This is a genomic window from Micromonospora sp. NPDC048868, from assembly GCF_043198195.1.
Taxonomy (GTDB): Bacteria; Actinomycetota; Actinomycetes; order Mycobacteriales; family Micromonosporaceae; genus Micromonospora; species Micromonospora reichwaldensis.
Window position 1 is genome coordinate 57,672 of sequence record NZ_JBICUN010000014.1, and the last position, 115,343, is coordinate 173,014.

At 72.7% G+C, this 115,343-nt stretch carries 69 protein-coding genes (2 of these 69 cut by a window edge); 44 read left to right on the forward strand and 25 right to left on the reverse strand.

The features are described 5' to 3' along the window. The 4 genes from ACGFNF_RS21275 to ACGFNF_RS21290 all read left to right on the forward strand — a co-directional run. A protein-coding gene (locus ACGFNF_RS21275) for an AMP-binding protein (protein WP_357577328.1) crosses the window boundary here: on the forward strand, window positions 1–1,328 show its 3' portion. It extends 424 nt beyond the left edge of the window; the window shows 1,328 of its 1,752 coding nt (coding positions 425–1,752); its start codon lies beyond the left edge, outside the window; the stop codon is at window positions 1,326–1,328. Beyond that, a complete protein-coding gene (locus tag ACGFNF_RS21280) occupies window positions 1,325–2,221 on the forward strand; it encodes a GNAT family N-acetyltransferase (RefSeq protein ID WP_393170086.1) in 897 nt (298 codons plus the stop codon). Before ACGFNF_RS21275 ends, ACGFNF_RS21280 begins: the two co-directional genes overlap by 4 nt. After that, on the forward strand, window positions 2,211–2,819 hold the full coding sequence (locus ACGFNF_RS21285) for a hypothetical protein (protein ID WP_357577326.1): 609 nt from the start codon (window positions 2,211–2,213) through the stop codon (window positions 2,817–2,819). Before ACGFNF_RS21280 ends, ACGFNF_RS21285 begins: the two co-directional genes overlap by 11 nt. Window positions 2,820–2,889: 70 nt before the next feature. Beyond that, entirely contained in the window at window positions 2,890–3,411 is a 522-nt protein-coding gene (locus ACGFNF_RS21290) for a hypothetical protein (RefSeq protein ID WP_393170088.1), read from the forward strand. 82 nt (window positions 3,412–3,493) lie between these two features. Here the strand turns inward: ACGFNF_RS21290 and ACGFNF_RS21295 are convergent, their stop codons facing one another. After that, complete coding sequence (locus ACGFNF_RS21295) at window positions 3,494–4,225, reverse strand: alpha/beta hydrolase (protein ID WP_357577324.1); 732 nt, start codon at window positions 4,223–4,225, stop codon at window positions 3,494–3,496. Between the two features lie 533 nt (window positions 4,226–4,758). Continuing rightward, the gene (locus ACGFNF_RS21300) at window positions 4,759–7,995 is read right to left on the reverse strand and encodes a patatin-like protein (protein ID WP_393170090.1); all 3,237 of its coding nucleotides are present in this window, start codon (window positions 7,993–7,995) and stop codon (window positions 4,759–4,761) included. Window positions 7,996–8,106: 111 nt separating this feature from the next. On the opposite strand from ACGFNF_RS21300, the gene ACGFNF_RS21305 reads away from it, so the two are divergent. After that, entirely contained in the window at window positions 8,107–10,401 is a 2,295-nt protein-coding gene (locus ACGFNF_RS21305; protein ID WP_393170092.1) for an HAD-IC family P-type ATPase, read from the forward strand. A gap of 75 nt (window positions 10,402–10,476) precedes the next feature. On the opposite strand, the gene ACGFNF_RS21310 is transcribed toward ACGFNF_RS21305, so the two are convergent. Next, the gene (locus tag ACGFNF_RS21310; protein WP_357577321.1) at window positions 10,477–11,640 is read right to left on the reverse strand and encodes an MFS transporter; all 1,164 of its coding nucleotides are present in this window, start codon (window positions 11,638–11,640) and stop codon (window positions 10,477–10,479) included. Window positions 11,641–11,860: 220 nt separating this feature from the next. On the opposite strand from ACGFNF_RS21310, the gene ACGFNF_RS21315 reads away from it, so the two are divergent. The 3 genes from ACGFNF_RS21315 (at window position 11,861) to ACGFNF_RS21325 (ending at window position 16,829) form a co-directional block, all read left to right on the forward strand. Next, window positions 11,861–15,130 carry a BTAD domain-containing putative transcriptional regulator gene (locus ACGFNF_RS21315; protein ID WP_393170206.1) on the forward strand — a complete coding sequence of 1,090 codons (3,270 nt, stop codon included), beginning with the start codon at window positions 11,861–11,863 and terminating at the stop codon, window positions 15,128–15,130. A gap of 49 nt (window positions 15,131–15,179) precedes the next feature. Next, window positions 15,180–15,821, forward strand: coding sequence for an NAD(P)H:quinone oxidoreductase (gene wrbA / locus ACGFNF_RS21320; RefSeq protein WP_393170095.1), 642 nt, complete (start codon window positions 15,180–15,182; stop codon window positions 15,819–15,821). Between the two features lie 111 nt (window positions 15,822–15,932). Continuing rightward, window positions 15,933–16,829, forward strand: a complete 897-nt coding sequence (locus tag ACGFNF_RS21325) for an NAD(P)-binding domain-containing protein (RefSeq protein WP_357577319.1) — start codon at window positions 15,933–15,935, stop codon at window positions 16,827–16,829. Window positions 16,830–16,994: 165 nt separating this feature from the next. On the opposite strand, the gene ACGFNF_RS21330 is transcribed toward ACGFNF_RS21325, so the two are convergent. Next, complete coding sequence (locus ACGFNF_RS21330; protein ID WP_357577318.1) at window positions 16,995–17,828, reverse strand: SGNH/GDSL hydrolase family protein; 834 nt, start codon at window positions 17,826–17,828, stop codon at window positions 16,995–16,997. Window positions 17,829–18,365: 537 nt separating this feature from the next. On the opposite strand from ACGFNF_RS21330, the gene ACGFNF_RS21335 reads away from it, so the two are divergent. Further along, the gene (locus tag ACGFNF_RS21335; RefSeq protein ID WP_393170098.1) at window positions 18,366–19,418 is read left to right on the forward strand and encodes a S1 family peptidase; all 1,053 of its coding nucleotides are present in this window, start codon (window positions 18,366–18,368) and stop codon (window positions 19,416–19,418) included. A gap of 81 nt (window positions 19,419–19,499) precedes the next feature. On the opposite strand, the gene ACGFNF_RS21340 is transcribed toward ACGFNF_RS21335, so the two are convergent. Next, window positions 19,500–20,450, reverse strand: a complete 951-nt coding sequence (locus ACGFNF_RS21340; RefSeq protein WP_393170100.1) for an acyltransferase domain-containing protein — start codon at window positions 20,448–20,450, stop codon at window positions 19,500–19,502. 245 nt (window positions 20,451–20,695) lie between these two features. On the opposite strand from ACGFNF_RS21340, the gene ACGFNF_RS21345 reads away from it, so the two are divergent. From ACGFNF_RS21345 to ACGFNF_RS21370, 6 genes are all read left to right on the forward strand, one after another. Further along, window positions 20,696–21,349, forward strand: a complete 654-nt coding sequence (locus ACGFNF_RS21345) for a hypothetical protein (protein ID WP_393170102.1) — start codon at window positions 20,696–20,698, stop codon at window positions 21,347–21,349. A gap of 6 nt (window positions 21,350–21,355) precedes the next feature. Beyond that, window positions 21,356–21,946 (forward strand): MauE/DoxX family redox-associated membrane protein, encoded by a 591-nt coding sequence (locus tag ACGFNF_RS21350; protein WP_393170104.1) that lies wholly within the window; start codon window positions 21,356–21,358, stop codon window positions 21,944–21,946. Continuing rightward, window positions 21,943–22,488, forward strand: coding sequence for a hypothetical protein (locus tag ACGFNF_RS21355; RefSeq protein WP_393170106.1), 546 nt, complete (start codon window positions 21,943–21,945; stop codon window positions 22,486–22,488). Before ACGFNF_RS21350 ends, ACGFNF_RS21355 begins: the two co-directional genes overlap by 4 nt. Beyond that, entirely contained in the window at window positions 22,485–23,420 is a 936-nt protein-coding gene (locus ACGFNF_RS21360) for a peptidoglycan-binding protein (RefSeq protein ID WP_393170108.1), read from the forward strand. Before ACGFNF_RS21355 ends, ACGFNF_RS21360 begins: the two co-directional genes overlap by 4 nt. Further along, on the forward strand, window positions 23,417–23,590 hold the full coding sequence (locus ACGFNF_RS21365) for a hypothetical protein (protein WP_393170110.1): 174 nt from the start codon (window positions 23,417–23,419) through the stop codon (window positions 23,588–23,590). Before ACGFNF_RS21360 ends, ACGFNF_RS21365 begins: the two co-directional genes overlap by 4 nt. A gap of 81 nt (window positions 23,591–23,671) precedes the next feature. After that, window positions 23,672–24,175, forward strand: coding sequence for a hypothetical protein (locus ACGFNF_RS21370; RefSeq protein ID WP_393170112.1), 504 nt, complete (start codon window positions 23,672–23,674; stop codon window positions 24,173–24,175). Window positions 24,176–24,289: 114 nt separating this feature from the next. On the opposite strand, the gene ACGFNF_RS21375 is transcribed toward ACGFNF_RS21370, so the two are convergent. After that, a complete protein-coding gene (locus ACGFNF_RS21375; protein WP_357577310.1) occupies window positions 24,290–25,117 on the reverse strand; it encodes an SDR family oxidoreductase in 828 nt (275 codons plus the stop codon). 274 nt (window positions 25,118–25,391) lie between these two features. Between ACGFNF_RS21375 and ACGFNF_RS21380 the strand changes: the two genes are divergently transcribed. Next, a complete protein-coding gene (locus ACGFNF_RS21380; protein WP_393170114.1) occupies window positions 25,392–27,371 on the forward strand; it encodes an acyl-CoA dehydrogenase in 1,980 nt (659 codons plus the stop codon). Window positions 27,372–27,476: 105 nt separating this feature from the next. On the opposite strand, the gene ACGFNF_RS21385 is transcribed toward ACGFNF_RS21380, so the two are convergent. Continuing rightward, window positions 27,477–28,331, reverse strand: a complete 855-nt coding sequence (locus ACGFNF_RS21385) for a DUF4328 domain-containing protein (protein ID WP_393170116.1) — start codon at window positions 28,329–28,331, stop codon at window positions 27,477–27,479. Window positions 28,332–28,678: 347 nt separating this feature from the next. On the opposite strand from ACGFNF_RS21385, the gene ACGFNF_RS21390 reads away from it, so the two are divergent. Continuing rightward, window positions 28,679–30,202 (forward strand): non-reducing end alpha-L-arabinofuranosidase family hydrolase, encoded by a 1,524-nt coding sequence (locus ACGFNF_RS21390; protein ID WP_393170118.1) that lies wholly within the window; start codon window positions 28,679–28,681, stop codon window positions 30,200–30,202. Between the two features lie 179 nt (window positions 30,203–30,381). Here ACGFNF_RS21390 and ACGFNF_RS21395 read toward each other — a convergent pair whose 3' ends face one another. The 3 genes from ACGFNF_RS21395 to ACGFNF_RS21405 all read right to left on the reverse strand — a co-directional run bounded on the left by ACGFNF_RS21395 (window position 30,382) and on the right by ACGFNF_RS21405 (window position 35,712). Then, window positions 30,382–32,067, reverse strand: coding sequence for a cellulose binding domain-containing protein (locus ACGFNF_RS21395; protein WP_327028897.1), 1,686 nt, complete (start codon window positions 32,065–32,067; stop codon window positions 30,382–30,384). Window positions 32,068–32,380: 313 nt separating this feature from the next. After that, complete coding sequence (locus tag ACGFNF_RS21400; RefSeq protein WP_393170121.1) at window positions 32,381–34,210, reverse strand: family 43 glycosylhydrolase; 1,830 nt, start codon at window positions 34,208–34,210, stop codon at window positions 32,381–32,383. After that, window positions 34,195–35,712 (reverse strand): glycoside hydrolase family 27 protein, encoded by a 1,518-nt coding sequence (locus ACGFNF_RS21405; RefSeq protein WP_393170208.1) that lies wholly within the window; start codon window positions 35,710–35,712, stop codon window positions 34,195–34,197. The genes ACGFNF_RS21400 and ACGFNF_RS21405 overlap by 16 nt, the downstream gene beginning before the upstream one ends. 838 nt (window positions 35,713–36,550) lie before the next feature. Here ACGFNF_RS21405 and araB point away from each other — a divergent pair. The 10 genes from araB to ACGFNF_RS21455 all read left to right on the forward strand — a co-directional run bounded on the left by araB (window position 36,551) and on the right by ACGFNF_RS21455 (window position 50,570). Next, a complete protein-coding gene (gene araB, locus ACGFNF_RS21410; protein WP_393170123.1) occupies window positions 36,551–38,236 on the forward strand; it encodes a ribulokinase in 1,686 nt (561 codons plus the stop codon). Continuing rightward, complete coding sequence (locus tag ACGFNF_RS21415) at window positions 38,233–38,916, forward strand: L-ribulose-5-phosphate 4-epimerase (RefSeq protein WP_393170125.1); 684 nt, start codon at window positions 38,233–38,235, stop codon at window positions 38,914–38,916. The genes araB and ACGFNF_RS21415 overlap by 4 nt, the downstream gene beginning before the upstream one ends. An 89-nt stretch (window positions 38,917–39,005) precedes the next feature. Beyond that, a complete protein-coding gene (locus ACGFNF_RS21420; protein WP_393170127.1) occupies window positions 39,006–39,998 on the forward strand; it encodes an ABC transporter substrate-binding protein in 993 nt (330 codons plus the stop codon). Between the two features lie 89 nt (window positions 39,999–40,087). After that, the gene (locus tag ACGFNF_RS21425) at window positions 40,088–41,629 is read left to right on the forward strand and encodes a sugar ABC transporter ATP-binding protein (RefSeq protein ID WP_393170129.1); all 1,542 of its coding nucleotides are present in this window, start codon (window positions 40,088–40,090) and stop codon (window positions 41,627–41,629) included. Next, window positions 41,626–42,696, forward strand: coding sequence for an ABC transporter permease (locus tag ACGFNF_RS21430; RefSeq protein ID WP_393170131.1), 1,071 nt, complete (start codon window positions 41,626–41,628; stop codon window positions 42,694–42,696). The genes ACGFNF_RS21425 and ACGFNF_RS21430 overlap by 4 nt, the downstream gene beginning before the upstream one ends. Further along, window positions 42,693–43,685, forward strand: coding sequence for a galactofuranose ABC transporter, permease protein YjfF (yjfF, locus tag ACGFNF_RS21435; protein ID WP_393170134.1), 993 nt, complete (start codon window positions 42,693–42,695; stop codon window positions 43,683–43,685). The genes ACGFNF_RS21430 and yjfF overlap by 4 nt, the downstream gene beginning before the upstream one ends. 26 nt (window positions 43,686–43,711) lie before the next feature. Continuing rightward, window positions 43,712–45,214 (forward strand): L-arabinose isomerase, encoded by a 1,503-nt coding sequence (gene araA / locus ACGFNF_RS21440; protein ID WP_393170137.1) that lies wholly within the window; start codon window positions 43,712–43,714, stop codon window positions 45,212–45,214. A 366-nt stretch (window positions 45,215–45,580) separates the two neighbouring features. Continuing rightward, window positions 45,581–47,665 (forward strand): RICIN domain-containing protein, encoded by a 2,085-nt coding sequence (locus ACGFNF_RS21445; protein WP_393170139.1) that lies wholly within the window; start codon window positions 45,581–45,583, stop codon window positions 47,663–47,665. Window positions 47,666–47,976: 311 nt separating this feature from the next. Next, complete coding sequence (locus tag ACGFNF_RS21450) at window positions 47,977–48,969, forward strand: LacI family DNA-binding transcriptional regulator (protein ID WP_393170141.1); 993 nt, start codon at window positions 47,977–47,979, stop codon at window positions 48,967–48,969. A gap of 422 nt (window positions 48,970–49,391) precedes the next feature. Next, entirely contained in the window at window positions 49,392–50,570 is a 1,179-nt protein-coding gene (locus tag ACGFNF_RS21455) for an acetyl-CoA carboxylase biotin carboxylase subunit family protein (protein ID WP_393170143.1), read from the forward strand. A 13-nt stretch (window positions 50,571–50,583) separates the two neighbouring features. Here the strand turns inward: ACGFNF_RS21455 and ACGFNF_RS21460 are convergent, their stop codons facing one another. Next, window positions 50,584–54,015 carry an amino acid adenylation domain-containing protein gene (locus tag ACGFNF_RS21460; RefSeq protein WP_393170145.1) on the reverse strand — a complete coding sequence of 1,144 codons (3,432 nt, stop codon included), beginning with the start codon at window positions 54,013–54,015 and terminating at the stop codon, window positions 50,584–50,586. 432 nt (window positions 54,016–54,447) lie between these two features. On the opposite strand from ACGFNF_RS21460, the gene ACGFNF_RS21465 reads away from it, so the two are divergent. The 6 genes from ACGFNF_RS21465 to ACGFNF_RS21490 are packed head-to-tail and all read left to right on the forward strand — an operon-like array spanning window position 54,448 to window position 63,308. After that, window positions 54,448–57,525 (forward strand): amino acid adenylation domain-containing protein, encoded by a 3,078-nt coding sequence (locus tag ACGFNF_RS21465; RefSeq protein WP_393170147.1) that lies wholly within the window; start codon window positions 54,448–54,450, stop codon window positions 57,523–57,525. Window positions 57,526–57,553: 28 nt separating this feature from the next. Continuing rightward, entirely contained in the window at window positions 57,554–57,811 is a 258-nt protein-coding gene (locus tag ACGFNF_RS21470) for an acyl carrier protein (RefSeq protein WP_393170149.1), read from the forward strand. Beyond that, complete coding sequence (locus ACGFNF_RS21475) at window positions 57,808–58,050, forward strand: acyl carrier protein (protein ID WP_393170151.1); 243 nt, start codon at window positions 57,808–57,810, stop codon at window positions 58,048–58,050. Before ACGFNF_RS21470 ends, ACGFNF_RS21475 begins: the two co-directional genes overlap by 4 nt. After that, window positions 58,037–59,593, forward strand: coding sequence for an amino acid adenylation domain-containing protein (locus tag ACGFNF_RS21480; protein WP_393170153.1), 1,557 nt, complete (start codon window positions 58,037–58,039; stop codon window positions 59,591–59,593). The genes ACGFNF_RS21475 and ACGFNF_RS21480 overlap by 14 nt, the downstream gene beginning before the upstream one ends. Beyond that, window positions 59,590–62,448, forward strand: coding sequence for an amino acid adenylation domain-containing protein (locus tag ACGFNF_RS21485; protein ID WP_393170155.1), 2,859 nt, complete (start codon window positions 59,590–59,592; stop codon window positions 62,446–62,448). The genes ACGFNF_RS21480 and ACGFNF_RS21485 overlap by 4 nt, the downstream gene beginning before the upstream one ends. A 35-nt stretch (window positions 62,449–62,483) precedes the next feature. Next, the gene (locus tag ACGFNF_RS21490; RefSeq protein ID WP_393170157.1) at window positions 62,484–63,308 is read left to right on the forward strand and encodes a phytanoyl-CoA dioxygenase family protein; all 825 of its coding nucleotides are present in this window, start codon (window positions 62,484–62,486) and stop codon (window positions 63,306–63,308) included. A 213-nt stretch (window positions 63,309–63,521) separates the two neighbouring features. Here the strand turns inward: ACGFNF_RS21490 and ACGFNF_RS21495 are convergent, their stop codons facing one another. Continuing rightward, a complete protein-coding gene (locus tag ACGFNF_RS21495; protein ID WP_393170159.1) occupies window positions 63,522–64,925 on the reverse strand; it encodes an MATE family efflux transporter in 1,404 nt (467 codons plus the stop codon). A gap of 9 nt (window positions 64,926–64,934) precedes the next feature. Between ACGFNF_RS21495 and fabD the strand changes: the two genes are divergently transcribed. Then, on the forward strand, window positions 64,935–65,888 hold the full coding sequence (gene fabD, locus ACGFNF_RS21500; protein ID WP_393170161.1) for an ACP S-malonyltransferase: 954 nt from the start codon (window positions 64,935–64,937) through the stop codon (window positions 65,886–65,888). 8 nt (window positions 65,889–65,896) lie between these two features. On the opposite strand, the gene ACGFNF_RS21505 is transcribed toward fabD, so the two are convergent. From ACGFNF_RS21505 to ACGFNF_RS21515, 3 genes are read right to left on the reverse strand one after another with little or no spacing between them, the layout of a single operon-like run. Beyond that, complete coding sequence (locus ACGFNF_RS21505; protein WP_393170163.1) at window positions 65,897–66,931, reverse strand: MupA/Atu3671 family FMN-dependent luciferase-like monooxygenase; 1,035 nt, start codon at window positions 66,929–66,931, stop codon at window positions 65,897–65,899. Then, window positions 66,897–73,811: a condensation domain-containing protein gene (locus tag ACGFNF_RS21510; RefSeq protein ID WP_393170165.1), complete on the reverse strand. Its 6,915-nt coding sequence runs from the start codon at window positions 73,809–73,811 to the stop codon at window positions 66,897–66,899. The genes ACGFNF_RS21505 and ACGFNF_RS21510 overlap by 35 nt, the downstream gene beginning before the upstream one ends. Next, the gene (locus ACGFNF_RS21515; RefSeq protein ID WP_393170167.1) at window positions 73,808–76,330 is read right to left on the reverse strand and encodes a beta-ketoacyl synthase N-terminal-like domain-containing protein; all 2,523 of its coding nucleotides are present in this window, start codon (window positions 76,328–76,330) and stop codon (window positions 73,808–73,810) included. Before ACGFNF_RS21515 ends, ACGFNF_RS21510 begins: the two co-directional genes overlap by 4 nt. 676 nt (window positions 76,331–77,006) lie before the next feature. On the opposite strand from ACGFNF_RS21515, the gene ACGFNF_RS21520 reads away from it, so the two are divergent. The 4 genes from ACGFNF_RS21520 (at window position 77,007) to ACGFNF_RS21535 (ending at window position 81,295) form a co-directional block, all read left to right on the forward strand. Continuing rightward, on the forward strand, window positions 77,007–77,414 hold the full coding sequence (locus tag ACGFNF_RS21520; protein WP_132236607.1) for a YciI family protein: 408 nt from the start codon (window positions 77,007–77,009) through the stop codon (window positions 77,412–77,414). 4 nt (window positions 77,415–77,418) lie between these two features. Beyond that, window positions 77,419–78,564 (forward strand): RNA polymerase sigma factor, encoded by a 1,146-nt coding sequence (locus ACGFNF_RS21525; protein WP_393170169.1) that lies wholly within the window; start codon window positions 77,419–77,421, stop codon window positions 78,562–78,564. A 138-nt stretch (window positions 78,565–78,702) separates the two neighbouring features. Further along, entirely contained in the window at window positions 78,703–79,437 is a 735-nt protein-coding gene (locus ACGFNF_RS21530) for a VOC family protein (RefSeq protein ID WP_393170171.1), read from the forward strand. A 349-nt stretch (window positions 79,438–79,786) separates the two neighbouring features. Beyond that, window positions 79,787–81,295, forward strand: coding sequence for a hypothetical protein (locus ACGFNF_RS21535; RefSeq protein WP_393170173.1), 1,509 nt, complete (start codon window positions 79,787–79,789; stop codon window positions 81,293–81,295). Window positions 81,296–81,390: 95 nt separating this feature from the next. On the opposite strand, the gene ACGFNF_RS21540 is transcribed toward ACGFNF_RS21535, so the two are convergent. Continuing rightward, window positions 81,391–81,930, reverse strand: coding sequence for a 3-hydroxyacyl-CoA dehydrogenase family protein (locus ACGFNF_RS21540; RefSeq protein ID WP_393170175.1), 540 nt, complete (start codon window positions 81,928–81,930; stop codon window positions 81,391–81,393). 8 nt (window positions 81,931–81,938) lie between these two features. Between ACGFNF_RS21540 and ACGFNF_RS21545 the strand changes: the two genes are divergently transcribed. From ACGFNF_RS21545 to ACGFNF_RS21555, 3 genes are all read left to right on the forward strand, one after another. Continuing rightward, window positions 81,939–83,228, forward strand: a complete 1,290-nt coding sequence (locus tag ACGFNF_RS21545; RefSeq protein ID WP_393170177.1) for a thioesterase domain-containing protein — start codon at window positions 81,939–81,941, stop codon at window positions 83,226–83,228. After that, window positions 83,225–84,889 (forward strand): amino acid adenylation domain-containing protein, encoded by a 1,665-nt coding sequence (locus ACGFNF_RS21550; RefSeq protein ID WP_393170180.1) that lies wholly within the window; start codon window positions 83,225–83,227, stop codon window positions 84,887–84,889. The genes ACGFNF_RS21545 and ACGFNF_RS21550 overlap by 4 nt, the downstream gene beginning before the upstream one ends. A 345-nt stretch (window positions 84,890–85,234) precedes the next feature. Continuing rightward, window positions 85,235–85,831 carry a response regulator transcription factor gene (locus ACGFNF_RS21555; protein ID WP_393170182.1) on the forward strand — a complete coding sequence of 199 codons (597 nt, stop codon included), beginning with the start codon at window positions 85,235–85,237 and terminating at the stop codon, window positions 85,829–85,831. Window positions 85,832–85,846: 15 nt separating this feature from the next. Here ACGFNF_RS21555 and ACGFNF_RS21560 read toward each other — a convergent pair whose 3' ends face one another. The 9 genes from ACGFNF_RS21560 to ACGFNF_RS21600 all read right to left on the reverse strand — a co-directional run bounded on the left by ACGFNF_RS21560 (window position 85,847) and on the right by ACGFNF_RS21600 (window position 101,643). Beyond that, entirely contained in the window at window positions 85,847–86,056 is a 210-nt protein-coding gene (locus ACGFNF_RS21560) for a response regulator transcription factor (RefSeq protein WP_121401277.1), read from the reverse strand. Window positions 86,057–86,119: 63 nt separating this feature from the next. After that, complete coding sequence (locus ACGFNF_RS21565) at window positions 86,120–89,287, reverse strand: amino acid adenylation domain-containing protein (RefSeq protein ID WP_393170184.1); 3,168 nt, start codon at window positions 89,285–89,287, stop codon at window positions 86,120–86,122. After that, window positions 89,277–90,278, reverse strand: coding sequence for a 2,3-diaminopropionate biosynthesis protein SbnB (gene sbnB, locus ACGFNF_RS21570; RefSeq protein ID WP_393170186.1), 1,002 nt, complete (start codon window positions 90,276–90,278; stop codon window positions 89,277–89,279). The genes ACGFNF_RS21565 and sbnB overlap by 11 nt, the downstream gene beginning before the upstream one ends. Then, a complete protein-coding gene (sbnA, locus tag ACGFNF_RS21575) occupies window positions 90,272–91,288 on the reverse strand; it encodes a 2,3-diaminopropionate biosynthesis protein SbnA (RefSeq protein ID WP_393170188.1) in 1,017 nt (338 codons plus the stop codon). Before sbnA ends, sbnB begins: the two co-directional genes overlap by 7 nt. After that, the gene (gene panD, locus ACGFNF_RS21580) at window positions 91,275–91,730 is read right to left on the reverse strand and encodes an aspartate 1-decarboxylase (RefSeq protein WP_132240573.1); all 456 of its coding nucleotides are present in this window, start codon (window positions 91,728–91,730) and stop codon (window positions 91,275–91,277) included. Before panD ends, sbnA begins: the two co-directional genes overlap by 14 nt. A 2-nt stretch (window positions 91,731–91,732) precedes the next feature. Further along, window positions 91,733–93,010 carry an MFS transporter gene (locus ACGFNF_RS21585; RefSeq protein ID WP_393170190.1) on the reverse strand — a complete coding sequence of 426 codons (1,278 nt, stop codon included), beginning with the start codon at window positions 93,008–93,010 and terminating at the stop codon, window positions 91,733–91,735. A gap of 46 nt (window positions 93,011–93,056) precedes the next feature. Beyond that, window positions 93,057–99,524 (reverse strand): amino acid adenylation domain-containing protein, encoded by a 6,468-nt coding sequence (locus ACGFNF_RS21590; RefSeq protein WP_393170192.1) that lies wholly within the window; start codon window positions 99,522–99,524, stop codon window positions 93,057–93,059. Continuing rightward, window positions 99,521–101,413 carry an amino acid adenylation domain-containing protein gene (locus ACGFNF_RS21595; RefSeq protein WP_393170194.1) on the reverse strand — a complete coding sequence of 631 codons (1,893 nt, stop codon included), beginning with the start codon at window positions 101,411–101,413 and terminating at the stop codon, window positions 99,521–99,523. Before ACGFNF_RS21595 ends, ACGFNF_RS21590 begins: the two co-directional genes overlap by 4 nt. An 11-nt stretch (window positions 101,414–101,424) precedes the next feature. Next, complete coding sequence (locus tag ACGFNF_RS21600; RefSeq protein ID WP_091630286.1) at window positions 101,425–101,643, reverse strand: MbtH family NRPS accessory protein; 219 nt, start codon at window positions 101,641–101,643, stop codon at window positions 101,425–101,427. A 218-nt stretch (window positions 101,644–101,861) separates the two neighbouring features. Between ACGFNF_RS21600 and ACGFNF_RS21605 the strand changes: the two genes are divergently transcribed. The 3 genes from ACGFNF_RS21605 to ACGFNF_RS21615 form a co-directional block, all read left to right on the forward strand. After that, window positions 101,862–102,866, forward strand: a complete 1,005-nt coding sequence (locus ACGFNF_RS21605; RefSeq protein WP_393170197.1) for a TauD/TfdA family dioxygenase — start codon at window positions 101,862–101,864, stop codon at window positions 102,864–102,866. Window positions 102,867–103,005: 139 nt separating this feature from the next. Further along, window positions 103,006–109,461, forward strand: coding sequence for an amino acid adenylation domain-containing protein (locus tag ACGFNF_RS21610; protein WP_393170210.1), 6,456 nt, complete (start codon window positions 103,006–103,008; stop codon window positions 109,459–109,461). Beyond that, on the forward strand, window positions 109,458–115,343 hold the 5' portion of the coding sequence (locus ACGFNF_RS21615) for an amino acid adenylation domain-containing protein (RefSeq protein WP_393170199.1). 1,236 nt of this gene lie beyond the right edge of the window; 5,886 of the gene's 7,122 nt are visible here — the first part of the coding sequence; its start codon is at window positions 109,458–109,460; its stop codon lies beyond the right edge, outside the window. Before ACGFNF_RS21610 ends, ACGFNF_RS21615 begins: the two co-directional genes overlap by 4 nt.

The window sequence follows — 115,343 nt, forward strand, 5'->3', positions numbered from 1 at the left end:
CCGAGCTGGTCACCGCGGCCGACGCGACGCCACCGGCGGAGGTGGTGCATCCCGGACCGGACGACCTGGCCGTACTCCAATACACCAGCGGCTCGACCAGCCACCCGCGGGGCGTACCCATCACCCACCGCAATCTGGCCGCCAACCTGGCCGCCATCGAGGCTGCCATGGGCGGGCGGGCCCTCGACCCGACGTGCGCCAGATGGCTGAGCTGGCTTCCGCTCTTCCACGACATGGGTCTCATCGGCTTCCTCGCCCTGCCGATGTCACGCGGGTGCCCGCTGGTCCTGCAGGCGTCGACGGCCTTCGCAGTCCGACCGGCCAGCTGGCTCGACCTGATCAGCCGGCACCGGGCGACCTGCACCGGCGCGCCCAACTTCGCATTCGGGCTGATGACGCAACTGCTTGAGGCGGGCACCGGGGCGGACCTCGGTTCGCTGCGTCACGTCTTCTCGGGCGCCGAACCGATCGACCCGGTGACGACCCGACGCTTCCTCGCCGCCGCCGCGCGCCGAGGTCTCGACCCGGACGCGATGATCGCCGCGTACGGTCTCGCCGAGTCGACGCTGGCGGTCAGCTTCTCCACCGTCGGCACGGGTATCGAGGTCGACGAGGTCGACCGCGAGCTGCTCGAACGGGACGGCCGAGCGGTACCCGCCCCGGGGGTCTACACCCTGACCCGCCTCGGGCGGGCGGTGCCGGGAACCTCCGTACGGGTGGTGGACCGGAACTCCGGCACGCCCGTCGACGAGCGGACCGTCGGGCACATCGAGGTGTGCGGACCGTCCGTGATCAGCGGTTACTGGGGTGAGGCGCCCCGGCCGTCGCCCTGGCTGCGGACCGGGGACCTGGGCTACCTGGCGGACGGGGAAGTGGTCGTCTGCGGGCGGGCCAAGGATGTGCTGTTCGCCGCGGGACGCAACATCCATCCGCAGGACGTCGAGGCGGCTGCCGCGCACGCTGCCGGTGTACGGGCCGGCGGCGCCGCCGCGTTCGGCGTACCGGCGCGCCACGGCGACCGTCTTGTCGTGGCGGTCGAGACCCGGCTCGCCAGCAGTGCCGACGTCCGCCGGGCGGTGGCCGTCGCCGTCAATGCGCACGTGGGCATGACCCCGGCCGAGGTGGTGACGCTGAGCCCCGGCGGCCTGCCGAGGACCTCGTCGGGAAAGTTGCGCCGGGCCGAGACCCGACGCCGCTACCTCGCCGGTGATCTCACCGGAACCCGTGATCTCACCGGGGCCGGTGAAAACCCCGACACCCGTGACCTCACCTTGGCCGGCGACCTCACCGCGGCCACCGCATCCCTCGCAGACAGGAGCGCCCGATGACGATAGGCGACAACGTCGTACCCGCCCGCGCGGAACTCGCGACACTGCTGGACGTGCCGGCGGAGTCACTCACCGACCGGGTCTCGCTCCGCGACGAGTTGGCCCTCGACAGCCTGGCCCAGATGCGCGTGCTCACCTGGCTGCAGACCCGGGGCGTCCGGATCGCCGTCGCGTCGGGACTGCCCAAGACGGTGGGCGAGTTGCTGGCGCTCGTGGACAAGGCGCCCCGGTTTTCCGTCCAGATCGGTGGCGGTGGCGGCGGGATGTCGGGGCTTCCCACGCGGTTTGCCCGGACGTCCCCGCCCGACCCGTTGGTGCCGGTCCTGGAGACACCGGTGTTCCGCCTGATGCCGGTCACCCCGGATGACGTCGGTTTCCTGTACGCACTCGCCGTGCGACCGGAGACGGGTTTCCGCTGGCGCTACCGGGGATCGGTGCCACCGATAGAGCGCTTCAACGCCGAGTTGTGGAACCAGGTGCTGCTGCAGTTCGTGGTACGCCGGATCGAGAACGACGAACCGGTCGGGCAGGTCGTGGCCTACGGCGACGAGCTGAGTCTGCGGCACACGTACATCGGTGCCGTGTTCCAGCCGGCCGTCACCGGCACCGGCCTGGCGGCTCAGGCGGTGGCGTTGTTCGCCCGGCACCTCTTCCACACGTTTCCCCTCAACAAGATCTACATGGAGATACCAGGAATCAACTGGCCACAGGTGCAGAGCGGGCAGAACCACCTGTTCCACGTGGAGGGGGTGCTGCGTGAGCACGACTACTACGCGGGCCGCCTCTGGGACAAGTACATCTGCGCGCTGTATCCCGAGGACGTCACAGGTGACGGACTCCTCTTTGAAACCGGCAGACAACAGAGAAAGAGGGAGGTAGGAAATGCGGATTGACAGTGTGCGACAGCGGACCCTGGGGGCCATGGTCACCATGGGGATCCTCACCGCACTGGCCCCCGCCGGCGCGGCGCAGGCCGCCCCGGGGGTCAACGGCGAGTCGAGTGGCGCCGACCAGAACGTTCTGAGCATCGGCGTCAACACCGCCACGGGTGACCGGGTCGTACAGGCCGCCTACGACGAACTCAACAGCGACCACAAGTTCGAGACCCCGATGGGCTCCAACTGCAACTTCTACTCGAACCACTGGGGCAAGGGTTGCCAGGCATGGTGCGCGGACTTCGTCAAGTACGTCTGGAAGAACGCCGGTGTCTACGCCTGGGAGCACCTGGACTCCGAGGCCGGCACCACCGCGCGGTACGGGAAGTTCTTCGGCACCTGGCACCCGGGGACCACGTCGGGTATCTACCCCGGTGCCGCGGTGACCTACAACTCCTCCGGTGATCCGGCCGTCGACTCGGACCACGTCGGTGTCTACGTCGGAGTGGTCAACGGCACGCAGAAGGTCGTGTCCGGCAACTTCAGCAACCAGGTTTACAAGCACAACCTGCACTACGGTGGGGCCCCGTTCGCGGGCTGGACCGGTGTGGGCTGACCTGTCACAGGCGGGCGGGCGCACCCAGCGCGGTGCGCCCGCCCAGCCCCGACCACGAGGGACGATCCGCATGAGAAGGACCTGCCTGCGCCTGCTGCTCGCCGTGGCACTCATCCCACTCGGCGGGTGCGCCGACCCGGCCACCCTGCAGGGCGCCCCGGAGGCCACCGTGCTCGCGAAGGAGACGGCCACCCCGCCCGTACCCGTCCTGCGACTCGGCCAGGACGCCGCCATCGACCTCTTCGGGAACGGCCTGGCCGGCGTGACCGTGACCGGGGCGGAGCTGTCCCCGCAGGCCGCCGGCCGGGAGCACCTGGTCGTCACCGTGGACATCAAGCTGCTGAAGGCCGGGAAACCGGTCACCGGGGGGCCGGAGAACTTCGTCTTCCGGGACAACGCCCAGGCGACGCATCCGGCACAGGTGAGCGATCAGGCCGCCTCGCCCCGACTGAGGGCCGTGAACTTCACCACGGTCGGTCAGGCGTCGCACGGCCGCTTCTTCTTCGACGTGCCGAAGGGGACGGCCAGCGGCGGCTACGTCCAGCTCGTGACCGGCAAGCTCGTGCACGCCGTGTGGCAGTTCAAGACGTGAGGTGCTGATCAAGGCGGCGTCAGGATGAGCGGCAACCTGCCCGACAGCTCCTATCGTCTGCTGCCGGCCTGACGGCCCGACCTCACGTCAGGTGCCGGGCGAAGAACCGGTTCCCGGCGTCCCCTTCGAATTGCGGCACGCCGGTGTGCCCGCCCATGTTGGCGTGCAGCGTCTTCTCCTTGGCGCCGAAGGCGTCGAACAGGTCCAGGGCCACCTGCCGGTCGTTTCCTTCGTCGTCCCACTGCAGCAGGACCTGCAGCGGAATGGTGACCTGTCGGGCCTCCTCGAACATGGTGCGGGGCACGAAACTCCCGGCGAACAGAAGGGCGGCCGAGATGCGCGGCTCGACCACCGCCAGCCGGATGCCGATGGAGATCACCCCTCCCGCGTACCCGACCGGGCCGCCGATGCCGGGCAGCGGAAGGAGGGCGTCCAGGGCGGCCCGCCATTCCGGGACCGCCTTCTCGACCAGCGGGAGGACGAGCCGATCAACGAGATCGTCGTCGACCGGCTCGCCGGCCTTCAGCGCCCGGTGCAGGTCGGCGCGGGTCTCCTCGGCGGCGGCGGAACGGGGCCGGTCACCGCTCCAGGGGAGTTCGAGGGTGGCTGCGGCGAAGCCCTCCGCCGCGCAGTGCCGGGCCCGGGCCACCAGTCGGGGATACATCCTGTGCAGGCCGCCGGGGTGGCCCATCAGAATCAGCGGGGCCGATGCGGAGGCGGATTCCGGCGTCCACAGGATGCCGGGGATCTCACCGAGGGTGAACTGGCGTTCGAGGACGCCGTCGTCGAGGCGCTGCTCGGAAGTGAATCGCATGGTCGTGCCCTTCGGGAGTGCTCGTGAGCGGCGCTCCCGGACGACCTATCGCCCGACCGTGACCCCGGAGGGGAGCACCCATGTCGATACTGCATTCACGGGTACCACCTCCTCGTTCTCTCGCACGGCCGTTGGCAGAGTAGCGGTGCTCGCCGTGGCCCGCCAACGGGTTTCTGCTTGGCCGAACGCCACCGAGCTCGTCTGCGCTGCGTGCGGCGCTGGTGGCCGCCGAGCCGGTCCGCGGGCGGGAGGGTCGGACGACGCTGTCGAGCTGAGTCGTCTGTGACATCAGGCGTCGTCCGGGCCACTGTGCACCAGACCGCGGTGAGTCGTCTGCGACATCAGCTCGACAGCGTCCCACGTGCGGATCCGCCGCCGACGGACACCAGGGCGGAGAATTGGATCTCTGACATGACAAGTCGGGCATCCCGAGCAGTAGGTCCGGGTCCAGCCGATGCGTTGGTGGGCGACTTCCCGGCTGCCGGAGACGGTGCTGATGCGTACCGCATGGGAGCCGGTCGTCGGCCGCTGGCCTACCTGCGGGTGCTGCGGTTGGCGCGCCGGGGCTGGGCGCGGGCGACCCACCAGCCGAGCAGGACGATGAGGAGCGTGACCCCGAGCTTGATCGACAGGCTCCAGATCAACGCCGTGCCGTTGCGGTACCAGTCCCACCAGAGCATCCCGCCCAGTGCGAGCAGCGCGACGAGCGTCGCTGCGACCAGGCGCACGCCGACCGGCCTGGTCCGGGGCGAGAGCAGGGCGGCGGCCGAGAACCCGGCCAGTAGCAGGAGGACCGCGAGCAGGGTCAGCGCGATCGGCACCGCGGGCACCAGCAGGGACACGGCCAGCAGCACGGCGCCGGCCGCGACGGCGATCTCCACCGCCCGCGTGCCCATCGCGCTGCGGCGGGTGAGCAGGGCGACCATCGCCCAGACGGCGAGTGCGTAGCCGCGGAAGGCGGAGAGCACCACGGCCAGCGGCCTGGTGCGCGCCGTGTCGCCGGCGACGTTGGCGAGGACGGTGGCGGTGTGCGACGTGGTTCGGGCGAAGGTGTCGCTGCCGATGTCACCATCGATGCGTTCGCCACCGATCTGGGCCGCCTCGTTCCACAGCCGCCACAGATCCTGGGCCGGCATCTCCCGGCCGGCCTTCCGGTCGGCGGCGTCGAAGGACGCCAGCCAGGCGGTGCTCGTCCTGGCCCGATCGGCGCCCTCGGCGCGTACGGCGGCGGCGAGGCCGGGCAGGTCCTCTCGGAGCACCGAGGTCTGGATCGGTCGGGCGATGGCCCTGGTGCAGGCGCTCAACGATCGGGCGTCGGGGTTGCCGAGGATCTGCTGCGCCTCGCGTTCGCACGCCGCGCGGTCCCGCGCCCACTGGTCGGCCAGCCACCCGCGGTCCGGCGATCCGTCGGGAACCGCGCACCGCTCGAACGCCTCCATCAGCCGGTCCACCGCCTCGGCCTGGGCCGGCCGGGGCCCGGCGCAGGTCGCTGATCCGGGCGCCAGCAGGCACTGCCGTAGCCGCTCCGGTGCCAGCAGGATCCGGATGAGCTGCTCGACGGCGTCCATGCGGCCGTGCAGCCAGTCGTTGAGGCGCCACGAGCCGCGGTAGAAGGCGCCGAAGTGGTGCAGCTGGATGCCGGTCAGCAGGTCCGGGTGCAGCGAGGAGACCTTGGCGAGCTCCACCTCCTGCTCCGGGTCCTGACTGGCGCTGGTGAAGGCGAGCTGTACGACGTCGAGCCGCAACATGTTCCGCAGGACGGTCTCGTCGGCGGGCCGCACCGGGACGAGGAACCGGTGGAGTGCGGTGAGCCGCTCCGTCCACTCGCCATCCGGATCGAGCACGTCGTTGCCTACCGCGCTGACCGCCCGCAGGGCGGGGGCGACCTCGCGAAGGCTCCGGGCCAGGTCGAGGGCTTGTCGGTGAAGGCGGGCTCGGCGCACGCCGTCACCGGGTACGGGCAGGGCGTCCCACGCCGCCAACGCTGTGGTGAGCCAGCGTTCGAGCTCGGGCAGGTTGTCGGCCGTCCGGTTCAGCGAGCCCTGGCGCCTGGGCATCGGATCGATGCCGTACTGCGCCGGTCCCGTCGGTGCGGTGGACCAGTAGCGGTTGAGGTCGTTGCGGTCTGCGTGGATCTCCTCCAGGGTGGCGGCCGCCTGTTCGCGGCAGCGCACGATCCTCGTTCGCTCCGGCGTACCGAGGTGGGCCAGCCACACCGATCGTTTGAGCAGGTCGACGGTCATGTCCGCCAGGCGCTGGACGGTGGTCTGCCCCCAGTCCCAGCCGGCGCCGGTTCTCCCGAGCGCCTCCGCGAGAGGGCCATCGGGGACGAACGACAGCCGTTGCCGCCGAAGCGCGGCGAGCAGTTCGTGCCCGCTCCACTGCTCGGCGGGTCGGCCGCGCTGCCCCATCGCCAGCAGGGGAGCGATCGTGGTGGCCGCGTTCTCGACGCGCACCTCCAGGTACGCCGGCCACGCCCCGTCGGAAAGCTGCTCGGCGACGCCGATCATCGCCGTCGCGAACCGGTCCCGGGCCCGGCGGCGCATTCGCACGGTGGTGTTGCGGCTGCGGATCTCGGTGAGTTCCCGGGATACGGAGTCGGTGGCCCGCAGTCGGGTGAGGACTCCGAGCAGCACCTCGCGGGCCGACGGGAGCGGCATCCCCGGGCCGGCGGCGTCCGCGTGCGGGGCGGGCGGCGGGTCGGCCGCGGGGGAGGGGCAGAGTTGCTCGCCCGGATCCGGGGCGACGTACGCGAGAACCCGGCGCACCTGGAAGCCGGCGGTCTGCCGGTACACCGCCTCCAGGGCCGGGCGGATCGGCTTGTTGAGCAGCACTCCGCCGTCCACCACGTGCTGCGCGTCGCGGAAGTTCGATCGACCCGCCGCGGACTCCCACCGCAGGTCGCTGCCGGGATCTCCGGGGCGCACCCGCACGAAGTGCGGCTCGAACGCACCCGGGAACGACGACGTGCACCGCGCCGCGGCGGCCAACTCGTCGAGTACGGCATCGGCGGCGAGGTCCCCACCGACCGGTCGGCCGTCACGGTAGCCGGCCCGGAGGTCGGCGAACCGGAAGGTGGCGTCGTGATCGGTCTCGGTGATCCCGACACCCAGGTCGTCGGTGAACGTCGTGGACCTGCCCTGCCAGAGCGTCCCGGTCAGCACCAGCTCGATCGGCACCCGTTCATCGTCGGTCCGGCCCGCTGGCGATCCGGTGGTCGAGACGACCTTCTCCAGCGCGTCCCGCACCTTCGGAAGGAAGTAGTCGTCCCCCTTCAGCAGCGATCGTGGACGGCGCGTCAACGGGTCGCGCAACAACCGGTCCAGGCTGCCGTGCTCGTGCCACAGGTCCCGCATGACGGACAGGTCCCCGCCCCTGGCCAGGCCCAGCGCGAGGAAGGCGCCGTTGAGACCGCCCGCCGAGGTGCCCGAGATGACGTCGACGCGAACGTCCGCCCGGAGCAGATCCAGCAGCGACGCGTACGGCGACTCCGGGTCCGTGCGTGCCGCGGCCAGGCGGGAGACCTCGAGGGTGACGCCGCTGATCCACACCGCCAGGCTGACTCCACCAGTCATCACCACGGCAAGGCGGATGTCCTGCCGGTCGGCTCTGTCGCTGGAGGACGCCGGCCGCGGCGGCTCCCGGTCCTCGCCTGTCTGCGCCACTGCTACCCGGCGGTGAAGGCAGGCGGGGGCATGATCACTCGGGCGGATCGTCCGTACATGTCCGACATGGTATGTCGGGTCGGCCGTTCCGTGAAGCACGGCCACGTATCCGGATTCGGGTCGGGCTCGTTGGTCGTGCCATCGGACGTCGTCGAGGGCGCACGCCTCGGCTCATGCGCCGGAACAGGAATGGTGGCCTGACGTGGGGCGTGGCACGTGCACCAGGGGCTGACAGGTGCGCAGGTCGCCGAGCGGGTCGCGAGGGGCTCGGTCAACACGACGGCCCGCCGGAGCAGCCGCACGTTCGGCCAGATCCTGCGCGCCAATCTGCTGACGCGGTTCAACGCGATCATCGCGGTGCTCTGCGGTCTGATCCTGGTCTTCGGCCAGCCGGTCGACGCGCTCTTCGGCTCGGTGGTCGTGGTCAACAGCGCAGTCGGTGTGGTCCAGGAACTGCGGGCGAAGCGGACCCTGGACCGGCTCACCCTGCTCACCGAGGCGCCGGTGCGTGTCCTGCGCGACGGCCGTGAGGTTTCGATCCGGCCGGGTGAGGTGGTCGTCGACGACCTCGTGCTGCTGGGGCCCGGGGAGAAGGTGCCGGTGGACGGGGTGGTCCGGGAGGCCGACGGGGTCGAGATCGACGAGTCGCTGTTGACCGGCGAGTCGGATCCGGTCGAGAAGCGGTGCGGCGACCAGGTGCGGTCGGGCACCTTCGTGACCGCGGGCAGTTGCCTGCTCGCGGCGACCGGGGTCGGCGAGAAGGCGTACGCGGCTCGGCTCGCCGCCGAGGCCAGCCGCTTCGAGTTGACGGACTCCGAACTCATGACGGCCATCAACCGGTTGCTCCAGCTGGTCACCTGGATCATCGTGCCGATCGGCGGACTGCTGGTCGTGCGGCTGTTCACCAGCGGGGCCAGCGTCTCCGACGCCGTGGTGGGCAGCGTCGCGGGAGTCGTGCCGATGATCCCCGAAGGGCTCGTGCTGATGACGAGCGTCGCCTTCGCGGTGGGTGTGATCCGGCTCGGCCGGCGCCGGTGCCTCGTGCAGGAACTGCCTGCGGTGGAGGTTCTGGCCCGCGTCGACACGCTCTGCATCGACAAGACCGGCACGCTCACCGAGCCCGGCATGGCGTTGCGCGAGGTGCTGCCGTACGACGGCGTTTCCCCAGGTGTCGCACGGGCGGCGCTCGCCCGCGCGGAGGCGAAGCCGAACCAGACCATGCGGGCCATCGGAGACCGCCTCTCCGCCGACGGCTGGCACGCGGGCGAGACCGTGCCGTTCTCCTCGGCACGCAAGTTCTCGGGCGCGTCCTTCCCGGAGCACGGCACCTGGCTCGTCGGTGCGCCCGACGTCCTGCTGCCCGACGACGACCCGGCCCGACGCGAGGCCCAGGGTCTCGCCGCGACGGGTCGACGGGTGCTGGCCCTCGTGCGGTCGGCCACTCTGACCAGCCGCGACCGCAGGACCGCCGCCCTCGTCGTCCTCGAACAGCGGGTACGGGCCGACGCCCCGGACATGGTCCGGTACTTCGCCGCGCAGGGCGTCGACGTGAAGGTGATCTCCGGCGACGATCCGGCCGCCGTGGGCGCGATCGCGCGGCAGGTCGGCATCCCGTCGGCTGATGCGCCAGTCGACGCGCGCTCGCTGCCGCAGGAGCCGGACGCGCTCGCCGACGCCGTCGCCGGCCACACCGTCTTCGGCCGGGCGACACCGCAACGGAAGCGGGAGTTCGTGGTCGCCCTGCACGCGCGGGGTCGCACCGTGGCGATGACGGGCGACGGGGTCAACGACGCGCTCGCGCTCAAGGACTCCGACCTGGGCGTCGCCATGGGCTCCGGTAGCCCGGCCACCCGGGCGGTCGCGCAGGTGGTCCTCCTCGGCGACAACTTCACCGCGCTGCCGCACGTGCTCGCCGAGGGACGCCGGGTGCTGGCCAACATCGAACATGTCGCGAACCTGTTCCTCACCAAGACCGTGTACGCGGCGCTGCTCGCGCTGCTCGTAGGCATCGCCCAGGTGCCGTTTCCGTTCCTGCCCCGGCACATCACCATCGTCGGGACCCTGACGATCGGCGTGCCCGGCTTCTTCCTCGCGCTCGCTCCGAACAGCGGACGGGCGCGGCCGGGTTTCGTTCCCCGCGTCCTGCGGTTCGCCGTTCCCGCCGGTGTCGTGGCCGCTTCCACGACGTTCGCCGCGTACGCCGTCGCCCGGTTCAACACGGCGTCGAGCCTGCGGGCGGACCGTTCCACCGCCACGCTCACCCTGTTCCTCGTCGCGTTCGCGGCACTCGTCGTCATCGCCCGGCCGTACACCCGGTGGCGGCTTGGCCTGTTGGCGGTGATGGCCGGCTGCTTCGCGGCCGTGGCCGTGCTGCCCGGACTGCGGCAGATCGCCGACCTCACCTTCCCCGAACCGCGCGACACCCTCGCCGGGCTGGGGCTCGCCGTGCTCGGCGCCGCCGTCCTCGTCGTGCTGCTGCGACTCGACCGCTGGCTGACGAGGGTCGGCTGAGCGAACTGCCTCCTGACGTCGGAGGACGAGGCCAGCCAGGGCGGTCCGGGCAGGCCCGCAGCGGAACGCGGGTGCTCAGGCGGCGGGGTGCGCGAGCGTCACGGCGATCGCCGGTCCGAACGCGACGCTGAGCAGGTAGGCGAGATTGAACAGACCCAGGGCCTCGGCCCGACGCGAGGCGGCTACGACGTCGGTCGCTCGCAGGGCGAGTACTCCCTGGCCGGTCGCGGCGGCCAGCGAGCCGAGCGCCATCGCCGCGAGCAGCAGCGGTACGGCGGTGGTGACCGCCGCCAGCAGCGGCGCGGCGGCGCCGGTGACGAGCAACGCGGCGGCCGCGACGCGGCGGGGCACCCGCACGGACGCCGCGACGAGGAACCCGGAGCAGAAGCCGCCGAGCAGGTACGGCGCCAGCAGCACGATTCCGCTGCGGGTGCCGTCCCATCCCGCGTGCTCCCGCAGCAGGTCCGGCGCGGCGTAGAGCAGGGCGAAGTTCACCACCCCCAGCGCGAAGGCCGACGCGCACGCCGCGAGGAACCGGCCGTTGCGTGCCACCGCGGCGGGCAGGAAGCCGTCCGGACGGATCCTGATCCAGGCCACCAGCGCGAGCAGCAGCGCGACGGTGGCCGGGCCGGCCACCAGCGGTCGGTGCGGAATGAGGACGGCCGCGGTGACCAGCATGGACAACAGAACCATGCCGAGGGGGTCGAACGACACCGGCGCCGCGTCCGGCGAGGTGGTGCCGCGGCGAGCCGCGGGCACGGCGAGCACCGCCAGCAGCGGCAACGCCAGCGCCGCCTGCCACGAGGAGATGTCGGCGACCAGCGCGCCGGTCAGCGGGCCGGTGGCCCCGACGACCGCCAGCGACGCGGTGACAACCCCCATCTGCCGGGCCGAGTCGGCCAGCTTCATCGCCGTCACGGTGAGACCGGCGGACCCCAGTGCCTGCACCGCCGCGCCGGCGACCAACGCCGGCACGCTCGGCACCAGCACGAGCAGGAGCGTCCCCGCGCCCAGCAGCACGGCCGAGACGGTCAGGACCGCCCGTACGCCGCGCCGGGCCAGCAGCGCCGCCAACAGCGGCGTCCCCAACGCGATCCCCCAGCCGAAGGCCGTCACGCCGGCGGCCGCGGCCTGTTCGTCGGTACGCGTCGCGCGCGCCACGTCGTCGAGGAGCAGGGCCGGTGCGGCGATCCCGTACGACAGCGGGCCGGCCAGCAGGGCGAGCCAGGGTGTGGCCACCCGCCCTGGTGCGAACGGCCGGTGACCGTGAGCGGCCCGGGGCTCTTGCAGACGATCCATCTCATTCCTCCGGTGTCGGCTCGGATCAGCCTCCCCGGGGTCGCTCACCACCGGCTGACGGCCGGCTGACGTACGCGTCGGCGCCGCGACCCGGTGGGCGGGCCGACGGCCGGCGGACGTTCGCGGGGCGGGACCGTCGACTGGCTAGTGTGAAGTCGTGATGTTCGGGGTGCTGGGCGGGATCGCGGTCTGGACGTCGGACGGCAGAGACGTCACCGTGCCCGGCCTGAAGGTTCGTGCTCTCCTGGCTGACCTGCTGGTGCACGAGGGACGCCCGGTCTCCGCCGACCGGCTGATCGAGGATCTCTGGGGTGACGAGGCGCCGGGCAAGGCGCTCGGGGCACTCCAGACCAAGGTGTCGCAGTTGCGCCGCGCGCTGGAGACGGGTGAGGCGGGTGGCCGTGCGCTGGTCGAGTCCGGCGATGCCGGCTACCGGCTGCGGGCGTCGCCGGAGTCGGTCGACGCCTGTCGCTTCGCCGCGCTGGTGGGGCGTTCGCGCGCGCAGCGGGAGCCGGCGGGGCGGGCGGCGACGCTGACGGAAGCCCTGTCGCTGTGGCGTGGTTCCCCGTACGCCGACTTCAGGGACGAGCGGTTCGTGCGCCAGGCGGCCGAGCGGCTCGACGAACAGCGCCTGGCCGCGCTGGAGGACCTGGCCGAGGCCCGGCTCGATCTCGGCGAGCACCACCTGCTCGCCGGTGAGCTGGCCGACCTGGTCGCACGCCATCCGTGGCGTGAGCGGCTACGGGCCGCGCACCTGCGCGCCCTGTACGGCTCGGGACGGCAGCGTGAAGCCCTGTCCACGTACGAGCAGTTCCGTCGGCAGGTGCGCGACGAACTCGGCATCGATCCCGGCCGGGAGTTGGCCGAGCTACATCGGGCGATCCTGCGCCAGGACCCCGCCCTGCGGCCGCCGGCACCGCCGTCGACTCCGGCCCGGACCAACCTGCCGGCCCCTGTGTCACCCGGCCCGTACGGCGGACTGATCGGGCGTGAGACGGCCGTCGAGGCGGTACGGGAGCGGCTCACGAGCGAGCGGCTGGTGACCCTGACCGGGATGGGCGGGGTGGGGAAGAGCCGGTTGGCGCTCGAGGCCGCCCGGGTGCTGGCCGACACGTTCCCCGCCGGGGCCTGGCTCGTCGAGCTGGCGGGCCAGCCGCACTGCGGCGGCCAGGCGACCTGCACCGAGCTCGTCGAGCTGTTGGCGGCGACTCTGGAGATCCGGGACGACAGCCCGCCCGGCCTGCCCGGTGAGCGACCACGCGAGCCGATGGACCGGCTGGTCGCCGCGCTGCGGGACCGGCGGATGCTGCTGCTGCTCGACAACTGCGAACACGTGGTGGCGCCGATCGCCGAACTGACCGAGAGCCTGCTCGGCGCCGCGGCCGACCTGCGCATCCTGGCGACGAGCCGCGAACCGCTCGGGATCCCCGGCGAGGTGGTCCTTCCGGTGCCGCCGCTGGCCCTGCCGGAGCCCGGAGCCACGGCGGAGCAGATCGCCGACGCCCCGGCGGTCCGGCTCTTCGCCGCCCGCGCCCGCGCCACCGAGCCGGGGTTCACGGTCGACGCGCGGAACACGGACACGATCGCCACCATCTGCCGGCGCCTCGACGGCGTACCGCTGGCGCTGGAACTGGCCGCGTCCCGGCTGCCCGTTCTCGACCCGGGCGAGCTGGCGGCGCGGCTCGACGACCGTTTCCGGCTGCTGTCGTCCGGCCGGCGCACCGCGCCCGCCCGTCAGCAGGGGCTGCGCGCCATGATCGACTGGAGTTGGGAGTTGCTGTCGGCTCCCGAACGCGCGGTGCTGCGCCGGCTGGCGGTCTTCGCCGACGGCGCCACCCTGGCTGCCGCCGAGCAGGTGTGCCCGGGCGGGCAGGTGGCGTCGGAGGAGGTCCTCGACGTGCTGGCACGCCTGATCGACCGCTCGCTGGTCATGGTGCGGCACGGCGAGAGCCCGCGACGCTACCGGCTGCCGGAGACGGTGGCCGCGTACGGTCTCGAACAGCTCGACCGCGCCGGCGAACTGCCCGCGACCCGCCGTCGTCACGCCGCGTGTTTCGCGCGTCTCGCCGAGCAGGCCGCCCGGCGGCTACGTGGTCGCGAGCAGAGTCGCGCGCTGCGCGAGCTCGACGCCGAGAACGCGAACCTCCGGGCGGCACTCGACGTCGCCGCCACCGACGGTCAGGCCCGCGTGGGCTTGGCGCTCGCCACCTCGTTGTGCTGGTACCGGCTGCTGCGGGGCCGGTTCGGGGAGATGAGCCGGTCCCTGCGGACGGCGTTGGACATCGTTCCGGGCAGCGCGGACGACGCCGCACCGGACACCCTGCGGCGCCATGCGGACATGTGGCTGACCGCCCTCGCCACCCGTGACGGTGACCCGACCGCCCCCCGGCAGCGGATCCTGGAGCGCTACCGGGACGCCGACGGGCCGGAGAAGGCGTTCGCGCAGTGGTTGTTCGCCTCCATGATGCTCGGCTCCGGAGATCCGGGGGAGGCCGCCGACCTCGTCGACGCGGCGCTGGCGGCGTTCCGCGCCGACGGGGACCAGTGGGGCATCGCTGCCGCCTGCGCCACCCGCGCGGACCTCGCGCTCGTACACCGCAGCGACCTGCCCGCCGCGCAGCGTGACTGCGAGACCAGCCGGTCGCTGTTCGGGCAGCTCGGCGACAGCTGGGGACAGGTGCATCCGACGAGCCTGTTGGGGACCCTGGCCGAGATCCACGGCGACTACGACCTGGCCGCCGCGCACTACCGGGAGGCGCTGCGCACCGCCGAGCACCTGCGGCTGTGGACGTCGGTGTCGCGGCAGCTGGCCTGCATCGGCCGGCTCGCCCTGTTGCGCGGCGACCTCGACGAGGCCGCCGCCAGTCACGACCGCGCGCTACAGGTCGCGCGGGAACAGTCGAGCCGCTCCGCCGCCGCCTTCGCCGGCACGGGCCTGGCGATGATCGCGCGACGGCGGGGCGACCTCGACGCCGCCGAGGCCCAGCAGCACGACCTGCTCGACTGGAACCGGCACGCCGGCTATCTGCCGGGCTGCGCGCTCGCGCTGGCCGAGTTGGGGTTCATCGCGGAGCACCGGGGCGACGCCGTCCGCGCCGAGCGCCGCCACCGTGAGTCGCTCGACGCGGCGCGCGCCGCCGGAGACCACCGGGCGGTCGCCCTGGCCCTCGAAGGGCTGGCCGGGGCCGCCGGCCTCGGCGGTGACCCGCGCCGTGCCGCGCGGCTGCTCGGCGCGGCCCGCACGCTGCGCGAGGCCGCCGGAGCGCCGCTGCCCCCCGGCGAACGGCACGACGTCCAGCGCGTGACCGGCCGCCTCCGGGAGGCGCTCGGCGGCGGGGAACTCGCTGCCGAGATGAGCCATGGCGCGCAGCTCGACCTCGACGACGCGGCGCTCAGCGGCCTCGGTCAGGCGACGGTCAGCGGACGGTAAGCCTGCCCGGCACGGTTGACCGAGAACCGAGCCGAGCCAGGAGGCAACCGTGCAGACCGATGCCAGGATCGCCGTCATCTACTACTCCGCCACCGGCACCGTGCACCGGCTCGCGCAGGCGTTCGTCGACGGCGCGGCCGACGCCGGCGCGGAGGTCCGCCTGCGCCGGGTGGCCGAGTTGGCGCCGGAGCAGGTCGTCGATGCCAGACCGCAGTGGCGGGCCCACCTCGACGCCACCGCCGATGTCCCGCTCGCGACCCTGGACGACCTCCGGTGGGCCGACGGGTACGCCTTCGGCACGCCGACCCGGTTCGGGAACGTCTGCTCCCAGCTGCGCCAGTTCCTCGACACCACGACCGCCCCCTGGCAGGCGGAGGAACTGGCCGACAAGCCGGCGACCGGCTTCACCGCCACCTACGAGGAGCACGGTGGGCAGGAGGCGACCCTGCTCAGCCTCTACCAGACCTTCCACCACTGGGGAGCGGTCGTCCTGCCCACCGGCTACCTGAACTACGACACCGCGCACGCCGCTGGCGGGAACCCCTACGGCGTCAGCCTCGTGGAGAGCCGCGCCGGCCGGGATCCCGGGTACGCCCGGGCCGTCCTCGACACGGCCCGCTTCCAGGGTGCGCGCCTCACCCGCATGGCAGCCGCCGTCGCCGCCGTCCGCGCGGAGCGGCAGCCCGGCTAGCAGCCCGGCGACGGCAGCAGTACGGCGTGCGGGACGACACCGTGCGTGGCGACGAAGGGCTCGCGCCTCCTGACGCACCACTACCACCTGGGTGAGAGACGAGGGGAAATCATGCTGACAACGACCACAGCCGATCCGACCAACCGGGCCAGCCAGGTCACCGTGCTCGGCCTCGGCGACATGGGATCGGCGATCGCCAGGACGTTCCTCGACCGCGGACACCGTACGACGGTCTGGAACCGGACCGCGAGCAAGGCCCTGCCGCTGGTCGACGCCGGCGCCACGGCCGCCGCGACCGCCGCGGAGGCGGCGGCCGCGAGCCCGCTCGTCGTGGTGTGTCTGCTCGACGGCGCAGCGGTCGACGAGGTGCTCAGCTCCGTGGACGCCGCAGTCGCGGGCAAGGTCCTGGTGAACCTGACGAGCGGCTCGCCTCAGCAGGCACGGGCCAACGATCGCTGGGCGAGAGCGCGCGGCGCCGAGTATCTCGACGGCAAGATCATGGGGGATCCGCCCTACGTCGGTACGCCGCACGTCATGTTCCCGTTCAGCGGTTCCCGCACCGCCTTCGAGGCGCACGGGCCGATGCTGCGGGAGTTGGGCACCGTCGTCTACCACGGGGAGGAGGCGGGCTCGGCCGCCGTCGAGTTCATGGCGCAGGTCGCGGTGGGCTACGAGATCCTCATCGGGTTCCTGCACACGCTCAGGCTGGTGCAGGCGGAAGGGGTCGACGTGGCGGAGTTCGCGGAGCGTGCCGCCAAGAACGTGGCCGCGCTGCCACCGCTGTTGACGTCGATCGGCAACGCGGTCGGGGCCGGCGAGTACCCACCGGATCTCGGCCCGCTCAACGTCCAGGCCGCGCTGATGGACGACCTGATCAGCCATCGGGAATCCATCGGCGTGGAGGCCGTGCGGATGCGGGAGGTCAAGGGCCTGATGGACCGCCGGATCGCTGACGGCTTCGGCGCTCAGGGATTCTCGAGCCTGTTCGAGCTGTTGGCGAAGTCCTGACGGCGGCTTCCCAGGGGCCGGGGGAGACGCCACAGCCCGCGCGGCGTCGTTCCACGTAGGGCGTGCGTCCACGGCCTGGGCGGGGGCGTCCGGACGCCGGGATGGGGTGAGGTCTCCGGTAGGGGGCTGTTCGGCGGGAACAGGCCCGAACCGGAGACCTCGCGGCTACGCCTTGGCGCCGGCCTTCTTGGCGGTGGCGGACTGGCCGACCGCCTGGGTGAACACGGGGAGGTAACCGAGGGACTGCCCGGTCGCCATCGGGTGGTACGAGTTCGACAGGTTCAGGATGTCGACGGCGTGGATCCACTTGTTGCCGCTGCAGATCTGGTGCCCGACGAAGATGCTGCGTACGTCGGCGAAGGTGAACCCGGCGCGGGCCGCGGCGGCGGCGATCAGGCTGTCGGCCAGGTTGATGCCCTCGTTGACCTTCGCGCGGGCCGCCTCGCCGATGCCGAGGCAGACCGTGCCGAGCTGGTAGAAGACCGGGTAGCTCAGCACCACGACCTTCGCGTTCGGGGCCTTGCTGCGGATCGCGGCGTAGGCCCGGTCGAGCAGGCCGGGGAGGTTCGCCCGGGCCTGGACCTGGGCCGCGTCCACCGCGGCGATGCAGGCGCTGGAGCCCTGGAGGGCGCAGGTGCTCATGATGGTGCCGAACCCGGCGTCGTTGCCGCCGATGGTGATGCTGACCAGGGTGGTCTGTGCGCTGAGCGCGGCGACCTGGGAGTTGATCACATCGGTCGTCTTCGCGCCGCCGCAGGCCACCGACTTGTAGGAGGCCGGCGCGTTGGCCGCCGCCCAGAGGGCGGAGAACGCCTTGGTGCTGCGCTTGCAGGCGCCGCTCTCCGTGGTGTAGCTGCCGGCGCCGACACCTGAGGCGTACGAGTCGCCGAGCGCCACGTAGTGGTGGCCGGCGGCCTGCGCCGGGCTGGCCAGCCCCAGTACCGCGAGTGTCGCGGAGAGGACGCCTGCGAGCAGGCTCAGCGTTCGGGATCTGGTCATGTACCCCTCCAAGGTCCACCGGTTGGTGAACGATTAATAGCACTACATCGATGTTTAGGGATAGATGCAGATCGACTCGATGTGGCGATCGGGTGGAACTGAGGGGTGGGCTCGGCGCGGGGGCCGGGCCCGCCCGGCCCAGGACGCCGGATCCGGTGACCTGGCCGTCGATGTCGCGGGGGCGTCGACGCGTGCGGTGCCGGCAGACCCGTCGGCCATCGCCGGTTTTTTCGATGTTGCGGCCGTGTCCCGCCATCCGGTCGTGGCGGATGAAGGGAGCCGGCCGGTGGGTCGCGGGCCGGGCTTGCTGACCTGCCAAGTCGCGGCGAATAGCGACCAATCGCCGCAGGCGCCACTCGTCGGGCTATCCGGACCCAAGGTGTGAGAAGCGGCCGAGTCAGGCCAACCGTCACTCTTGTAATCAATGTGAATTCCATGAATAGATCGAACGCATCCGGTCGGGTGAGCCTCACCAACCGATCGGGTGCCCGGGGCTACCTGACAGGCAGCCCGTGCTCAGCTCCATGGAGGTACCACATGCGACACTCCGGGTCTTCGCTGCGCCGCGTCACCGCACTCTCGGTGGCCGGCGCGCTGGTCGTCGGCACGTTGACCAGCAGTCCCGCTCAGGCAGCACCCGCGACGCCCGCTTCCCCCGACCAGGCCACCGCGCTCGCCGCCGCACTCGGCGACCGCTCCGGCGGGGCGTACGCCGGGGCCGACGGCGCCATGGTCGTCACCGTGACCGACGACGCCGCTGCCCGTAAGGTCCGCGCGGCCGGCGCGACCCCGAAGCTCGTCGCCCGAGGTGCGAAGGACCTCGCCCGGGCCACCGCCGCGCTGGACAGCGCCGCGCGGGTGCCCGGCACCGCCTGGTGGACCGACCCGGCGACCAACCAGGTCGTGGTCTCCGTCGACAGCACGGTGACCGGCGCGAAGCTGGACCGCGTCGAGGCCGTCGCGGAGCGGCTCGGCGGTACCGTCCGCATCCAGCGGGAGGCCGGCACGCTCAGCACCCGGGCCGCCGGTGGCGAGGCCATCTACGCCGAGGGCGGCGGCCGCTGCTCGCTCGGCTTCAACGTCCGCAGCGGCGACACCCACTACTTCCTCACCGCCGGGCACTGCACCGACATCACCGCCAACTGGTACGCCGACTCCGGGCAGGGCAACCTGCTCGGCACCGGCGGCACCGGCAGCTTCCCCGGCAACGACTACGGCATCGTGCAGCACACCAACCCGGCCGCCGCCGACGGCAGCGTCTACCTCTACGACGGCACCACCCGCGACATCACCGGCGCGGCCGACGCCTTCGTCGGGCAGTCGGTGCAGCGCTCCGGCAGCACCACCGGCCTGCACGGCGGCGCGGTCGAGGCGACCAACGCCACGGTGAACTACGCCGAGGGCAGCGTCAGCGGGCTGATCCGCACCACGGTCTGCGCCGAGCCGGGCGACAGCGGCGGCGCGCTCTTCAGCGGAAGTACCGCCCTGGGCCTGACCTCGGGTGGCAGCGGCAACTGCTCCTCCGGCGGAACCACCTACTTCCAGCCGGTCACCGAGGCGCTGAGCGTCTACGGAGTGGAGATCGTCTGACAGTCGCGACAGCAGCGGGGCCGCCGGTGACCGGCGGCCCCGCTGCTTTTCCCAGGCCGCTGATCCGGCCGACGGGTGCGGCTAGAACGGGAAGCGGCCGCGGCGCCACTGCCAGTGGCGGCCGGCCTTCAGGTGGTCGACGACCGCGCGCTGGAGCACGGTGCGGCGCGGCAGCTCGTCGAGCGGCGTGGTCAGGGTGCGGAACACGAACCGCAGCACCTCGACGTCGGCGTCCAGCCCCTCCGGATCCGGATCCTCGTGGGGCTCCAGCGCGAACCTCCGCTGGAACCGGGCGATGTGGGAGTCCTCGGGCAGGTACTCCAGCAGTTGCGGATCCAGCAGCCACGAGCCGCAGGAGAACGCCGTGCGGCGCTCGTCGGGGAAGTGGCGCGGGAAGAACGCCCGGGCCTCGTCGAGCGACGCCGCGACCGACTCCGGGGTCAGCGGCCCCGCCTCGGGGACGTGCAGGGCGATGCTGGTGTCGCCGCGCTGGTGTTGCAGCCGGCCCAGCTCGTAGAGGCCGCCGCGGGCGTGCAGCGTCAGCCAGCTCTGCATGACCGGCCAGCCCTCGCGGCGCATCCGCCGGTCGATCGCCAGGTTGCGGCCCAGGTCCGCGAGGGTCGCCCACGACACGGCGTCGGCGATGCCGTGGTCGCGGTGGTACCCCCTGACGATGTCGACCAGGGCCAGGTACGCGTACACGTAGAGATGCCGCCAGGCGGGGCCCCGCTCGCGCGGCAGCGCCGGACCGGGCGGCAGCCAGGCGTGGCCCCCGAGATCGGCGCGGACCAGGGCGGTCGACCGGTCGAGCAGCCAGCGCAGCTCCGGAGTCCACAGCGGAGAGTCGTGGTCGGGCCAGCCCGCCATGATCTCGGCGGCGTCGTCCGGCCGCACCGCGAGCCGGTCGAGGAGCGCGGGCGCGTCGGCCCTGGCGGGCAGCGGCGCCGACGGCCGGTCGCCGGCGAGCCGGTGCAGGCGGTCGATGTCCTCGACGGGTACGCCGAGTCGGGCGGCGGTGTCGTCCAGATCCACGCGGACGACCCTACCGGCCGGTCGGCGTCCTCCCCGGTCCGTGCCGCACGGCCGGGCGGCACGCGTCCGCAGCGTCCACGCGCCGGGCCGGGACTGTCACCACCCGGTGACAGCAATCGACCTTGTCAAATATTTACAGATCCGTATACCGTGCCGTTGGTAAGTTCCGGACCCGGACGAAGGGCGGGCGCATGGCAGCCAGTGGGGCGGCGGTGACGCATCGGGCGATCGACCAGGGTCGGTTCATGCTCGATGGCTCACTCGACCTCAGCGCACCGTTCACCTCCGTGGCCGACGTGACGATCGGCGGCCGACTGCACGAGTTCACGGCCGGCGCGGTCGGGCTCGCGGACGACGTGGCCCGGACGCTCGGCGTCGAGACGTTCGACGAGGAACTCACCTACCAGGGCGGCACGCTGGCGACCGCGCGCATCCGGTCCTACGACCCGCAGATCCAGTTGGCCGAGGAGCGGCTCGTGGCGGTCTGGCGGGGACGACGACACTGCTTCTTCACCGAGATGTACGGCGCGTCGACCACCGATCTGCTCGGGGCGTTGCGGACCCTGCGCGTCGAGGAGCACGACGACGGGCTGACCCTGCGCCCGACCTCGAAGACCGGGGCCGAGTTCGCCGAACCCGCCACCGTCCTCAAGGAGATCCCCGGGCTCGGCCTGCTGGAGATCGCCCCGCTCACCAAGCAGCGTGCCGGACAGTTGCCCTCCTGGCGTGGCCTCCAGACGAGGGCGGGCGAGCTCTTCCGGGACGTCCTGCCCGACGGGCAGCCCTACTTCGTACTGGCGGCGGCGGACGCCTGGCTCAGCCTGGTGCCGTTCGGCGACACGGCCGTGGAGCAGGTGCCCACCCTGGTCGACCGGCTCCGCGTCCAGACGGTCCGGTAGGTCGGGATGTCCGGGCTGCTGGCCGGCGTGGCCACGTACACCGTCCTGTTCACCCTGCTCGTCAGCACCGCCGAGCACCTGTCACGGCCGGCGGCGCTCGCCCGGGCCCTGGCCGCGCACCGGGTGCTTCCGGCTCCGGTCGCGGTCGCCGTCGTCGCCATCGCCGGCGAGGGACTGCTCGCCGGCGCCGGGATCGCGGCGCTGCTCCACCCCGCCGGCGAGCGCCTGCTCGTCGCCGTCCTCGTCGGCAGCGGCGCGCTACTCGCCCTCTACGCCGGCTACGGCCTGTACGTGCGCTCGACCGGGCGCGCCGGGTCGTGCGGATGCTCCCGGGTGGAACTGCCGATGACCGGTTGGGTGGTGGCACGGGCGGCGATCCTCGCCGGGCTGGCACTGCTCGCGCTGTCGCTGTCCGGCTCGATCGTCGCGCCGGACCGGGCCGACGCCGCCCTCGCCGTCGTGCTGCTGGCCTCCGCCACGTTCACCACGCTGCTGTGGCACCTGCCCGCCGCGATGTACGAGCCGGCGCCGGCGACAGCCGGGCGGCCCACGACCCGCCGGTCCATCGGCACGACAGAGGGAGGCCTTACCGGATGAGCTTCCAGACCAGCGCACTGATCCTGAGCTGGATCGCGATCCTCCTGCTGGCCTTCACGGTCTCGGGCCTGGTACGCCAGGTGCACGCGCTGTCGAGCGGGGCGGTCCAGCGCCGTCCCGAGTCGGTCGGTCTGCGGCCCGGCGCACCGGCCCCCGGATTCGCCCGGCTGGCGCCGGTGGCCCCGACGGTTCCCTTGGTGCTGCTCTTCCTGGAGCCCGACTGCGGGACGTGCACCGAGGTGCTGGCCGAGGCGGGCGAGCACGTCCGCCCCGGCCTGGAGTTCCGGGTCCTCTACCGGGAGGACCCCCCGGCGCGGGCGGCGGAGCTGCCGATCACCGTGCTCGGCGGGCAGGCGGAACTGTTCGAGCGGTACGACGCCCTCGCCACGCCGTTCGCCACCGTCGTCGACGCGGCCGGGCGGGTGCTCCGCGCCGAGCCGGTCGGCTCCCGGGCGGCACTGCACCGCCTGCTCGACGAAGTCGACGGCCCACCCGGCGGCCCCGCACCGGCGGTCGCCACGAATCAGGGAGATCGGGCATGACCGGTATCGACACGGTGCCCTGGTTGCGCGGGGACGACCCGGGGACCGGCGCCGCCGTCCGGCGGGTGCCGGTGCAGCCGGGCGGCCGCAGGCGCGCGGGCTGGGCGCTGTCGCGACGCACCCTGCTCCGGGCGGGCACCGCGGTGGGGATGGCCGCGCTCAGCGTGTTCCCGGCGGCCCGCCGCGCGTACGCCGACGGCTACACGATCTATGCCGGGTGCCCGACGTACGCCAGCGACCACAACTGCTCACCGGGGTGCGGCCCGAGCACGATCTTCGCCGACTCCTGCAACACCAGCGGGACGTACACCGGATTCCACAAGAACGACGGCGTCACCTGGATCCTGCGGCCGAACCAGTGCTACGGCGGCACCTACGACGGCTGGCTGTGGGCGTACAACGGCGCGTGCGGCGCCTGCGCGTGCTCGGTCGAACGCCGGTGCCACGACGGGTACAAGAAGACCAGCTCGGGCTGGGTGAAGTCGATCTGCCGCTGGAACACCAAGTGCGGATGCCTGGGCACGGCCAGCTGGCCCACCACCCGGCGGAGCAACACCGGGGTGAACGTCTACACCGTGCAGCACCTGCTGACCGCCCGCGGGCACGCGACCGAGATCGACGGGATCTTCGGTGGCGACACGGAGGCGAAGGTGAAGAGCTTCCAGGCGGCGGCCGGCCTCGGTGCCACCGGTGTCGTCGACGCGACCACCTGGCCGAAGCTCGTGAGCACGGTCCGCTCCGGGAACAGCGGCCACGCCGTCAGCGCCGCGCAGCGCCAGCTGAACAGGCGCGGCTACGCGCTGGTGGTCGACGGGTCCTTCGGCCCGGCGACGGACAGCGCGGCGCGCGACTTCCAGCGGCAGAACGGGCTCACGGTCGACGGGGTCGTCGGGGTGAACTCCTGGCGGACGCTGACCGGCGCCGCCGTATGACCCGGACACTGCCGGGGCACGCCCGGGCGGCACTACGCCGGACCGGCGACCCTCTCGTACCCCTGCTGCTGCTCGCCGTCGGTGCGCTCGCCGCCGCCGCGTACGGGCACGTGCTCACCTGGGCGATGATCGGAGGGCTCGCGGGTTACACGCTCTCCGGCTCCGTTTGAACGCACAACAGCGCGCACGCGCTGGCCTCGCCCGGGTGGCGGGATCGAGATCGGCAGGGCGTCGTCCTCACCCTGTTCGTCGTGGGGTTGATCGTCGGCGGCCTGCTCAGCGGATCGGTGTTGGGGTTGCTCTCCGGCCTGTCCGCTCCCTTGCCCGTCCCGTGGCGGTACGCGGGCATCGTGGGGGTGGCGGTGCTGGGGCTGCTCCGCGAGGTGGGTCTGGTGTCGATCCGGCTGCCGCAGAACGCCCGGCAGGTGCCGCAGGACGTGCTCCAGCGCAGCCTGCGGCGTGGGGCGTTGCAGTTCGGCTTCGAGATGGGCACCGGGGTGCGCACCTACGTCTCGGCGAGCGCTCCGTACGTGCTGGCGGTCGCTCTGCTCCTCGGCGGCCAGCGCCTGCACGTCGCGATGCTCGCCGGGGTCGGATTCGGTGTCGGACGCGCGATGACCCCGCTGGCCCGCCGCGCCGCCGGCACCGGCGACAGGTGGGACGCCGACCTGCGGGTGCGGATCCGGACGATCACCGTCACGGCGGGCGTCGTGCTCGTCGTCGCCCTCGGCCTGCTGGCCGTGCGGCAGTTCTGAACGCGGCGCGGCGCCCCGACGCCGTCCACCGCGACGGTCAGCCGCGACCGGCCGCGCACGTGTCGTGCCGGCCGGGACCCGCGCGGACGTCGCCCCGACCCTGCCGCGCGAGGGTCACGCGCGGGTGTGGTGACCCGCCTTGACGACCTGGTCGTACTCACTGCGCCGGGCGTCGTAGGCGGCCTCCAGGAACGTCTCCGAGTCCGGGCCCACCGGCAGCCGGAGCGGCGGCGACTCCAGCTGGCTGAGCCGCCAGACCACGTCGGCGAAGAGCTCGGGGGAGTTCACCTCGATCTTGGCGTTCATGCTGCGCAGGGCGCCGAGCAGGCCGTCGCTGACCGGCGTGTACTCCGGGATCCGCTGCTCCGGCATCACCAGGTTGGCGCTGTACCCGGTGGCGAAGCCGCCCGGCTGGAGGATGGTGACCTTCACTCCGAGGTGCCCGGCCTCGGCGGCCAGCGACTCGGCCGCTCCCTCCACCGCGAACTTGCTCGCCGTGTAGGCGGCCAGCCCGGGGAAGGGAACCATGCCGGCGACCGAGCTGACGAAGACCGCGTGCCCGTGGCGCTGCGCCCGCCACAGCGGCAGCACGGCCCGGGTGAGCCGCCACGGCCCGAACACGTTGGTGTCGAACTGCGCGGCGAGTTCCGCGTCGGAGACCTCCTCGAAGGTGCCGAACTGGCCGTAGGCGGCGTTGTTGACCAGGACGTCGACCCCGCCGAAGGCGTCCACCGCCCGCGCGACCGCCGCCACGCACTGCGCCGGATCCCGTACGTCCAGCGCGGCGGCCACCACGTTGCCCGGATACCGGGCCACCAACGCGTCGAGGGTCTCCGGTCGCCGGGCCGTCGCCAGCACCTGCTCGCCCTCGGCGGCGAGCCGGGCCGCGAGGGCCTGACCGAGTCCGCTCGAACACCCCGTGATCAACCAACGCTTCGCCATCGCTCCCGACCCGCCCAATCCGAAGGGTTACCCGTCGGGTGCAGAGTGTCAGAGCTCTCGGCGAGGGTGAAGGGTCCTCGGCTGTCGCCAACCGGATTCGTCGGGTACCCGGCGCACCGCCGGCCGCTGACCGAGGATGCGACGGCCGGTTGGCCCCAGCTCCCCGGGGTGGCCCGCGGCGACCTGTCCCTGCCGGATCTTGATGATGGGGACGGCCGGTATCCTGGATCGGGTACGGAGTGTGACCATATATCCGCTATTTCGAGGGGTGACCATGTCCGATCACGCGTCCGGCCGCATCGAGGTCACCCGCCTGCGGGAACTGCTCGACGGGCCGTGGGCCGACGTCCGCAACGCGCACCGGGACCAGCTCGACGCGCGCTTCCTCCCGGTGTACGGCGAGACCGGTGACCAGGCGCGCGAGCGGATCACCCGGTTGATCGCCGAACTCCCCGTCAAGCTGGGCATCGCGTCGGCCTTCCCCACCGAGTACGGCGGCAGATCCGATGTCGGCGGCTCGATCGTGGCCTGCGAGATGCTGGCGCAGATCGACCTGTCGCTGATGGTCAAGGCGGGCGTGCAGTGGGGCCTGTTCGGCGGCGCGGTCGACGCCCTCGGCACCCGGCGGCACCACGACGCCTACCTGCGGGACATCGTCTCGGGCAAGATCCTCGGCTGTTTCGCGATGACCGAGACGGGCCACGGCTCGGACGTCCAGCAGCTGCGTACCACCTGCACCTACGACCCGCGGACGCAGACCTTCGATCTGCACACCCCGCACGAGGCGGCCCGCAAGGACTACATCGGCAACGCGGCCCGGGACGGGCGGATGGCCGTGGTCTTCGCGCAGCTGATCACCGAGGGGCGGCGGCACGGTGTGCACGCGTGGCTGGTGCCGATCCGCGACGCGCAGGGCGACCCGCTGCCGGGCGTGACCATCGGCGACGCCGGGCCCAAGGCCGGCCTGCTCGGTGTCGACAACGGGCGGCTCAGCTTCGAGCACGTGCGGGTGCCGCGGGACATGCTGCTGGACCGGTACGGTCAGGTCGCGGAGGACGGGACGTACTCCAGCCCGATCGAGGACGACTCCCGGCGCTTCTTCACGATGCTCGGCACCCTGGTCCGCGGCCGGGTGAGCGTGGGCGGCGCCGCGTCGGCGGCGACCAAGTCGGCGCTGACCATCGCGGTGCGCTACGGCGACATCCGCCGCCAGTTCGACACGCCCGACGCGGACCGGGAGGTGCTGCTCAACGACTACCTGGCCCACCAGCGCAAGCTGCTGCCCGCCCTGGCCACCACGTACGCGCTGCACTTCGCCCAGGCCGAGCTGGTCGCCGCGCTGCACGAGGTGCAGGGCGGCGACGGGCCGGTCGACGCGCACCGGCAGCGGGAGCTGGAGTCCCGGGCGGCCGGTCTCAAGGCCGCACAGACCTGGCACGCCACCCGCACCATCCAGATGTGCCGCGAGGCGTGCGGCGGCGCCGGCTACCTGGCCGAGAACCGGCTGCCCAGCCTCAAGGCGGACACCGACGTCTTCACCACGTTCGAGGGCGACAACACGGTGCTGCTTCAGCTGGTGGCCAAGGGGCTGCTCACCGGCTACCGGGACGAGTTCGGCTCGTTGGACGGCTGGGGGCGCGCCTCCTTCGTCGCCGAACAGGTCCGCGAGATGGTGCTCGAGCGCACGGCCGCGCGGTCGGTCATCGAGCGGCTGATCAGCGCCGTGCCCGGCCGCGACGAGGAGGTCGCCGTCACCGATCGCGGCTGGCAGCTCAAGGTCTTCGAGGACCGCGAGAGGCACCTCCTCGACGGCGTGGTCCGCCGCCTGCGCAACGGCGCGGCGACGAAGAAGGACCGCCCCTTCGACATCTTCAACGACGTCCAGGACCATGTCCTCGCCGTCGCCGCCGCGCACGTCGACCGGGTCACCCTGGAGGCGTTCGTCGCCGGCATCGAGGACGCGACGGACCCCGAGGTCCAGGCGCTGCTCTCCCGGGTCTGCGACCTGTACGCGCTCAGCGTCATCGAGGCCCACAAGGGATGGCTCCTGGAACACGGCCGCCTCACGCCGGCCCGCGCCAAGGCGATCACCGGCGTGGTGAACGGTCTGCTCAAGGAGCTGCGCCCGCACATGCGGACGCTCGTGGACGGGTTCGCCATCCCGGACGCCTGGCTGCACTGCGCAGTCCTGCGCGAGGAACCCCGTAGGCAGGAGGACATGGCCGCCCACGACGCCGCCGGGCGGGGCCGGTGACGAGAACCGCCCACGATGACCGCGCGGACGAGAGGGCTGCCGCGCCTGGCCCAGGGCGACAGTGACCGGGCTGCCCGGCGCGTCGCCGTGCGGCTGCGGTCGTCGCTACGTCGGCATCGAGCCCGCCGGGGACGCCGGGTGCCCGGGCGCGCTTCGAGGTGCCGCGTAGGGTGCGTCGGGCGCGAGCCCACCGTACCCGGTACCGATCGGCGTCGTCTTCGCGAGGCGGTCCTCCTGGGCGGCGGTGATCCGGCGGATCAGCACGATGAGCGAGGCGCCGGCGACCAGGCAGGCGACGGTGGGGATCAGCCGGGGGCCGAGCGAGTCCTGGTAGTAGCGGATGTACGTGGCGAACTCCGTGTCGCTGCGGGGCCACGGGGTCAGCCGGTCGTACCGCTGGTTCTCGAGGCGGAGCAGGATCCGGTCTCCGACGCTGAACGTCAGCCATGCGGCCCACCAGAGCCCGACCAGCGCTGGCGTGGCACGTCGCCAGAGGCTGTCGCGGGCGACGTTGGCGATCACCCGGGCCGGCACCACGAAGTTGGCGAAGGGGACCAGCCAGCCGGCGATGGCCCAGCCGGAGTTCAGCGTCGGCAGGGCCCCCGGGAACGCCTCCAGGTTCCTGCGCGCGCGCCAGGTCCAGATGATCAGTAGCACCGCGGCGGTCAGGACCGCCGAGAGGTGGAGCAGGGTGAGCAGCACCTCGGCGGCCACCGCGCCGAGCAGCAGATCGCGGTCGCCGCGTTCGGCGGCGGCACGGGCCAGCTGGACGCCGAACGCGGGGAACAGCCCGCTGGGCAGGTAGAGCAGGCTGGCCGCGCCGACGGCGACGGCGGCAGCCGTGCCCAGGCGGCGCAGGGGATGTGTGGGCACGCCCGGGGTGACCGCCGGTTGGCCGAGCGGAGTGTTGCAGCGCCGGCACTCGTTGAAGGCCGGGGACGTGGCGTCCCCGCAGGTCATGCAGATCAAGGTGACCGTCCAGGATGGCGGCGAGAGGTGACGCGCGCAGACTAGACGATCATCGCTGGAGGCGGTGACCGGCGCGACCAGGCCAGTCAGACACGTCGATGCAAGCCGGGCGGGGAACGTTACGTCTTGACGAACGGCATGTTATCGCTCACAGTCGATGGCTGAGGCCGACGTCGCGTGGCTTTCCGGGCGAGCTGGCTTGTCGACCTTGAATCAGGCGTGCGCCTGGGCGCAAGCAGGTCTTGTTAGCGCTAACTGCTTGCCGCTCGTGCCCGGCCACGCGTCGCGGTGCGCCCATCCTCGGGCATCCCGTTGGCATCTCTCATCCGAGGAGGATCATGTCTGTCTTCGATAGGTCGCCATCTCCCGCGCCGCCGCCGCCACGGCGGCGCCGGTGGTTGCCGCGGGTCGTCGCCGCCGGGGTGGCCCTGCTGGTCGGTGGCGTCGCCGCAGCGGTGGTGTCGTCGGCACCCGCCGCCGCGGCGACGGTCGACACGAGCGCGTGGTACGTGTTGGTCAACCGCAACAGCGGCAAGGCCCTGGACGTGTACAACCTGGCCACGAACGACGGCGCGCGGATCGTGCAGTGGGCGCGCAACGACGGCAACCAGCAGCAGTGGCAGTTCGTGGACTCCGGCGGTGGCTACTACCGGTTGAAGTCGCGGCTGTCCGGCAAGGTGCTCGACGTCTACAACTTCTCGACCGCCAACGGTGCCAGCATCGTGCAGTGGGCCGACGGCAACGGGTCCAACCAGCAGTTCCGGCTGGCCGACTCCGCCGGTGGCTACGTCCGCCTGATCAACCGGAACAGCAACAAGGCGGTGGAGGTGCAGGGCGCCTCGACCGCCGACGGCGGGAACGTCGTGCAGTACGACGACTGGAACGGCAACAACCAGCAGTGGCAGCTCGTCCGCGTCGACGGCGGGGGCAACCCCACCACGCCGCCGCCCGGCACGTGTGCGCTGCCGTCGACGTACCGCTGGTCGTCGACGGGCGTGCTGGCGCAACCGAGGGCGGGGTGGGTGTCGCTGAAGGACTTCACCCACGCCCCCTACAACGGCCGGCAACTCGTCTACGCGACCACGCACGACACGGGAACGACGTGGGGCTCGATGAACTTCGGCCTCTTCACGAACTGGTCCGACATGGCCTCGGCCAGCCAGAACCAGATGCCCTTCGCCGCCGTCGCGCCCTCACTGTTCTACTTCGCCCCCAGGAACATCTGGGTACTCGCTTACCAGTGGGGCGGACCCGCCTTCTCCTACCGGACGTCGAGCGACCCCACAAACGTGAACAGTTGGTCGTCGCCGCAGACGCTCTTCACCGGCAGCATCTCCGGCTCCGGCACCGGACCGATCGATCAGGCGCTCATCGGTGACGACACCAACATGTACCTGTTCTTCGCCGGGGACAACGGGAAGATCTACCGGGCCAGCATGCCCATCGGGAACTTCCCGGGCAGCTTCGGCTCGACCTACACGACCATCATGAGCGACACGACGAACAACCTGTTCGAGGCGGTCCAGGTCTACAAGCTCCAGGGCCAGAACCGGTACCTCATGCTCGTCGAGGCGATCGGCGCGCAGGGTCGCTACTTCCGCTCGTTCACGGCCACCAGCCTGGGCGGTACGTGGACGCCGCAGGCCGCGACCGAGAGCAACCCGTTCGCCGGCAAGGCCAACAGCGGCGCCACCTGGACCAACGACATCAGCCACGGCGAGTTGATCCGCAGCAACGCCGATCAGACCATGACCGTCGATCCCTGCAACCTGCAGTTGCTCTACCAGGGCCGTTCCCCCAACTCCGGCGGCGACTACGGCCGCCTGCCGTACCGCCCGGGTCTGCTGACCCTGCAACGCTGACGACGGGCACCGGACCCCCCGGATGTCGTAGACGTCCGGGGGGCACCGGCGGGGGAGTGCCCGATTTTCGGGTGTAACGCCCCGGCCCGGCCCCTGAGAAGGGTGCGGCCCCTCCCTTGCCGGAGGGGCCGCACGCGGTTCTGGTCAATCTCCAGGGCGGGGGCCCTGCGTCGTAACGGTCAGACCACCGTGCAGGCGACGCCGTTGAGGGTGAAGGCAGTCGGCTCGGCGGTGTTGCCGCTGGTGTTGGCCTGAAAGCCGATGTTGATGGTGGCCCCGGGGGCGATCGCGGCGTTGTAGTCGACGTTACGGGCGCTCACCTGGCCGCTCGACGGCGAGTAGGTGGCACCCCAGCCCGAGGTGATCGACTGGCCCGAGGGCAGGTTGAAGGCCAACGTCCAGCCGTTGATCGCCGAGGTGCCGGTGTTGGTGATGTCGATGCTGGCCGTGAAGCCGGAGCCCCAGGAGTTCATCGTGTAGGCGACCCGGGGTCCCGTGCCCCCACCCGGGGGCGGGGTGACGGTGGGCGTGGGGGTCGGGCTGGGCGGCGGGGTGCCGTTGACGCTGGTCACGAAGGTCATGATGCTTCGGGCGGGCAGCGTGACGGTGAGGGAGCCGTTCGACATGGTGAGCGCGCTCTGGGGCGCGACGGTCCGGCTCGCGTCGGTCAGCCAGTTCGAGACGCTGCCGGAAGCGGTGGTGCCCGACAGGCTGAACTGCTGGCTCACCGACGAGGTGTTCTTGTTGACGGCGACGATGACGACGGTGTTGCCGCCCCGGTACGCCGAGACGTAGACGTTCGATGCCGGGTTCGCCGTCGCGTCGATCCGGGTGTAGCCGGGCCGGACGAACCGGGCGAAGTGCGCCATCATGGCACCGCGCTTGCTGACCTGGCCGTCCTCCCGCATGGGGCCGTAGCTGCGCCGCAGATACCACCAGACGTACGCCTGGAACTCGGCGTCCACCATGGCGCGGTGGATGTGCTCGCCCACGTCGAGCGCCTCGGGCCAGGCGTCGCCCGAGTTGGTGTTGCTGTTGGGGTAGTAGACCTCGGTCATCCAGAGCTCTTTGCCCGCGCCCTTCTGCTTGAAGAGCGGGTACGGAAAGTTCGAGTACGACGTCCCGTAGAGGTGGGCCCCGATGATGTCCACGTTGGCCAGCGCCGTGGGATCGTTGAGAATCGGGTCCGACACGGACTTGATGTACTGAAACGACTCGGGCGCCATGACCCGGGTGCTGATCGAGCCGGCGTTCTCCCGCAGGAACCTGACCATCTCGGCGGAGGTCCACCACGTCCAGTCGTGCGCGTAGTCGGGCTCGTTCTGCACCGAGATGCTGTACAGGGGCACCCCGTTGTTACGCATGTACGTGGTGAAGTCGTTGAGGTGCTGCGCATAGGCGGCGTACGAGCTGTAGCGGAGCCGCTTCGCGTTGGTCTGGCTGCCGCGGGTGAAGGTCTCGATCATGCTGGCGGGCGGGTTCCACGGCGAGGCGAAGACGGTCACCCCGAGCTCGGCCGCGCGCTTCGCCGTCGCGAGGTCACGGCCGAAGTCTGCCGAGCTCTCGCCGACGGGAATGCGCAGGATGGAGAAGCCCAGCCGACCCTCGCCGGTGCCGAACGCCGTCTCCCGCTGGGCGGCCGTCAGGTCGCCGATCCAGGCCGCGTGGGCCATGGCGCCATAGCCCTTGATCGTCTGCCGCTGCGCCGACAGGTTGACGGTCGCCGGTGCGGCCGAGGCTCCCGTGGCTCCCAGCAGTGTGGTCGCCGCTGCCGCGACCGGCACGGCCCCCATCGTCGTCAGGACGGCTCTCCGGCTCAGCAATCGCCGCTCGCCGCTGACCGGCCCGTTCTGATCGTGCGTCATTCTGCGTCCTCCTGGCTGGTGGTGGTGATACGCGCGTGCCCCGGTCCGGTCCGGACCGGTCAGCGCCGCCCTGGGGACTGCCCTTGACCCCGGCGTCAATGACCCGTTGGCTCTCATCGACTGACGCCGCTGTTAGCGTTAACAGATCGTGAGTTTAGGTTCCGGCGCAGGGCGGGTCAAGCACGGGGCGGCCCGGGCTTGACCACCCGGGCGCGACCGACGCTCCTGCCGGAGGCAGCGAGTTTCGCCGGGATCCTCGAAGGGCTGTGCGGCGACGGTCGAGCGTCGCCGCACACCCCTCTGCGAGGTGGCCTCAGGCGCGGGACCACTGCATGCTGGGGGCGGAGCCGCACGTCCGCTGTTCCAACGCGGCACCGGGAGCGGTGGACCCGCCGACCACGTTCAGGCACTTGTTGCTGTTGACGTTGACCAGATGGTGGTAGCCATCGCCGGTGGATCGCCAGCTGAACACCTGGTTGAGGCCGTCGTGGCAGGTGTACTGGACGATCCGGGCCCCGTCGGCCGTGGAGAAGTCCACCACGTCGACGCACTTGCCGCTGTGGACGCTCTGCAGGCGTACGTTGCCCCCGCCGGCGTCGAGGAACCGCCACTGCTGCCAGCTCTGTCCGTTGCCCGTCCACTGGCCGATCACGGCGAGGTTGTCGAGGTTCGGCTGTTGGACGTCGACGACCTGGCCGCTGTTGCGGTTGGTGACGCGGTACGACGGGGTGGCCGTCCCGCCGCCGAACTGCCACCAGTTCACGTTGAACAGGTTCCCGGTGCCTCCGGCGAACCGCAGATACAGGTCACGGGTCCCGGTGGCACCGCTGATCGCGCAGGTGGAGGTGGTCCACGCCTGCCAGCCGCCGGTGCCGCCGACGGCGCAGGTGCCGGCGAGCGGGCCGGTGGCGCTGTCCAGTCGTACCTCGATCCGGCCGCCGGCCGCCCCGGAGGCCACCCGGGCGCTGAAGGAGGTCGCGCCGGCGCCGAAGGCGACGCCCTTGACCTTGATGTAGTCACCGTTGGCGAGGTAGCCGACGTTCATGCCGCCCTCGCTGGACGGCTCGGTCTCGATGCCGGAACCCCAGGCGATCGTCTCGGCCTCCTGCCGGGTGTACGGGTTGAGCGTGCCGACCTGCGGGACGCCGGCGGTGGTCATGTTCATCGTGGGAATGGTGCCGTCGGAGTTGTAGGCGAACTTCTCCACCGCCACGGAGCGGGTGAATCCGCCGCCGCCGGGCAGTGCCCCGTTGTGGTAGAAGAAGTACGACCCGCCGTTGAAGTCGACGATGCCGGGATGGTTGGTGAAGCTGGCGCCCTGCCGGGGCATGACGGTGCCCCGGTACGTCCAGGGTCCGGTCGGGCCGGGCGCCGTCGAGTAGCCGATGAACTCGGAACAGCACTCCGCCGCGAACACGTTGTAGTAGAGCCCGTTGCGCTTGAAGACCCAGGGGCCTTCCTCGTAGAGGGTCGGGCGGCTCGGGTTGCCGGTCCGGGTGCCGAACCCGGCGGTGGTGAGCGGGATCCGGGTCGGGCTGCCGGAGAACGAGATCATGTCGGGATTGAGCCGCACGTACCACAGGTTCGGGTTGCCCCAGTACAGATACGCCTGCCCGTCGTCGTCGAAGAAGGCGTGCGGGTCGATCTCACCGTTGCCGACCAGCGGGCGGCCGAGCGCGTCCCGGAACGGCCCGGTCGGGCTGTCGGCGACACCGACGCCGATCACCATTCCGCCGCCGCGCTGCCGTACCGGGACGTACCAGTAGAACTTCCCGTTGCGCGGGACGACGTGGCCGGCCCAGGCGTCCGCGTCCGCCCAGGCGAAGGTGCCGAGGTTCATCGGTACGCCGTGGTCGGTCCAATTGACCATGTCGGCCGACGAGAAGACCCGCCACTCGCGCATGGTGAAGTACGTCGAGCCGTCCTCGTCGTGCCCGGTGTAGACGTAGACGCGCCCGTTGTGTACCAGCGGCGCCGGGTCGGCGGTGTAGATGTGCTGGACGATCGGGTTGTCGGCCTGCGCGGTGCCGGGCAGGAGGGCGACGGTGCAGATCAGTCCGGCGAGTACGGCGATGGCGTGCCGAGCTCTCGTGGTGATCCGCCGTGCACGTGTCAGCTGGCCGCCGGTCACACCCGGCTCCACCGCTGGTTGGTGCCGCCGTGGCAGGACCAGAGGATGACCGTGGTCCCGTTGGCGGTGCCGCCGTTGTTGACGTCCAGACACAGGGACGGGAAGCGGACGTTGCTCACCGTGCCGTTGCCGTTGAACGTCCACTGCTGGTTCGTGCCGCCGTTGCAGTCCCAGAGCTGCACCCGGGTGCCGTTGGCGGCGGTGCTCGGGACGTCCAGGCACTTGCCGAGGACGCGCAGCGCCTGCCCGCTCTGGCTGATCTGCTGGTTGGCGTTGCCGTGACAGTCCCAAATGAGCGTCCCGGTGCCGTTGGCGGTGTTGGAGTTGTCGACGTCGAGGCATCGTCCGGCCGATTCGCTGCGTAGCCGGAACGTGGTGGGGGGCGGCGGGTTCGTGGTGCCGCCGCCGCTGACCCGGTACACCACCGTGCCGTGCGCCGGGACGCTCGCGGAGATCGTTCCGGCGCTGGTGGAGGTGCCGTTGGTCCACGCGTCGCGCAGGGTGAACGAGGTGCCGCTCTTGCCGATCGCCGCCGCCGTCGTGGAGATCGTCGTGGTGGAGCTGCCCTGGTTGAACAGCGCGACCGCGACGTCACCGTTGGCCAGCCGCTTCGCCAGCACCCGCCGGGTGCCGTCGTTCGACACCTGGACCGCCTGGAGCCCGAGCGGGTCCTGGTTGATCGCGACCAGGTTCTGGTTCCGCAGGATGCTCAGCGTCGCCGCGCTGGCCGAGCGCAGGTCGTTGCCCATCATGAGCGGCGCCGCCATGATCGACCAGAGCGCGAAGTGGCTGCGCATCTCGGTGTCGTTCATCCCGCCGTTGCCGACCTCCAGCATGTCCGGGTCGGTGAACCCGCCCGGCGCGGCGTACCCGGCCAGCGGCACGTTGACGTCGACGATGTTCCGGATGCCCATCGGGTAGCCGTTGGTCTGGCCGGTGTCCCACGCGTTGGTGATGTCCTCGGTGGTCCGCCAGAGGTTCGCCACGTCGCTCCAGTTGCGCTGCGGCCCGGTCTTCTCGTGGATGCTGTTCGGGTTGATGCTGTAGACGATCGGCCGGCCGGCGGCGGCCAGCGCGTCCCGCATGATGCCGAACCTGGCGACCTGGTCGTTGATGGTCCCGGTGGGGGAGCACCAGTCGTACTTCAGGTAGTCCACGCCCCAGGCGGCGAACTGCCGGGCGTCCTGGTACTCGTGCCCGAGACTGCCGGTCGAGCCGGGGAAGGCGTCGAAGTACTGCGCACAGGTCTGGTCCAGCGGCGCCTGGTAGAGGCCGAACAGCAGGCCGCGCGAGTGCAGGTAGTCGCCAAGCGCCTTCATCCCGCTCGGGAAGCGCTGCGGATGCGCCTGGAGGTTGCCCTGCGCGTCCCGGTCCGGGTTGAACCAGCAGTCGTCGACGACGACGTACCGGTACCCGAGGTCGCGCAGCCCGTTGGCGACGATCGCGTCGGCCGTCTGGCGGATGAGCGTCTCGTTGATGTTGCAGCCGAACGTGTTCCAGGTGTTCCAACCCATCGGCGGCGTACGGGCGACGCCGTTCTCCAGCGCCTGTGCCGGACGGGGCGCGACGGCCCCGTCCGCGACGGCCGCCGCGAGGGTCACCGCCAGGATGCCCAGGGCGGCCAACCATTGTCTCGGTGTGCGCACGTGTTCCTCCTCGGTCGGAGCGGTGAGTGGCGTCGGGTCGGGCGCCGGCGCCGGGATACGACGAACGAGGGCGTCACGGGGCGTGGCCGGTGCGATGGTCGCCCGGCCTGCCCGCGGACTTCGATGGCCTACCTCGGGACGGGCTCGTCCGGGCCCTCGGCCGACCTCGTGCCGGATCACGTCGCTCGCCGTCCGTCGTCGCGTTCCCGGTCGGCTCCGGCTCGGTGGTCGCCCGGGGACCCGACGCGATGAGACGGATGTTATCGCTGACATCTATTGATGTAAATCACTCGTGACGATGCCGGGTCGTCCGCGCGGCGGGCGGTGGCGGTCCGGGTCGGCTTTGGTTGGAGAGCCTCGCAGCTCAGTGCGCGCCCCGAAGTTGGCGCCCCCAGGGGATCGGTCCGCGCTCGACTGGTGTCGTGCGACCGCGGGAGCGTGGATGAGGGCTGAATGTTCTCGCTAACAATCATCGATTCGTCGCTGGGGCTGCGGCGCTGGGCGCTCCGTCCCCACGCCCCCGCTGGGCGAGTGCCGGCACCCCGTCCGGGCAGCCGGGAGCGCGGGGATGGTGACCGGGCGTGACGCCTCTGGTCCGGGCCACACGCTCCGCCTATCCTTCCGTTACTGAGCTGTTGTCGGCCGACGTCTTGACGGCGCTGTATGTGAGCGTTAACACTATGCCGGTCATTGATCGGAGGTGGACATGAGCAGTGTGGACGGTGCGGGCGAGCGGTACGTGGTCGGAGTCGACTACGGCACCCTTTCCGGACGGGCGCTGGTGGTCCGGGTTCGCGATGGTGCCGAGGTCGGGACCGCCGTGCACGAGTACCGCCGCGGCGTGATCGAGACCGTGCTCCCCGACGGCGGCCCGGCACTGCCCCCCGACTGGGCCCTGCAGGACCCGGAGGACTACCGCGACGTCCTGCGGCACGCGGTGCCCGCCGCCCTGGCCGACGCCGGTGTGGACCCGTCGCAGGTCATCGGCATCGGCACCGACTTCACCGCCTGCACCGTCCTGCCGACGCTCGCCGACGGCACCCCCCTGTGCGAGGTTCCGGAGCTGCGCCACCGGCCGCACGCCTGGGTGAAGCTGTGGAAGCACCACGCCGCCCAGTCGCACGCCGACCGCATCAACGCGTTGGCCCACGAGCGGCACGAGCCGTGGATCGGCCGCTACGGCGGCAAGATCTCCGCCGAGTGGCAGTTCGCCAAGGGCCTCCAGATCCTCGAGGAGGATCCGAAGGTCTACCGCCGTGCCGAGCGCTTCGTCGAAGCCGCCGACTGGATCGTCTGGCAGTTGTGCGACGAGGAGACCCGCAACGTCTGCACCGCCGGATACAAGGGCATCCGGCAGGACGGCCGGTACCCGTCGACCGACTACCTGAGCGCCCTCAACCCGGGCTTCGCCGACTTCGTGACCAAGTTGGACGGTCGGCTCCTGCCCCTGGGCGAGCGGGCCGGCGCCCTCAGCGCCCGCGCCGCCGCCTGGACCGGGCTGCCGGCGGGCATCGCGGTCGCGGTCGGCAACGTCGACGCCCACGTCACCGCCGCCGCCGCCCAGGCACTGAGCCCCGGTCGACTGGTGGCGATCATGGGCACCTCCACCTGCCACGTCCTCAACGGCACCCACCCCGCCGAGGTGCCCGGCATGTGCGGTGTCGTCGACGGCGGCATCAGCGCGGGCGCCTGGGGCTACGAGGCCGGGCAGAGCGGGGTCGGCGACATCTTCGGCTGGTTCGTCACGAACGCCGCGCCGGCCGGGATCGCGTCGCACGAGCGGTTGACCGAACTGGCCGCCGGCCAACCGGTCGGGGCCCACGGCCTCATCGCGCTGGACTGGTGGAACGGCAACCGGTCGCCGCTGGTCAACCACGACCTCAGCGGCCTGATCGTCGGGCTGACCCTGGCCACCCGGCCGCAGGACGTCTACCGGGCGCTGCTGGAGTCCACGGCGTTCGGCACCCGGATGATCATCGAGGCCTTCGTCGAGGCCGGGATACCGGTCACCGACCTGGTCGTCGCCGGTGGTCTCGCCGCCAACCGGCTGCTCATGCAGATCTACGCCGACGTCACCAACCGCCCGCTGGGCATCATCGGCTCCGCCCAGGGACCGGCGCTCGGCTCGGCGATCCACGCGGCCGTCGCCGCCGGGGCGTACCCGGACGTCCACCGGGCCTCGGCGGCGATGGGCCGGGTGGACGAGGGCGTGTACCAGCCGGACCCGGACAACGCGCGGGCGTACGACGCCCTCTACGCCGAGTACCGCGCGCTGCACGACCACTTCGGCTGCGGCGGCAACGACGTCATGCTCCGCCTGCGGGCGATCAGGAACACGGCCCTGGAAGTGGCCGCGGCGCGGACCGACACGGTTCTGGAGGCGATCGGATGAACACCGACGTGGCGCGGCAGGTGAGCGTCCTGCGGGAGACCGTGGCCCGCCTGCACGGCGAGTTGACCCGGTACGCGCTGGTGGCCTGGACCGCCGGCAACGTCTCGGCGCGGGTGCCGGGCCAGGACCTCATGGTGATCAAGCCCAGCGGTGTCGACTACGACGCCCTGACGGCGGACACCATGGTCGTGTGCGACCTGAACGGGACGGTGGTCGACGGGGGCGGCACGCCGTCCAGCGACACCGCCGCGCACGCCTACGTCTACCGGGCCATGCCGGAGGTCGGTGGCGTCGTGCACACGCACAGCAGCTACGCCACCGCCTGGGCGGCCCGGGGCGAGTCCATCCCGTGCTGGCTGACCGCGCAGGCCGACGAGTTCGGCGGGGAGATCCCGGTGGGGCCGTTCGCCCTGATCGGTGGTGACGACATCGGCAAGGGGATCGTCAGCACCCTGTCCGGGCACCGCTCGCCGGCGGTGCTCATGCGCAACCACGGGGTGTTCACGATCGGCAAGGACGCCCGCGCGGCGGTCAAGGCCGCGGTGATGTGCGAGGACGTCGCGCGTACCGCGCACCTGGCACGGGCGCTCGGGCAGCCGCTGCCGATGGCGCAGGCCGACATCAGCTCGCTGCACGACCGGTACCAGAACGTCTACGGCCAACGCCCGGCACCCGGCTGACCGGGAACGGCCCCTTCCCGTACCAACCACACCACCACACCGGGACACGCGCGCGCCACGTGTCCGGACCACCCCACCGAGGAGAACCGATGAGAACCAGGAGAACGGCACGCACCCTGCTCGCAGTCGTCGCCACCGTGCTGCTCACGGGCAGCGTGGCGGCCTGCGGCAACAGCGACACCGGCGACGGCTCCGCCGACGACGGCAAGGTCACGCTGGGCTTCTCGCAGGTCGGCGCGGAGAGCGGCTGGCGGACGGCGAACACCACCTCCATCAAGGAGGCCGCCGCCGCGGCGGGGATCGAGCTGAAGTTCGACGACGCCCAGCAGAAGCAGGAGAACCAGATCAAGGCGATCCGGAACTTCATCCAGCAGAAGGTCGACGTCATCGCCTTCTCACCGGTGGTGGAGTCCGGCTGGGACACCGTGCTCAAGGAGGCCAAGGACGCCGGCATCCCGGTGATCCTGACCGACCGCTCCGTCGACTCGGCCGACAAGTCGCTCTACAAGACCTTCCTCGGCTCGGACTTCGTCAAGGAGGGCCGGCTGGCCGGCGAGTGGCTGGTGGAGCAGACCAAGAGCGCCAGCGGGCCGGTGAACGTCGTCGAGTTGCAGGGCACCACCGGCTCGGCGCCGGCCAACGACCGCAAGGAGGGCTTCGCCAAGGCGATCGCCGCCAATCCGAACCTGAAGATCGTCGCCTCCCAGTCGGGCGACTTCAAGCGGGCCGACGGCAAGCAGGTCATGGAGCAGTTCCTCAAGGCCAACCCGAAGATCGACGTGCTCTTCGCGCACAACGACGACATGGGTCTGGGCGCGCTGGAGGCGATCACCGCCGCCGGCAAGGTGCCCGGCAAGGACATCACCATCATCACCATCGACGCGGTGAAGGACGGCATGCAGGCCCTCGCCGACGGCAAGTTCAACTTCATCGCCGAGTGCAGCCCGCTGCTCGGTCCGCAGCTGATGGACCTGGCGAAGAAGGTCCACGCCGGCGAGGAGGTCCCGGCCCGGATCGAGACCGAGGAGACCACCTTCACCCAGGAGCAGGCCAAGGAGGCACTGCCCAACCGCAAGTACTGACCGACGCCGGGGTCGTCGTCCGCTGGCGGCGACCCCGGCCCGTCGCTTGTTCCTGTCCTACCGACACCATCCAGAAGAGGTCCGATGGGATGACGGATAGCCGTCCGGTCCTGACCATGACCGGGATCAGCAAGACCTTCCCCGGGGTACGCGCGCTCCACGACGTCGACTTCCGGCTGTTCCCGGGCGAGGTCCACGCCCTGATGGGCGAGAACGGTGCCGGCAAGTCGACCCTGATCAAGGTGTTGACCGGCGTCCACGCCCTCGACGAGGGCACCGTCGTCCTCGACGGCGAGCAGGTCGCCTTCAGCGGCCCGATGCAGGCGTCGGCCTCCGGGGTGAGCACCGTCTACCAGGAGGTCAACCTCTGCACCAACCTGTCCGTGGCGGAGAACATCTTCATCGGCCGGGAGCCCCGTCGTCTCGGCGCGATCCGCTGGGGCGAGATGCGCCGGCGGGCGCGGGCACTCCTGGCCCGGCTGGACCTCGACATCGACGTCTCCGCGCAGCTCGGCACGTACTCCCTGGCGGTGCAGCAGATGGTCGCCATCGCCCGGGCGATCGACGTGCGGGCCCGGGTGCTGATCCTCGACGAGCCGACCTCCAGCCTGGACGCCGGTGAGGTCGCGCAGCTCTTCCGGATCATGCGGCAGCTGCGCGACGAGGGCATCGGCATCCTCTTCGTGACGCACTTCCTCGACCAGGTCTACGGCATCGCCGACCGCATCACGGTGCTGCGCAACGGCACCCTGGTGGGGGAGTACCGGACGGAGGAGCTGCCCCAGCTCAGCCTCGTCGAGAAGATGATCGGCAAGGAGCTCGACGTCCTGGAGCGCCTCGACGAGCAGCAGAAGCGGACCGCCGCCGTCCGGTCCGACGAGGCCCCGCTGGTGGACGCGTCGGAACTGGGCCGCAAGGGCGCGGTCGCCCCGTTCAGCCTGCGGATCCACGCCGGCGAGGTGGTCGGGCTCGCCGGCCTGCTCGGCTCCGGCCGCACCGAGGTGGCGCGGCTGCTGTTCGGCGCCGACCGCGCCGACCACGGCACGGTCGTCGTCGACGGCGGCGGGACGCAGGTGCGTAACCCGGTCCAGGCCATCGACCGCGGCGTCGGGTTCTGCTCCGAGAACCGCCGCGCGGAGGGCGTCGTCCCCGAGCTGTCGGTGCGGGAGAACATGATCCTCGCGATGCAGGCGGCACGCGGTTGGCTGCGGCCGATCCCCCGCCGCCGGCAGGACGAGCTGGTCGAGAAGTACATCCGGGCGCTCAGCATCCGGCCGGCGAACCCGGACCTGCCGGTGCGCAACCTCTCCGGCGGCAACCAGCAGAAGGTGCTCCTGGCCCGCTGGCTCATCACCGAGCCGCGCCTGCTGATCCTCGACGAGCCCACCCGGGGGATCGACGTCGGCGCGAAGGCCGAGATCCAGAAACTGGTGGTCCAGCTCTCCGACGACGGCATGGCGGTGCTGTTCATCTCCGCCGAGCTGGAGGAGGTGCTGCGGCTGAGCCACCGCGTCGCCGTGATGCGTGACCGGACGATGGTCGCCCAACTCGACAACGACGACACCCTCGACGCCGACCGCGTCATGCGGACCATCGCCAGCGGCACCACCGGTGCGGAGGTGATCCGGTGAACGCCGTCGCCGACCGCCTCCGCCCGCTGACCGGCCACCGCCTGTTCTGGCCGGCGCTCGTGCTGGTGGTCATGATCCTGGCCAACACGGTCTACCGGCCCGGCTTCCTCTCCATCGAGGTCAAGAACGGGCACCTCTACGGAACCCCGGTCGACATCCTCCGGCTGAGCGCACCGCTGATGCTGGTGGCGCTGGGCATGACCCTCGTCATCGCCACCGGCGGCATCGACCTCTCCGTCGGATCGCTCTGTGCCATCAGCGGCGCCATCGCCTGCCTTTACATCAGCGAGGCGCCCGACCAGAACAGCCCGGCGACCGTGCTCACGGCGCTCGCGCTGGCCTTCGGCGCCGCGCTCGCGCTCGGCGCCTGGAACGGGGTGCTGGTCGCCGTCATCGGCATCCAGCCCATCATCGCCACGCTGATCCTCATGGTGGCCGGCCGGGGGCTCGCGCAACTGGTCACCGAGGGCCAGATCATCACGATCAACTCCGGGCCGTACCGGGCGATCGGGCTCGGGCACTTCCTGACCCTGCCGCTGGCCGTCTTCATCGCCCTCGCGGCGGCCCTGCTCATCGCCGCGTTCACCCGGCGTACCGCGCTCGGTCTGATCGTCGAGTCGGTCGGCGGCAACGCCGAGGCGAGCCGGCTGGCCGGCATCCGATCCAGCCGCGTCGTCTTCCTCGTGTACGTGGTCAGCGCCGCCTGCGCCGCGATCGCCGGGTTCATGATGACGGCGAACGTGTCCAGCGCCGACGGCAACGCCGCAGGCCTCTGGGTGGAACTCGACGCGATCCTCGCGGTCGTCATCGGCGGCACCGCACTCGCCGGCGGCCGGTTCTCCCTCGGCGGCACCATCCTCGGCGCACTGATCATCCAGACCCTCACCACCTCGGTGTACGCCATGAACATCTCGCCGCAGACGGCCCTGCTGTTCAAGGCGGTCGTCGTCATCGCCGTCTGCCTCATCCAGGCGCCGGCGTTCCGGGCCAGGTTCGGCCGCCGCCGTCGCGGAAGCACCCCCGGGCCCACGGCGCGGCGGCGGGAGAAGGAGCAGGTGCCGGCATGAGCAGCACGTCACTGACCACCGGTCGCGCCTGGCGACCCGGGGTGCCCCGGCGGCACGTCCCGGTCCTGGCCACCCTCGCCCTGCTGCTGGTCATGTACGGCGTCGGCGTGTCCCAGTACCGGGCGTTCTCCAACGTCCAGGTCGTCTTCAACGTCTTCATCGACAACGGCTTCCTGCTGGTCGTCGCGGTCGGCATGACCTTCGTGATCCTGACCGGCGGCATCGACCTGTCGGTCGGCTCCGTCGTCGCGATGACCGCCATGGTGTCGGCGTCGCTGCTCCAGGACGGGTTGCCCGCGGCCCTGGTGCTGGTCGTCGCGCTGCTGATCGGCCCGACGCTCGGGTTCCTGATGGGCTGCGCGATCCACTTCTTCGAGATCCAGCCGTTCATCGTCACCCTCGCCGGCATGTTCTTCGCCCGGGGCATGTGCACGTTCATCAGCGACGCGTCGATCCCCATCACCGACGGCTTCTGGACGGCCGTCTCGCAGGAGCGCATCGGCGACCCGCGCGGGAACTTCGTGTCGATCATCGTGCTGATCGCGTTCGTGGTGGTGCTCATCGCCGCGTACGTGCTGGCGTACACCCGTTTCGGCCGCACCGTGTACGCGATCGGTGGCAACCCCCAGTCGGCGCTGCTGATGGGCCTGCCGGTGGGGCGTACCCGGATCGCCGTCTACACGGTCAGCGGGCTCTGCTCGGCCATCGGCGGCATCCTGCTGTCGTTCTACACGCTCTCCGGCGCACCGCTGATCGCCATCGGCATGGAGCTGGACGTGATCGCGGCCGTCGTCATCGGCGGCACCGTGCTCACCGGCGGGTCCGGCTACGTCTTCGGCACCGTGCTGGGCGTGCTGGTGCTGGGCGTGATCCAGACCCTGATCACCTTCGACGGGAGCCTCAACTCCTGGTGGACGAGGATCGTGATCGGTGGCCTGCTCTTCGCCTTCATCCTCCTCCAGCGCCTCATCGGCATCCGCTTCAAGTGACCGCCCATCTCGCGGAAGGCAACTGCATGGCAACGCACCCCCAACCCGAGGTCTGGTTCCTCACCGGAAGCCAGGGCCTGTACGGCGAGGACACCCTCCGGCAGGTCGCCGAGCAGTCCCGGCAGATCGCCGAGCAGCTCGACGACGCGCCCGGGATCCCCGTCCGGGTGGTCTGGAAGCCGGTCCTGACCTCCAGCGCCGACATCCTCAAGGCCTGTCGGGACGCCGCCGCGCAGGGTGTGGTCGGGGTGATCGCCTGGATGCACACCTTCTCGCCGGCCAAGATGTGGATCGCCGGCCTGGACGCGCTGCGGACGCCGCTGCTGCACCTGCACACCCAGGCCAACGTCCTGCTGCCCTGGGACGAGATCGACATGGACTTCATGAACCTGAACCAGGCCGCGCACGGTGACCGCGAGTTCGGCTTCATCCAGACCCGGCTCGGTGTCGCCCGCAAGACCGTCGCCGGGCACGTCAGCGACCCCCGGGTGACCGCCCGGGTCGGCGCCTGGGCCCGGGCCGCGCTCGGTTACTCGGCGATGCGGTCGCTGCGGCTGGCCCGCTTCGGCGACAACATGCGCGACGTCGCCGTGACCGAGGGCGACAAGGTCGAGGCGGAGCTGCGCTTCGGCGTCTCGGTCAACACCTACGGCGTCAACGACCTCGTCGCGGTCGTCGACCAGGTGGCCGACGCGCAGATCGACGACCTGGTCAAGGAGTACGACGACACCTTCCGGGTCGACCCGCAGCTGCGGCCCGGCGGGGCGCGCCACGACTCGCTGCGCTACGCCGCGCGCCTCGAACTGGGCCTGCGCGTGTTCCTCGACGAGGGCGGCTTCCGGGCCTTCACCACCAACTTCGAGGACCTCGGCGGTCTGCGCCAACTGCCCGGCATCGCCGTGCAGCGACTCATGGCCGACGGCTACGGCTTCGGCGGCGAGGGCGACTGGAAGACCTCGGTGCTGGTGCACACGCTCAAGTCGATGGCGGTCGGCGTCGAGGGTGGGACGTCCTTCATGGAGGACTACACCTACGATCTCACGCCGGGTGACGAGCTGGTGCTCGGCGCCCACATGCTCGAGGTCTGCCCGACGATCGCCGGTGACACCCCGAAGGTCGAGGTCCACCCGCTGAGCATCGGCGGTCGCGAGGACCCGGTCCGGCTGGTGTTCGACGCCGCGCCCGGCCCGGCGGTGGTGCTCGGCCTCGCGGACATGGGGGAGCGTTTCCGCCTTGTGGCCAACGAGGTCGACGTGGTGGCGCCGCCGCACCCGCTGCGCCGGTTGCCGGTCGCCCGGGCCGTGTGGCGGCCCCGCCCGCACCTGGCCGGCTCGGCGGAGGCCTGGATCACCGCCGGCGCCCCGCACCACACCGTGCTGTCCCAGGCGGTGGGCGTGGAGGAGTTGCACGACCTGGCCGAGATGGTACGCACCGAGCTGGTCGTCATCGACGAGCACACCGAGCCACGCCGCTTCGCCGACGAGATCCGGTGGAACCAGGCCTACTACCGCCTCGCCCGGGGGTTCTGACCCGCGCAGGAGGGCAGCCACCAGCGCGCCCTAGACCTGGCCCCGCTTGTCGATTCCGTCGGTGACACCGGGGGGTCCTCCCGTGCCGGGAGGGCCCCGTCGGCGTTCCGGTCGCTGTCCCGCCCCATGCGTACCGTCTTGACGAACGTCATGTTATCGCTCACAGTCGATGGATGGGGCGATCGGCCTCCAAGGGCAGGCCGGCCGAAGACCTCCTTGCCGGGGTCGTACGACTCTGCGCGTCATGACGGTGGCCGAAGCTGTGAGCGATCACATCGGTGATGAATGATCGGCGCGGTGGACGCAGGCGCCCGGGTGACGCTCCCGACGGAATCCGGATCGTGTCAGCGCTCTCGAAGGAGGATCATGGTTGCCATTGGTGGGCCCTCGCGGGCAGTGCCCCGACGGCGTGGTTGGTTGTCGCGGGTCTCGGCCGCGGTGGTCGCGGTGCTCGCGGCGAGCGGGCTCGTCGCGGTGTCTCCGGGGCCGGCTTCGGCGGCGACGGTGGACACCAGCGCGTGGTACGTGTTGGTGAACCGCAACAGCGGCAAGGTGCTGGACCTGTACAACGGGGCCACGAACGACGGGGCGCGGATCACGCAGTGGTCGCGCAACAACGGCAACGGGCAGCAGTGGCAGTTCGTCGACTCCGGCGGCGGGTACTACCGGTTGAAGTCCCGCCACTCGGGCAAGGTGCTCGACGTCTACAACTTCTCCACGGCCAACGGCGCCAGCATCGTGCAGTGGAGCGACGGCAACGGGACGAACCAGCAGTTCCGGCTGGCGGACTCAGCCGACGGGTACGTGCGGTTGATCAACCGGAACTCCAACAAGGTGGTCGAGGTGCAGAACGCCTCCACCGCTGACGGCGGCAACATCGTGCAGTACGACGACTTCAACGGTGGTCATCAGCAGTGGCAGCTGGTCCGCGTCGGTGACAGCGGCAACCCCGGCGGCACCTTCACCAACCCGGTCGTCTGGCAGGACTTCGCCGACGTCGACATCATCCGGGTCGGCGACGTCTACTACATGTCGGCCTCCACCATGCACTACTCGCCCGGTGCCCCCGTGCTGCGGTCGTGGGACCTGGTGAACTGGGAGTTCGCCGGGCACTCGGTGCCCCGACTGGACTTCGGTACCAAGTACGACCTGGCCAACGGCGGCCACGGGTACGTCGACGGCATCTGGGCATCCACGCTGAACTACCGGCCGAGCAACCGCACCTTCTACTGGGCCGGCTGCATCGACTTCGCCCAGACGCACATCTACACCGCGTCCGCCGTCGACGGCACGTGGAGCCGCCACACCACCATCCCCAACTGCTACTACGACGCCGGGATGCTCGTCGACGACAACGACACCATGTACGTCGCGTACGGCAACGGCACGATCAGCGTGGCCCAGCTGTCGCCCGACGGACGCACCCAGGTGCGGGCCCAGCAGGTGTACCAGACACCGTCGAGCATCGGCACGCTGGAGGGGGCGCGCTTCTACAAGCGCAACGGCGCCTACTACATCTGGCTCACCCGCCCGGCCAACGGCCAGTACGTGCTGAAGTCGACGAACGGCCCGTTCGGCCCGTACGAGCAGCGACAGGTACTGCTCAACATGCCGGGTCCGATCTCCGGCGGTGGGGTGCCGCACCAGGGCGGACTGGTGCAGACCCAGAACGGCGGCTGGTACTACATGGCGTTCACCGACGCGTACCCCGGTGGCCGGATGCCGACGCTGGCCCCCATCACCTGGACCAGCGACGGTTGGCCCCAGGTGCAGACGGTCAACGGCGCCTGGGGCGTCAACTACCCCAACCCGCTGCCGTCGCGTCCGGTCAAGCCGCTCACCGGGACCGACACCTTCCCCGGCACCACCCTCGGCGTCCAGTACGAGTGGAACCACAACCCGGACAACAGCCGGTGGTCGGTGGAGAACGGGCTGCGGCTGCAGACCGCGACGGTGACCAACGACCTCTACCGGGCGCGCAACACGGTGACCCACCGCATCCAGGGCCCGACCTCGACGGGCATCATCGAACTGGACTACTCCACGATGCGCGACGGCGACCGGACCGGGCTGGCGATGCTGCGCGACACCTCGGCGTGGATCGGCGTCAAGCGCGACAACGGGGCCACGCGGGTGGTCATGACCAACGGTCTGACCATGGGTACCAACAACTGGAACACCACCGGCACCGGAACCGAGATCGCCAGCGCACCGGTGTCCGGCGGGCGGATCTGGTTGCGCGCCAACGCCGACATCCGGCCCGGCTCGGGGCGCCAGGCGAGGTTCTCGTACAGCACCGACGGGGTCACGTTCGTCCCGCTGGGCAACGCCCTGACCCTCAACAACGCCTGGCAGTTCTTCATGGGATACCGGTTCGGCATCTTCAACTACGCCACCCAGTCGTTGGGCGGCCAGGTGACGGTGCGCCGGTTCACCCTGACGACGCCATGACACCGGCCACCGGTCCCGGGCGTACGAGAGCCTGAGGATCGTACGGCGAATGCTCCGGGGCGGGGTGCGGGGAACCATCGGAAACCGCTCCCACCCCGGGCGCGCGCCGCCGGCAGTCCCGTCTGGTGCGCCGGCTCAGCCGCACCCTGGCCGACGGGACGACTGGCGTAGACTGTCGGCGTTTCCACCGGTCACCCGGCACACGTCGCCGTGGCGGAGGCAGCAACACGATGGCCGCTCCCGTCGACGCCGACGTGTGCGATCGTCGACGGGCAGGCGGGGGAAGTGAGGCGGCCGTGCGCAGTCCCGCGATGACGGACGTGGCTCGCCTCGCCGGCGTCTCGCACCAGACGGTGTCCCGGGTCCTCAACGGGCACCCCAACGTACGCGAGCAGACCCGGCTGCGGGTCCAGGCGGCCATCGCCGAACTCGGCTACCGGCCCAACCGCGCGGCGCGGGCGCTGGTCACCGGCCGGTCCCAGGTGATCGGGGTGGTCGCGCAGAACACCACCCTTTTCGGCCCGGCGTCGCTGCTGACCGCGCTGGAGCAGGCGGCTGCCGAGGCGGGGTTCGCGGTCAGCGTCGGCAGCGTCAGCGACCTCGACCACCAGTCGATCTCTGCGGCGGTGGAGCGGCACCTCGCGCACCGGGTCGCCGGCATCGTGGTGATCGCGCCCGTCGAGTCGGCCGGGGAGGCGCTCGGACGGCTACCGAAGGACGTACCCCTGGTCACCGTCGACGGCGACCCGCGGCGGCCGATCCCGCTGGTGACGGTCGACCAGGTCGCCGGTGCCCGGGCCGCCACGCAGCATCTCCTCGACGCCGGGCACCGGACGGTCTGGCACGTGTCCGGCCCGCCGGACTGGTTCGACAGCGCGGGCCGGATCGAGGGGTGGCGGGAGGCCCTGCGGTCAGCCGGTGCCGAGGCGCCGCCGCTGATCCCGGCGGACTGGTCCGCGGCGGCCGGCTACCGGTGCGGGCAGATGCTCGCCCGGATACCGGAGGTCACCGCGGTGTTCACCGCCAACGACCATTTGGCGCTGGGCGTGCTGCGGGCGTTGCACGAGCACGGCCTGCGGGTGCCTGACGACATCAGCGTGGTCGGCTTCGACGACGTGCCGGAGGCGGCGTACTTCATCCCGCCGCTGACCACCGTGCGGCCCGACTTCGCCGCGGTCGCCCGGGCGAGCCTGGACCTGCTGCTCGCCCAGATCGAGTCGTCGCAGGTCGTCGGCCCGCTCCGGCAGACGGTCGCACCGAGCCTGGTCGCCCGCGCCAGCGTCGCGGCCCCACCGCGCCGCTAGCCACCCACCACGCGGGGGCGCGGGGCGACGCCAGCTTCGGTGGCGTCAGCTCCATGGAGGCACCTCGCTGGATTGCCAGGCCGGCGGGTAGCCGTCCACGCCCTTTCCGCCGAGGGCGCCTCGGGACCCCTGCCACCCCGCGATTACCGCTACCATCGGGCAGTCCTGTCTCGCCCACCGTGCCCAGTGCGGACGGCCGGGTACGTGGTCGGTCCGTTCGGCTTGGCGTAGCGGGCGTCGCGCCTTCTGCGACCGGGTGGGGGCGGCGCGGAACGTCGAGGTCGGGCCGTTCAGGCGACGTCGGCGTCCCTCCCCGCCTGCGGTAGGGGTGCCCGTCGAACCCGGGGCCGAAGGTTGGAGGAGCCGGCCAGATGAGTCTTCCCACGTGCCTCATCGTCTACGACAGAGGCTCGGCCAGTGCGGTGACCGTCCTGTCGGCCGCGCGCGACGTCTGTGATGTCGTGTTCCTGCGGATGAGGCACGAGGACGCGGCAGCTTCGGACATGTGGGTGATCCCCGAGAACGTTCGCGTCGTCGATGCTGTCGGACTGTCCGAGGACGAGATCTGCGACCTGGTCGCGAGCCTGAGCCCGGACGGGGTGGCGGCGTTCAACGACAACTGGCTGCACCTGGCTGCCCGCATCGCCCAGCGCTGCGGGCTGCCGTTCCACAGCCCGGCGACCGTGCCCGCCCTGATCGACAAGTTCTTGCAGCGCACACTGCTGAACGCGGCGGCGGTGCCCTCGCCGCAGGCGCGGCTGGTGAGTACGGTCGACGACGCGGTGGCCGCACTCGCCGAGATCGGACTGCCGGCGGTGCTGAAGCCGCGCAACGGTGCCGGCAGCGTGGACACCGCCCGCATCGAGTCGCTGGAGCGGTGCCGCAGCTACGTGGCCGAGTTCGTAGCGCGTGGCACCGGCGACTTCGTCCTGGAGGAGTTGCTGACCGGAGATCCGTCGGTGGCTGGGGAATGCTGGGGTGACTACGTCTCGGTCGAATCCGTGGTGCAGGGCGAGGACGTCCAGACCGTCTGCGTGACCTCCAAGCTCCCGCTCGCGCCACCGTTCCGCGAGACGGGGCACGTGCTTCCCTGCACGCTGTCGGAGCGCGACGAGGCAGCCGCGGTCGAGGTCGCCAGTGCCGCACTGCGGGCGCTGGGGGTCCGGCACGGCGTGACGCACACCGAGGTCAAGCTGACCCCGGCCGGCCCTAGCGTGATCGAAGTAAACGGCCGGATGGGCGGCTACGTTCCGGTGCTGCTACGCCGAGCGTCCGGCTTCGACCTCGTGCGGACCGTGCTGCGGCTCGCGACGGGCGAGCCGGTGACGGTGCCCCCCCTGGTGTGGAAGCGCATGGAGTTCGCCTACCTGCTGGCACCGCCGGTCGAAGCGAAGACCCTGGTGTCCTGGAACGACGTGCGAGCCCGCGACGTCGGCGGTATCCGCAGCATCGAGTTGCGCTCGAAGCCGGGCCGGGCGCTGGACTGGCGCGACGGCACCGCCAACAGCATCGGTCTGGTGCACGGTACGGCGACGACGCACGAGGCGATCCTGGCGTCCCTGGCCGAGCTGAACGAGCGCTTGAACGTCGTCTACCGCTGAGCGTGCGGCGTCGCTAGCCTCCGGTGCGCGCCTGCCGTTTGCGGCGCACCTGCTGCTGCCGGCGCAGGCGCGCGCGCTGTGCCTCGTCGTGGCCCGCTGCCACGCCAGGCTGATCGGTGGCCCCACCCGTCAGGTGCGCCGCGAACGTACGTACCGTCGGAAAGCGGAACAGGTCGACGATGCGCGCCTGGGGCGCGGCCTGCGCACGCACCTCACTGAGCAGGCGGACCACCAGCAGGGAGTTGCCGCCGGAGCGGAAGAAGTCGTCGGTCACCCCGATGCGCTCGTCGCCCAACACCCGGCGCCAGGCCGTCAGCAGTGCCTCTTCGAGGTCGCCATCCGCCGTGACCGGCTCGGACCCGACGGCGCGTGCCTCGATCCTGGGAAGCGCCTTGCGGTCGAGTTTTCCGTTGGGAGAGACCGGCAGCGCGGGGATGGTGGACACCAGGCCGGGGATCATCTGGGGCGGCAGCGTGCGCGCCAGCTCGACCCGCAGCCATTCCTCGTCCACCGGTGCGCCGCCGGCGGTGACGCAGTGGGCGGCGAGGCGGCTCTGGTCGCCGTCGGTCTGCACGACCACGGCGCAGTCCTGTAGACCGGGCAGAGCGGCCACCGCCCGCTCGATCTCCTCCAGCTCGATTCGGTGCCCGTTGAGCTTGACCTGGTTGTCGAAGCGACCGACCAGTTCGATCGTGCCGTCGGGCGTGATCCGCGCGAGGTCGCCGGTGCGGTAGACGGTGGCTCCGTCGTCGAGGTGCGGTGCCGAGACGAAGCGTCGCGCGGTCAGTTCCGGGTCCCCGACGTAGCCCTGGCTGACCCCCGCGCCGCCGATGACGAGCTCGCCGAACATGCCGACGGGGACCGGACGCAGGAAGGCATCGACGATGTGCACCGTGGTGTTGGCGAGCGGCCTGCCCACCAGCGGCGGCCCGGAGTCGAGCTGCCAGGCGGTGGACCACACCGTGGTCTCGGTCGGACCGTACATGTTCAGCACCTCGGGGATGCCGAGTTCGCGCAGCGTGGTGGCAAGCGCCGGGTCCAGCGGCTCACCGCCGACCAGCAAGGTGTGCAGCCGGGCGAGCGCCCGGGGCCCGTCGGGCATCCGCAGCACGGTGCGGACGAACGTGGGTGTCGCCTGCAGCGCGGTGACCCCGGCGGTCTCGATCAGGTCGGGGACCTTGACCGGCTCGGTGTCGGTCTCCGCCAACCGGTGCAGCGTCTCCATGCTCTCGCCGAGGACGACGTGGACGCCGCGGCTGAGGGTCCACAGCAGTTCGAGTACCGCGATGTCGAAGGTGACGTTGGTGACCGCGAGCCATACCGGCCGTGGCGGAAGCGGGACCGTTTCGTCCATCGCCGCGAAGAAGTTGGTCAGGTTGCGCTGTGCGACGCGGACGCCCTTCGGCACCCCGGTCGAGCCCGAGGTGAAAATGACGTATGCGGTGCTGTCCGCCGGGACCTCGGGAAGGGTGCTCAGCGGCGGGTGACCGGTGAGTTCGGTCAGCGGCAGGACCCGGCCGCCGAACGGCGGTGACGGCACGGCGGGGTGTTCGACGATCAGCGCGGCGCATTCCGCGATGGCCAGGCTGTCCGCCGACCGCTGCTGCGGTGCCGCGCCGTCGTTGGGCACGTACGTCATACCGGCGCTGAGTACGCCGAGCAGGGTCGCGACGAGATCGGTGGATCGGGGGACCAGGACGCCGACGCGGTCGCCGGGGCGTAGCCCCGCCGCGACGAGACCTGCCGCGATGGCCTGGGCGCGCTCGGCCAGTGCGGCACCGGTGAGGGTGCGGCCGCGGAACGTCACCGCGGGTGCGGTGGGGGCGGCGTGCAGTTGGGCCAGGATCCGCCGGTGCACCGGCAGGGCGGGCAGCTCCCGAGCTGTGGCGACGTTCCACCGGGCCACGTGGGCAAGGTCTTCGGCACCGGCCAGCACCAGGTCGCCGAGCATGGCGTCGGGGTCGGCCGCCATCAGCCGGACCACGCGCGCGAACCAGTCGACCAGGCGCGACATGTCGGACTTGGCGAACATCTCGCTGTTGTAGACGAGGAAGCCCCTGCCCAGGTCGCCGTCCTCCCGCAACTTGAACATGATGTCGTACTGCGTCGCGTAGACCGGCGCGACGGCCTGGCCGGTCTCCAGGCCCGTCAGCGACAGCCCGGTCTCGGGGTAGCTCTGCAGGATGAAGATGGCCTGGAACAGCGGCGAGTGCGAGACGCTGCGATCCGGCGCGACCGCCTGGACCACCTGGTCGAAGGGGAGATCCTGGTGGGCGAAGGCGTCGAAGACGTTGCGGCGGACCGCAGCGAGGAACTCGCGGACCGTCTGCTGTGGATCGGGCCGCATCCGTACGGTGATCGAGTTGAAGAACAGGCCGAGGGTGTTCTCCAGCACCGGGTAGGGCCGACTGGCCAGCGGGCTCCCGATCGCGAGGTCGTCAGCGCGGGTCATGCGCGACAGCAGCAGGCCGTACGCCGCGACCAGGGCGCCGTATTGGGTGGTGCCGCACTCGGCGCACAGCTCCCGCAGCCGCTTCATCAGCTCCGCGTCGTAGGTGAACACCAGCGCGTCACCGCGGTAGCTCTGCACCGCGGCCCGGGGCCGGCCGGGCATCAGCTCCAGGGCCGGCGGCAACTGCGCCAACTGGCCGCGCCAGAACTCGCGCTGCTGTTCGGCCACTTCGCCGGTGATCCACTGCCGCTCCCACGCGGCGAAGTCGGCGTACTGCACCGGCAGGTCGGGCAGGTCCGGCTCGCGGCCCTCGGTGGCGGCGGAGTACAGCTCCGAGATCTCCTTGCGGATGATGCCCGCCGACCAGCCGTCGGAGATGACGTGGTGCTGGGTGATGACGAGGATCCAGTCCGTGGCGCCGGTGCGGATGAGGTCGAAGCGGATGAGCGGGGCCCGCGACAGGTCGAAGCGGGTCGCGACGATGTCGTGCAGCAGGTGCCGGACCGCCTCGTCGGCGGCTCCCCGCAGGTCGTGCTCGGTGTACGCGGGGCGTCCGGCCGGGTCCGGCACCTGGAACAGGTCGTCGCCGTCCTCCACGAGCGCGCTGCGCAGGATCTCGTGCCGGGACGTGATGGTCTCGACGGCAGACCGCATCGCGTCGGTGTCGAGCGGACCGGTGATGGTGCGTGCCATGTACATGTTGTAGATCGGCACGTCGGTCGCGAGTTGCTCGATCAGCCAGAGGCGCCGCTGCGCGTAGGAGGCCGGCAGCGGTCGGGTGCGGTCGACCGGGACGATGCGCACACTGCGACGCCGCTCTTCGTGCTCCTGCTCGCGAACGAACTGCAGCACCTCGTCTCGGTGCGCGGCGAGGCGGGCCCGCAGCGGCTCGGTGAGCCGCTCGCGCGGGCCGGTTATCCGCAGCTTGTCGCCCTGTGCGGAAAGGCGCATACCCAGGCCCGCGAGTTCGGACAGCAGGTCGATCAGTGCCATCAGGTTCGGTCTCCTTTGCCTGTTGTGCGCGCAACAAGACCGGCCGTGGTAGCGCAGGCGTCACCGGTAATACGCATGCTATCTATTTGACTTCGCGAAATTCGAGGCACGCCCCTCCGGCAGAGCGCGATGCCGTCGCGGATTTGCCGCGCCGGGCAGTCGACGATTCCGCCATTCAGCATGAGACTTTGACGTAAATCGCTCCTGGTCAAGCTATCGGTGGAATCTCGGACGATCAACCGGTGTGAAAGAAATCACACTATATTGAAAGACGTGCTTCGATCGCCCAATAATTCGCACGGCCGCCGATCGATCGGGCCACTCACTTCGGCATGGATGGGACGGTAGGGCCGTACGACCGCTGGCGAGGCGCATCCGAGCCGCACGTGACGGGGGGAGCATGTGAAGCCGACGCCGCCGGACCACGCCCGCGTGCCGCTCAGCGTCCAGCAGCGCGCCGTGCATGTCGCACAGCAGTTCGTCTCGGACGGCGCGGGTTACAACGTCGCCGTGGCGTACCGGCTGACAGGTGCCCTGGACGAAGGGCGCCTGGACCGGGCCCTCACGGAGGTGGTCCGGCGTCAGCCACAACTGCGCGTCCGACTCCAGGAAGAGCAGTCCGTCACCTATCAGGTGCTCCAGCCGGCACCCGCGTCGCTGCTGCGGACCACGGACGTGGTGGCGGACGACCTCGACGCGCACCTTACGGCACTGTGCGCGGTGCCGTTCGTGGCCGAGGACTCCGTACGGCTGCGGGCCCACCTGCTGCGTCAGCACGAGGCGGCGGCACTGCTGCTGATCGTCTTCGACCACCTCGCGGTGGACGCGCCGTCGCTGCCCGTGTTCCTGGACCAGTTGTCGCATGCGTACGCGGGCGTCGCCGAACCGGAGACCGACGGCCCCGACTACTTCTCCTACGTGCGGTGGCAGCAGGACTTCGCTGCCTCCCCGGCCGGCCGGGCCGCGCAGCGGTTCTGGCAGGAGTCCCTGGACGGGGTCGACCCGGGCTGCGGCATCGCCCCGAGCACCGTCGGGTCGGCCGCCGTCGAGCCACGCGTCGCGTCGATCGCGGTGCGGCTGCCCGCCGACCTGGACGCCCGAGCCGCCCGCATCGAGGTGACGCCTTTCTCTGCCTGCATGGCCGCGTACACGCTGGTGTTGCAGCACTACACCCGCAGCGATGACGTCGTGGTCGCCTTTCCCGGCGTCGACTGGAGACGGACACGGTACCGACACGTCGTCGGCCTGTTCTCCGACATGCTTCGGCTTCGCGCGCCCAGCCTGGCCACCCCCAGCCTCGGCGAGTACGTGCGCCTGGTGCAGGACCGTGTCATGGACGGGGTGGAGCACCAGGGCGTCGCACTGGAGACGGCACGGTCGGGCGGACGCATGATCCAGCCGGGCCGTCCTCCGTTGCCGGCGGTGCTCTCCTTCAACGACGCGTCCTTCCCCCTCCTCACCCTGCCCGGCGTCGTCAGCGAGCCGGTCGAGTTCGCCACCCGGGGTAGCAAGGCCGAGCTGTTGCTCTCCATCAACCTGCGCGGGGGAGTGCTCACCGGGCGGCTCGACTACTGCACGAACCTGTTCCAGGCCACCGAGGCCGACGCCATCGCCCGCGGGTTCGAGACAGTGCTGGCCCAGCTCCTCACCGACGCCGGCACCCCGCTGACGGTGCGGCTGGCAGGCCCCGAGACCGAGGAGCGCATCCTCACCGACTGGTCCGTGGGGCCGCCGGCCCACGACGGCCCCGGCATCATCGAGGCGTTCCGTGCGTGCGCCGCCGACCGGCCCGACGCGCTGGCGCTCGTCGCCGGCGATCGCACCCTGAGCTACGCCGAGCTGGACCGGTGGTCCAACCTCCTGGCCGCGGAGATCGGCGCCCTGTCCCTACCACCCGGGTCGGTGGTGGCGCTGTGCATGGCGCGCTCCGCGGCGTTCCTCGCGGCCGTGCTCGCGGTCCTGCGGTGCGGCCACGCCTTCCTGCCCGTGGACATGGAACAACCTGCCGGCCGACGCTCCTTCCTGCTGAGCGACGCCGCGGCCGGCGCTGCGGTCGTCACGGCGACCGCCGACGCCCCGGCCGGGCTGCCCGCGGTCGTCGCGGCGCAGGCGCCTCCGCCGGCCGGGGTGGCGGCTCCGCTCACCCACGTCGTCGCCGATCCCGCCGCTCCGGCGTACCTGATCACCACCTCGGGCACCACGGGACTGCCGAAGACGGCGGTCGTCCCGCACCGTGCCATCCTCAACCACCTGCGTTTCAAGCAGCACGAGTTCGGCCTCGACCGCACCGACCGGTTCTACTTCAAGACCTCACCGGTGTTCGACGCCTCCATCTGGGAATACCTGACTCCGCTGGTCATCGGCGCCGCCGTCGTCGTCGCTCCCGCCCACGCCCACCGCGACCCGGCCCTGATGCACGCCGACCTGCGCACCCACGACGTGAGTGTGGCGCAGTTCGTGCCGACCCTGCTCGGCGCGATGCTCGCGGAACGCTCCGACTGGGACTGTCCGCGCCTGCGCTGGGTCTTCTGCGGCGGGGAGCGGTTGACCCGTGAGACGGCCGCCGCGGCGGCCGTCGCCACCCGCGCCCGCGTGGTGAATCTCTACGGGCCCAGCGAAACCACCATCGACGCGACATTCCATGTCCTGGCCGACGGGCCGCTGGATCCCGACGCGGACCCGCCCATCGGTCGGCCCGTGGCCGGGATGCGGGCCTACGTCCTCGGCCAGGGCGGACAACTGCTGCCGCCGGGATTCCCCGGCGAACTCCACATCGGGGGCGTCGGGCTGGCGCTGGGCTACGTCAACCGCGACGAGCTGACCGCGAAGGTGTTCGTGCCCGACACCGTCAGCCGCCAGGGCCGGGGCCGCCTGTACCGCACGGGCGACCTGGCCCGGTTGTGCGGTGACGGCAACGTCGCCTTCCTGGGCCGTGAGGACGGCCAGGTCAAGGTCCGCGGACTGCGCGTCGAGCTGGAGGGCGTGCGGCGCGTCGTGCTGCGTTTCCCCGGGATCGTCGACGCCCTCGTCGCGATCCATCCCCGACGGCCCGACGCGCTCGTGGCGTACGTGGTTACCGTCGACGGTCTCGACACGGCGCGGCTCCGCGCGCACCTCGCCGGGGACCTGCCCGCCGAACTGGTTCCCGCCTACCTCGTCGCGATCGACCGGATCCCGACCGGGAACACCGGCAAGGCCGATCCCCGCCGCCTGCCCGTGCCGGAGGTGGGTCTCCCGGTCGCCGCCGACGCACAGCCACGCGGCGTGGTCGAGCGGAAACTCGCCGACCTCTGGGCGCGGGCGCTCGGCGCCGCGCCCGAGCGCCTGCCGCGCGACGTGCCCCTGTTCGCGCTGGGCGCCAGCTCGATGACGCTCATCCAGGTGCACCGCGAGATCCGACGGGAGTTCGCGGTCGAGGTGCCGGTCACCGACCTGTTCAAGTACCCGACCGTCGCGGCGCTCGCCGCCGCGCTGACGGAGCGCCTCGACCGTGCCGCCCGCCGCGACTGACCATCGGCCTGTGGAGAACGGAGTGACGATGTCCAATACCACTCAGAATCCGCCGCAGCACCTCGTCAACGAGGTGCGTGGGGTGTGGGAGAAGGTGCTGGGCCACGCCGACTTCGGCGACGAGGACCCCTTCTTCGAGGTCGCCGGAGGCAACTCGCTGACCGCCGTGCAGGTGATGGTCGAACTCACCGACCGCGTCGGCAACCGCCTGCCGATGCGGCTGATCCTGCGCAACCGTACGGTCGTCGCGCTCGCCGCTGCGATCGGTGCGGAGGCTGCCCGGTGACGCGGCCCACCCCGCAGGTCGTCGCGGACGTCATCGCCGACGTCCTCGGCCTGGCCGAGGTCGATCCCGCGGACAGCTTCTACGACCACGACGGCACGTCGCTGCAGGCGCTGCGGATCTGCGCGCGGATCGAGAGCGCGACCGGAGTCGTGCTGACCCCGGTCGATCTGCTGGACAACGACGTGTTCGGCGACTTCATCGCCCTCGTGTCGGCGAGGTCCGCCGGTGACGCCGGCTGACGGTGCGGGGCAGGCACTGGTCCACCAGGCGGTTGTCCGGGCGGCCGAGCGGTTTCCGCGCGCCACCGCCCTCGTGCACCAGGGGTCGCCGGTCGAGTACGCCGAGCTGCACCGGCGGGCACTCGCCGTGGCCGCACGCCTCGGCGCACAAGGGATCGGTGCGGGTGCGATCGTCCCGCTCTGCGCACACCGCTGCCCGGAGCTGGTCGCCGCCCAACTCGGCGTACTGTGGTGCGGCGCGGCGTACACGACCATCGACCCGCGCTGGCCGACGCCGCGCCGGCTCGCCATCATCGATCGTGTCGGGTCCGCCCTGGTGCTCACCACCGATCCAGGTCAGGACTGGGGCGACCGCACGGTCCTGCCGCTGACGGCGACCGATACGGCCCCTGGACCGGCCGGCGCGGCACACCCGCCCACCGCGCCCGGGACGGGGATCGACGGCGAGGCGGCGGCGACGGTCGTCTTCACCTCGGGCACCACCGGCCGGCCCAAGGGCGTGGTGCTGCCGCACCGGGCGTTGACGCGGATGTTCCGTGGCACTCCGCCGCCCGGTTTCGGCCCCGGTCACGCGATGCCCCAGGGGGCGCCGCCGTGGTGGGACATGTACAGCTACGAGCTGTTCGGCCAGCTCATGACCGGCGGCACGTCGCTGCTCGTCGACGGCGACTACCTCACCCCCGGAGAACTGCGCCGGATGGTCGAGCGGCACGGCGCGACCACGCTGCGCCTGACGACCTCGCTGTTCGCGCTCTTCGTCGACGAGGCCCTCGACAGCTTCGCCGGGCTGGGAACGGTGCTGGTGGGCGGGGAGCGCCTGCCCGCGCCGCACGCTGCCCGGTTCCTGCGCCGCCACCCGCGGACCAAACTGCTCAACGGGTACGGTCCGACCGAGAGCTGCATGCACACCACCACGTACCGGGTGCGGCTCGAAGACTGCGCCGACGGTGGGGACATCCCGCTGGGCTCACCCGTGCCGGCGACGACCGTACTGGTGCTCGACGGGCAGGGCCGGATCTGCCCGCCCGGGGAGACCGGCGAGATCTGTGTCGCAGGCGACGGCCTGGCCACCTGCTACCTGGGCGAGCCGGAGCTGACCGCCCGCGCGTTCGTGCCGGTGGAGATCGGCGGCGAGACGGTGCGGGTGTACCGCACCGGCGACTACGGCCTGATCGATCCGGCCGGGCTCCTGCGCTTCCGGGGCCGGCGCGACCGCCAGTTGAAGGTCGGCGGCCATCGCATCGAACCCGCGGAGGTCGAGGCGGCGGCCCGACAGTCACCTGGCGTACGGGACTGCACCGTGACTGTCGTCGACCAGGCCCTGGCGCTGTTCTACGTGCCCGGCGACGATGCGCGCGGGCCCGCGGCGTTGCGCCGCGACCTGCTGAACCGACTGCCCCGGCCGCTCGTCCCGACGATCGTGCGGGCTCTGGACCGGTTCCCACTGACCCCCAACGGCAAGCTCGACCGCGATGCACTGTCGAACGCGGCCCGTACCCCGACGACCCGAACCGGGAGCACGCGTTGGCCATCCACCCCATGACCCACGAGCAGGAGGCGATCTGGCTCAGCGACGCCTTCGCGGAGAGCAGGTCCCGCTACACCGTGCTGTGGACGCACCGCATCCACGGCCCGCTCGACACCGGCGCGCTCGCACTGGCGATCGACCGCCTGACAGCCGCACACCCCGCGTTGCGCACCCGGTACGGGCTGCACGAGGGGCAGCCCGCCCAGATCGTTGAGGACACGGGAGTGGCGCTCGAGAGCGAAGACTGTCCGCCGGAGGCGGTCGAGCGGCGGCTGCGTGAGCTGGCCGAACTCGATCTCGACCTGGACCAGACCCCGATGCGGGCCTTCCTGCTCCGGCTCGGGGGCGAGGACCACGTGCTCGCCCTCCTGCTGCACCACATCGCCATGGACGGTTGGTCGCTCCAGGTCATGGCCGACGACATCGCCCGCTGGTACGCCGACCCGACGCTGCCGCCGGCGCCCGCGCTGACCATGGGTGAGTACGCGCGGCGGCAGCGGGCGCAGGAAGCCGACGCCGCAGCCGTGGCCTACTGGCGCGACCGGTTGCAGTCGCCGCCACAGTTCACGACGGTCCCGGCCGACTGGCGGCGCCCGGCCGAGATCGGACACGCAGGGGACCGGGTCGAGTTCGTCCTTGATGGCGCGACCGCGCAGGCCGTACGGGCCGTCGCGCGCGCCGGTCGCACCACCGCGTTCACCGTGCTGACGGCCGCGTACGCCGCCCTGCTGCACCGCCACGGCGGGCAGCAGGACCTCGTCGTCGGCACACCGGTGGCCCGCCGCGGTGCCGCCGAACTGGACCGGGTCGTGGGCTGCCTGGCGGATCTGCTGCCGCTGCGGCTCACGGTGACGCCGGAGATGTCGTTCGCCGACCTGGTGGCGGCGGTCAAGCAGGCGAACCTGGCGGCGCAGCGGCAGTGCGGAGTACCGCTCACGACGATCGTCCGCCAGACCGTCACCGCCGCCGAACCGGATCGCTTCCCACTGTTCCAGACGGTCATCGGGATCGACGACGGCGAGTCGACCCAGCTGCGGCTGCCCGGTCTGCGGGTCGAGCCGCTGGAGGTGCACACCGGCACGAGCAAGTTCGACCTGTTGCTACGGCTGAGCGGATCCGACGGCCCCGTGCTGGGCATGCTCGACTACTCCACCGACCTCTACCACCCGGCGACCGCGCGGCGCCTGGTCGACCGGTTCCGGACGCTGCTGGCGAGCGCGCTCTCCGAGCCGGGTCGGTCGATCGGCGACCTCGACCTGCTGGCCCCTGACGAGTTCGACCTCGTCACGCGGGTCTTCGCGCAGGCTCCGGCGCCCACCACCCGGCCAGCGCTGGCACACGAGGCGTTCGAGGCACAGCGGCAACGCACCCCCGACGCGATCGCCGCCATCTGGCGGGACCGGCAGGTCACCTACACCGAGGTGGGTGACGCCGCCGACCGGCTGGCCCAGGTACTGCATCGGCAGCGCGACGGGGGACCGGTGCGACCGATCGGGATCCTCCTGGAGCGGTCCGTCGACATGGTCGTCGCGGTGTTGGCGGTGCTCAAGTCGGGCGCCGCCTACGTGCCGCTGGACCCGACCTATCCGGGCGAGCGCCTGGCGTACATGCTGGGCGACAGCGACGTGGCGTGCCTGCTCGCCCAGCCGTGGCTGGTCGACGCGGTGCCGATCCCCGACGGCGTCACCGTCCTCGAACCGGATCGGTGGTACGACCTGCCGGACGGAGCCGGGTCCGCGCTGCCCGTCGTGACCGAGGCCGACCTCGCCTACCTGATCTACACCTCCGGCTCCACCGGCCTGCCCAAGGGCGTGGCGATGCCGCACGGCCCGTTGGCCGGACTGGTCGCCTGGCAGTGCGGTGACTCCGCCTGTGGCCCCGGCGACCGGACCCTGCAGTATTCGGCGCTCAGCTTCGACGCGTCGTTCCTGGAGATCTTCAGCACGTGGTCGACGGGCGGCACGCTGGTGCTCGTCGACGCCGAGGAACGGGCCGACTACGACCTGCTGCTGGCGGTGATCGGGAAGCACACCGTACGGCGGATGTTCCTGCCGTTCGCGGCGTTGCAGAGCATCGCCCAGTACGTGACCGCACTCGGGCTGGAGCCGCCGCCCCTTCGGGAGTTCGTCTGCGCGGGCGAGCAGATTCACGTCACGCCGGCGATCCGGCAGTTCTTCGCCGCACTCGACGACGCGACACTGTTCAACCAGTACGGCCCGAGCGAGACGCACAGCGTGACGTCGCTGCGGATCGACGGCGATCCGGCCACGTGGCCACTGCTGCCGGCGATCGGCTATCCGATCAACAGCGCCTGCGTCACCATCCTCGACGACCGGCTGCGACCCCAGCCGGTCGGTGTCGCCGGCGAGCTGTGCGTCTCCGGGCTGCCGCTGGCCGACGGCTACTGGCGCCAGCCCGAGCTGACCCGGGAGCGCTTCGTCGACAGCCCGCTGCCCGGGATCGGGCGGCTGTACCGGACCGGCGACGTCGCCCGGTTCCTCCACGACGGGCGGATCGAGTTCCTGGGCCGGCGCGACGGCATGGTGAAGATCCGCGGTTACCGCGTCGAGTTGGGCGAGGTCGAAGCCGTGGTACGCCAGGCGCCCGGCGTCGTCGGGGCGGTGGTGACCGCAGAGACCCTCGGGGTGGGCGACACCCGCCTCACCGCCTTCTACCGCTCCGCCTCGGGTGAGCAGCTTCACCTCGACACGCTCCGCCGGGCGATCACGGCCCGGGTGCCCGACTACATGCTGCCGTCGCGGTTCGTCCACCTCCCGGCGGAGTTCCCTCGTACGCCGAGCGGGAAGGTCGACCGGTTGGCGCTCGTGCGCGAGCACGGCGGTCGACCGGCCTCCCCGTCCCACCGATGACCGTCCCCCAAGATCAGCGGAGTCGCGAAGAGATGATGTTCTCCCCGACCGACCTTGCCGCGCTGCGCTCCCGCTACGAGGAGCATGGCTGGTGCTCGCCGGCAGCGCGGCTGAGCGCCGCCTCCGTCTCGGCTGTCCGCGAACGCATCGACGAGCTGTGCGCGACGGCGCGACCCGAGGTCGTCCACGAGGACGACGGCGCCACGGTGCGCGCGGTCCACGGCTGCCACGCCTTCGACGACCTGTGCGCAGCTCTGGTGCGGACGCCGGAGTTGGTGCGCCTGGCCGAGACGCTGGTCGGCGGCGAGGTGTACGTCTACCAGTTCAAGGTCAACCTCAAGCAGGCGGAGGAGGGGGCGGCCTGGCCGTGGCACCAGGACTTCTCGTTCTGGCACCTCGACGACGGCATGCCCCGGCCCGCGGCCGTGAACATCGCCATCTCGCTGGACGACGTGCACGACGGAAACGGGCCACTGCTGGTCGTGCCGGGGTCGCACAACGACGGCATCTACGACCTGCCCCAGGCGGAGGCGCAACGGGGCAAGCACTGGCGTGAGCACGTGTCGACGACGCTGACCTACACGGTGAGCGACGAGCGCGCGGCCGAGCTGATGGCGGCCAAGGGCAGCCTGCGCATGACCGGTCCCGCCGGGACGATCAACGCCTTCCACCCCAGCATCCTGCACTCGTCGTCCAACAACGGCTCGCCCGACCGACGCGCGTTGCTGCTCATCACGTACAACAGGGTCGACAACGCGCCGGCAGCCCCGACGCGGCCGGAGTTCCTGGTGTCGCGGGACACCACGCCGATCACCGCCGGCCCGGACGACCGCCTCACCCTCGTCGCGGCGAGCGCCTGAAGCCGCCGGCCGCCGTCGGACCGGGCCGGCTTCCCACGGCGTGACCCGGGGCCGCCGGGCCTGGGCGGGCCCGGGTCACGCCGGGCCCGCCGCCGCGCGAACCGGCGGACGACGCACCCGTCGCCGTCCGCCGAGGCGATCGGGTGCGTCATCCGTGTCCGCAGCGGACCGCTCGCGCGACCGCTGCGGACACGGTGGAGCGCGACGGGCTCGTCACACGGGCGCCGGCTTCCGTAGCCCGCCGCTGACGCGCAGGAACGCGGTGCCCTGGCCGATCCCGACCAGCACGTTGATCACCACGAGCGCGGTCCAGAGCCCGATGATGCCCGTGGCGGAGGCGACCGGCAGGGCGATCACGGCGAGCACGCCATAGAGGACGGAGAACACGAGGAAGCTCGGCACGGTGCGCTTGAGGCCGGTGAGGCCGAAGCCGAGGACGGCCTGGAGACCGTCACCGAGGATGGCCAGGGCCACGACCGGCAGCAGACCGACCATCACCGCGCGGACGTCGGGATCCACGGTGAACAGCGGGAGGAACACGGGACGCAGGACGACCAGCAGTGCGCACAGCGTCCCGACCACGGTGGCGGCGACCAGCAGTCCGGCCCGCACGCTGCGGCGTACGCCCGGGATGTCGGCGGTCGCGGCCCGGCTGCTGACGAGCGGGATGCCCGCCTGACCGATCGCGACGGCAGCAGTGAAGGTCAGACCGACCAGCGCCGTGGCGATGCTGTGCGCGGCGGCGGCGGTCGTGCTGATCCGGGCGGCGGCGAACGCGAGCACGCCGAGGACGCCGAACTTGACCAGCACGGTGCCGGCCATGGGGATGCCGACCTTGGCCAATTCGAGCACCCGGGCAGGGTGCAGCCTGGCCACGGCGAGGCCCGACAACGGGATGTCGAGCTTGGCGCACAGGCCGAGCACGGTCATCACACAGGTGGCCAGGTTCGCCACCAGCATGGCCACGCCCGAGCCCACCAGTCCGAGGGCCGGCAGCGGCCCGATGCCGTTGACCAGCAGCAACGACAGCACGGCCGTGCACGCGGCCGCGACCAGACCGGCCCGCATCACGATCTTGCTGTGCCCCAGGCCGACGAGGCTCGAGGAGGCCATCGCGCCGATCGAGCCCAGCAGCACGGACCCGGCCATCAGCAGCGGGAAGTAGCCCAGCTCGGCGATCGTCTCGTCCGGTACGCCACTGGAACGCGCCAGCAGGCCCGCCCCGGACACGGCGGCCGCGCCGAGCAGGCCGATCGTGACGGCGAGCCAGGTACCGTCGCGGACCACCTTGATCACGCTGTCCCGGTCGTCGGCCGACGCCGACACGAACGGCATGACGCCGCGCACCGCTCCGGTGACTGCGGCGGTCGCCGGAAAGTAGACGGCGCCGGTCAGCGCGAACGCCGCGAGGGCAACCGTGCCGAACCGGCCCAGTGCGGCCGTGTTCACCAGCGCGCTGACGGACGCCGCGATCATCGAAAGGTACAGCGGCGCGGCCACTGCGACGATCTTTCTCGCGTCGCCGCGCTGGTCTGCCGGTTCATGTTCGGTCACGGAGTCCTCCGGTCTTCGGCTATTGTCGCTGATCAATTGACTGCGGTCCGGCCGGCGACCCAAGCTGGAGACATGCTCGCATATCGGTTCGCCGCGCTATTTCCTGGCCAGGGTTCGCAGAGGCCCGCGATGGCCGCCCAACTCGCCGCTGCTGACGCCCGATCGCGCACGCCCTACCTCGACATCGCCGACGATCTGCTGGGCATGCCGCTGCGCCGACTGTGCCTGCAGGGTTCGGCCGACGAGTTGCGCGACACGGCGGTGGCCCAGCCGGCCATCCTGCTCACCAGCCTGATCGCCCTCGAACTGCTGCGCGAACGTGGCCTGGAGCCGTCCGTCACGGCCGGACACAGCCTCGGCGAGTTCACCGCGCTGGTCGCCGCAGGAGTGCTGGAATGGACCGACGCGCTGCGCCTGGTGCACCGCCGCGGGCAGCTGATGTCCAGGGTCGGGCAGGCGGCCCCCGGCGGGATGGCGGCGGTGCTCGGCATCGACGCCGCCCGCGTCGAGGAGATCTGCGCCCGAGTGGCGCGCACGGGCGACGGCACCGTCGAGGTGGCCAACTACAACTCCGAACGCCAGACGGTCGTCTCCGGCACCACGACCGGGGTCGCGGCGGCGAGCGCCGCCGCCCGCGAACTTGGTGCCGACGTGGTCGCGCTCAAGGTCTCGGCGCCGTTCCACTGCAGCCTCATGCGTGACATCGAGCAGGAGTTCGCGTCGGCCCTGGCCGAGGTCGCCTTCGCCACGCCGGGGATTCCGGTCGTCTCCACGGTCACCGCACAGCCGTTGATGGACGGGCGGTCGGCCGCCGCGGCACTGCAACGTCAGCTCTGCGCGCCCGTGCGCTGGCACGAGGTCGTCCGCGCGCTCGCCGAGCAGGAGGTCAGCACGTTCGTCGAGGTCGGCGCAGGCCGCGTGCTGACCAACCTCGGCCGCGCGATCGCCCCGGGCATCCCTACGGTGCCCGCGGGCACCAGCGCGCAGCTCGACGCGGCGGCGGTCCACCTGCGCGCCCCGGCCTAGCCGACCGGTCACAGCTCGGCGCAGCGGTTCTTGAGCTCGGCCAGGTGGTGCAGAGCACGCAGCACCTCGTTTGCGCCGACGCCGAAGTCGATGAGGCACGCGAGCTCGTCCACACCCAGGTCGGCGGCTCGCTCGACCAGCGGCACGCAGCTGTCGACCGAGCCGATCAGGCAGCGCTCGCCGACGAACTGCTGAAAGGCGTGCTCCAGCAGTTCGTCGAGTTCGGCCGGGGACAACTCGTCGACGGCGGGCGACCCCGGACGGTTGACCGCGAACAGGTCCATCGAGGTGCGCATGTACGCCGTCATGGGCGACCGTGACACGGCGACCGCCTCCTCGACCGATGGCGCCAGGAGGGTGTGCACCATGAGCGCCACCCGCTCGTTGCCGGCGTCGTGGCCGTGCTGCTCCATGGCGTCGCCGTACTCGGCGAGGTTGGCCTCCAGGCGGTCGAACGACTGGCCCAGCAGGTGGGTCAGCACGCCGACGCCGAACTCGCCGGCGAGTGAGAAGGTCGACGGCGATCCGGCGGCGGTCAGCCACAACGGCGGCAGCGGCTGCACCGGCCGCGGGTAGCTGCGGACCTCGACGACCTGCCCGGCCGGGTCGGTACGCGGGACCGACCCGCCGGCCCACAGCCGGGTGAACTCGGCGATGGCGGCGCGCATGTTCTCCCGGCGGTCCGCGAAGCGCTGCGGCGCGAGCACGAAGTCGCGCGGGTTCCAGCCGGACGCGAACGCGAGCCCGGCCCGACCTCCGGAGAGCTGGTCCACCATGGACCATTCCTCGGCCACCCGGAGCGGGTCGTGCAGCGGCAGGACCACGCTGCCCGCGCGGACGTGAACGGACCGGGTGGCCGCGGCGACCGCGGCGCCGGTGACCGCCGGGTTGGCGAACGGCGCGCCGAACTCGTGGAAGTGCCGCTCCGGCGTCCAGACCGCCTCGAATCCGTGCGCGTCGGCGAACCTCGCCGCCTCCAGCAGCAGGCGGAGCTGCTCGGCGGCGTCGTCACCGCTGGCGAAGAAGAAGAGGCTGAACTTCATGAGGGGTTCCTTGCGGCAGTGGGGTGCGGGGGTCGAACACGATCGCGTATAACGCCTCGCGGTAGGCGTCGAGCACGGCGGGGCCGCCGGCCTGCCGGGCGACGACCTGGAACGACTCCGCCGAGTCGTACACGGCGAAGTGCAGGCGCAGTTCGGGTTCGAGCAGATCCGGGCCGACCGGGACCAGGCTGGCGGCGCCGAGGCGGGCAGGACCACGCCCGGCGCGCGCGTAGTTGAACATCACAGGCGGCCCGAGGTGGCCGCCCGGCGTCGTGGCGCCGGCCGCGTCGGCCAACGGCAGCGCCCGCAGTTCGAACAACTCCTCGACGCGGGTGCGGACGTCGGCCAACAGCTCGCCGGCGGGCACCTGCGACCGCAGCGCGACGCGCAGCGGGACGATGCTGGCGAAGCCACCGACCGTGGCGTCGAGTTCGGGGCCCGTCCTGCCGTCCATGGGCACGGCGAGCACGGCCTCGCCGCCGTCCAGGCGGGCCTGCGCGGCGGCGAACGCGGCCAGGTGGACGGTGAACGGCGTGATCCGCAGCTCGCCGCAGACATGGCGGATCGCCGACTGCAGCGCCGTGCTGGGCGCCCATCGGGACCGCGTGACCGCCGCCGTCGTGGCTGCCGGGAGCGATCCGCCCGGCGGCGACGCCCAGCCGCCCCGGACCAGCACCGCCCGGGCCCGGGCGACCGGCGCGTGCGGCCCGTTGCGCCAGGTCAGATGACGCAGGAAACCGTCGTCCTCGGGACCCAGCGCGGCCGGGGCGTCGTACGCCATGACCAGCTCGTCCAGGAACACGCCCAGGCCACGCCCGTCCAGCACGGCCTTGTGCAGGGTGAGCCCGAGCAGGCTGCGCTCCTGCGACGCCCGGGCCAGCACCAGCCGGACCGGGTGGCTGCTGCTCAGGTCCAGCGGGTCGGCCTGGAGCAGGTCGTGGAGGGCACGAGGGTCGTCGGGACCGTCCACCTGGCGCAGTTCGACCGCATCGGTGGCGAGCACGAGCCGCTCACCCACCCGGCGCAATCGCAGCGCCGCCTGCCGGCGCACCACGGCGTCGAGCGCCCGTTGCAGGCGTACCGGGTCCACCGGGCCGTCCGCCTGGTAGACGAAGGTCTTCTGGTGCGTCGGGTGCGGCGTCGTCAGCAGCCACGCCAGTCCGGGCGGGGGTGCCTGCGGCAGTACGGGAGCGGGCAGCTCGACCCCGGTCGGCGGGGTCCGCTCGCCACCGCTGCGGGCTTCGACCAGCTTCGCGACGGCGGCCGGGGTGCTGGCGCGGAAGAACTCCGGCACGCTCAGTGCGACGCGGAACTCCGTGCGCACGCGGTGGACCAGCGTGGTCGCCAGCAGCGAATGGCCGCCGGCCTCGAAGAAGTCCTCGTCGGCGCCGAGCCCCGGCCGTTCCAGGGCCTCGCGGAACAGCGCGAGGACGCGCTGCCCTAGACCGGTGCCAGGGGCATCAGCCAGCACGTCGACCCGTGCCGCCGGTCGGGGCAGCCGGGCCACGTCCACCTTGCCGTTGGCGTTGACCGGCAGCGCGGGCACGACCGTGAACGACGCCGGAATCATGTATGACGGCAGTTCCTCGCGTAGCCGTTCGCGCAGGCGGGAGACAGTCGGTTCGGGCGGACCGTCGAGGACCAGGTACGCGTGCAGCGCACGGTGGCCCTCGTCGCCCTGCGCGACGATGGCGACGTCCGCGACCTCCGGCGACCGCCGGAGCACCACCTCCAGCTCACCCAGCTCCACCCGGAATCCGCGGATCTTGACCTGCTGGTCGGCCCGGCCCAGGAACAGCAGGTCTCCGGAGGCAAGTAGTCGGGACCGGTCGCCGCTGCGGTAGCTGCGCGCCCCACCAGGCCCCTCGTGGCCGAACCGGTGCCCGGCCGGGCCGGCGTCGTCGGTGTAGCCGGTAGCCACACACGGCCCGGCGATGACCAGGTCGCCGACGCTGCCGCGCGGCACGTCCACGCCGTTCTCGTCGACGACGCGCAGCACCACGTTGTCGATCGGGCGGCCGATCGGTGCGTACCGCGGCCAGTCCTCCGGCGTCGCGCCGAAACGGTACGACGTGACCACGTGGGTCTCGGCCGGACCGTAGTTGTTGATGAGCGCGCAGTCGGGCAGCCCCGTGAAGAACGCGACGAGCGACTCGCCGACGCGCAACTGCTCCCCGGTCGAGGCGATCTCGCGCAGTGATGCCAGCAGGGCCCGGTCGGCCGCGGGGCGGGCCGCCAGCGCGTGCAGCAGCGACACCGGCAGGATCGCCTTGCTCACCCGCTGTTCGGCGATGAAGCGCAGCAGCAGGTCGTGGTCGTGCTTGACCTCGTCGGTCGCGATGTGCAGGGAGCCTCCGGCGCAGAGCGCGGCGAAGGTCTCGTGGAACGCCGCGTCGAAACCGAAGGACGCCAGTTGGAGAAAGCGCACGGGCCGGGTCAGGCCGCCGGTCTCCCAGTTGATCAGGTTGGCCAGCGCCACGTGCGGGAAGTGGATCCCCTTCGGCCGTCCGGTGGTGCCGCTCGTGTAGGTCAGGTAGGCGCCGACGTCGCCCGGCACATCGTCCCCGGGCAGGCGTCCGGCCCAGCGCCCGACCGCGGTCGGTTCGCACAGGTCGTACCGGTTCAGGCCCGCCGTGATGTCGAGGGTGTCCCCGGAGTCGACGCACACCACGCTCGCACCGCAGTCGGCCAGGATCGCTGCGGTCCGCCGGGGCGGGTGGTTGAGGTCGACCGGGGCCGGAGTCGCACCCGCGCGCAGCACGCCGAGCAGGGCGCAGACCGCCGACACCTCGCGGCGCATCGCGATCGCGACCACGTCGCCCCGGTCGACCCCGCGCCGGTGCAGCTCCTGGGCGATGCCGCCGGAGATCTCGGCCAGGTCGCGATATGTCAACGACCTCGTCCCGTCGGTCACTGCCAGGCTGCCGGGGTGCCGCGCCGCGGCGTCGAGGAACCACGCGTGAACGGGCCCCGCGGGCACCTCGGTGCGGGGCCCGGTGAGGGCCGCGGCCGACCAGGCGCGCGCGGACGGCGGCTCGACGGGCAGGTCGCGCAACCGGGTGTCGGGCTTGGCCAGTGCCTCCCGGACGATGGTGCGCAGCATCTGCACCCAGCGGGCGACGGTCTGCTCCGCGAAGATGTCGGAGTACAGCAGGCGGGCGTTGACGCCGTCGTCCGTCAGCCACCAGTCCAGCTGGAGCTCCATCGGGCTGCCGCCGGTGTCGAACGGCACCGCCTCCACGCTGAGCCCGGTGGGACCGTCGGGCCGCGACGAGGCGGTGTCGAGCATGTTGAACAGCACCTGGCACAACGGCGCGGCGGACATCTCGCGGGCGCTCCGCACCGACCTGACCAGCACCTCGAACGGGATGTCCTGGTTGTCCAGGCCGTCGCGCTGGGCACAGGCCGTACGACGTACCAGCGAGCGGAAGTCGTCGTCCGGCTCCACGCGCAGCCGCAGCGGCAGGGTGTTGACGAAGTTGCCGATGAGGTGCTCGGTGCGTGGCCGGTGCCGGCCCGAGACGGGCACCCCCACCACGACCTCGCGCACCGCGCCGACCCGGCTGAGGAACAACCCGAACACGGCCAACATGACCGCGAAGGGGGTGGCGCCCTCCTCGCCGGCCAGCCGGCGCAGTCCGTCGTCGGCACCGGCGAGCGCGAACCCGCGCCGGCCGCCACGGAACGACGGTTCGGCGCTGCGAGGGCGGTCCGCGGGCAACTCCAGCGCCTCGGGCGCGCCGCGCAGCTCCCGGGTCCAGTAGGCGAGCTGGCGGGCGGCCTCGGCCGAGTCGAGCCAACGGTTCTCGGCCCGCACGTAGTCGAGGAAGACCCCGTCGATCGGCGCCAGACCGGCCGGCGCGCCACCGGTGCGCTGCTGGTAGTACGCGTACAGGTCGTGCAGGAAGATGCCGGTGGAGCGGGCGTCGGCGAACATGTGGTGCACGGCCACGGCTAGTACGTGCCGCTGCGGGTCCATCCGCAGGACGCGGGCGGTCAGGGGCGACCCGTCCAGCGCGATGGGCGCGTCGAGCAGCGCCGTGATCTCGGCCTGCAACTCCTGCTCGCTGCCGCAGTCGACCACCGGCACCGGCACCGGGCCGGCGGGCACCACCTGCTGCACGGGCCCGTCCGGGGTATCCGTCACGGACAGGCGCAGGCTCTCGTGTCGACGCACCACGTCGCCGGCGGCGGCGCGCAGGGCCTCGATGTCCAGTGGACCGCGCAGGTCGGCCAGGATCGGCACGTGGTAGGCCTCGGCGGCGCCGGGCAGCTGGGACAGGAAGTGAAACCGCCGCTGCAGGGCGGTCAGCGGAACCGGCCCCGGGGCGGTGGGCGTGTCCGCCTCGGCCGCCTCGGACACGGAGGCGGCGGTGCGGACGAGCGCTGCCAGAGTACGGGGGGTGGGAGCGGCCATGAACGAGCCGACGCGGACGTCCACCCCCACGAGCGATCGGGTGCGCGCGACCACCCGCAGCGCGGCGAGGGAGTCACCGCCGATGGCGAACAGGGAGTCGTCGGCCCCGGTGCCGGGCCTGCCGAGCACGTCGGCGAAGACCGTCAGGGCGATGTCGAGTGGGTCCGTGGCCGCCACCGGGTTGACCGGGCCACCGGTGTCGGGCGTCGGCGCCGTGGTCGCGGGCACTGCGTCGCCGGCCCGGGGCGCCGAGATCCAGTGCCGCTCGCGGCGGAACGGATGCCCGGGCACGGTGACGACCGCGCCGGGCTCGGCCGGGCCGGGTTCGTCGAGGACACCGGCCACCCAGGCGGCGGCCATGGCGACCCGCAGGCCGTCGGGACCCGGCTCGGCCGTGCTCACGGACGCGGCGTACGGAAAGAGCGCTTCCGGTAGCGGGTCGGCACCGGGGCCGGGCACGAGATCGACCACCGCGTCCACCCGCGGCGGCAGGGTGCGACGCCCGGGGGCAGGCGGGGCGCCGGCCAGCAGTGCGACGAGGTCGGGGGTCTGGCCCTCGGCGTGGAACTGGTTGCCGTCGGCGTCGTACCAGGCGACGGCGCAGGGGCGGACGGTCAGGCCCGCTGCGGCGGCGGCAGGTGTGGCGCCGCGGGCCAGACGGCTGACGGCCTCGATACCGTCCGGGTACGTCAGCGCCCCGGCCAGCACCGCCGCAGCCGCCCTGGTGTCCCGGTCGGACACGACGGCGCTGATCGCGAGGTCGTGCTGCCGCCAGACGTGTGCGAACGCCAGGGCGACTGCGGCGGGCGTGCCGAGTGCGGCCAGGTCACGCACCTGTGCCGGCACGGACAGCCGCTCGAGCAGAGCGTCCAACGCCGCACCGTCCGTGCGAGCGCTGCGCACCCGCGCCGCCGCTCCGCGCGTCCCCGTCGCGGCCCCGAAGGACTCCAGTTCGCCGCCCGGGTACCGGACGAGCGCGCGGCGCAGACCGTGCCGCAGGTGGCCGCGACGCAGAGTGTGGGCGATGTCGCGAGCCGCCTCGGCGTCGGCCCCGGTGAGCGCGGCACGCAGTTGCGCCTCGACCGCGTCCAGATCCTCGCCCCGGCGCGCGGTGAAGGGCAGCACGATCGGCGCGGGGGTGGCCGGTGGCACCGCGGCCTGGGCCGGTGGGGACTCCACCAGCAGGTGGACGTTGGTGCCTCCGACCCCGAACGAGCTCACCGCCGCGATACGGCGCGCGGCGGGCCACGGGGTGCCGACCGCGCAGACGCGGAAGGGGGTGGTGGCGAAGTCGATGTGCGGGTTGGTCCGCTCCGCGTGCAGCGATGCCGGGATGAACCCGTGACGGACGGCCAGGAGCGCCTTGGCCAGGCCGGCCGCCCCCGACGCGGAGTCGAGGTGGCCGATGTTCGACTTCACCGAACCGACCAGGCAGGTCCCGGTGCCGGCGGTGCTGCCGCGGAACGCCTCGGTCAGGCCCGCGATCTCGATCGGGTCGCCCAGGGCAGTGCCGGTGCCGTGCGCCTCCACGTAACCGATCTCGCCCGCGTCGATCCCGGCGAGGGAGTGCACCCGGCGGATCAGTGCCGCCTGCCCGGCGACGCTGGGCGCGGTGTAACCGGTCTTGGCGCCACCGTCGTTGTTGATCCCACTGCCGCGGATCACGGCGAGCACCCGGTCGCCCTCCGACAGGGCGTCCTCGAGCCGCCTGAGTACGAACAGCACGATGCCGCTGCCGAAGACGGTGCCGTTCGCGTCGGCGGAGAACGGCCGGCACACCCCGTCGGGCGAAGCGATGCCGCCCTCGACGTACGTGTAGCCGGAGTCCGTGGGCCTGATGCTCACCCCGCCCGTGATCGCGGCGTCGGCCTCGTAGTCGACGAGCGCCCGACATGCCTGATGGATGGCCGCCAGGCCGGACGAGCACGCGCAGTCGACGGCGATGCTCGGCCCGGTCAGGCCCAGTCGGTAGGACACCTGCGTCGCGGCGAACCCCCGGTCGTTGCCCATGAGGACCCGGTGCCAACCCAGACGCCGTACGGAAGACCCCTCCGGCCACACGTGGTGCAGCAGGTAGTCGGAGTGGTTCATGCCGACGAAGACGCCGATGTCGCCCCTGAAGCGTGCGGGGTCGATCGCGGCATCCTCGAGTGCGCGTACCGAGGTCTCCAGCAGGAAGCGCTGCTGCGGGTCGGTGGCCGCGCACTCGGCCGGCGTCATCCCGAAGTACTCGCCGTCGAACAGCGCCGGATCGGCGAACCGCTTGCGACGCGCCACGTGGCCGGGAGCACCGTCCACGACCTCGTCGGTGGGGACGTCCTCAACCGGGTCGGCACCGTCGCAAAGAAGACGCCAGAACTCCTCGACCGAGTCGGCACCGGGTACGCGGCAGGCCATGCCGACCACAGCGACCGCCGACAGGTCCTCCTGGTCGGTCGGGAGGTCGGCGTGGTCCGCGGTCACAGCTCGACCGTCTCGGCGTCGTCCTGGGCGTGGTCGGAGCGCATCTGGCTGTACAGCGACGACAGCCGCACCCGGGCGGCCACCCGCTCGGTCATCTCGGCCAGGGTCTCGGGCTCGAGCAGATCCACGAGGGTGCACCGGACATGGAGGCGGTCGAGGATGCGGGCGAGCATCCGGGCGGCGAGGATCGAGTGGCCGCCGAGCTCGAAGAACCGGTCGTCGGGCGAGACCCGGTCGACCCCGAGCACCTCGCACCAGATCTCCGCCAGTTCGGCGGCGACGTCGACACGGCTCATGTCCACCCGCGCCGCGCCGGTCGTCCCGGGCACGGGCTCCGCCGGCACCAGGGCGCTCCGGTCGAGCAGCCAGTGCCTGCGCGGGTCGAACGCCACCGGCAGGCGGGCACGCGGCCCCTCCGGCAGCGGCCGCAGTGCGGTCCAGTCGACGTCGGCGCCGGCTTCCCAACAGGACGCGAGCATCCGCAGCAGGCACTCCCAACTGGCAAGCGCGTCGGCCAGCGGCAGCACCGCCCGACCGTCGGGCTCGTCGAGCAGCCCCATGAACCCGCAGCGGGCCTCCTCGGCCAGGTCGTCGGGTGACGGCGCGCTCCCCGCATGGAGCACGATCCCGCTGTGACGCAGCACGACGTCGCAGCGCAGCGGTGCCGGAGCGGCGGCGGCGAGAGCTGCCGCGATCGCCTCGGCGATGTCGTCGCAGCGGGTGAGGTCGCCACCCTTGGCGACCACGCGCATGCCGTCGACGTGCAGGCGGGCGCACTCGGCCGCCACCGCCGGGGACACCGATCCGGCCGCGGCGAGGGCGTGGAACGCCCCGGCCCCGGCGCCGGTCAGGGCGTCCGCCCGCACACCGAGGCGGGCGAGCGCCTCGATCAGCCGCAGCGCAGCGGGAGCTGCCGACGGAGCGGCCCCGAGACGCTCGAGCACCGTGTCGGCCGGGTCCAGCGTGTCGGGCAGGGCGAACACGATGCCATTGGCGGGCGGCTCGGGCCGAACCGCACCGAAGGCGGCCGCGACCTCGTCCTTGGTGGCCAGCACGGCCGCTTGCCGGAACTGCGGGAACGTCCTGCGGCGGGCGAGGGTGACCGCCAACGCCGCAGGGGTGGCATCCGACGTGGCGACGGCGGTCCGAAGCGCGGCGAAGGCGGCCTCGGTGTGCGCCGACACGGGCAGTACCCAGACGCCGTCCTCGTCGACGCGCGTCTGTTCGCCGGACTCCGGTGCCTCCTCGATGACGACATGTGCGTTCGTGCCGCCGACGCCGAGCGAGGTGACCGCCGCCCGGCGCGGGCCGGACACCGCGGGCCAGGGATGGGCGGTGTCACTGACGTACAGCCCGGTGTCTTCGAGCCGGATGGCCGGGTTGAGATCGGCGTGGCCGGGAGTCGGCGGGACGATCCCGTCGCGCACCGCGAGGACGGCCCGGATGAGCCCGGCGACGCCGGCCGCCTCGTCGAGATGCCCGATGGCCGACTTCACGCCTCCGACAGCGCACGGACCCGTTGCGCCGAGGCTGGCCCGCGCCTCGGCCAGCGCGGCCATCTCGACCGGATCACCCAGCGGGGTGCCGGTGCCGTGGGCCTCCACGTAGGAGACCGACGCGGCATCGACCGCCGCGTCAGCCAGCGCGGCGAGGATGACGTCACGCTGCCCCCGCACGCTGGGCGCGGCGAAGCTGAGCCGGTCGCCACCGTCGTTGTTGAGCGCTGAACCGCGGACCACGGCGTAGACCCTGTCGCCGTCACGCTGGGCGTCGGCGAGGCGCTTGAGGACGACCACGCCGGCCCCGCTGCCGGGCACGGTGCCGTCGGCGGCCGCGTCGAAGGGCCGGCACCGCCCGGAGGCGGACATGACACCCCCGTTGCGACGGAGGTAGCCGTGGCTGTCCGGCAAAGCGATGGAGACGGCGCCGGCGACGGCCAGGTCGCAGTCGCCGGCTTGCAGGGCGCGTCGGGCCACGTGCACCGCGGCCAGCGAGGTGGAGCACATGGAGCTGACGTAGACGCTGGGGCCCCGCAGGTCGAGATGGTACGAGACGAGCAGGGGCAGCGCGGCGGGCAGGTCCCAGGGCAGTCGGGGCTCGGCGGCGCAGACGGGGCGCCGGGCGGCGTAGCGGTTCTCGCCCGCCCCGGCGAAGACCCCGACGGACCGGGTGTCGGCGCCGGACCACCCGGCATCGTCCAACGCCCGTACCGCTTCCTGCAGGAACACCCGGTGTTGCGGATCCATGGACGCCGCGTCGGCGGGGGCGATGCCGAAGTACGCGGCGTCGAACTGATCGATCCCGTCCAGCAGGCCGGCGGTCGGCACGTACTCGGGATGCCTACGCAGCGATTCGGCGAGACCGCGTTCGGCCTGGCCCGCCGTGTCGAGGGTGGTGGTCGCGATCTCGCCCGCGAAGGCGAGCCGGGCGAACTCCTCGATGTCGGCGGCGCCGGGCAATCGGCAGGCCATGCCGATGATCGCCACGTCGGTCCGGTGCGGGCTCTCGGTTCCAGCCATGTCGGTCGGTACCTCTCCAGGGTGATTCCGCGTCTTCCGGCTCGACCGCCGCCTGCCCACGGGTGAACAGGATCGACGCCCGGGCCGGTTCGCCGGGTCGAGCATCGACCCGCAGGTCGGAAAGCGGGGCGCAGGAAATCACGCTGCCGGCGCCGTACGGGCGGCGGGGGCACCGACGGGAATGGGTTTCGCGCTGGCCGGTCGGCGTCTTCGTCGCGCACCCGTGAGAGTGCGTACCTTGGCGAGCCCGAGTCGGGACACGGCGCACCGGCGACACCTCCCCGTGGCGCGTCGAGCAGTTCTCGCAGTGCGGAACTGCGAATTCCCCGGAATCTAGCTCAGCGACGACGAGGCCCGGAACACGCTGTGACATTCACCATAACAGGCGTCAATGTCTATCGACGTCGACCGCCTCGTCACAGGTTCATCAGCCGTTGACACCCGTCATAGCGATACAAGATCGCAGTGCGCTGGCTTGCGATAGTGTGCGAATTGTTGATGGCCTGCCCCCGGGTGGCCCCGGAGCATGGCGGGTGCCAGCGGCGCTCACCCTGGCTCGGGCACGAGATCGACCCGGAAATGTCCGGACGGCGATGTCGAGAACCCGGGACCAGCTCCGTCCCCGTGGTGGACGCGATCAGAATGGGTTCGCACCCGCACCGAGAGGGGAAACACGATGGCCAAGTACCTGCTGCTCAAGCACTACCGGGGCGCACCGGCCGGGGTCAACGACGTACCCATGGACCAGTGGACGCCGGAGGAGATCTCGGCGCACATGCAGTACATGCAGGACTTCGCGACGCGGCTCGAGGGGACCGGCGAGTTCGTCGACGGTCAGGCGCTCGCCCCCGAGGGGACGTTCGTCCGGTACGACGGTGAGGGGCGCCCGCCGGTCACCGACGGCCCGTTCGCCGAGACCAAGGACCTGATCGCCGGCTGGATGGTGATCGACGTCGACAGCTACGAGCGCGCCGTCGAGCTGGCCGGGGAGCTGTCGGCCGCTCCCGGGGCGGGCGGGAAGCCGATCCACGAGTGGCTCGAGCTGCGCCCGTTCCTGACCGCGCCGCCCACCATCACGGAGTGACCTGATGCAGGAGGCCCTGCTCCGGAGCCTCACGCCCGGCGTGCTCGGGGTCCTCGTCCGCCGCGGAGCCGACTTCGCGGCGGCCGAGGATGCCGTACAGGATGCGCTGGTCGAGGCGGTCCGCACCTGGCCGGCCGACCCGCCGCGCGACCCGAAGGCCTGGCTGGTCACCGTGGCGTGGCGTCGGTTCCTCGACGCGACCCGGGCGGACGCCGCCCGCCGTCGGCGTGAGGACCTCGTCGACGAGGAGCCCGCGCCCGGACCCACGCCCACGGTGGACGACACGCTCCAGCTCTACTTCCTGTGCGCCCACCCGTCGCTGACGCCGGCGTCGGCGGTCGCGCTCACGCTGCGTGCCGTCGGCGGGCTGACCACCCGTCAGATCGCCCAGGCGTACCTGGTGCCCGAGGCGACCATGGCGCAACGCATCAGCCGGGCCAAGCGCACCGTCTCCGGCGTGCGGTTCAACCAGCCCGGCGACGTCGCGACCGTACTGCGCGTCCTGTACCTGGTCTTCAACGAGGGCTACTCCGGCGATGTCGACCTCGCCGCCGAGGCCATCCGGCTCACCAGGCAGCTCGCGGCCGCGATCGACCACCCCGAGGTGGCGGGGCTGCTCGCCCTCATGCTGTTGCACCACGCCCGACGCGCCGCGCGGACCGCGCCCGACGGCAGCCTGGTGCCGCTCGCCGCGCAGGACCGCGGCCGGTGGGACACCACGTCGATCGCCGAGGGCGTCGAGATCCTGCAGGCCGCCCTCGCCCGCGACCGGCTGGGCGAGTTCCAGGCCCAGGCAGCCGTCGCGGCGCTGCACGCCGACGCGCCCACCGCCGGGGAGACCGACTGGGTGCAGATCGTCGAGTGGTACGACGAACTCGTGCGCCTGACCGACAGCCCGGTCGTCCGGCTCAACCGCGCGGTGGCCGTCGGCGAGGCCGACAGGCCGCGCGCCGGCCTGGCGGCGCTCGCGGCGCTGGACGACTCGCTGCCCCGCCACGCGGCGGTGGCGGCGTACCTGCACGAGCGCGACGGTGACCTGGCGACGGCGGCACGGCTGTACGCCGAAGCGGCCCGGAAGGCGCCCAACCTCGCCGAGCGTGACCACCTGACGCGCCAGGCCGCCCGGCTCAACGCCCGCCGGCGCGCCTGACCTGCCCAGGACTCCGCAGTGGAACCATTGTCCTAGGACGCTTTAGGGGGTGTGCGCCAGCCGGCACCGGAATGACACGCCGGACGATCACCCGGTACGGGCACGACCGTCGGCTCGACGGGCCCTAGCATTGCCGGCGTGGCGACGCGGCTCGTGCAGATCAACATGAAGGCCCAGGACGACTCCGCGCTTGGCGGTTTCTGGGCGGAGGCGCTCGGCTGGGGAGTCTCCAGCGAGGGGCCCGGCGTGACAAACCTCGAACCCGAGGGCTTCGTCTACCCCGACCCCGTCGCGGTCTGCATCGACCTCATCGTCTCCCCGGAATCCAAGACGGTGAAGAACCGCGTGCACGTCGACCTCGCCACCACCTCGGCAGCCCACCAGGCGGAGGTGGTCGCGTGCCTGAAGGAGCTCGGCGCGACACCTGCCGACGTGGGCCAGGGCGACGTCCCGTGGACGGTCCTGGCCGACCCGGAGGGCAACGAATTCTGCGTGCTGGACCCCCGACCGCTCCACCGCGACACCGGACCGATCGCCGCCGTGGTGGTCGACTGCGCGGATCCGCGAGCCATGGCGCGCTTCTGGGGCGAGGCCATGGACTGGGCCCTGCACGAGGTGACCGACCACGAGGCGGTGCTGCGCTCCGCCAAGGGCGTCGGCCCCTACCTGCGGTTCCTCCGCACACCCGACGTGAAGACCGGGTGGCACCGCGTCCACCTCGACGTCCGCCCGTACCCAAATGACGACCTGGAGGCCGAGGCGGCCAGACTGCGGAATCTCGGCGCCACCGCCGTCGACCTGGACCGCGATGTCCCGTGGACGGTCCTCGCCGACCCGGAGGGCAACGAGTTCTGCGTCCTCACCCCAGGCTGACCCGGACCCCCGTCAGCCGCTCACCACGGCCACCAGCCCGGACCCTGCGACGGCCCTAGCCCACTGATCGCACGATCCCGGCCGTTCACTGTCGGAAACAAGGTCCCCGCCGCAGCCGTGCTGCTGGCGGCCTCCGCAGAGTGCACCGTCCAAACTGTACGTCGGGCCCGCACTGCTGCCATTCGGGTGAACAGCCCTGTTGAACTGCGGATTCGCCGCTATACCCTCGCTGCTTGTGATTGACGACGACCCTTGGACGACGCTCCGGACGACCGACGGACACGTCGGCACCTCCAGGGTGGTCCACCTCCGCGGCGACCCCTGGTTGGACGGCCCGGTCGGAGATCCGGTGGCGCGGGGACTCGCGGGCAATCCGGCGGCACCGGCCGACGTGCTGCTGCGTCTGCTCGACGACCACGCCGAGGCCGTCCCCGCAGCGTTCCGGCGGCGCGCCGACCTGCCGCCCGCGGTCGTCGCAGGGGCGATGCGTCACCCCTCGGCCCGGGTACGCGGCGCGCTCGCCGCCAACCCCCACATCGACCCGGCGCTCCGGCTCGGCCTGCTGGACGACCCCGAGCGTCGCGTTGTCGAGTTCGTCCGTGCGGATCCGGACCTGGCTCTGCCGGATCGCGCGTTCACGCCGAGCCTGGACCGGCTCGTCGAGCAGTTCCGGCGAGGCATCATGACGCCGGCCGAGCTGCGTGGCGAGGTGATCGAGCTGGCGTGGCGCGACCGGCGTGCGGTGCGTGTCGTCGCCACCCACCCGGAGCCGCTCGTGCGTGCCGCCGCGGTCGGGCTGCTCGGCGGCCCGGACGAAGCGTCCCGCGATGAACTACGCCAAGCCTTGCTGCACGACGACGTGCCGGAGGTGCGGGCGGCGACCGCCCACTTCTACGCCGAGCGGGAACGGGCGCAGGAGCCGGCGGACCTACCCGCCAACGGGTACGCGTACCGAGGGCTGCTGAGTGAGCTGCCGCTCTCGCCCGCACTGATCGAGTACGTGCTCGCCGCCGAGGACGGGAGGGAGGGCGTCGACGCGATGGCGACCAACCCGGCCCTGCCGCCGGAGGTGGTCGAGGCGCTGTTCGACCACCCGTCGGCGGACGTCCGGCGTAGCCTCGCCGGGCGTGACGACCTGACAGGCGCCCAGTTGGCGCGGCTCGCCGCCGACCCGGACGCGTCCGTACGGACCGCGGCCTCCGTGCATCCCGCGCTGACCGAGGAGGAACGTGCGGCGATCGACATCGACGTGACCACGGCACCGTTCGACCCCCGTATCGACCTGTGCTGGCACGTGCGGGGGACGGTGTCGCGTGAACCGCTGCCGCCGCCGGCGGAGTCGGTACGGCTCGCCACGTCGGTCAACCCGCTCCTGCGCCGGCGGGCCGCGGCCGACCCGCGGTTGCCGGCCGGGTTCGTCACCGCGCTCTCGGACGATGCCGATCCTGGCGTGCGGGCGCTCGTCGCTCATCACCATCCGGCCGCGCCGCCCGAACTGCTCCTGCGCGTGTTCCGCGAGCAGGGGAACCGTCGATGCGACCGGGGCGGGCTGCAGGCGCTGCCGAACTTCCCGACGGCGGGGCTGGCCCGGTTCGCCGACGATCAGGATCCCGCCGTCCGGCGGCTCGTCGCCCGCGACCCGGAGGCGGATCCGGCGCTCGTCGACCGGCTCACCCGCGACCCCGACGCCGCGGTACGGCAGGCGATGGCGGCATGCCCCCGACTGCCGGTGGACCGGATCGTCGACCTGCTCGACGACGTCGAGCTGGCCGGGTCCACGGCGCGGAACCCGGCCCTGCCGGTCGACGCGATGCGTGAGCGACTCGCCTCGTCGGCACCCTCGCAGGGGAAGCGCTGACGGTCGATCGGCACCCGGTGCCGAGTGCCATGACCTGCGTCGACCTCCGGCCGGCGGGCAGCCGTGCGGGTGCTGGGCACGGAGGTCGGTGGTGGTCAGGTGGCGGCGGTCGCGGCCGGCCGCGGGTACGTGTGGAAACCGCTGCCGCTCTTGCGCCCGTACCGGCCCGCGTCCACCAGTTCCCGCAGCGTGCGCCCGGGCCGGAAGCGGGGGTCACCGGTGCACTCGAGCAGCACCAGGAGCGTGTCGACGACGGTGTCCAGGCCGATCAGGTCGGCGGTACGCAGCGGACCCGTCGCGTGGCCGAGGCACTCCTGGAAGACCCGGTCGACGGTCGCGGCGTCGGCGGTGCCCTGACCGACGACCTCGGCGGCCTCGTTCACGGTGAGCATCAACACGCGGTTGATCACGAAGCCCGGCCCGTCGGCGACCACGATGCCGGTCTTGCCGATCGCGGTGAGCAGGTCGAGGGTGCGCTGGAGGGTGTCCGCGCTGGTCCGTGGCGCCCGCACCACCTCGACGCTGTCCCTGAGGGGCGCGGGGTTCATGAAGTGCGTCCCGACCACCCGGTCCGGCCGGCGGGTGCTGGCGGCGAGCCGGTCGATGGGGATGGCGGAGGTGACCGACGCGAGCACCGTCGTCGGTGGACAGACGGCGTCCGTCCCCGGCCGAGCTGCGCGAGCACGTACGCCGCCGGCTGCCGGCGCACATGGTGCCGACCCGTTGCCACGTCGTCGGGCAGTTCCCGGTCACCGCCTCGGGCAAGGTCGACCGCGCCGCGCTGGTCGCGGCCGAGCCGCAGCCCGCCGCCGCGCAGATCGCGCCGGTGGCACCCCGGACACCGCTGGAGCAGACGATCGCCGACGCCTGGGCGCAGGTGCTGCGGCTGGACCGGGTCGGCATCGACGACGACTTCTTCGACCTGGGCGGGCACTCGATGGCGATGATGCGGGTCATCTCGCTGTTGCGGGAGTCGCACGGCGTGGAGCTGACGTTCCGGGCCTTCCTGGAGCACCAGACCGTCGCGCGGCTGGCCGCCGCGATCACCGACGGCGCGGTCGGCGGCCCCGAGGCGCCGGCCGCGCCCGGCAGCCGCAACCGGGCGCTGCTGTGGCTGCGGCGCGGCAGCGCCACGCCGCTGTTCTGTATCCACCCCGGCGGCGGCAGCGCCCACTGGTTCCAGCGCTTCCTGCCGTACCTGGACCCGCAGCTACCACTGGCCGCGTTCGAGTGGCCGAAGCCGCACGGCGACCACGCCACGATCCCCACCGCCGCCGAGATGGCCCGCCGGCACTTCGACGAGCTGCGGGCCGCCCAGCCGCACGGGCCGTACCGGCTGTTCAGCTGGTGCGGCGGCAGCACGATCGCGGCGGAGCTCGCCACCCTGCTGCTGGACGCCGGTGAGGAGGTGACCTTCATGCTCCTCGACCCGGTGCTGGACGCGCAGACCCGGCCGAAGTTCTACGAGCAGATGGGCTTCGTGCGCCGGCTGGAGAAGCTGGTGCTGGAGATCGACCGGGGCGGGCCGGAGGCGGACACGCCCGAGCGGCGCGCCGAGATCATGGACCTCTACGAGCGGGTGGCCAACGACATCGACGAGAAGGAGGGCATGGCGCTGCCCGAGCGCGGCGTCGGCGCCGCCTGGCCGCGGATGGTCCGGGTCTGGCGGGAGTCGTTGCAGGCGCTCATCGAGTACCCGAACCCCCGCTACGCCGGCAGGCTGCACCTCATCGCCAGCGACGCGCTCGCCAACGGCCAGCACGTGGTGTCCTCCGGCCAGACGTTCGCCGACTACCTCGAACGGTGGGAGGAGCTGATCGGCGGCGGGATCGAGCTGCACCGGGTGCCGGGGGACCACATCGGAATCATGAAGCCGCCGCTCCTGGTGCACCTGACCGACGTGATCAGCGCCGTGCTGGCCGGCAGCCGATGACCACCGCGCCGGGCCGCCCGTCGACCGACCCGACCGTGTCCGGGCCGGCCGTGCCCGACCCGGCCGCGCAGCAGCGCGCGTGGAACGCCACCGCCCGCGCGTACGCCGCGGACGGCCCGGTGCACCGGCTGTTCGAGGCCCAGGCCCGGCTCCGCCCGCACGCCGCAGCGGTGCGCTGGGCCGGCGGCGCGCTCAGCTTCGCCGAGCTGGACCGGCTCGCCAACCGGCTGGCCTGGGCGCTGCGCGACCAGGGCGTCGGACCCGAGACGCCGGTGGGTATCCGGGTGCCGCGCGGCCCGCTGCTGGCGGTCGCCGTGTACGGGGTGCTGAAGGCGGGCGGCTGCTACGTGCCGGTCGAGCCGGCGCTCCCGGCCGAACGCGCGCACACCCTACTGGCCGAGGCCGGTGTGCGGCTGCTGGTCGGCACGGCGGGCGAGGACGGCTGGCCGGTGCCGCCGCAGGTACGCACGGTGCCCGCCGACGCCCCGGCCCCGGACCACCGCGAGCTGCGGAGCCCGGAGCCCGGCACCGGCGCGGACTCCACCGCCTACGTGGTCTTCACCTCAGGCAGCACCGGCCGGCCCAACGGCGTCGCCGTGGCGCACCGGTCGCTGCACAACCTCTTCGCCTGGTGCCGCCGCACGCACGGCTTCGGCCCGCACGACCTGGGCCTGTCGGTGACCTCGCTCGGCTTCGACCTGTCCGTATTCGACCTGCTCGGCCTGCCCGCGTACGGGGCGGGCGTCTACGTCGCCGACGACGCGCAGCGGTGCGACCCGGAGCTGCTGCTCGACGTGCTGCTGCGGGAGCCGGTGACGTACTGGAACTCGGCGCCGACCACGCTGGCCCACCTCGCGCCGCTGCTCGGCGCGCACCGGGGCGCCGCCGGGACCGGCGACCTGCGGCTGGTCTACCTCAGCGGCGACTACACGCCGTTGACGCTGCCGGACGAGGTGCGGTCGGTCTTCACCGCGGCGACGATCGTCAGCCTCGGCGGCGCGACCGAGGCGACCGTCTGGTCGAACTGGTTCGAGGTCGGCGCGGTCGACCCGGCCTGGCGGAGCATCCCGTACGGGCGGCCGATCGACAACGCGCAGTACTGGGTGGTCGACGAGGACCTGCGGCCGTGCCCGGTAGGAGTGCCGGGCGACCTGCTCATCGGCGGCGACGTCCTCGCCCTCGGCTACCACCGCCAGCCGGAGCTGACCCGGCAGCGGTTCGTCCCGGACACGCTCGGGCCCGACCCGCGTGGCCGGCTCTACCGCACCGGCGACCGGGCGAGCTTCGGCCCCGACGGGGTGCTCACCTTCCTCGGCCGGGTCGACGGGCAGGTCAAGATCCGTGGCGCCCGGGTGGAGCTGGCCGAGGTCGAGCACCGCCTGCGCGGGCACGCCGGGGTGAAGGACGTGGTGGCGCTGGCCCGGCCGGACCGCGACGGCGAGCGCGCCCTGGTGGTCTACGTCGTGCCAGCCCCCGGCGGCCGCCCGACCGTACGGGAGCTGCGTAGGCACGTGGCCGCCGCGCTGCCGGACTACATGGTGCCGGCGGCGGTGGTGTTCGTGGACGGCTTCCCCGCCACCGCCAACGGCAAGCTCGACCGCGGGGCGCTGCCGTGGCCGGCGCGCACCGGCAGCACGCACGTGCTCGGGGTGCCGGGGTGAGCTGCCGGCCGGCAGCCGGTGGGCGCACCGGGGGCCGGGGTCCGCTGCCATTCCTGCCGTCGGGCCGGTGTGGTGGGCGACCTGTTCAAGATCGTCCCGCAGGCCGCCGACGAGATCCGCAAGCGCAGGTGACGCGGCAGTGTCGACGATGCCTACGGCGGATCCCTCCCACCCGCTCGTCATGAGGCATCGGGAAGGAACCTGATCGCGGCGTAGCGCGCGGCCGGGTGCGGAAGCTGTCCGGGGATGCCGAGAATATGGGGGCCGTTCCCCGTACCGGTCGCCGCAGGCGCGGTGACATTCTCGTTGCCGTCCGTCAGCGACGAGTTTCCTGGAGTGGTGCGCATGGACGAGCAGGTACGGGTGCAGGTCATCGCCGCCGACCCGGCGGTACGGGTCGGTGTCGACGAGATGGTGCGGGTGTGCCCGGAGCTGACCGTGGTGGTCGACCGGCCGGACGTGGTGCTGGTGGTGACCGACGAGGTCGGCGACGCGGTGCTGGTCCTGTTGCGCTCGCTGTCCCGCGCCGGCCGGCGGGTGCTGCTGGTGGCCGACAGGTTGCGGGAGTCGGACGTGGCCGAGGCCGTGGCGGCGGGTGCCGGTGGGCTGCTGCGCCGTTGCGAGGTCCGCCCCGACCGGTTGCGCCCGGCGATCCGGGCGACGGCCGGGGGCAGCTTCACCGTGCCGTCGGACCTGCTGGGGGACCTGCTGACCCGGGCCGACGAGCGGGCGCCGCAGCGGCCGGCGGCACGACGGCTCACCACGCGGGAGCGGACGGTGCTGCTCATGCTCGCCGACGGGCACGAGACCGAGGAGATCGCCCGCTCGCTGGCCTACTCGGTCCGCACCGTGACCGGCATCGTGCACGCGATCACCCACCGGTGGCAGGTGCGCAACAGGGCGCACGCCGTGGCGTGCGCCCTGCGCGAGGGGCTCATCTGAGCCGGACGCGCCGGGTCAGATCAGCCCGTGCCGGATGGCGTACGCGGTCGCGTGGACCCGGTTGGAGACCTGCAACCGGGCCATGAGGTCGTAGATCATGTTCTTCACGCTGTGTGGTGAGCAGCGCAGTTCCCGCGCGATCCCCGCGTTGTCGTACCCCTCGGCGACGAGTTCGAGCACCCGGAGCTGCTGGGCGGTGAGTACGGGCTTCGACGCGTTCCTCATGATCGTCTCCTGGGCCGTGTGGTGGTGACTACCGACCCAGGCTAGGAACGGCTCGTCGCCCGCTCATCGGGCCGCCGCACCCAGATTGCCGGCCGCCGCCCCCGCATTTTCCGCACCGGCGCCCACGATCCACTGCCGGGCCAACCGCCCGACCGCCTCCTCGGGGCGACGCACCGCCGCGGCGAGGATCCCGCTGAAGCCGGCGGCGAACGAGGCGGCGCGGTCGGCGGTGAACAGGTCCTCGTGGTACTGGAGGGACCCGGTCAGCCGCGTTCCCTCTCCCCGTACGGTGAGCAGCAGGTCGAAGGGGGAACCGCCCTGGCCGTGCCGGAACGGCTCGGCGGTCACCCCGGGTAGCCGGAGTCGACCGGTCAGGTCACCGAGAGTCTGGAAGGCGACCTGGACCAACGGGTTGCGGCCCAGGTCGCGCTTCGGACGCAGCGCCGTCACCAGCCGGTCGAAGGGGAACCCCTGGTGCCGGTACCCGGCCAGCGCCACGTCACGTACTCGCAGCAGCAAATCGGCGAAGGCCGCCCCGGGCGGGCAGGGCACCCGCAGGGCGAGGGTGTTGGCGAACATCCCGATCCCGTTCTCCGCCGCCTCCGTGTCGCGGTTCGCGGCGAACGTGCCGACCACCAGGTCGTCGCGGCCGGCGAGCTGCCCGACCAGCACGGTGAACGCGGTGAGCAGCACCATGAACGGGGTCGAGCCGGTGGCCCGGGCCAGCGTCCGCACCGCGGCGGTGGTCTCCGCCGACAGGCCGAACCGGACGGTGGCCCCGCTCTGCCGCAGCCGCGCCGGTCGGGGCAGGTCGGTCGGAAGGTCCAGGGTGGGCGGCGCGCCGGCGAGGTGCCGGCGCCAGTAGTCGAGGTCGGCCGGGTCGGTCGCCGGCAGCGGGGCCGGCGGCAGCGGGTCGACGGCCACCGTGTCGCCCCGGCGGCGCCGCGCGTACGCCTGGCAGAGGTCGCGCCACAGTACGTCCATCGACCAGTCGTCGGCGACGACGTGGTGGACGGTGGCGGCCAGGACGTGCTCCTCGGGGGCCAGGCGCAGCAGGGTGACCCGCAGCAGCGGCCCCTCGGCGAGCGCGAACGGCACGGCGGCGAGCCGTTCGACGGCCACCCGCGCCTCGGTGAGGTCGGCGACGGTGCGCACCTCGACCGGCACCCGGGCGTCCGGCCCGATCTCCGCGTACGGCACGCCGCGCCGGGACCGGAAGGTGGTCCGCAGGGCCGGGTGCCGGCGCACCGTGTCCGCCAGGGCGGCGCCCAGCGTGTCGACGTCGACGGGTCCGCGCAGGCGGTAGGACTCGGCGATCGTGTAGGTGGTCGATCCCGGATCGAGCTGGTCGGCGAACCAGATCCGGTGCTGGGCGGCGCTGAGCGTCCCGGTGGCCGGCCGGTCGGTGTCGACGTCCGGTGCGCCCGGCGGCTGGCTCTCCCCGGCTGCGCCACCGGTGCCGGCCGCCGCCCGGCCGGCCCCGACGAGGTCGGCCACGGTGGCGGTGAGCACGTCGGCGGGGGAGAGCGACCGGCCCCACAGCTGGCGGAGGCGGGAGCAGACCCGGGCGGCCGCCAGCGAGTCGCCGCCCAGCTCCACGAAGGTGTCGTGCACCCCGACCGGCCCGGCGCCGAGCACCTCGGCCCAGATGCCGGCGAGCCGGCGCTCGTCGTCGGTACGCGGTTCGACCCGCTCCCCGTCGGCGAGCCGGTGCCCGTCGGGCGCGGGCAGGGCTGCCCGGTCCAGTTTGCCGCTCGGCCCGACCGGCAACGCCAGCACGGCCACGAACGCCGACGGGACCATGTGCCCGGGCAGCCGTTCGGCGAGGTGGGCCCGGAGCACCCGGACGCCGGGGACGGCGCCGGCCACCACGTACCCGACGAGCTGCCCGGCGTGCACGGCGGTGGCGGCGGCCCGCACGCCCGGCACGGTACGCAGCGCCGCGTCGATCTCACCCAGCTCGACCCGGTGGCCCCGGATCTTGACCTGGTGGTCGATCCGGCCCAGGTAGTCCACCGCCCCGTCGGGCAGCCGCCGGGCCAGGTCCCCGGTGCGGTACAGCCGGGAACCGGGCGGGCCGAACGGGTCGGGGACGAACCTCTCGGCCGTCAGCCCGGGCCGGCCCAGGTAGCCCCGGGCGAGCTGCACCCCGGCCAGGCAGAGTTCGCCGACCTCCGCCGCCTCGCCGCGCTCGTCCAGGACGTGGGTGCGGGTGTTCGCCACCGCGTGGCCGATGCTGACCGGCTCACCCGCCCGGCAGCGCGACCCGGTCACCTCCACCGCCGCCTCGGTCGGGCCGTAGAGGTTGAGCAGCTCGCAGCCGATCAGCTCGTCGGCCTCGGTGACCAGGTCACCGGTCAGCTCCTCGCCGCTGCAGACGATCCGGCGCAGGGTGGGCAGGCGGGCGCCGGCGTCGCGGACCTCGGCGAGGAACGCCCGCAGCATCGACGGTACGAAGTGGATCGCGGTGATCCCGTACCGGCGGATCGTGTCGATCAGGTAGGCCGGGTCGCGGTGTCCGCCGGGGCGGGCCATCACCAGCCGCGCGCCGGCGGCCAGGGTGCCGAAGATCTCCGGCACCGAGACGTCGAAGCCGTACGGGGTCTTCTGGAGCACCCGGTCGTCGGGGCCCAGCGGATGCGCGTCCAGCCCCCAGCGGACCCGGTTGACGATGGCGCGGTGCGGGATCACCACGCCCTTGGGCCGACCGGTGGACCCGGAGGTGTAGATGACGTACGCCGGATGATCCGCGTCGACGGTGACCCGCGGCGCCCCGGCCGGCCGACCGGGGGTCTCCCGGCCCACCGGCACGGTGGCGACGCTGCGGCCCGCCTCGGCAAGGGCCGGCAGGCCCGGGTCGGCCACCACGGTGTCCAGCCCCGCGTCGGCCACCAGCAGGGCGATCCGCCGGGCCGGGTGCTCCGGGTCCAGCGGCACGTAGGCGGCTCCGGCGGTGAGGACGCCGAGCAGGGCCACCACCAGGTCGCCGCCCCGGTGCAGGCACACCCCGACCCGGGACTCCGGGCCGACGCCCCGCGCGACCAGCAGGTCGGCGAGCCGGTCGGACCGCCGTACCAGTTCGGCGTAGCTGAGCTGCTCCCGTTCGGTGACCACCGCGACGGCGTCCGGGGTGCGCGCCGCCTGCCCGTGCACCAGCTCGTGCAGGGCCGGCTGTCCCGGGTAGCTCCTGGCCGTGTCGTTCCACGGTGCGACGCCCGGCTCAGTCGGCATCCGGGTCCTCCGGCGCGATGGTCAGGAAGTCCGGCAGCCGGGTGCCGAGGCCGTCGCGTTCCGCGGCCCGCCGCACCAGCTCGGCCACGGCGAGGTCGAGCACGCCCAGGCCGAACGGCGAGTAGACGGTGACCCGTTGCGGGTCGTGCCGCCAGCCGGCCCCGTCCAGGATCTCGCCGATGCCGCCGGCGATGAAGTCGCGGTTGCCGGCCTCCTGCTCCGCCAGGTGCAGCGAGGTGGCCGCCCGGCAGACGTGGTCGGCGTCGTCGACGACGTTGACGGCGGTGCGGACGTCCGCCGGGAAGATGTCCCGCAGCGACAGGTGCAGCACGAGTGCCCCGGGGCGGCAGTGCGCCAGCCCCAGGTGCGGTACGCCCGCCGTCGTGGCCAGGCAGACCAGCGGGTGGGCGCCGAGCGCCTCCTCGACGCCGCCGGCGACGCGCACCTTCAGGTCCCACCGCGCGCAGCGCCGGGCGAACGCGGCGGCCCGCCCGGCGTCCAGGTCGAAGACGGTCACCTCCGTCAGGCCGGGCAGCACCGCGCGGAGGAACCGCAGCACCTCGAAGTTGATCACGCCGCAGCCGACCAGGGAGACGCCGCCGGCCGGCGGGGCGAGGGCGCCGGCGGCCAGGGCGGCGCTGGCGGCCGTCCGCCGGGCGGAGATCGTGGAGCCCTCGATCAGCGCGACCGGGTGGCCGTCGGTCATCGAGTTCACCACGATCGCGGCGGAGGCGCGGGCCAGCCCGCGGTCGACGTTGCCGGGGAACGACGAGATCCACTTCATGCCGGCGACCGGGGAGTCGTCGCCCAGGTACGCGGGCAGCCCGATGATCCGGTTGCGGGCGTCCTCCGGGAACCGCAGGAACACCGAGTGCGGCAGCACGGTACGCCCCCGCCCGTGCAGGACGTAGGCGCGGCGGACCGCGTCCAGGACGGCGTCCTCCCGGTCGGCCAGGATCTGCCGGACCTCGCCGGCGGACACGATCAGCATGACGGCACGTCCATTGTCCGGTCCCTCCACAGGTGGGTGACGTCGCCGAAGTGCCCGGTCACCCAGTCGTCGTCGTAGATCGTGTTCAGGTAGCGCTCACCCCGATCGGGAAAGATCAGCGCGCAGGTCGCGCCGGCCGGGATCAGGTCGCGAAACTGCTCCAGGGCGGCCACCACCGCCCCGGACGAACCACCGGCGAGGATGGCCTCCCGGCGGGCCAGCCGGCGGCAGCCGACCACACAGTCCAGGTCGTCGACGTGCAGCACCTTGTCGGCCAGCCCGTCCCGGTAGAGCTTCGGCCGGATCCCCGCGCCGTGGCCGGGGATGAGCCGCTTGCGCGGGGGATGGTCACCGAAGATCGCGCTGCCCGCCGCGTCCACCGCGACGATTGTCAGCGCCAGCTCGTGCCGGCGCGCGTAGTCGGCACAGCCGCGCAGCGTGCCGCAGGAACTGGTCGCGCAGAACAGGAAGTCCAGCGGGGTGGGCACCCCCTCGACGATCTCCCGCATGGTGGTCTCGTGGGCGCGGGGGTTCAACGGGTTGCCGTACTGGTCCGGCCACCAGGCGTTCGGGATGGTCGCGACCAGCTCCTGGACCCGGCGGATGCGCTGCGGCAGGTACTCGCCCGTGGCCGGGTCGGTGCGGGTCACCACCTCCACCTCGGCGTCGAACGCGCGCATGACCGCGATGTTCTGCGCGTTCGTGCGGGGGTCCACCACGCAGATGAACCGGAGGCCGAAGTAGCGGCACACCTGAGCCAGCCCGATGCCGAGATTGCCCGAACTGGACTCGACCACCACCGACCGGCCGGGTTGCAGCTGCCCGGTCCGCAGCCGGTCGATCAGCATGCCCAACGCCGAGCGGTCCTTGATGCTGCCGCCCGGGTTGTGCGCCTCCAGCTTCGCCCACAGCGTGAACGCGGCGTCCGGCATGAGCTTGTCGAGCCGGACCAGTGGGGAGCCGCCGATCGTGGTCAGCACCCCGCCGACGTCGGTCTCATCGGCCCGCATGTTCGCTCCCGCTACGGGGATCCGTAGCGGCCCGCAGGGTGTTACCGGGCACGGTCGCGGTGCCGGGGATCGCCTCGGCCGGGTCGTCGGTGGTGCCGAGCATCCGGTTGGCCTCGTCCACCATCACCACCCGGGGCGAGTAGCCCTTGGCGTCCGGGTCGGCCATCGCCGCGTAGCTGATGATGATGACCAGGTCGCCGGGGTGGATCAGCCGGGCGGCGGCCCCGTTGATCCCGATGACCCCGCTGCCGCGCCTGCCGGCGATGACGTACGTCTCCAGGCGGGCGCCGTTGTTGATGTCCACCACGTGCACCTGCTCGCCGGCGAGCAGGTCGGCGGCGTCCATCAGATCCTCGTCGATGGTCAGCGAGCCGACGTAGTGCAGGTCGGCCTGCGTGACCACCGCGCGGTGGATCTTCGACTTGAGTATGGTGCGCAACACCTTCAGCTCCTCCTTGAGGGCTCGATCGGCAGAAAGCCCGCTCGACGTATCGAGCGGCTGAGCGTCGCCAGGGCGGCGAGCAGGACCATCCAGACGGCCATCGACCACGCGGCGGGTGCCGGCCCGAGCGACTCCAGCAGGAAGCCGCCGACCAGGGAACCGAGCGCGACCGCGCCGTTGGCCAGCAGGCTGACCGCGCTGAGCACCCGGCCCTGGATGCGGTCGGGCGTGATGGCCATCTGGTACCCGGCGACCGCCACGTTCCAGATCGGCCCCACGAACCACATCAGGGCGTACGCGGCGCCGATCAGGTAGCGGTCGTCGGTGAGGGCGATGACGCAGGTCATCAGCGCCCACACCCAGTTCGCGGCGATGACGATCGCGCGCATCGGGAACCGCCCGGCGCACCACGTCGCCACCAGCGAGCCGAGCACCCCGCTGGTGCCGGCCACACCGAGCAGCAGGCCGATTGCGGCCGGGGCCGCCCCGGCGGCCTCGAACGCCACGATGATGATCAGGAACAGGACGCGGAACAGCAGGTTGCTGCCGGCGACGAGCAGGGTGGCTGTGCGCAGGAACGGCTGCCCCCACAACCACCGCAGCCCGTGCGTGAGTTCGGCGGCCAGCTTCCCGGGACGGGTGTCGGGGTCGGTCGCGTCGCCCGGTGCGGCCTGGAAGTCGCGGCGGATGAACAGCAGCGTCAGCAGGGAGACCAGGTAGGAGACGGTGTCCAGCACGAACGGCCAGATCCGCCCCAGCCCGAACAGCGCGCCGCCGAGCGGGGTGCCGGCCATCACCGCGGCCCGCTCGCGGGCCTCGTTGCGCGACAGCGCCGTGGTCACCTGGCTCGGGTGCACCACGTTCGGGATCGCCGCGCCGGCCGCCAGCTCGTAGCCGACCGACAGCGTCCCCTCGACGAAACCGACGGCCAGCACGTGCCACAGGTGCAGCTCGTCGACGGCGATCGCCGCCACGATGCTGCCCACCCCCAGGGCCCGCAGCACGTCGCACCAGATCATCACCCGTTTGCGGTCCCACCGGTCCACCAGCGCCCCGGCCGGCAGCTGGAACAGCAGCGTCGGCAGCAGCGCCACGAAGCCGGCCAGCCCGGCGGCGCCCGGCGAGCCGGTCAGCGCCAGCACCAGCAGCGGGTACGCCACCAGCGACGCGGTCGAGCCGAGCATGGAGACCGCCGACCCGCTCCACAGCAGCAGGAAGTCCCGGTTGCGGTGCAGCGGCGGGATCCGCTCCCCGACGACCGGAGCGTCGACCCGGCTCACCGGTCGCCACCGATCCGGCGGCGGCCGGCGGGGCCCCCGCGCGCGGTCACCGGGCACCCCGGCGGGCGGCGACGTCGGCCAGCCGGCTCCGGGCGGTCAGCCTGGGGACCGCCGGCCGGTCGTCCAGCTTCGGGTAGCCGGGCAGTGCCCCGACCAGCCGGGCGACGGTCGGGTGGTCGAACAGGGCTCGGACCGGCACGTCGACGCGGAGCAGGTCCCGCAGCCGGACCGCGACCCGGGTGGCCAGCAGCGAGTGCCCGCCGACTTGGAAGAAGTTCTCGTGCACGCCCACCTCGCCGGTGCCGAGCACCTCGCCCCACACCTGCGCGACCGTCCGCTCGTCGGCGGTACGCGGCGCCACCCGCACGGGTTCCCTCCGCCCGCCGGCGCCGGGTCGCGGCACCGGCAGGGCGTTGCGGTCGACCTTGCCGGTCGGGGTGAGCGGGAAGGCGTCCAGCGTCACGTGGGCGGCCGGGCACAGGTAGTCCGGCAGCGTACGGAGCAGGAACTCGCGCAGCTGCTCGCCGGTCGGCACCGGGTGCCGCCCCCCGCCGACCAGGTACGCGACCAGCTCCTGCTCCCCGCCGTACCGCTGCGGGTGCACCACGGCGGCCCGGACGTGCTCGTGGGCCAGCAGCGCCGCCTCGACCTCGGCCGGTTCGATCCGGTGTCCCCGGATCTTCACCTGGTGGTCGACGCGGCCGAGGATCTCCAGGTGCCCGTCGGCGTGCCAGCGGGCCAGGTCGCCGGTGCGGTACATGCGCGCGCCCGGCGCCGTGGAGTGCGGGTCGGGAACGAACTTCTCCGCGGTGAGGGCGGGCCGGGCGCGGTAGCCCCAGGCCACCCCGTCCCCGCCGATGTGGATCTCGCCGGGAACGCCGACCGGTACCGGCTCCAGCCGCTCGTCCAGGATGTGGAGCCCGGCGTTCGGGGCCATGCCGAAGTCGACGGGCCGACCGTCGGGAGCCAGCCGGGTCGTGGTCGACCAGACCGTGGTCTCGGTCGGCCCGTAGATGTCCCACACGGTGGCCCCGGTCGAGGCGAGCCGGACCGCCAGCTCGGTCGGCAGCTTCTCGCCGCCGCAGAGCACGGTCGCGCCGGCCGGCGGGGACCAGCCGGAGTCCAACAGCATCCGGTACGTCACGGGGGTGGCCTGGAGCACCGCCGGCCCGGCGCGGTCGATCAGCTCGGCCATCCGCTGCGGATCGCGGGTCTGCTCCGCGTCGGCGATCACCACCCGGCCGCCGACCAGCAGCGGCAGGTACAGCTCCAGCACCGAGGGGTCGAACGACACGGTGGTCAGGCCGACCACGGTGGCCCCCGCCGGCAGACCCGGCCGGTGCCGCATCGCGGCGAGGAAGTTGCCCAGCCCCCGGTGGTCGATCATCACCCCCTTCGGGGTGCCTGTCGATCCCGAGGTGTAGATGACGTACGCCAGGTCGTCGGCGGCCGGCCGGTCGGGCAGCCGCCGCTCGGGGCGGGCGTCGATCGCCGCCCGCTCCGCGTCCAGCAGCACCGTCCGGATCCCGGCGGTGTCCAGCCGCCCGGCCAGCGCGGTCTCGGTCACCATCACCTGCGCGCCGGCGTCGGCCAGCATGAAGGCGGTCCGCTGCGCCGGGTAGTCGGGGTCCAGCGGCAGGTACGCGCCACCGGCGGCCAGCACCGCGAGGAACGCCACGACCAGGCCCGCGCTGCGGTCCAGGTGCACCCCGACCAGCGTCCCCGGCCCGACGCCCAGCTCCCGCAGGTGGTGGGCGAGGCGGTTGGTCCGGCGGTCCAGCTCGGCGTAGCTGAGCACGTCGGCGCCGAAGACCACCGCGTCCGCGTCCGGGGTGGCCGCCACCTGCCGGGCGACCCACTCGGGCAGCGTCCCGTCCGGGACCGGTCGCGGTCCGCCGGCGCCGAGGCCGAGCAGGGCGCGCCGGTCGGGCTCCGGCAGCCCGCACCGGCGCGGGTCACCCGCCGGGTCGGCGACCATCGCCTCCAGCACCCGCCGGTAGGTCCGGGTGAGCAGGTCCAGGTGGCCGTCGGAGATCCGGTCGGTGCCGGCCTCGATGATCAGCTGACCGGGCTCGCTGGACACCGAGAGGCCGAACTCGTTCGGGGTGGTGTCGGTGATCGCGGACCGGTCGATGCCGTCGAGGTCGAGCACGTGCATGTCGGTGTAGTTGAAGAAGACGTCCACAAGCGGCTTCTGCTCGCCCCACTCGCGTTGCATCGCCGGCAGCGGGTAGTGCCGGTGCGGCCAGAGCGCGACCTCCCCGGCGAAGACCCGGCGGGCCTGCTCGGCCCAGGTCGGCGCGGTCAGCTCCACCGCGAACGGCACGGTGTTGAGGAACATGCCGCGCACCTGGTCGCCGTCGGTCAGCTCGGGCCGTCCGTTGCAGACCAGCCCGCTGTGGAAGCGCCGCTGCCCGGTCACGACGCCCAGCACGGCCAGGTGCGCGGTGAACAGCAGGCTCTTCAGCGGTACGTCCGCCGTGCGGGCCAGCTCCCGCAGCCCCGGCATCAGGTCGGCGAAGGGCAGCCGCGTCGCCCGGTACCGGGCCCCCGCACCCGCCCACGCCGCCGGCACGCTGAGCCGCTCGTGGGTGCGTACCCGCGACGCCCAGAACTCGCGGTCCACCCCGGCGGCCACCGCGCGGCGCTCCAGCGCCACCGCGTCGGCGAACCGGACGGCCGGCACCGGGGCGGGCCGCGGGTCCTGCCCGTCCCGGATCCGCCGGTGGTACGCCAGCAGCTCCGGGACCAGCGAGTTCTGGCTCCAGCCGTCCAGGATGGCGTGGCTGTAGCTGACCAGCAGTCGCCACCGGTCGTCGGCGAGCTGGTAGGCGTGCAGCCGCAGCAGCGACGGCGTGCCCAGGTCGAAGCGGTCCCGGCGCTCCTCGGCGACCAGCCGGGCCACGGTGCCCTCCACCTCGGCGGCCGGCAGGTCCCGCAGGTCGGTGTGGCCGACCCGGATCTCCGCGCCCGGGTGGATCAGCTGGAGCGGCTCGCGGTAGGAGGTCAGGTCGATCGAGGCCCGCAGGATCTCGTGCCGGGCGGCGAGCAGCCGGGCGGCGGCGCGCAGGGCGGGCAGCGAGAACGCCTCGCCCTCGACCGGATAGCAGAGGCTGTTCAGGTACAGCTCGCCGGTCGGGTCGGCGAGCATCTCGTACGCCATGCCGGCCTGCGCCATCGACAGCGGGTACGCGTCGACGACGCCCTCGGGCAGTCGGGCCCGGTCCTCCTCGCCGATGAGCGCGAACCGGTCGACCAGGCGGGTGGCCTCGGCAGGCAGCCCGCCCTCCCGGGCGTCGACGGCCGCGGCGAGCTCGGCGACCGTCCGGTACCGGAAGAGGTCCGTGACGGTGAGGTCGAGCCCCTGGTCGCGGAGGTTCCCGACGACCCGGATGGCGCGGATGCTGTCGCCGCCGATGTCGAAGAAGCGGTCGTGGATGCCGATCGGTCCGGCGTTGCCGGCGAGGGCCCGGGCGTAGGCGGCCACGATCAGGTGCTGGGTGGGGGTGGCCGGTGGGGTGTGCCCGCCGCTGCGCGCGGCGTGCGTGCCGGGCGGGGGGAGTGCGTTGCGGTCGATCTTCCCGCTGCTGGTCAGGGGGAGTTCGGTGAGCGCGACCCAGTGGGTGGGGACCATGTACTCGGGCAGCCGCGCGCGCAGGTGGGTGCGCAGGGTGTCGGCGTCGGCGGGAGGGCCGTCGGCGGCGACGAGGTAGGCGGCGAGTCGCCGGTCGTCGCCGGGGCCGTGCGGGTGCACGACGGCGGTACGGACGCCGGGGTGGTCGGTGAGGGCGGCCTCGATCTCGCCGAGCTCGATGCGGTTGCCGCGGATCTTCACCTGGTGGTCGAGGCGGCCGAGGTACTCGATGGTGCCGTCCGGGCGCCAGCGGGCCTGGTCGCCGGTGCGGTAGGCGCGCCGGCCGCCGTCGGCGGGGATGAAGCGTGCGGCGGTGAGCGCGGGCCGGCGGTGGTAGCCGCGGGCCAGCTGCACGCCGGTGAGCAGGAGTTCTCCCGGTACGCCGACGGGGACCGGGTTGCCCCACGGGTCGAGGATGTGGGCGCCGGTGTTGGCGATGGGGCTGCCGATGGTGACGGTCTGCCCGGGGCGGACGCGGGCGGCCGTCACGTCGACGGCGGCCTCGGTGGGCCCGTAGAGGTTGTGCAGCTCGACGTCGAGGTGGGCGTGCACGGCGGCGGCGAGGTCGTCGGGCAGCGCCTCGCCGGAGCAGACGACGCGGCGCAGGTGGGGCAGGGCGGTGCGGGTGGCGGCGAGGTGGGCGGTGAAGGCGCGCAGCATCGAGGGGACGAAGTGGACGGTGGTGACCCGCCGCCGGTCGATGGTCTCGGCGAGGTAGGCGGGGTCGCGGTGCCCGTCGGGGCGGGCCATGACGAGGGCGGCGCCGGCGGTCAGGGGCCAGAAGAACTCCCACACGCTGACGTCGAAGGTGTGTGGGGTCTTCTGCAGGATCCGGTCGGTGTGGTCGAGCCGGTAGGCGTCCTGCATCCAGCGGAGCCGGTTGACGATGGCGCGGTGGTCGACGAGGACGCCCTTGGGGCGGCCGGTGGAGCCCGAGGTGTAGATCAGGTAGGCGGGGCTGCGGTCGTCGGTGTTGACGCCGGGCCGTCCGGCGGGTTCGTCGGTGAGTGTCGGGTCGTCGAGGTGGACCCGTGGACCGGGGGACCAGTCGTGCTGGTCCGGGGCGTCGACCAGGGTGACGGGGTCGCCGGCGTCGGCGAGCATCCAGCGCAGCCGCTCGACGGGGTGGCCGGGGTCGAGCGGCAGGTAGGCGGCACCGGTCTTGAGTACGGCGACGAGGGCCACGGCGAGGGCGACGCGGCGTCGCGCGCTGACGGCGACGATCCGTTCGGGTCCGGCGCCGAGGGCGATCAGCCGGTGGGCGAGCCGATTGGCGCGGGCGTCGAGCTGGGCGTACGTCAACTCCTCGTCGTCGTCGAGCACGGCGACCGCGTCCGGGGTGGCGTCGACCTGCGCCTCGATCAGCCGGTGCAGCAGCGTGTGGCGGGGGTGCTCGACGGCGGTGTCGTTCCAGGCCGAGAGCTGGGCGGTCTCGGCGTCGGTGAGCAGGGGCAGCCGGGTGACCGGGGCGTCCGGGTCGGCGGCGACGGCGCTCAGCAGCCGCTGGTAGTGCCCGGCCAGCCGCCGCGCGGTCGCGTCGTCGAACAACGCCGTCGCGTACTCGACCACCCCGGAGAAGGAGCCGTCCGCCTCCTCGGTCACCTGCATGGTCAGGTCGAACTTGGCGGTGTGCCAGAGCGTCGGCACCTGCCGCGCGCGCAGCCCCGCCCCGGCGAAGTCGGCCGCCGTGGCGTTCTGCATCACGAACATGGTCTGGAACAGCGGGTTGCGCGACAGGTCCCGCTCCGGGGAGAGCGCGTCCACGATCCGCTCGAACGGCACGTCCTGGTGGGACTGCGCGTCAAGCACCGTCTCCCGGACCCGGGCCAGCACCTCGACGAAGGTCGGCTCGCCGGACAGGTCGGTCCGCAGCACCAGCGTGTTGACGAAGTACCCGATCAGGTCCTGGACCTCGGGGCGGGTACGCCCGGCGACCGGGGTGCCCACCGCCACGTCGGTCTGCCCGGTGTAGCGGGCCAGCAGCACCTGGAACACCGCCAGCAGCACCATGAACGGGGTCGCCCGGTGCCGCCGCCCGATCGAGGCGAGGGCACGACCGAGGTCGGCCGGCACGGTGAACGGCAGCGTCGCGCCCCGGGGGTCCTGCACGGGCGGGCGGGGCCGGTCGGTCGGCAGCTCCAGCGGCACGAGGCCCGCCAGCCGGTCGCGCCAGTGGTCGAGCTGCCCGGTCAGGCCGGCCGCCCGGTCCCGCTGCCGCACCGCGAAGTCCGCGTACTGGATCGGCGGCGGGGCGAGCGGGGACGGCTCGCCGGCGACCAGCGCCGGGTAGAGCGCGCCGAGTTCCCGGGCCAGCACGCCGACCGACCAGCCGTCGAACGCGATGTGGTGGGCGACCAGCACCATGACGTGCTCGTCCTCGGCGAGCCGGACCAGCCGGACCCGCAGCGGCGCGTCCCGACCCAGGTCGAACGGGGTGCCCGCCTCGTCCCGGATCAGCGCGTCCAGCCGCTCCCGCCGCTGCGACGGGGCGCAGCCGGTCAGGTCGACCACCGGCAGCTCGACCGGCTCGGGCGGGCCGACCACCTGGCTCGGCCGGCCGTCCACGACCCGGTAGCGGGTCCGCAGCACCTCGTGCCGCCGGACGACCTCCCGCCAGGCGTCACGGAGGGCCACCGGGTCCAGCGGGCCGGTCAACCGCCAGCTGAACGGCACGACGTACTCCGCGCCGCCGGGCCGGATCTGGTCGAGCAGCCACACCCCCTGCTGCGGGTAGGACAGCGGCAGCGGGCCGGTCGGCCGCTGCGGCGCGCTCGGGTTGGCCGGCGACCGGTCCGGGGCCCGCCCGGCCAGCAGCGCCTCCACCAGCGCCCGACGACGGGCGTCGGTCGAGGTCGGGGACGGGTCCTCGGGAGTCGTCATTCCTTGCCCACCTGCGCCAACATCGTCTCCAATTCGGACTCGGACATCCCCGCCACCCGCTCCTCGACGGCCCGCTGGAGCACCGTCGCCAGCTCCGCCACGGTCGGCGCCTCGAAGACCGCGCTGACCGGCAGGTCGACCGGGAACCGTTCGTGCAGCAGCGCGACGACCTGGGTGGCCAGCAGGGAGTGACCGCCGAGGTCGAAGAAGTCGTCGTGTGTCCCGCAGCGGTCGACGCCCAGCACCTCGGCCAACACCTCGGCGACCGCCCGTTCGGTGGGGGTACGCGGCGCCACCGCCGGTCCGTCGGCGACCGGGCCGGCCGGGGCGGGCTCCGGCAGCCGCCGGCGGTCGACCTTTCCGCTGCCGGTCAGGGGCAGCTCGTCGAGCGTCACCCAGCTCTGCGGGACCATGTGCTCCGGCACCCGCTCGGCCAGGTACGCGCGAACCGCCCGATGGTCGGCCGGCTCGGGGCCGGCCGGCAGCAGGTACGCGACGAGCTGCGGGCCGCCGACCGCGCCGTGGTGCACGTCCACCACGGCGGCGCGGACGGCGGGATGCTGGCCGAGCACCGTCTCGATCTCGCCCAGCTCGATCCGGAAGCCCCTGATCTTCACCTGCTGGTCCCGCCGGCCCAGGTACTCGATGCTGCCGTCCGGCAGGTACCGGGCCCGGTCGCCGGTGCGGTACATGCGCTGTCCGGGCCGGTCGGCGAACGGGTCGGGGACGAAGCAGGCAGCGGTCAGTCCCGGCCGGCCGAGATAGCCCCGGGCGAGCTGGATCCCGGCGAGCACCAGTTCCCCGGGCTCACCGACCGGCACCGGTCGCAGCTCGCCGTCCACGATGTACGTGCGGGTGTTGGCCACCGGCCGGCCGATGGTCACCGCCTCGCCAGGCAGGCAGCGGGCGCTGGTCACCTCGACCGCCGCCTCGGTCGGTCCGTAGAGGTTGACCACCTCGCAGTCGAGCCGGTCGTGCGCCGCGGCCACCAGGTCGGCGGGGAGCGCCTCGCCGCTGCACAGCACCCGCCGGATCGACGGCAGGTTGGTCCGGCCGGCGGGCAGCACGTCCAGGAACGCGCGCAGCATCGACGGCACGAACCGGATCGAGGTGACCTGCCGTTCGGCCACCACCCGGGCCAGGTACGCCGGATCGCGGTGCCCGCCGGGACGGGCCGTCACCAGCGTCGCCCCGGTGGTCAGCGGGGAGAAGAGCTCACACACCGAGACGTCGAAGCCGTACGGCGTCTTCTGGAGCACCACGCCGCCGTCGGCGCCAAGGGCGTCCGGCATCCAGCGCACCCGGTTGACGATCGCGCGGTGCTCCACGACGACGCCCTTCGGGCGGCCGGTGGAGCCGGAGGTGTAGATGACGTAGGCGGCGTTGGCCGGACCCACGACCGGCTCCGGGGTGCCGCCCGGCAGCCCCCGGTGATCGTCGTCGACCCGGATCGGGGCGCCGGTGGCGGCGGCCAGCGGCTCGTGGTCGACGCCCGGGCCGGTGACGACGGTCGTCGCCTTCGAGTCGGTCAGCAGGTAGCGGATCCGGTCGGCCGGCTGGTCCGGTTCCACCGGAAGGTAGGCGCCGCCCGCCTTGAGCACCCCCAGCAGCGCCACCACCAGGTCGACCCCCCGGTGCAGGCACACCCCCACCACCGACTCCGCGCGCACCCCGGCCGCCCGCAGCCGGCGCGCGAGCCGGTCGGCCTCGCGGTCCAGCTCGGCGTAGCGGACGGTCCGCTCGTCGGACACCACGGCGATCGCGTCCGGGGTACGCCGTACCTGCTCCTCGAACAGCTCGTGCAGGCACGGGTCGGTCGGGTACGCGACCTCGGTGTCGTTCCACGCTGTCGGGACCCGGTGCCCGTCGGCCGCGGTCAGCTTCGCCATGGCGGTCACGACTACCGGCCCGCCGCCTGCTCCATGCGCCGGCGCAGGCTGAGCGGGCGCATGTCGGTCCACACCTCGTCGATCCGCTTCAGGCACTCCTCGCGGGTGCCCTCGGTGCCCTCCGCGCGCCACCCCAGCGGCAGCTCCCGATCGCCCAGCCAGATCGAGTACTGCTCCTCGTCGTTCACCACGACCCGGTACGCGCGCTCATCGGTGTTCTCGTCGGACATGCCGGCTCCTCCTCGGGAAAGGGCAGCCGTGTCGTACGACACGACACTGGTCCCACTGCCGGTCACACCCTGCCGGGACGCCGTTCGCCGTACGTAGAGAAGAACTGGCAGAAAAACGCGTACGAGCCTTGCCGGGGATTCTCTTTCTGACCTGTGCCTCAGCGGAGAGGCTGAGCCGTGCCGCGTGACCGGCAGCCCAGAGGCCGACAGGAGAAGCGATGAGTACGCCCCGGATGACGGTGCCGCCGCTGCCGCGCGGGTCGGCCGAGAAACCGCTTCCGTTCGTCCTGTCCGCCGGTGCGCCGGGGGAGCCGATCGGCGGGCGGCTGGCCGCCGACCGGGCCGCGATCCGGGCCCGGCTGCGTGAGCACGGGGCCGTCCTGCTGCGCGGGTTCGACGTCGGCGGGGTGGCCGGCTTCGAGGGGGTGGTCCGAGCGCTCTCCGGTGAGCCGCTGGACTACGCCGAGCGCTCGTCGCCCCGCAGCACCATCCAGGGGCGGGTCTACACCTCGACGGACTTCCCACCGGCCGAGGAGATCTTCCTGCACAACGAGAACTCCTACCAGGCCGACTGGCCCATGGCGCTGTACTTCTACTGCCTGCGTACGCCGGCCACCCTGGGCGCCACCCCGCTTGCCGACACCCGCCTGGTGCGCCAGCGCATCGACCCGGCGGTGTGTGCCGAGTTCGTCGCCCGGGGCTGGCTGGTGGTGCGCAACTTCCACGACGGCTTCGGCGTGCCCTGGCAGCGGGCGTTCAACACCGACGACCGGGACGAGGTGTCGCGCTACTGCGCCCGCGGCGGCATCGAGGTGGAGTGGACCGGCTCGGGACTGCGTACCCGCGCCCGACGCGACGCCGTGCACCGGCACCCCGGCACCGGCGAGCTGCTCTGGTTCAACCACGTGACCTTCTTCCACGTGACCACGCTGGCCGAGGAGGTCTGCGCCGGGCTGCGGGAACTGTTCGACGAGACCGAGCTGCCCACGAACACCTACTACGGCGACGGCGGGCGCATCCCGGACGACGTGGTGGCCCACCTGCGGGACTGCTACCGGTCCGCCCAGCGGCGCTTCGACTGGCAGCGCGACGACGTCCTGGTGGTGGACAACATGCTCGCCGCGCACGCCCGGGAACCGTTCACCGGCGACCGCAGGATCGCCGTGGCGATGGCCGAGCCGTACCGCGCGGCGCTCGCGGCGGCCGGCGCGGCCCCGGGGTGACCGTCGGCGGTGTGCCCGGGGCCCTCGCGCACACCGCACCAACTCCCCACGGCATCGCAGCGATGCCCGGCCCGGACACGGAGGCGAAAGACCCATGGCAGACGGCGACAGCCGGTACGTCGGCACCGGCGGGGCGGTGCTGTCCGATCACGAGGGCGGCCACGCCGTGTCGTCGGCGCAGGAGCAGCTCTGGTTCGTCGACCAGCTGCGCTCCGGTGCCAGCGAGTATCTCCTGCACCAGGCGGTACGGGTGCGCGGCCCGCTCGACGCCACGGCGCTGCGGGCCGCGCTGAGCGGGATCAGCGCCCGACACGAGATCCTGCGGACCCGGTACGACACGGTGGACGGCCGTGCCGTGCAGGTGATCGACCCGCCCGGCCCGGTCGACGTCGACCTCGTCGACCTGGGCGACTCACCGGCCGGCGACCGGGACGGCCGCCTCGACGAGGTGCTGGAGGCCACCCTCGACGCCCCGTTCGACCTGCGTGGGGACGCACCGCTGCGGGCCCGGCTGATCCGGTGCGCGGCCGACGACCACGTCCTGCTGCTGGTGGTGCACCACATCGCCTTCGACGGCTGGTCCTGGGGCGTGCTCGCCAGGGAACTGCACACCCTCTACGGGGCGTTCGTCGCCGGCCGGCCCGACCCGCTGCCGCCGCTGCCCGTGCAGTACGCGGACTTCGCCGCCTGGCAGCGCGAGAACTGGCTGTCGGGGCCGCACGTCGACGCCCAGGTCGGCTACTGGCGGGAGCGGCTGTCCGGGCTCGGCCCGCTCGACCTGCCGACCGACCGGCCCCGGCCCGCGCACTGGCGGGCAGCCGGCGACGGCCTCACCTTCACCGTGCCGGCGGACCTGGCGACCGCCCTGACCCGGCTCGGCGCGGACCGGGGCGCCACCCCCTTCATGGTCTTCCTCGCCGCCTTCCAGCTCCTGCTCGGCCGGTACGCAGGTCAGACCGACGTGGCGGTCGGGGTGTCGGTGGCCGGGCGGCACGAGGTCGAGCTGGAGGACCTGGTCGGCCTCTTCGTCAACACCGTCGTGCTCCGCGCCGACCTGGCCGCCCCGGCGTGCTTCCTCGACCTGCTCGACCAGGTCCGCGGCACCACCCTGGACGCCTACGACAACCAGCAGGTGCCGTTCGACCGGATCGTCGCCGAGCTGTCCCCTGAGCGGGACCTGTCCCGCAACCCGCTGTTCCAGGTGGGGTTCGGGCTGCACAGCGCCGACCGGGCCGCCTTCGCCCTGCCCGGCCTGGCCGTCACCGAGCAGCCCACCTCGTGGACCTCGGCCGCGTTCGACCTCTCCCTGCAACTGGTGGGGCGGCCGGACGGCTCGTACCACGGGGAGGTGGTCTTCCCCACCGCGCTGTTCGACGGCCCCCGGGTGCACCGCATGGTCGCCAACTACCTGCACCTGCTGGCCGCCGTCGTCGCCGCCGGCCAGGTCCCCCTGGACGAGCTGGACCTGCTGGCCCCCCGGGAGCGCCGCGAGGTGCTCGGCGAGTGGGGCCGGGGCGCCGACCGGCCCGCCGGCCCGGGGCTGCCGGAACTCTTCCTCGCCCAGGCGGCGGCGACCCCCGACGCGACCGCGCTGGTCGCCGACGACGGCACCGAGGTCGGCTACGCCGAGCTGGCCGGGCGCGCCCGGCAGCTCGCCGCGCACCTGCACACCGTCGGCGTTCGCGTGGGCGCCCCGGTCGGGGTCGCGGTGCACCGCGGGCCGGACCTGGTGACCGCGCTGCTCGGGGTGCTGCTCGCCGGCGGCGTCTACGTGCCCCTCGCCCCCGACCAGCCGGTCGACCGGCTGGAGTTCATGGCGGCCGACGCCGGGGTGTCGGCGCTGGTCACCGGGTCGGCCCTGCGGGGCCTGCTGCCGGCCGGTGACGCCCCGGTGGTGCTCGTCGACGCCGCCTACGACGCCGAGGGCGGCACCGCGACGGTGTCGCTGCCGGCGACCGACCCCGACGCCGCCGCCTACGTCATGTACACCTCCGGATCGACCGGCCGGCCCAAGGGCGTCGTGGTCACCCACGCCGGCATCCGCAACCGGGTGCTGTGGTCGGTCGAGCAGTACCGGCTCACCGCCGCCGACCGGGTGCTCCAGAAGACCGCCCTCGGTTTCGACGCCTCCATGTGGGAGTTCCTGGCGCCGCTGGTCAGCGGCGGCGCGGTCGTCCTGGCCGCCGCGGACGCCCACCGCGACCCGGGCGCGATGCTGCGGGCGATGCGGGCCCACGACGTGACGGTGCTGCAACTGGTGCCGTCCGTGCTGCGGGTGCTGCTGCACGAGACCGACCTGTCCGGCTGTGCCGCGCTGCGGCTGGTCTGTTCCGCGGGGGAGCCGCTGCCGGCGGCGCTCTGCGAGCAGCTTCGGGCCCTGCTGCCCGTGGAGGTCTGGAACACCTACGGCCCCACCGAGTGCGCCATCGACGCGACCGCCTGGCGCTACCGCGGTGACGAGGCAACGGAGATCGTCCCGATCGGCCGGCCGCTGCCCGGCTGCGGCGTCCTGGTCCTCGACGCCGACGACCGGCCGGTGCCGGTCGGGGTGGCCGGCCAGCTCTGCCTCGGCGGGGTCGGCCTGGCGCGGGGCTACCTGGGCCGACCCGGCCTGACCGGGGAGAAGTTCACCCCCGACCCGTACGGCGGCCCGGGGGAGCGCCTGTACCGGACCGGGGACCTGGCCCGGTGGCGCGACGACGGCAGCCTGGAGTACCTGGGCCGCCTCGACCACCAGGTCAAGCTGCACGGGGTACGCATCGAGCCGGGCGAGGTCGAGGCGGCCCTGCGGCGGCACCCGAGCGTCGACGCGGCGGTGGTGACCCTGCACCGGCTCCCGTCGGGCGACGCGGAGCTTGTCGCGTACGTGGTCCCCGCCGCCGGTGCCCGGATCGATCCGGACGGGCTGCGCGACGCGCTCGCCGACCGGCTGCCCGCCGCGCTGATCCCGTCCACCGTGATCAGCCTGGAGAGCCTCCCGCTGACCGCGAACGGCAAGCTGGACCGGGCGGCCCTGCCGGCGCCCGACGGCCCCCGCCCCGGTGCCGACCGGAGCTACCTGCCGCCGGTCACCGACACCGAGCGGGCCGTCGCCGGGATCTGGGCCGAGCTGCTCGGCGTCGAGCGGGTCGGCCGGGACGACAACTTCTTCACCCTCGGCGGCCACTCCCTGCTCGCCATCCGGGGCGTGCTCCGGGTGCGCCGGGCACTCGACGTGGAGCTGACCGTCGGGCAGCTCTTCACCGCCCCCACCGTCGCCCAGCTCGCCGCCCTGGTCGACGAGGCCCGACCCGGCGCCGAGCCGGCCGACGCGGCGATCCGGCCGGTGCCGCGGGACGGGAAGCTGCCGCTCTCCCTCGGCCAGCGCCGGCTGTGGTTCCTGGACCAGCTCGAACCGGGCAGCCTCGAATACCTGATCCCGATCTCGATGCGGCTGACCGGCCCGTTGGACGTGGCGGTGTTCCGGCGGGCGCTGGACGAGGTGGTCAACCGGCACGAGATCCTGCGCACCCGCTACCACTCGGTCGACGGCGAGCCGGTGCAGGTGGTCGACCCGCCGGGACCGGTCGGGTGGGAGCTGGTCGACCTCAGCGGCGCCCCGGAGGTCGTCGACGGTGCCGAGGTGCTGCTGCGGGTCGCGGCCGGCCGGCCCTTCGACCTGGCCACCGAACGCCCGATCCGGGCCCAGGTGATCCGGGTCGCCGCCGACGAGCACCTGGTCGCGCTGACCATGCACCACATCGCGTTCGACGTCTGGTCGATGGACATCCTCCTGCGCGAACTCGACACCCTCTACCGCAGGTACGCGCGGGGCGGCGCGGCCACCGCACTGCCCGACCTGCCCGTGCAGTACGCGGACTTCGCGGCCTGGGAGACGGCCCGCCAGGACAGCCCCGAACTGGACGCGCAGCTCGCCTACTGGTCCCGGCAACTGGCCGGGTCGACCCCGCTGGAGCTGCCCACCGACCGGCCCCGCCCGGCGCTGCGCGACCCGGCCGGCGACAACGTCGTCGTCGACGTGCCGACCGACGTCGGGCGGGCGCTGGCCGAGCTGGGCAACCGGGAGGGCGCCACCCTGTTCATGGTCCTGCTGGCGGCCTTCCAAGTCATGCTCGGCCGGTACGCCCGGCAGCACGACGTGGCCGTCGGCACCCCGGTCGCCGGCCGGACCCGACAGGAGACCGAGGACCTGCTCGGCTTCTTCGTCAACAACCTGGTGATGCGCGCCGAGCTGGTCGACGACCAGCCCTTCCCGGTCCTGCTCGACCAGGTGCGCCGCACCGTGACGGACGCGTTCCGCAACCAGGACGTCGCCTTCGAGCGGCTGGTCGACGCGCTGCGGCCGGACCGGGACCTGTCCCGCAACCCGCTGTTCCAGGTGATGTTCGAACTGCAACACCTGGAGCGGATGATCGCGACCCTCGGCCCGACCACCATCGCGCACGTCGACAGCTCCGTCCCGGTGGCCAAGTTCGATCTCACCCTCTCCGTGGAGCAGCACCCGGACGGCCGGCTGCGCTGCTGGTTCGAGTACGCCACCGCGCTCTGGGACCGCCCCAGCATCGAGCGGATGGCCGGGCACTACCTGCACCTGCTCGCCCAGGTGGCGACCGCGCCGGGAACCGCCCTGCGTGACCTGACCCTGCCCACCGGCGCGGAGCGGGCGTACCTCCTCGGGCCGTTGGCCGGCGAGCCGGTCGCGCCCGCCGGGCCGTTGCGCGCCGCCGAGGACGCCGGGCCGTTGCGCGCCGCTGACGCCGGCGTGGTGGAGCTGTTCGGCCGGCGGGTCCGGCAGCACCCGGACGTCGTGGCGGTGGAGTTCGACGGCCGGCGGCTGACCTTCGCCGAACTGGACACCCGGGCCAACCGGCTCGCCCACCACCTGCGCGGGCTCGGGGTGCGCCCGGAGGTCCCGGTCGCGGTCTGCCTGGAACGCGGCCTGGAGGTGGTGGTCACGCTGCTCGCGGTGCTCAAGGCGGGCGGGGTGTACCTCCCGGTCGACCCGGACCACCCCACCGAGCGGCTGCGCTTCATGATCGCCGACGCGAGGGCCGCGGTGGTGGTCACCGAGGAGGGCTTCGCCGACCGGGTCGCCGCCGACGGGGTGGCAGTGGTCGCCGTGGACGCCGACCGGGCGGTGATCGCCGGTCGGGACGGCACCGCGCCGGACCCGTCGACCGGATCGGACGACCTCGCCTACGTCATCTACACCTCGGGCTCCACCGGGCGACCCAAGGGCGTGATGATCGCGCACGGCGCGTACGCCCACCACTGCGCGGTCATCGCCCGCGCGTACGACATCGCACCCGGCGACCGGGTGGTGCTGCTCTCCGCGCTCACCTTCGACGTGGCGATGGACGGCATGCTGGCCACCCTGCTGGTCGGGGCGACCCTGGTGGTCAGCGACCCGGTCTTCTGGAGCCCGGCCGAACTGCCGGACCGGCTCGCCCGGCACCGGATCACCCACATGGAGATCACCCCCGCCTACTACCGGGAGGTGATGGACGCCCTGCCGGCCGGCGACGACCGGCTGCGGCACCTGAAGCTGATGAACGTCGGCAGCGACGTGGTCACCGTCGCCGACGCCCGGCGCTGGGCGGACACCGGACTGCCCGGCCGGTTCCTGGTCAACTACGGCCCGACCGAGGCGACCGTCACCTGCCTGTTGCACCCGGTCACCGGCGACCCGCCCGGCGAGCGGAACGAGGCCCTGCCGATCGGCCGCCCGGTCCCCGGCACCCGGACCTACGTGGTCGACGAACACCTGGACCCCGTCCCGGTCGGGGTGCCCGGCGAGCTGCTGCTCGGCGGGGAACGGCTGGCCCGGGGCTACCTGGGCCGGCCCGCACTGACCGCCGACCGGTTCGTGCCCGACCCGTTCGGCGACGGCCCCGGCGGACGGCTCTACCGCAGCGGCGACCTGGTCCGGTACCGGCCGGACGGGACGATCGAGTTCCTCGGCCGGATCGACCAGCAGGTGAAGATCCGGGGGTTCCGGATGGAGCTGGGCGAGATCGAGTCGGCCCTGGCCGAGCACCCGGCGGTCCGCGCGGTCGCGGTGGTGGCCCGCGAGACCCAGCCGGGGGAGAAGGGCCTGGTCGCCTACCTGGTCTGCCGGGACGGCACCCCGCCGGCGGTCGGCGAACTCCGGGCCCACCTGCGCGACCGGCTGCCGGACTACATGGTGCCGGCCCAGTGGATGGTGCTGGACGCACTGCCGTTGACCACCAGCAAGAAGGTCGACCGCCGGGCGCTGCCCGCGCCGACACCCGTGCGCGCCGACCCCGGCCGGGCGTACGCGGCACCCCGTACCCCGTTGGAGGAGGCCGTGGCCGACATCTGGGCCACCGTGCTGGAGGTCGACCGGGTCGGCGTCCATGACGACTTCTTCGACCTCGGCGGTCACTCGCTGCTCGCCACCCGGGTGCTCGCGCACCTGCGGCAGGGCTTCGACCTCGACCTGCCGCTGCGCCTGCTGTTCGAGCAGACCACCGTGGCCGACCTCGCCGACGCGGTGCACACGGCCATCGAAAACGAGATCTCACGGCTTTCCGACGCCGAGGTGGCGGAACTGCTGAAGGAGGGCAACCTGTGACCGCCAGCCACACCCCGAGTGCGTCCCCGCGACAGGAACTGCTCCAGCGGCGCCTGCGTGGTACCGGTCGGGCCCGCCGCGCCGACACCATCGCCCCGGCGCCCCGCACCGATCCGCTGCCGCTCTCCTTCGGGCAGCACCGGCTCTGGGTGCTCGACCAGTTGCAGCCCGGCGGCACCGGCTACCTGATGTCCGTCGGCCTGCGGCTGCGCGGGACGCCGCACGTCGACGCGCTGCGCCGGGCGTTGACCGAACTGGTCGCCCGGCACGAGATCCTGCGGACCCGGTACGTCGTCGTCGACGGCGAGCCGGCACAGGTCGTCGACCCGCCCGCCCCGGTCGAGTTGACGACGACCGACCTCGGCCACACCGACCGGGAGACGGCCCGGCAGCGCCTCACCGCGCTGCTCGGCGCGCCGGACCCGGTCGACCTGGCCGCCGGTCCGGCGCTGCGGGCCCGGCTGGTCCGCCTCGCCGGGGACGAGCACGCCCTGGCGCTCACCATGCACCACATCTCCTCCGACGGCTGGTCCGAGGGGATCATCCTGCGCGAACTGGCCGCCCTGTACGACGCGTTCGTCGCCGGCCGGCCCTCCCCGCTGGCCCCGCTGCCCATCCAGTACGCGGACTTCGCGCTCTGGCAGCGGACCCGCTCCGCCGGGGACCGGCTGGACCGGCAGCTCGACCACTGGCGGGACCGGCTGGCCGGGCTGACGCCGTTGGAACTGCCGACCGACCGGCCACGGCCACCGGTGTGGAACCCGGACGGCGGGCTGGTCACGTTCACGGTGCCGGCCGCCCTCGCCGGCCGGCTGCGTGACATGGGTCGGGCGTCGAACGCCACCCCGTTCATGGTGCTGCTGGCCGCGTTCCAGCTCCTGCTGGCCCGCCACACCGGGCAGACCGACGTCGCGGTGGGCACCCCGGCCGCCGGCCGGGACCGCCTGGAGACGCACGGCCTGGTCGGGCTCTTCCTCAACACGCTGGTGCTGCGGACGGACCTGTCCGGCGAGCCGACCTTCGTGGAGCTGCTGGCCCGGGTGCGGGAAGCGGTGCTGGACGCGCAGTCGCACCAGGACGTGCCGTTCGAGCGGATCGTGGACGCGCTGTCGCCGGAGCGGGACCTGTCGCGCAACCCGCTGTTCCAGACCATGTTCCTCTTCCAGGAGGGCGGGTCGGCCGGCTTCGACGCGGGTGGCCTGGTGGGGGAGGAGCTGTCCGTTGGCCCGACCACGGCGAAGTTCGACCTGACGCTCGGGCTGACCGAGGAGGCGGACGGCTCCCTCTCCGGCGGGGTGGACTTCCCGACGGCGCTGTTCGACGACGCGACCGTGCGGCGGCTGGCCGGGCACTACCGGCGGTTGCTGAGCGCCGTCGTCGCCGACCCGGACGCCCCGGTCACCCGGCTGCCCCTGCTCACCGACGCCGAGACCGCCCAGCTCGCGGCCTGGAACGACACCGCCGTCGAGTATCCCCGGCACACCCTGACCGGTCTGCTGGACGCGCAGGCGGCCCGTACTCCCGACGCGGTCGCGCTGCGCTTCGACGGCGCGGAACTGTCGTACGGCCGGCTGCACGCCGAGGCAGGCGCCCTCGCGCGGCGTTTGCGCGACGCCGGGGTCGGGCCGGAGTCCGTCGTGGCCGTCTGCCTGCCGCGCGGCCTGGACCTGATGCGGGCCCTGGTGGCCGTCCTGAAGGCCGGCGCCGCCTACCTGCCGCTGGACCCGGACCTGCCGGCGCGGCGGCGCGCCTTCATGGTGCGCGACTCCGGCGCCCGCCTCGTGATCGACGAGGACTTCCTGGCCGCCGAGGCGGACAGCTCCGCCGACGACGACCCGCACCCGTCGGCGGAGATAACGCCCCGGCACGCCGCCTACCTGATCTACACCTCCGGGTCGACCGGCCGGCCCAAGGGCGCCCTGATCGAGCACGGCGCGATCGTCAACCGCCTGCGGTGGATGCAGGACGTCTACCGCCTCGACGCCTCGGACCGGGTGCTGCAGAAGACGCCGATCGGGTTCGACGTGTCGGTGTGGGAGCTCTTCTGGCCGTTGCTCACCGGCGCGACGCTGGTCCTCGCCCGCCCCGGCGGGCACCGCGATCCGGCGTACCTGGCCGACGTGATCCGCACGGAGGGGATCACAACCGTCCACTTCGTACCGTCGATGTTGCGGGCCTTCCTGGCCGAGCCCGTCGGGGCGCTGCCGTCCCTGCGGCGGCTGATCTGCAGCGGCGAGGCGCTGCCGCCCGACCTGGCCGAGCGGGTGCACGAGCGGATCGGCTGCGAGCTGCACAACCTGTACGGCCCCACGGAGACCGCAGTCGACGTCACCGCGACGCGGTGCGAGCCGGGCGAGCCGGTCACCATCGGCCGCCCGATCGCCAACACCACCGCCCACATCGTCAACGCCGCCGGTCAGCCCGTCCCGGTCGGTGTGCCCGGGGAACTGCTGATCGGTGGCGTGCAGCTCGCCCGGGGCTACCTGGGCCGGGCCGCGCTGACCGCCGAACGGTTCGTCCCCGACCCGTTCGCCGCCGCGCCGGGACGGCGTCTGTACCGCACCGGTGACCTGGCCCGCCACCGCCCCGACGGCAGCATCGAGTACCTCGGCCGGATCGACCACCAGGTGAAGATCCGCGGCCAGCGCGTCGAGTTCGGCGAGGTCGAGGCCCTGCTGTACGAGGCTCCCGGCGTCACCGCGGCGGCGGTGGCCGTCCACGACGAGCAGCTCGTCGGCTACCTCGTCGGGCCGGAGACCGTCGATCCGGTACGCGCGTACCTGGTCGACCGCCTGCCGGACGCGATGGTCCCGGCGCGCTGGACGATCCTGCCCGCCCTGCCGCTGACCGCCAGCGGCAAGGTGGACCGCCGCGCCCTGCCGGCACCCGAGGCGGCGCCGGGCGCGCAGGGCGGCGGTTACATCGCCCCCCGCGACGAGATCGAGAAGCGGATCGCCGACGCGTTCGGCGTGGCGCTCGGCCTCGACACGGTCGGCGTGACGGAGAGCTTCTTCCTGCTCGGCGGCGACTCGATGCGGGCGATCCGGATGGTGGGGCTGCTGCGCGCGGCCGGCCTCACCGTGTCGGTCCAGGACCTGTTCACCCACCAGAGCGTGGCCGAGCTGGCGGGCGTGGCCGCGCGGACCGGGCCGGGCGAGGAGACCGAGTCGACCGTCGACCGGTTCGCGCTGGTGGGCGACGCGGACCGCAGCCGGTTGCCGGACGGGCTCGTCGACGCCTATCCGATCACCCAGAACCAGGCGGGCATGCTCTTCGAGATGCTCTCCGGCGGCGACCGGCCGGTCTACCGCAACGTCTCCTGCTACGGGATCACCGACCGGCAGCCCTTCTCCCTGGACGCGCTGCGGGAGGCCGGCCGGCTGCTCACGGACCGGCACGAGATCCTGCGTACGTCGTTCGACCTGTCCCACTACTCCGAGCTGATGCAGCTCGTCCACGCGTCGGTCGACCTGCCGATCGGCTACGACGACCTGCGCGGGCTGCGGCCCGACGAGCAGGAGGAGGCCGTACGCGCACACCTGCGGGCCGAGCGCGTCCGGCCGTTCGACATCACCACGGCGCCGCTGCTGCGCTACCACGTGCACCAGCTCGGCGACTGCGAATGGCGGCTGACCCACTCGGAGAGCCACGCGATCCTCGACGGCTGGAGCCACACCTCCACGGTGGCGATGCTGATCTCGCTGTACCGGACGCTGCGCCGGGGCGAGCGGCCCGCCCTGCCGCCACCGCCGGCGGTGCGCTTCGCCGACCTCGTCGCCCGCGAGCGCGCGTCCCTCGCCTCGGCGACGGACCGTGGCTTCTGGGCGGCGACGGTGGCCGGGTCGGACCGGCTCGAACTCCCGCCGGAGTGGGGCACCGGGTCGGACGCGCCGGCGAACATCGTCGAGGTGCCGTGGGCCGACCTGCGTCCCGCACTGCGCCGGCTCTCCGCCGCCGCCGGCACCTCCCTGAAGAGCGTGCTGCACGCCGCGCACCTCAAGGTGCTGAGCATCGTCACCGGCCGGCAGCGCTTCTTCACCGGCCTGCTGTGCAACGGCCGGCCCGAGCGGCTGCGCGGCGACGAGGTCTTCGGCATGTACCTCAACACCGTGCCGTTCGCCGCCGACACCTCCGCCCGCACCTGGCGCGCCCTGGTCCAGGCCGTCTTCGCCGGCGAGGCGCGCCTCTGGCCGCACCGCCGCTACCCGCTGCCGGCCATGCAACGCCAGTGGGGCAACGGCTCACCACTGCTGCGGGTCGGCTTCTCGTACCTGGACTTCCACGTGCTCGACGGCCCCGCCGAGTCGGTCGGGATGGTCGACGACTTCAGCCCGAGCAGCGTCGGGCTGGACGTGTGGACCTTCCCGGGGGTCCTGCGGCTGGGCGCCCGGCCCGCCGACATCGACCGGCCGTACCTCGAACTGCTGGCCCGGACCTACCGGCACGTGCTGGAGGCGATGGCCGCCGACCCCGACGGCGACACGGACGTCGGGCTGAGCGCCGCCGACCGGGCCTGGGCGGTCGAGGCGTACCAGCCCGTCGAGCCGTTCCCGGCGGCCCCGTTCGTCCACGACCTCGTCGCCCGGCGCGCGGCCGCCGCGCCCGCCGCGGTGGCGGTACGGCACGGCGACGCCACGCTCACCTACGGGCAGCTCGACGACCGGTCCGACCGGCTCGCCGCGCGCCTGGGAGAGCTGGGCGTCCGGCCCGACACGGTCGTCGGCATCCACCTGCCCCGCGGGATCGACCTCGTCGTCGCGATGCTGGCCGTCCTCAAGGCCGGCGGGGCGTACCTGCCGCTCGATCCGGCCTATCCCGCCGAGCGGGTCGGCGACATGGTCCGCGACGCGGCGCCCGTGGTCGTGCTGACCGACGGCGACCTGGCCCCGCGACTGCCGTGCACGACCGCGACGGTGCTGGTCGCCGACCTCGCGAACGGCCGGCCCCCGGCGGCCTACCCGCCGGCGGCACGGCTCAGCGGGGACAACCTCGCCTACGTCATCTACACGTCGGGCTCCACCGGCCGGCCCAAGGGCGTCGCGGTCACCCACCGCGCCGTGCTCAACTTCTGCCACGCCCAGCGGCGGGTCCTGCAGGCGCGGCCCGGCGACGAGGTGCTCCAGTTCGCCTCGCCCAGCTTCGACGCGTCGGTCTGGGAGATCCTGCTGGCCCTCGCCAACGGCGCGGCGCTGGTGCTGCCCCCGCCGGACGCCGACCCCGGCGACCTGCGCCGCCACGCGGCCGAGCTCACCCACATGACCCTGCCGCCGCCGCTGCTGGACCGCCTCGACCCGGCCGACTTCCCGCGCCTGCGGGTGCTGGTCACCGGTGGCGAGGCGTGCACGGCCGAGCAGGCGGCGCGGTGGGCCGACCGGGTGCGCGTCCTGCACGCGTACGGGCCCACCGAGACCACCGTCGTGGCCACCATCGCCGAGCTGCGGGCCACGGACACGGCACCGCCGCCGATCGGGCTCCCGCTGGACAACGTGCGCGCCTACGTCGTCGACGACGAACTGCGCCTGCTGCCCCCCGGCGTACGCGGGGAACTCGTCCTCGGCGGGGCGGGCGTGGTGCGCGGGTACCTCAACCGGCCGGCGCTCACCGCCGAGCGGTTCGTGCCGGACCCGTACGCGTCGCGACCGGGCGAGCGCATGTACCGCACCGGTGACGTCGTCTCCCGGGACCCCGACGGCACCCTGCACTTCCACGGACGCCGCGACCACCAGGTCAAGGTCCGCGGGTTCCGGATCGAGCTCGGCGAGATCGAGCACGCCCTCGCCGTCCACCCGGCGGTCGCCGCCGCCGTGGTCGCCGTGCACCGGGCCGGCACCCCGGACGCCTCGCTCGTCGCCTACACCCGCCCCGCGGACGCGACCGCGGCG

Excerpts from the sequence above, each read along its gene's own strand:
- ACGFNF_RS21280 (WP_393170086.1), top strand. The coding sequence starts at position 1,325 with ATGACGATAGGCGACAACGTCGTACCCGCCCGCGCGGAACTCGCGACA.
- ACGFNF_RS21285 (WP_357577326.1), top strand. The coding sequence starts at position 2,211 with ATGCGGATTGACAGTGTGCGACAGCGGACCCTGGGGGCCATGGTCACC.
- ACGFNF_RS21290 (WP_393170088.1), top strand. The coding sequence starts at position 2,890 with ATGAGAAGGACCTGCCTGCGCCTGCTGCTCGCCGTGGCACTCATCCCA.
- ACGFNF_RS21295 (WP_357577324.1), bottom strand. The coding sequence starts at position 4,225 with ATGCGATTCACTTCCGAGCAGCGCCTCGACGACGGCGTCCTCGAACGC.
- ACGFNF_RS21315 (WP_393170206.1), top strand. The coding sequence starts at position 11,861 with ATGTTCGGGGTGCTGGGCGGGATCGCGGTCTGGACGTCGGACGGCAGA.
- ACGFNF_RS21325 (WP_357577319.1), top strand. The coding sequence starts at position 15,933 with ATGCTGACAACGACCACAGCCGATCCGACCAACCGGGCCAGCCAGGTC.
- ACGFNF_RS21330 (WP_357577318.1), bottom strand. The coding sequence starts at position 17,828 with ATGACCAGATCCCGAACGCTGAGCCTGCTCGCAGGCGTCCTCTCCGCG.
- ACGFNF_RS21335 (WP_393170098.1), top strand. The coding sequence starts at position 18,366 with ATGCGACACTCCGGGTCTTCGCTGCGCCGCGTCACCGCACTCTCGGTG.
- ACGFNF_RS21345 (WP_393170102.1), top strand. The coding sequence starts at position 20,696 with ATGCTCGATGGCTCACTCGACCTCAGCGCACCGTTCACCTCCGTGGCC.
- ACGFNF_RS21350 (WP_393170104.1), top strand. The coding sequence starts at position 21,356 with ATGTCCGGGCTGCTGGCCGGCGTGGCCACGTACACCGTCCTGTTCACC.
- ACGFNF_RS21355 (WP_393170106.1), top strand. The coding sequence starts at position 21,943 with ATGAGCTTCCAGACCAGCGCACTGATCCTGAGCTGGATCGCGATCCTC.
- ACGFNF_RS21360 (WP_393170108.1), top strand. The coding sequence starts at position 22,485 with ATGACCGGTATCGACACGGTGCCCTGGTTGCGCGGGGACGACCCGGGG.
- ACGFNF_RS21365 (WP_393170110.1), top strand. The coding sequence starts at position 23,417 with ATGACCCGGACACTGCCGGGGCACGCCCGGGCGGCACTACGCCGGACC.
- ACGFNF_RS21375 (WP_357577310.1), bottom strand. The coding sequence starts at position 25,117 with ATGGCGAAGCGTTGGTTGATCACGGGGTGTTCGAGCGGACTCGGTCAG.
- ACGFNF_RS21380 (WP_393170114.1), top strand. The coding sequence starts at position 25,392 with ATGTCCGATCACGCGTCCGGCCGCATCGAGGTCACCCGCCTGCGGGAA.
- ACGFNF_RS21385 (WP_393170116.1), bottom strand. The coding sequence starts at position 28,331 with ATGACCTGCGGGGACGCCACGTCCCCGGCCTTCAACGAGTGCCGGCGC.
- ACGFNF_RS21390 (WP_393170118.1), top strand. The coding sequence starts at position 28,679 with ATGTCTGTCTTCGATAGGTCGCCATCTCCCGCGCCGCCGCCGCCACGG.
- ACGFNF_RS21395 (WP_327028897.1), bottom strand. The coding sequence starts at position 32,067 with ATGACGCACGATCAGAACGGGCCGGTCAGCGGCGAGCGGCGATTGCTG.
- ACGFNF_RS21405 (WP_393170208.1), bottom strand. The coding sequence starts at position 35,712 with ATGGGTTGGAACACCTGGAACACGTTCGGCTGCAACATCAACGAGACG.
- araB (WP_393170123.1), top strand. The coding sequence starts at position 36,551 with ATGAGCAGTGTGGACGGTGCGGGCGAGCGGTACGTGGTCGGAGTCGAC.
- ACGFNF_RS21415 (WP_393170125.1), top strand. The coding sequence starts at position 38,233 with ATGAACACCGACGTGGCGCGGCAGGTGAGCGTCCTGCGGGAGACCGTG.
- ACGFNF_RS21420 (WP_393170127.1), top strand. The coding sequence starts at position 39,006 with ATGAGAACCAGGAGAACGGCACGCACCCTGCTCGCAGTCGTCGCCACC.
- ACGFNF_RS21425 (WP_393170129.1), top strand. The coding sequence starts at position 40,088 with ATGACGGATAGCCGTCCGGTCCTGACCATGACCGGGATCAGCAAGACC.
- yjfF (WP_393170134.1), top strand. The coding sequence starts at position 42,693 with ATGAGCAGCACGTCACTGACCACCGGTCGCGCCTGGCGACCCGGGGTG.
- araA (WP_393170137.1), top strand. The coding sequence starts at position 43,712 with ATGGCAACGCACCCCCAACCCGAGGTCTGGTTCCTCACCGGAAGCCAG.
- ACGFNF_RS21445 (WP_393170139.1), top strand. The coding sequence starts at position 45,581 with ATGGTTGCCATTGGTGGGCCCTCGCGGGCAGTGCCCCGACGGCGTGGT.
- ACGFNF_RS21450 (WP_393170141.1), top strand. The coding sequence starts at position 47,977 with ATGACGGACGTGGCTCGCCTCGCCGGCGTCTCGCACCAGACGGTGTCC.
- ACGFNF_RS21460 (WP_393170145.1), bottom strand. The coding sequence starts at position 54,015 with ATGGCACTGATCGACCTGCTGTCCGAACTCGCGGGCCTGGGTATGCGC.
- ACGFNF_RS21470 (WP_393170149.1), top strand. The coding sequence starts at position 57,554 with ATGTCCAATACCACTCAGAATCCGCCGCAGCACCTCGTCAACGAGGTG.
- ACGFNF_RS21485 (WP_393170155.1), top strand. The coding sequence starts at position 59,590 with ATGACCCACGAGCAGGAGGCGATCTGGCTCAGCGACGCCTTCGCGGAG.
- ACGFNF_RS21490 (WP_393170157.1), top strand. The coding sequence starts at position 62,484 with ATGTTCTCCCCGACCGACCTTGCCGCGCTGCGCTCCCGCTACGAGGAG.
- fabD (WP_393170161.1), top strand. The coding sequence starts at position 64,935 with ATGCTCGCATATCGGTTCGCCGCGCTATTTCCTGGCCAGGGTTCGCAG.
- ACGFNF_RS21505 (WP_393170163.1), bottom strand. The coding sequence starts at position 66,931 with ATGAAGTTCAGCCTCTTCTTCTTCGCCAGCGGTGACGACGCCGCCGAG.
- ACGFNF_RS21515 (WP_393170167.1), bottom strand. The coding sequence starts at position 76,330 with ATGGCTGGAACCGAGAGCCCGCACCGGACCGACGTGGCGATCATCGGC.
- ACGFNF_RS21520 (WP_132236607.1), top strand. The coding sequence starts at position 77,007 with ATGGCCAAGTACCTGCTGCTCAAGCACTACCGGGGCGCACCGGCCGGG.
- ACGFNF_RS21525 (WP_393170169.1), top strand. The coding sequence starts at position 77,419 with ATGCAGGAGGCCCTGCTCCGGAGCCTCACGCCCGGCGTGCTCGGGGTC.
- ACGFNF_RS21550 (WP_393170180.1), top strand. The coding sequence starts at position 83,225 with ATGACCACCGCGCCGGGCCGCCCGTCGACCGACCCGACCGTGTCCGGG.
- ACGFNF_RS21555 (WP_393170182.1), top strand. The coding sequence starts at position 85,235 with ATGGACGAGCAGGTACGGGTGCAGGTCATCGCCGCCGACCCGGCGGTA.
- ACGFNF_RS21560 (WP_121401277.1), bottom strand. The coding sequence starts at position 86,056 with ATGAGGAACGCGTCGAAGCCCGTACTCACCGCCCAGCAGCTCCGGGTG.
- ACGFNF_RS21565 (WP_393170184.1), bottom strand. The coding sequence starts at position 89,287 with ATGCCGACTGAGCCGGGCGTCGCACCGTGGAACGACACGGCCAGGAGC.
- sbnB (WP_393170186.1), bottom strand. The coding sequence starts at position 90,278 with ATGCTGATCGTGTCCGCCGGCGAGGTCCGGCAGATCCTGGCCGACCGG.
- sbnA (WP_393170188.1), bottom strand. The coding sequence starts at position 91,288 with ATGCGGGCCGATGAGACCGACGTCGGCGGGGTGCTGACCACGATCGGC.
- ACGFNF_RS21590 (WP_393170192.1), bottom strand. The coding sequence starts at position 99,524 with ATGACGACTCCCGAGGACCCGTCCCCGACCTCGACCGACGCCCGTCGT.
- ACGFNF_RS21595 (WP_393170194.1), bottom strand. The coding sequence starts at position 101,413 with ATGGCGAAGCTGACCGCGGCCGACGGGCACCGGGTCCCGACAGCGTGG.
- ACGFNF_RS21600 (WP_091630286.1), bottom strand. The coding sequence starts at position 101,643 with ATGTCCGACGAGAACACCGATGAGCGCGCGTACCGGGTCGTGGTGAAC.
- ACGFNF_RS21605 (WP_393170197.1), top strand. The coding sequence starts at position 101,862 with ATGAGTACGCCCCGGATGACGGTGCCGCCGCTGCCGCGCGGGTCGGCC.